The 104,970-nt window shown below is 72.4% G+C and carries 88 protein-coding genes and 2 tRNA genes; 37 read left to right on the forward strand and 53 right to left on the reverse strand.

Annotated elements, in window-relative coordinates; translation table 11 throughout:
- Positions 1-156 precede the first annotated feature (156 nt).
- A complete protein-coding gene (locus ACFYNS_RS26205) occupies positions 157-519 on the reverse strand; it encodes a hypothetical protein (protein ID WP_388605354.1) in 363 nt (120 codons plus the stop codon).
- 472 nt (positions 520-991) lie between these two features.
- On the opposite strand from ACFYNS_RS26205, the gene ACFYNS_RS26210 reads away from it, so the two are divergent.
- Positions 992-1,945 carry a SigB/SigF/SigG family RNA polymerase sigma factor gene (locus ACFYNS_RS26210; protein WP_360303316.1) on the forward strand — a complete coding sequence of 318 codons (954 nt, stop codon included), beginning with the start codon at positions 992-994 and terminating at the stop codon, positions 1,943-1,945.
- A 321-nt stretch (positions 1,946-2,266) separates the two neighbouring features.
- On the opposite strand, the gene ACFYNS_RS26215 is transcribed toward ACFYNS_RS26210, so the two are convergent.
- Together ACFYNS_RS26215 and ACFYNS_RS26220 are read right to left on the reverse strand one after the other, a co-directional pair.
- A complete protein-coding gene (locus ACFYNS_RS26215; protein ID WP_388605356.1) occupies positions 2,267-2,917 on the reverse strand; it encodes a phosphoribosyltransferase in 651 nt (216 codons plus the stop codon).
- 78 nt (positions 2,918-2,995) lie between these two features.
- Positions 2,996-3,649 (reverse strand): alpha/beta family hydrolase, encoded by a 654-nt coding sequence (locus ACFYNS_RS26220; protein WP_360303322.1) that lies wholly within the window; start codon positions 3,647-3,649, stop codon positions 2,996-2,998.
- Between the two features lie 452 nt (positions 3,650-4,101).
- On the opposite strand from ACFYNS_RS26220, the gene ACFYNS_RS26225 reads away from it, so the two are divergent.
- From ACFYNS_RS26225 to ACFYNS_RS26235, 3 genes are all read left to right on the forward strand, one after another.
- Positions 4,102-5,679, forward strand: coding sequence for a CitMHS family transporter (locus tag ACFYNS_RS26225; RefSeq protein ID WP_388605358.1), 1,578 nt, complete (start codon positions 4,102-4,104; stop codon positions 5,677-5,679).
- 283 nt (positions 5,680-5,962) lie between these two features.
- Complete coding sequence (locus ACFYNS_RS26230) at positions 5,963-7,834, forward strand: ATP-binding protein (protein ID WP_388605360.1); 1,872 nt, start codon at positions 5,963-5,965, stop codon at positions 7,832-7,834.
- Positions 7,831-8,520, forward strand: coding sequence for a response regulator (locus ACFYNS_RS26235; protein ID WP_360300820.1), 690 nt, complete (start codon positions 7,831-7,833; stop codon positions 8,518-8,520). The genes ACFYNS_RS26230 and ACFYNS_RS26235 overlap by 4 nt, the downstream gene beginning before the upstream one ends.
- A gap of 164 nt (positions 8,521-8,684) precedes the next feature.
- Here the strand turns inward: ACFYNS_RS26235 and ACFYNS_RS26240 are convergent, their stop codons facing one another.
- The 8 genes from ACFYNS_RS26240 to ACFYNS_RS26275 all read right to left on the reverse strand — a co-directional run bounded on the left by ACFYNS_RS26240 (position 8,685) and on the right by ACFYNS_RS26275 (position 20,519).
- Positions 8,685-9,122 carry a hypothetical protein gene (locus ACFYNS_RS26240; protein WP_388605362.1) on the reverse strand — a complete coding sequence of 146 codons (438 nt, stop codon included), beginning with the start codon at positions 9,120-9,122 and terminating at the stop codon, positions 8,685-8,687.
- 650 nt (positions 9,123-9,772) lie between these two features.
- Complete coding sequence (locus ACFYNS_RS26245) at positions 9,773-10,255, reverse strand: hypothetical protein (RefSeq protein WP_360300826.1); 483 nt, start codon at positions 10,253-10,255, stop codon at positions 9,773-9,775.
- 277 nt (positions 10,256-10,532) lie between these two features.
- Positions 10,533-10,880, reverse strand: a complete 348-nt coding sequence (locus ACFYNS_RS26250) for a hypothetical protein (RefSeq protein WP_360300828.1) — start codon at positions 10,878-10,880, stop codon at positions 10,533-10,535.
- Positions 10,881-10,888: 8 nt separating this feature from the next.
- A complete protein-coding gene (locus ACFYNS_RS26255; RefSeq protein WP_388605364.1) occupies positions 10,889-15,223 on the reverse strand; it encodes a DUF6531 domain-containing protein in 4,335 nt (1,444 codons plus the stop codon).
- Positions 15,224-15,293: 70 nt separating this feature from the next.
- Positions 15,294-15,866 carry a hypothetical protein gene (locus ACFYNS_RS26260; protein ID WP_360300834.1) on the reverse strand — a complete coding sequence of 191 codons (573 nt, stop codon included), beginning with the start codon at positions 15,864-15,866 and terminating at the stop codon, positions 15,294-15,296.
- Positions 15,867-15,868: 2 nt separating this feature from the next.
- A complete protein-coding gene (locus ACFYNS_RS26265) occupies positions 15,869-16,345 on the reverse strand; it encodes an SseB family protein (RefSeq protein ID WP_388605366.1) in 477 nt (158 codons plus the stop codon).
- Positions 16,346-17,023: 678 nt separating this feature from the next.
- Positions 17,024-19,498: an SUKH-4 family immunity protein gene (locus ACFYNS_RS26270; protein WP_360297391.1), complete on the reverse strand. Its 2,475-nt coding sequence runs from the start codon at positions 19,496-19,498 to the stop codon at positions 17,024-17,026.
- A gap of 7 nt (positions 19,499-19,505) precedes the next feature.
- Positions 19,506-20,519 (reverse strand): SMI1/KNR4 family protein, encoded by a 1,014-nt coding sequence (locus tag ACFYNS_RS26275; protein ID WP_360297393.1) that lies wholly within the window; start codon positions 20,517-20,519, stop codon positions 19,506-19,508.
- 322 nt (positions 20,520-20,841) lie between these two features.
- On the opposite strand from ACFYNS_RS26275, the gene ACFYNS_RS26280 reads away from it, so the two are divergent.
- Both ACFYNS_RS26280 and ACFYNS_RS26285 read left to right on the forward strand, forming a co-directional pair.
- Positions 20,842-21,456 carry a YwqJ-related putative deaminase gene (locus tag ACFYNS_RS26280; RefSeq protein ID WP_388605369.1) on the forward strand — a complete coding sequence of 205 codons (615 nt, stop codon included), beginning with the start codon at positions 20,842-20,844 and terminating at the stop codon, positions 21,454-21,456.
- Entirely contained in the window at positions 21,453-21,995 is a 543-nt protein-coding gene (locus ACFYNS_RS26285) for an SUKH-3 domain-containing protein (RefSeq protein WP_360297395.1), read from the forward strand. Before ACFYNS_RS26280 ends, ACFYNS_RS26285 begins: the two co-directional genes overlap by 4 nt.
- Before the next feature lie 75 nt (positions 21,996-22,070).
- Here ACFYNS_RS26285 and ACFYNS_RS26290 read toward each other — a convergent pair whose 3' ends face one another.
- Positions 22,071-23,624, reverse strand: a complete 1,554-nt coding sequence (locus tag ACFYNS_RS26290) for a histidine kinase (RefSeq protein WP_388605371.1) — start codon at positions 23,622-23,624, stop codon at positions 22,071-22,073.
- A gap of 368 nt (positions 23,625-23,992) precedes the next feature.
- Here ACFYNS_RS26290 and ACFYNS_RS26295 point away from each other — a divergent pair.
- The 5 genes from ACFYNS_RS26295 (at position 23,993) to pth (ending at position 28,555) form a co-directional block, all read left to right on the forward strand.
- A tRNA-Gln gene (locus ACFYNS_RS26295) sits at positions 23,993-24,064 on the forward strand.
- Positions 24,065-24,251: 187 nt separating this feature from the next.
- A complete protein-coding gene (gene glmU / locus ACFYNS_RS26300) occupies positions 24,252-25,778 on the forward strand; it encodes a bifunctional UDP-N-acetylglucosamine diphosphorylase/glucosamine-1-phosphate N-acetyltransferase GlmU (protein ID WP_360297080.1) in 1,527 nt (508 codons plus the stop codon).
- A 144-nt stretch (positions 25,779-25,922) separates the two neighbouring features.
- A complete protein-coding gene (locus ACFYNS_RS26305) occupies positions 25,923-26,900 on the forward strand; it encodes a ribose-phosphate diphosphokinase (RefSeq protein ID WP_019356982.1) in 978 nt (325 codons plus the stop codon).
- Between the two features lie 206 nt (positions 26,901-27,106).
- Positions 27,107-27,709 carry a 50S ribosomal protein L25/general stress protein Ctc gene (locus ACFYNS_RS26310; RefSeq protein ID WP_360297077.1) on the forward strand — a complete coding sequence of 201 codons (603 nt, stop codon included), beginning with the start codon at positions 27,107-27,109 and terminating at the stop codon, positions 27,707-27,709.
- A gap of 255 nt (positions 27,710-27,964) precedes the next feature.
- The gene (gene pth, locus ACFYNS_RS26315) at positions 27,965-28,555 is read left to right on the forward strand and encodes an aminoacyl-tRNA hydrolase (protein ID WP_388605374.1); all 591 of its coding nucleotides are present in this window, start codon (positions 27,965-27,967) and stop codon (positions 28,553-28,555) included.
- A 113-nt stretch (positions 28,556-28,668) separates the two neighbouring features.
- Here the strand turns inward: pth and ACFYNS_RS26320 are convergent, their stop codons facing one another.
- From ACFYNS_RS26320 to ACFYNS_RS26340, 5 genes are all read right to left on the reverse strand, one after another.
- Positions 28,669-29,472, reverse strand: coding sequence for a hypothetical protein (locus ACFYNS_RS26320; RefSeq protein WP_388605376.1), 804 nt, complete (start codon positions 29,470-29,472; stop codon positions 28,669-28,671).
- A gap of 197 nt (positions 29,473-29,669) precedes the next feature.
- On the reverse strand, positions 29,670-30,326 hold the full coding sequence (locus ACFYNS_RS26325) for a hypothetical protein (protein ID WP_388605378.1): 657 nt from the start codon (positions 30,324-30,326) through the stop codon (positions 29,670-29,672).
- On the reverse strand, positions 30,323-30,964 hold the full coding sequence (locus tag ACFYNS_RS26330) for a hypothetical protein (protein ID WP_388605380.1): 642 nt from the start codon (positions 30,962-30,964) through the stop codon (positions 30,323-30,325). Before ACFYNS_RS26330 ends, ACFYNS_RS26325 begins: the two co-directional genes overlap by 4 nt.
- 12 nt (positions 30,965-30,976) lie before the next feature.
- On the reverse strand, positions 30,977-33,280 hold the full coding sequence (locus tag ACFYNS_RS26335) for a hypothetical protein (RefSeq protein ID WP_388605382.1): 2,304 nt from the start codon (positions 33,278-33,280) through the stop codon (positions 30,977-30,979).
- A gap of 30 nt (positions 33,281-33,310) precedes the next feature.
- Entirely contained in the window at positions 33,311-33,805 is a 495-nt protein-coding gene (locus ACFYNS_RS26340) for a hypothetical protein (RefSeq protein ID WP_388605384.1), read from the reverse strand.
- A gap of 391 nt (positions 33,806-34,196) precedes the next feature.
- Between ACFYNS_RS26340 and ACFYNS_RS26345 the strand changes: the two genes are divergently transcribed.
- Complete coding sequence (locus ACFYNS_RS26345; RefSeq protein ID WP_360297089.1) at positions 34,197-34,670, forward strand: hypothetical protein; 474 nt, start codon at positions 34,197-34,199, stop codon at positions 34,668-34,670.
- A gap of 87 nt (positions 34,671-34,757) precedes the next feature.
- Here the strand turns inward: ACFYNS_RS26345 and ppc are convergent, their stop codons facing one another.
- Positions 34,758-37,508 (reverse strand): phosphoenolpyruvate carboxylase, encoded by a 2,751-nt coding sequence (gene ppc, locus ACFYNS_RS26350; RefSeq protein ID WP_360297086.1) that lies wholly within the window; start codon positions 37,506-37,508, stop codon positions 34,758-34,760.
- A 427-nt stretch (positions 37,509-37,935) separates the two neighbouring features.
- Between ppc and ACFYNS_RS26355 the strand changes: the two genes are divergently transcribed.
- The 3 genes from ACFYNS_RS26355 to ACFYNS_RS26365 all read left to right on the forward strand — a co-directional run bounded on the left by ACFYNS_RS26355 (position 37,936) and on the right by ACFYNS_RS26365 (position 40,666).
- Complete coding sequence (locus ACFYNS_RS26355) at positions 37,936-39,084, forward strand: fatty acid desaturase (RefSeq protein WP_360297059.1); 1,149 nt, start codon at positions 37,936-37,938, stop codon at positions 39,082-39,084.
- 73 nt (positions 39,085-39,157) lie between these two features.
- Complete coding sequence (locus tag ACFYNS_RS26360; RefSeq protein WP_019355465.1) at positions 39,158-39,823, forward strand: TetR family transcriptional regulator; 666 nt, start codon at positions 39,158-39,160, stop codon at positions 39,821-39,823.
- Between the two features lie 213 nt (positions 39,824-40,036).
- Complete coding sequence (locus ACFYNS_RS26365; RefSeq protein ID WP_360297054.1) at positions 40,037-40,666, forward strand: GNAT family protein; 630 nt, start codon at positions 40,037-40,039, stop codon at positions 40,664-40,666.
- Positions 40,667-40,710: 44 nt separating this feature from the next.
- On the opposite strand, the gene ACFYNS_RS26370 is transcribed toward ACFYNS_RS26365, so the two are convergent.
- Positions 40,711-41,514, reverse strand: a complete 804-nt coding sequence (locus ACFYNS_RS26370; protein WP_388605387.1) for a trans-aconitate 2-methyltransferase — start codon at positions 41,512-41,514, stop codon at positions 40,711-40,713.
- Positions 41,515-41,586: 72 nt separating this feature from the next.
- Here ACFYNS_RS26370 and ACFYNS_RS26375 point away from each other — a divergent pair, with 72 nt between their 5' ends.
- Positions 41,587-42,084 (forward strand): MarR family transcriptional regulator, encoded by a 498-nt coding sequence (locus tag ACFYNS_RS26375; protein WP_360297049.1) that lies wholly within the window; start codon positions 41,587-41,589, stop codon positions 42,082-42,084.
- Between the two features lie 54 nt (positions 42,085-42,138).
- Complete coding sequence (locus tag ACFYNS_RS26380; RefSeq protein ID WP_388605390.1) at positions 42,139-42,900, forward strand: SDR family NAD(P)-dependent oxidoreductase; 762 nt, start codon at positions 42,139-42,141, stop codon at positions 42,898-42,900.
- A gap of 100 nt (positions 42,901-43,000) precedes the next feature.
- On the opposite strand, the gene ACFYNS_RS26385 is transcribed toward ACFYNS_RS26380, so the two are convergent.
- The 5 genes from ACFYNS_RS26385 to galT form a co-directional block, all read right to left on the reverse strand.
- On the reverse strand, positions 43,001-43,423 hold the full coding sequence (locus tag ACFYNS_RS26385; protein WP_360297044.1) for a PPOX class F420-dependent oxidoreductase: 423 nt from the start codon (positions 43,421-43,423) through the stop codon (positions 43,001-43,003).
- Between the two features lie 128 nt (positions 43,424-43,551).
- Positions 43,552-44,466: a LuxR C-terminal-related transcriptional regulator gene (locus ACFYNS_RS26390; RefSeq protein WP_360297041.1), complete on the reverse strand. Its 915-nt coding sequence runs from the start codon at positions 44,464-44,466 to the stop codon at positions 43,552-43,554.
- A 380-nt stretch (positions 44,467-44,846) separates the two neighbouring features.
- Positions 44,847-46,013 carry a galactokinase gene (gene galK / locus ACFYNS_RS26395; protein WP_388605392.1) on the reverse strand — a complete coding sequence of 389 codons (1,167 nt, stop codon included), beginning with the start codon at positions 46,011-46,013 and terminating at the stop codon, positions 44,847-44,849.
- Complete coding sequence (gene galE / locus ACFYNS_RS26400) at positions 46,010-47,008, reverse strand: UDP-glucose 4-epimerase GalE (protein ID WP_360298820.1); 999 nt, start codon at positions 47,006-47,008, stop codon at positions 46,010-46,012. Before galE ends, galK begins: the two co-directional genes overlap by 4 nt.
- Positions 47,009-47,101: 93 nt before the next feature.
- Positions 47,102-48,214, reverse strand: coding sequence for a galactose-1-phosphate uridylyltransferase (gene galT / locus ACFYNS_RS26405; protein WP_388605395.1), 1,113 nt, complete (start codon positions 48,212-48,214; stop codon positions 47,102-47,104).
- A gap of 258 nt (positions 48,215-48,472) precedes the next feature.
- On the opposite strand from galT, the gene ACFYNS_RS26410 reads away from it, so the two are divergent.
- Positions 48,473-50,143, forward strand: a complete 1,671-nt coding sequence (locus ACFYNS_RS26410) for a sodium:solute symporter family protein (protein ID WP_360298814.1) — start codon at positions 48,473-48,475, stop codon at positions 50,141-50,143.
- Positions 50,144-50,171: 28 nt separating this feature from the next.
- Entirely contained in the window at positions 50,172-50,483 is a 312-nt protein-coding gene (locus ACFYNS_RS26415; protein ID WP_360298811.1) for a hypothetical protein, read from the forward strand.
- Positions 50,484-50,589: 106 nt separating this feature from the next.
- Here the strand turns inward: ACFYNS_RS26415 and ACFYNS_RS26420 are convergent, their stop codons facing one another.
- From ACFYNS_RS26420 to ACFYNS_RS26450, 7 genes are all read right to left on the reverse strand, one after another.
- Positions 50,590-51,264, reverse strand: coding sequence for a LuxR C-terminal-related transcriptional regulator (locus tag ACFYNS_RS26420; RefSeq protein ID WP_360298809.1), 675 nt, complete (start codon positions 51,262-51,264; stop codon positions 50,590-50,592).
- A gap of 274 nt (positions 51,265-51,538) precedes the next feature.
- The gene (locus tag ACFYNS_RS26425) at positions 51,539-53,332 is read right to left on the reverse strand and encodes a hypothetical protein (protein ID WP_360298806.1); all 1,794 of its coding nucleotides are present in this window, start codon (positions 53,330-53,332) and stop codon (positions 51,539-51,541) included.
- Between the two features lie 149 nt (positions 53,333-53,481).
- Positions 53,482-55,026, reverse strand: a complete 1,545-nt coding sequence (locus ACFYNS_RS26430) for a PQQ-binding-like beta-propeller repeat protein (protein ID WP_388605399.1) — start codon at positions 55,024-55,026, stop codon at positions 53,482-53,484.
- Between the two features lie 157 nt (positions 55,027-55,183).
- Positions 55,184-57,043: an ABC-F family ATP-binding cassette domain-containing protein gene (locus ACFYNS_RS26435; protein WP_360298801.1), complete on the reverse strand. Its 1,860-nt coding sequence runs from the start codon at positions 57,041-57,043 to the stop codon at positions 55,184-55,186.
- Between the two features lie 119 nt (positions 57,044-57,162).
- On the reverse strand, positions 57,163-58,146 hold the full coding sequence (locus ACFYNS_RS26440) for a DMT family transporter (protein WP_360298798.1): 984 nt from the start codon (positions 58,144-58,146) through the stop codon (positions 57,163-57,165).
- A 210-nt stretch (positions 58,147-58,356) separates the two neighbouring features.
- Complete coding sequence (locus tag ACFYNS_RS26445; protein WP_360298795.1) at positions 58,357-59,991, reverse strand: penicillin-binding transpeptidase domain-containing protein; 1,635 nt, start codon at positions 59,989-59,991, stop codon at positions 58,357-58,359.
- Positions 59,992-60,346: 355 nt separating this feature from the next.
- The gene (locus ACFYNS_RS26450; protein WP_388605402.1) at positions 60,347-62,143 is read right to left on the reverse strand and encodes a dolichyl-phosphate-mannose--protein mannosyltransferase; all 1,797 of its coding nucleotides are present in this window, start codon (positions 62,141-62,143) and stop codon (positions 60,347-60,349) included.
- A gap of 78 nt (positions 62,144-62,221) precedes the next feature.
- Between ACFYNS_RS26450 and rsmI the strand changes: the two genes are divergently transcribed.
- From rsmI to ACFYNS_RS26465, 3 genes are all read left to right on the forward strand, one after another.
- A complete protein-coding gene (gene rsmI, locus ACFYNS_RS26455) occupies positions 62,222-63,076 on the forward strand; it encodes a 16S rRNA (cytidine(1402)-2'-O)-methyltransferase (protein ID WP_388605404.1) in 855 nt (284 codons plus the stop codon).
- Positions 63,077-63,551: 475 nt separating this feature from the next.
- Entirely contained in the window at positions 63,552-63,842 is a 291-nt protein-coding gene (locus tag ACFYNS_RS26460; RefSeq protein ID WP_388605406.1) for a hypothetical protein, read from the forward strand.
- Positions 63,843-63,931: 89 nt separating this feature from the next.
- On the forward strand, positions 63,932-64,834 hold the full coding sequence (locus ACFYNS_RS26465) for a TatD family hydrolase (protein WP_360292163.1): 903 nt from the start codon (positions 63,932-63,934) through the stop codon (positions 64,832-64,834).
- Between the two features lie 148 nt (positions 64,835-64,982).
- On the opposite strand, the gene ACFYNS_RS26470 is transcribed toward ACFYNS_RS26465, so the two are convergent.
- On the reverse strand, positions 64,983-66,101 hold the full coding sequence (locus ACFYNS_RS26470; protein ID WP_360292166.1) for an NADH:flavin oxidoreductase: 1,119 nt from the start codon (positions 66,099-66,101) through the stop codon (positions 64,983-64,985).
- Positions 66,102-66,154: 53 nt separating this feature from the next.
- Positions 66,155-67,738: an MFS transporter gene (locus ACFYNS_RS26475; RefSeq protein WP_388605408.1), complete on the reverse strand. Its 1,584-nt coding sequence runs from the start codon at positions 67,736-67,738 to the stop codon at positions 66,155-66,157.
- 138 nt (positions 67,739-67,876) lie between these two features.
- Between ACFYNS_RS26475 and ACFYNS_RS26480 the strand changes: the two genes are divergently transcribed.
- From ACFYNS_RS26480 to ACFYNS_RS26490, 3 genes are all read left to right on the forward strand, one after another.
- Positions 67,877-68,323 (forward strand): MarR family transcriptional regulator, encoded by a 447-nt coding sequence (locus ACFYNS_RS26480; protein WP_360292172.1) that lies wholly within the window; start codon positions 67,877-67,879, stop codon positions 68,321-68,323.
- Positions 68,324-68,482: 159 nt separating this feature from the next.
- A complete protein-coding gene (gene rsmA / locus ACFYNS_RS26485) occupies positions 68,483-69,448 on the forward strand; it encodes a 16S rRNA (adenine(1518)-N(6)/adenine(1519)-N(6))-dimethyltransferase RsmA (RefSeq protein ID WP_360292174.1) in 966 nt (321 codons plus the stop codon).
- Positions 69,445-70,386, forward strand: a complete 942-nt coding sequence (locus ACFYNS_RS26490; protein ID WP_388605411.1) for a 4-(cytidine 5'-diphospho)-2-C-methyl-D-erythritol kinase — start codon at positions 69,445-69,447, stop codon at positions 70,384-70,386. The genes rsmA and ACFYNS_RS26490 overlap by 4 nt, the downstream gene beginning before the upstream one ends.
- 194 nt (positions 70,387-70,580) lie before the next feature.
- Here the strand turns inward: ACFYNS_RS26490 and ACFYNS_RS26495 are convergent, their stop codons facing one another.
- The 4 genes from ACFYNS_RS26495 to ACFYNS_RS26510 form a co-directional block, all read right to left on the reverse strand.
- A complete protein-coding gene (locus ACFYNS_RS26495; RefSeq protein ID WP_360292180.1) occupies positions 70,581-71,840 on the reverse strand; it encodes a serine hydrolase domain-containing protein in 1,260 nt (419 codons plus the stop codon).
- 152 nt (positions 71,841-71,992) lie between these two features.
- Entirely contained in the window at positions 71,993-72,841 is an 849-nt protein-coding gene (locus ACFYNS_RS26500; RefSeq protein WP_388605413.1) for an energy-coupling factor ABC transporter ATP-binding protein, read from the reverse strand.
- Entirely contained in the window at positions 72,829-73,593 is a 765-nt protein-coding gene (cbiQ, locus tag ACFYNS_RS26505) for a cobalt ECF transporter T component CbiQ (protein WP_360292183.1), read from the reverse strand. The genes ACFYNS_RS26500 and cbiQ overlap by 13 nt, the downstream gene beginning before the upstream one ends.
- A gap of 11 nt (positions 73,594-73,604) precedes the next feature.
- A complete protein-coding gene (locus ACFYNS_RS26510; RefSeq protein ID WP_388605415.1) occupies positions 73,605-74,771 on the reverse strand; it encodes an energy-coupling factor ABC transporter permease in 1,167 nt (388 codons plus the stop codon).
- A gap of 283 nt (positions 74,772-75,054) precedes the next feature.
- Here ACFYNS_RS26510 and ACFYNS_RS26515 point away from each other — a divergent pair, with 283 nt between their 5' ends.
- On the forward strand, positions 75,055-75,468 hold the full coding sequence (locus ACFYNS_RS26515; RefSeq protein ID WP_360292187.1) for an SsgA family sporulation/cell division regulator: 414 nt from the start codon (positions 75,055-75,057) through the stop codon (positions 75,466-75,468).
- A 264-nt stretch (positions 75,469-75,732) separates the two neighbouring features.
- On the opposite strand, the gene ACFYNS_RS26520 is transcribed toward ACFYNS_RS26515, so the two are convergent.
- A complete protein-coding gene (locus ACFYNS_RS26520; RefSeq protein ID WP_388605418.1) occupies positions 75,733-77,979 on the reverse strand; it encodes an MMPL family transporter in 2,247 nt (748 codons plus the stop codon).
- 215 nt (positions 77,980-78,194) lie between these two features.
- Here ACFYNS_RS26520 and ACFYNS_RS26525 point away from each other — a divergent pair, with 215 nt between their 5' ends.
- Both ACFYNS_RS26525 and ACFYNS_RS26530 read left to right on the forward strand, forming a co-directional pair.
- Positions 78,195-81,614, forward strand: a complete 3,420-nt coding sequence (locus ACFYNS_RS26525; protein WP_388605420.1) for a S41 family peptidase — start codon at positions 78,195-78,197, stop codon at positions 81,612-81,614.
- Between the two features lie 99 nt (positions 81,615-81,713).
- A complete protein-coding gene (locus tag ACFYNS_RS26530) occupies positions 81,714-81,941 on the forward strand; it encodes a hypothetical protein (protein ID WP_388605422.1) in 228 nt (75 codons plus the stop codon).
- A 289-nt stretch (positions 81,942-82,230) separates the two neighbouring features.
- Here ACFYNS_RS26530 and ACFYNS_RS26535 read toward each other — a convergent pair whose 3' ends face one another.
- From ACFYNS_RS26535 to ACFYNS_RS26545, 3 genes are read right to left on the reverse strand one after another with little or no spacing between them, the layout of a single operon-like run.
- The gene (locus ACFYNS_RS26535; RefSeq protein WP_360292198.1) at positions 82,231-83,121 is read right to left on the reverse strand and encodes an SDR family oxidoreductase; all 891 of its coding nucleotides are present in this window, start codon (positions 83,119-83,121) and stop codon (positions 82,231-82,233) included.
- The gene (locus tag ACFYNS_RS26540) at positions 83,118-84,080 is read right to left on the reverse strand and encodes an alpha/beta hydrolase (protein ID WP_360292200.1); all 963 of its coding nucleotides are present in this window, start codon (positions 84,078-84,080) and stop codon (positions 83,118-83,120) included. The genes ACFYNS_RS26535 and ACFYNS_RS26540 overlap by 4 nt, the downstream gene beginning before the upstream one ends.
- The gene (locus tag ACFYNS_RS26545; RefSeq protein WP_388605425.1) at positions 84,077-85,720 is read right to left on the reverse strand and encodes a flavin-containing monooxygenase; all 1,644 of its coding nucleotides are present in this window, start codon (positions 85,718-85,720) and stop codon (positions 84,077-84,079) included. Before ACFYNS_RS26545 ends, ACFYNS_RS26540 begins: the two co-directional genes overlap by 4 nt.
- Before the next feature lie 211 nt (positions 85,721-85,931).
- Between ACFYNS_RS26545 and ACFYNS_RS26550 the strand changes: the two genes are divergently transcribed.
- The gene (locus tag ACFYNS_RS26550; protein ID WP_360292206.1) at positions 85,932-86,771 is read left to right on the forward strand and encodes a MerR family transcriptional regulator; all 840 of its coding nucleotides are present in this window, start codon (positions 85,932-85,934) and stop codon (positions 86,769-86,771) included.
- Here ACFYNS_RS26550 and ACFYNS_RS26555 read toward each other — a convergent pair.
- The 3 genes from ACFYNS_RS26555 to ACFYNS_RS26565 form a co-directional block, all read right to left on the reverse strand.
- Positions 86,712-87,968: a cytochrome P450 gene (locus ACFYNS_RS26555; protein ID WP_388605428.1), complete on the reverse strand. Its 1,257-nt coding sequence runs from the start codon at positions 87,966-87,968 to the stop codon at positions 86,712-86,714. The two genes, ACFYNS_RS26550 and ACFYNS_RS26555, sit on opposite strands and share 60 nt — an antisense overlap.
- 110 nt (positions 87,969-88,078) lie before the next feature.
- The gene (locus tag ACFYNS_RS26560) at positions 88,079-89,005 is read right to left on the reverse strand and encodes an alpha/beta fold hydrolase (RefSeq protein WP_388605430.1); all 927 of its coding nucleotides are present in this window, start codon (positions 89,003-89,005) and stop codon (positions 88,079-88,081) included.
- 174 nt (positions 89,006-89,179) lie between these two features.
- Positions 89,180-89,983 carry an exodeoxyribonuclease III gene (locus ACFYNS_RS26565; protein ID WP_360292215.1) on the reverse strand — a complete coding sequence of 268 codons (804 nt, stop codon included), beginning with the start codon at positions 89,981-89,983 and terminating at the stop codon, positions 89,180-89,182.
- Between the two features lie 455 nt (positions 89,984-90,438).
- Here ACFYNS_RS26565 and ACFYNS_RS26570 point away from each other — a divergent pair, with 455 nt between their 5' ends.
- The gene (locus ACFYNS_RS26570; protein ID WP_360292218.1) at positions 90,439-90,951 is read left to right on the forward strand and encodes a GNAT family N-acetyltransferase; all 513 of its coding nucleotides are present in this window, start codon (positions 90,439-90,441) and stop codon (positions 90,949-90,951) included.
- 34 nt (positions 90,952-90,985) lie between these two features.
- Here the strand turns inward: ACFYNS_RS26570 and ACFYNS_RS26575 are convergent, their stop codons facing one another.
- Positions 90,986-91,756, reverse strand: a complete 771-nt coding sequence (locus ACFYNS_RS26575; RefSeq protein WP_360292221.1) for a hypothetical protein — start codon at positions 91,754-91,756, stop codon at positions 90,986-90,988.
- 195 nt (positions 91,757-91,951) lie between these two features.
- On the opposite strand from ACFYNS_RS26575, the gene ACFYNS_RS26580 reads away from it, so the two are divergent.
- The 3 genes from ACFYNS_RS26580 (at position 91,952) to ACFYNS_RS26590 (ending at position 93,959) form a co-directional block, all read left to right on the forward strand.
- Positions 91,952-92,566 carry a DUF1269 domain-containing protein gene (locus ACFYNS_RS26580; protein WP_360292224.1) on the forward strand — a complete coding sequence of 205 codons (615 nt, stop codon included), beginning with the start codon at positions 91,952-91,954 and terminating at the stop codon, positions 92,564-92,566.
- A gap of 138 nt (positions 92,567-92,704) precedes the next feature.
- Entirely contained in the window at positions 92,705-93,031 is a 327-nt protein-coding gene (locus ACFYNS_RS26585; protein ID WP_360292227.1) for a multidrug efflux SMR transporter, read from the forward strand.
- A gap of 382 nt (positions 93,032-93,413) precedes the next feature.
- Positions 93,414-93,959, forward strand: coding sequence for a hypothetical protein (locus ACFYNS_RS26590; protein WP_360292230.1), 546 nt, complete (start codon positions 93,414-93,416; stop codon positions 93,957-93,959).
- Here the strand turns inward: ACFYNS_RS26590 and ACFYNS_RS26595 are convergent.
- Positions 93,938-94,783: an alpha/beta hydrolase gene (locus ACFYNS_RS26595; protein ID WP_360292233.1), complete on the reverse strand. Its 846-nt coding sequence runs from the start codon at positions 94,781-94,783 to the stop codon at positions 93,938-93,940. The two genes, ACFYNS_RS26590 and ACFYNS_RS26595, sit on opposite strands and share 22 nt — an antisense overlap.
- A 96-nt stretch (positions 94,784-94,879) precedes the next feature.
- On the opposite strand from ACFYNS_RS26595, the gene ACFYNS_RS26600 reads away from it, so the two are divergent.
- Entirely contained in the window at positions 94,880-95,287 is a 408-nt protein-coding gene (locus ACFYNS_RS26600; protein ID WP_388605443.1) for a MerR family transcriptional regulator, read from the forward strand.
- A gap of 152 nt (positions 95,288-95,439) precedes the next feature.
- Here ACFYNS_RS26600 and ACFYNS_RS26605 read toward each other — a convergent pair whose 3' ends face one another.
- Positions 95,440-96,417: a putative RNA methyltransferase gene (locus ACFYNS_RS26605; protein WP_388605434.1), complete on the reverse strand. Its 978-nt coding sequence runs from the start codon at positions 96,415-96,417 to the stop codon at positions 95,440-95,442.
- 437 nt (positions 96,418-96,854) lie between these two features.
- Between ACFYNS_RS26605 and ACFYNS_RS26610 the strand changes: the two genes are divergently transcribed.
- The 3 genes from ACFYNS_RS26610 (at position 96,855) to ACFYNS_RS26620 (ending at position 99,951) form a co-directional block, all read left to right on the forward strand.
- The gene (locus ACFYNS_RS26610) at positions 96,855-97,685 is read left to right on the forward strand and encodes a DUF2637 domain-containing protein (protein WP_360292242.1); all 831 of its coding nucleotides are present in this window, start codon (positions 96,855-96,857) and stop codon (positions 97,683-97,685) included.
- A gap of 432 nt (positions 97,686-98,117) precedes the next feature.
- Positions 98,118-99,587 (forward strand): MFS transporter, encoded by a 1,470-nt coding sequence (locus tag ACFYNS_RS26615; protein ID WP_388605445.1) that lies wholly within the window; start codon positions 98,118-98,120, stop codon positions 99,585-99,587.
- Positions 99,588-99,795: 208 nt separating this feature from the next.
- Positions 99,796-99,951: a hypothetical protein gene (locus tag ACFYNS_RS26620; RefSeq protein WP_360292247.1), complete on the forward strand. Its 156-nt coding sequence runs from the start codon at positions 99,796-99,798 to the stop codon at positions 99,949-99,951.
- 253 nt (positions 99,952-100,204) lie between these two features.
- Here ACFYNS_RS26620 and ACFYNS_RS26625 read toward each other — a convergent pair whose 3' ends face one another.
- The 6 genes from ACFYNS_RS26625 to moaC all read right to left on the reverse strand — a co-directional run bounded on the left by ACFYNS_RS26625 (position 100,205) and on the right by moaC (position 104,799).
- On the reverse strand, positions 100,205-100,702 hold the full coding sequence (locus tag ACFYNS_RS26625; protein WP_388605436.1) for a hypothetical protein: 498 nt from the start codon (positions 100,700-100,702) through the stop codon (positions 100,205-100,207).
- Positions 100,703-101,031: 329 nt separating this feature from the next.
- Positions 101,032-101,105: transfer RNA gene (locus tag ACFYNS_RS26630), tRNA-Ala, on the reverse strand.
- Between the two features lie 84 nt (positions 101,106-101,189).
- On the reverse strand, positions 101,190-102,800 hold the full coding sequence (glpR, locus tag ACFYNS_RS26635; protein WP_388605438.1) for a gephyrin-like molybdotransferase receptor GlpR: 1,611 nt from the start codon (positions 102,798-102,800) through the stop codon (positions 101,190-101,192).
- Positions 102,801-102,953: 153 nt separating this feature from the next.
- Complete coding sequence (locus tag ACFYNS_RS26640) at positions 102,954-103,583, reverse strand: GNAT family protein (protein ID WP_360292262.1); 630 nt, start codon at positions 103,581-103,583, stop codon at positions 102,954-102,956.
- Positions 103,580-104,287 carry a molybdenum cofactor biosynthesis protein B gene (locus tag ACFYNS_RS26645; RefSeq protein ID WP_388605440.1) on the reverse strand — a complete coding sequence of 236 codons (708 nt, stop codon included), beginning with the start codon at positions 104,285-104,287 and terminating at the stop codon, positions 103,580-103,582. The genes ACFYNS_RS26640 and ACFYNS_RS26645 overlap by 4 nt, the downstream gene beginning before the upstream one ends.
- Positions 104,284-104,799, reverse strand: a complete 516-nt coding sequence (moaC, locus tag ACFYNS_RS26650; protein WP_276475848.1) for a cyclic pyranopterin monophosphate synthase MoaC — start codon at positions 104,797-104,799, stop codon at positions 104,284-104,286. The genes ACFYNS_RS26645 and moaC overlap by 4 nt, the downstream gene beginning before the upstream one ends.
- Positions 104,800-104,970: the final 171 nt, after the last annotated feature.

Consider the following 104,970-nt stretch of genomic DNA (forward strand, 5'->3'; position numbering starts at 1 on the left):
CGGTCAACGTCGCGAAGGCGGCCGGACTGGCCGTTACGGCCTGTGGAGCGCAGGTAAGACCGGTACCCGTACCGGCGCAGCGCGTTGAAGCAGGAACCCACCGAGGCCCGCAGACGCGGGCAGTAGGAATCCCGGTCCTTTAGGGCCGGGAGGATGTCAATCGGTTGCGTACTCCTGTGGCCGGTCCGCGGCCGGACGACCGGGCTGCTGACCGGGCCGCGGGCCGGAGAGCCCGGCTGGCGACTTGGGCGCGGGCGGGGCGTTGCGGCGCGGCTGCTCAGGAGCAGGAGCAGGAGCAGGAGCAGGAGCGGAGGCAGGAGCGGGACCACCCGCCGGGGGCTCGGCTGACTCCGGTCTTCCGGTACTGGGGTGGCGGTGGTGCACGGGCGAGAAGTCCACCGCCTGCTCGGCTTCCTGCGTGAGTGCCTCGGCGGCCTGGCGTACGTCGCCGGGCACGTCACCGTGCTCCTCGATCAGGCTGCTGTAGATGGGCGGACCGGTGGCGCTGTCGGTCGTCATGCGGAGAATCTCCTGGTGAGGGTAAGGACAAACAACCGGCCATCCACATGGATGCAGATGGCCGGACGCCGACCTTACGCCCCCGGCCCGCGCCCACCTCCACGCGGGCCCGCCGCCGCTGCGTGCTCCGACCGTCCCGCACAGATCCGCACAAACTCCGTACCGACTCGTGCAGCCCCGGACGGTCTCAGGAACCCCGGACTGCCGTGGCCGCCTCTGTACCGGCGACCCGCGCCGCCACCGGATCCGGCGAGCAGTTCCGGGCCGCCGGTGAAGCAGTCCGAGAAAAACGGGTGTCCACCTGACAGGTTCGGGGTGTTTACCGGAGCCGGAGTCGGATACACGAGACCCCACGTGCTTGGGAGTACAGGCACATCGCGGGAGGAGACCCCTGGGTCCCCCGGGTGTGTCACCCGGGTCGTTTCTCCCGCGGTTGTCCACGTGTCAGCGACACCGGGAGGAGTTCGATCCCATGTGCCCCGTGAGGTACCGGCCCCAGCGCACCCGCCACAGCCACGACGACGCCCCCGACACCGCGGAGGACTTCGCGCGGCTGGCGGCGCTCCCCGAGGGCCCGGAGCGGGAGGAACTGAGCGGCCGCCTGGTGGAGGCGTGGCTGCCGATGGCGCATCGGCTGGCCGCCAAGTACCGCAACCGCGGCGAGTCGTTGGAGGATCTGGAGCAGGTCGCCGCGCTCGGTCTGGTCAAGGCGGTGGACCGGTACGACCCCGCGCAGGGGACGCCGTTCGTGCCGTTCGCGGTGCCGACCGTCACCGGTGAGATCCGTCGGCATTTCCGTGACCACACCTGGGACGTGCATGTCCCCAGGCGGGTGCAGGAACTGCGGAACAAGGTGCGGAACGCCGTGCGGGAGCTGACCGCGGGCCTGGAGGAAGGTCCGCCGTCAGTGGCGAGGATCGCCGAGCACACGGGCATGTCCGAGGAGGACGTGGCCGCGGGGCTGGAGGCGCTGGACAGCTTCCGCTCGCTGTCGCTGGACGCGTCCGTCGCGGGCAGTGCCGACGACGGCTTCTCGCTCGCCGACACACTCGGCGCCTCGGAGCCCGAGTACGACACGGTCGTGGCGCGGGAGGCGGTCAAGCCGTGCCTGCGTGAACTGCCCGAGCGCCAGCGGCAGGTGCTGTACCTGCGCTACTTCCGCGACATGACCCAGTCGCGGATCGGCGAGGAACTGGGCATCTCCCAGATGCATGTCTCCCGGCTGCTGTCCAAGAGCTGCGAGCGGGTCCGCCGCCAGGTCGAACACGAGCGCCGGGCCGCACGCCGCCCCGCGGAGACGGACTCCGGCCGCACCGGCAGGACCGGGCGCGCCGCTACCGGGCGCGGCAGCCGCCGCACGACCGGTGCCGGGCAGACCGCGCGCCGTACTCCGGCGGCCGCTTCCGGCGCCGCGGCAGCCGCCTGACGGCAACGTCGAGCACGCTCGGCACCGGACTCTCGGCGCCGGGCTCTCGACGCAGGACTCTCGGCCCCTGAACCTCACCGCCGGGGTGCCCGCACTGTGTGATTCCGGGCACCCCGGCGCGGGCTTGCCCGCGGGATGCCGCTGCGGCGTACGCGCACCACCGGCGGTTCGGCCCGACCGCCGCGGCCCCGACGTCCCGCACGACCACGGACGTCCGGGACGACCGGGGGCCTCAGGGGCCGGTCCGGGGCGTGCTGCCGACTGTCGGCTGATACGGAGCGGAGGCATCGGCCGACCGACCGTGCGGGCCCGCGGTGGGCCTCAGCCGGCCGTTGTCGCGTGCAGGGCCTCGGTCACCTCCGCGTCGGTGATCTGCGGGAAGTTCTGGTACCACAGGCCCACCGCCTCGAAGACGGCCGGCTGGTTCGGGCAGAGCACGGTGTCCGCCTCGCGGCTGAGGTCCCTGACGGCCTGCGGAGAACCGACCGGGACCGCCAGGACGAGCCGGGCCGGCCGCTGCCGCCTCAGATGCCGCAGCGCGGCCCGGGCCGTGACACCCGTGGCCAGCCCGTCGTCGACGACGAGGACGGTGCGGCCCTCGATCCGCGGTTCGGGGCGGTCGCCCCGGTAGAGGTCCTGGCGGCGGTGCATCTCGGTGCGCTCGTGCGCCACGGTCGAGGACAGCCGGTCGGCGGTGAGTCCGAGCATCTCCAGGGCCGTCGTGTCGTAGACCGGCGGATCCTCCCCGGCGATGGCTCCGACGCCGTACTCCGGCCGGCCCGGCAGCCCGATCTTGCGGGCGACGAGCACGTCCAGCGGCGCGTGCAGCGCATGTGCCACCTCGGCGGCGACGGGTACCCCGCCCCGCGGCAGCGCCAGCACAAGTGGGTCCCGCAACTCCTCGGTCCGCTGCAACCGGCTGACCTCCGCGGCGAGTTCGCGGCCCGCCTGGACGCGGTCTGCGAAACGCATCTCGGCTCCCTTCTCGCGACGTCCGGCCGACGTCGGGCCGACGCCCGACCGGCGTGCGGCCGGCTCCGGGCCGCACTCTCACTCGCCGTCCGTGGTGGGCGGGAGCGCGAACCATCCGGCCGCCACCCGCGCGACCTCCTCCAGGGTTCCGGGCTCCTCGAACAGATGGGTGGCGCCCGGGACGATGTGGATCCGGTGCGGGGCGCGCAGCCGCTCGGCGGCGGCCTCGTTCAGCCGCAGCACCTGGTGGTCGTCACCTCCGACGATCAGCAGCACCGGGGCCAGCACCTGCGGGAGGGTGTCGCCCGCCAGATCGGGCCGACCTCCGCGGGAGACCACCGCGTACACGGTGTCCGGCCGCTCGGCCGCGGCCGTCAGCGCCGCCGCCGCCCCGGTGCTCGCCCCGAACAGGCCGACCGGCAGCCCGGCCGTCCGCCCGTGGCGGGTCAGTTCGTCGACGGCTGCCACCAGACGGTGGCCGAGCAGCGGGATGTCGAACCGGTGCTCCGCTGTCGCGGCGTCGATCCGTTCCTCGTCCTCGGTCAGCAGATCCAGCAGCAGGGTGGCCAGCCCCTCCTCGCGCAGCGCGGCAGCGACCGCGCGGTTGCGGGGACTGAAGCGCGAGCTGCCGCTCCCGTGTGCGAACAGCACCGCGCCGGTCACTCGGTCCGGCACCTGGAGATCGCCGGTGAGCACCGTTCCGCCGCCGGTCCTGATGCGGACGGTTTCCATGGTTTCCGTAGGCACGCCCTCTCACTCCCCTCGCACCGCGTGCCCTCCCCGGGTGCCCAGCGCCGCCGCGTCCAACCAGGCCGGCGATGTCCCGGCTCGACGGCTCCGGCCCCGGGCCCGCCCGCGCCTGACCGGGACCCGCCGCAGCCGACCGGGCGCCGCCCCGGCCCGGGCCCGCGGGGTCGGGGCCCCGGAACCGGCCGCGGCCGCCCGCCGCCCGGGATCGCCGGTCACCCCGCGTGAGCTGGGGTTTCGCGCATATTGCTCGCGGATGACGCCCTTGTGACGGCGAGTCGGCGCTGCATACCGTCGGGCGACCGCAGGGCGCCGGGGCCCGTCGCAGGGCCGCCACCGGGCGCTCCGTCACCGGGCACCGGGCCCCCGCCGCGTCACGGCAGGGGCGCGGGCGGCTTCCCCCGCCGCGTCACGGCGGGCGAGAGATTGGTTTTTCCATGCTGACGATCCTCGGATTTGTCATGATCGCCACCTTCCTGGTGTTGATCATGGCCAAGAAGATGTCCCCCATCGCCGCGCTCGTGCTCATCCCCGCGCTCTTCTGCGTGCTGGTCGGTCAGGGCGCGCACCTGGGCGAGTACGTCCTCGACGGCGTCGGCGACCTCGCACCCACGGCCGCCATGCTGATGTTCGCCATCATCTACTTCGGCGTCATGATCGACGTCGGTCTCTTCGACCCGATCGTCCGCGGCATCCTGCGGTTCTGCCGAGCCGACCCGCTGCGGATCGTGATGGGCACGGCCCTGCTCGCCGCGATCGTCTCGCTGGACGGGGACGGCTCGACCACCTTCATGATCACGGTCTCCGCGCTGCTGCCGCTCTACCGGCGACTGGGGATGAGCGTCGTCGTGCTGACCGGTGTCGCCGCCACCGCCAACGGCGTCATGAACACCCTCCCCTGGGGCGGACCCACCGCGCGGGCCGCGACCGCGCTGCACGTGGACGCCGGCGACATCTTCGTCCCGATGATCCCCGCGCTCGCCGTCGGTCTGCTGTGCGTCCTGGTCCTCTCCTACGCCCTCGGCCTGCGGGAGCGCCGCCGCCTCGGCCTGCTGTCCGGGGCCGGTGCGTCCGGGGCCGGCGCGGACGAGCGGGACGAGCGCGGCCACGCCGACGCCGACGCCGACGCCGGGTCCGGGACCGGCGTCGAGGCGGAGACCGTACTGGTGGGCGCGGGAGCGGGGACCCGGGCGGGCGCCGGACGGGTCTCGCTGAGCAAGGTGCGGCCCGGCGGCGGCGCTGCGGGCCCCGGCGGCCCGGGCGACCGGCCCCGGGACGCGGACGGCGGCGCACACTCCGGTACGGGCAGCGGCGGCGCCGCGCACCCTGGCACCGGCGGCGATGCCGCACCCTCCGGCAGCGCGGCGGGCGGGGCCGCGGTGCTCGACCCGCACCGGTCCACGCTGCGCCCGAGGCTCTACTGGTTCAACGCGGCCCTCACCGTCGCCCTCCTGGCCCTGCTGATCACCCAGCTCCTCCCCATCCCCGTGCTGTTCCTGCTGGGTGCGGCGGTCGCGCTGACGGTCAACTTCCGGGACATGGCCGACCAGAAGGCCCGTATCGCGGCGCACTCCGAGAACGTGCTCAACGTGGCGGGCATGGTCTTCGCCGCGGCCGTCTTCACCGGCGTACTGACCGGTACCGGCATGGTGGACGAGATGGCGCGCACCGTGGTCGGCGCGATCCCCGACGCGCTGGGGCCGCACATGGCGGTGGTCACCGCGATCCTGAGCATCCCGTTCACCTACCTGATGTCGAACGACGGCTTCTACTTCGGCATCGTCCCGATCCTCTCCGAGGCCGGGGCCGCGCACGGGGTCAGTTCACTGGAGATCGCCCGCGCCTCGCTCGTCGGCCAGCCGCTGCACATGTCGAGCCCGCTGGTCCCGGCGGTCTACGTCCTGGTCGGGATGGCGAAGGTCGAGTTCGGGGAGCACACCCGGTTCACGATCAAGTGGGCGGTGCTGACCTCGCTGACGGTGCTGGGAGCGGGACTGCTCTTCGGGATCATGTAGCCGGGCTCTCCTGGACACCCCGCCGCGGTCGTCCTCTACCCTTCCTGGCAAGAAGTGTCCGGAAGAACCGATTCCGGACAGGACCGGCCGCGGCGGACGGACGGCTCGGGCCCTGCGGAACCGGCGCCGCGCCCTGCGGAGCCGGAGTCCGGGACCGGACGAGTACAGCGGGACCCGAGGGACGGGCCCGGCCGGGGAACCCGGTGGGTCCGGACGACCGGATCGGGCAGCCGGACCGGACGAACGGCCGACGGGACAGACCGGACGAGAGGAGGCGGGGCGGATGCGCGTCGGATCACCACGCCGCGTCTCCTCGCATGTGCTGACGGCCCAGCTCGCTCTCGTCGTCGGCGTGACCGCGCTGGTCAGCGGAGTGTTCCTGGCCCCGCTGAGCGATCAGCTCGATCATCAGGCCACCCGCCGCGCCCTCGCGATCGCCCAGACCACCGCGGCCCGGCCGGGGCTGGCCGACGAGCTGACCGCCGCAGCGCACGCCGCCGAGCGACCCAGCCCGCACGGCCCCCTGCAGACCGAGGCGGAACGCATCCGGCGCGCCACCGGCGCCGAGTATGTGGTGATCATGGACGAGCGCGGTATCCGCTGGTCCCACCCCTCGCCCTCGGCCCTCGGCCGGCACGTCTCCACCGACCCGGGACCGGTGCTGGCGGGCCGGGACGTCGCCCAGATCGACGAGGGAACCCTGGGCCGTACCGCACGCGGCAAGGCCCCGCTGCGGAACGCCGACGGCCGGATCATCGGCGCGGTCTCGGTCGGCATCGACTACGCGAACGTCCGCGAGAGCCTGCTGGCGCTCGTCCCCAAACTGCTGACGTACGCGGGCGGCGCACTGGCCGTGGGAGCGCTGGCCGCCTACCTCCTCGCCCGGCGGCTGAGGCGGCGCACCCACGCGCTCGCCTTCTCCGACATCTCGGCGCTGCTCGCCGAGCGCGAGGCGATGCTGCACGGCCTCGCCGAAGGCGTGGTGGCGCTGGACGCGGACGACCGGGTACGGCTCGTCAACGACGAGGCCCGGCGGCTCCTCGGCCTCGGTGACGACGCGCTCGGCCGCCCGGTGACCGAGGCCCTGGGTGCGGGCCGGACAGCCGACGTGCTCTCCGGCCGGGTGGCAGGCCGCGACCTGGTCACCGTGCGCGGCTCCCGCGTCCTGGTCGCCAACCGGATGCCCACCGCGGACGGCGGCGCCGTCGCCACCCTGCGGGACCGCACCGAACTCGAACGCCTCGGCCGCGAACTCGAAGGCACCCGCGGCCTGCTCGACGCCCTCCGGGCCCAGGACCACGAGCACGCCAACCGGCTGCACACCCTGCTCGGCCTGCTGGAACTCGGCCTGCACGAGGACGCCGCGCGGTACGTCACCGAGGCGCTGGGAGTGCACCGCGCCACGGCCGAAGAGGTCACCGAGCGCGTGCACGACCCCCTGGTGTCGGCGCTGCTGGTCGGCAAGGCGGCGGTGGCCGCCGAACGCGGCGTCGCGCTCCGCCTCCACCCCGACTCCCTCCTGCCCGACCGGCTGGCCGACCCGAGCGGCCTGGTCACGGTCGTCGGCAACCTGGTGGACAACGCGCTGGACGCCGCGGCGGGCAGCGCGGAACCGGCGGGCAGCGCGGAACCGGCGGTCGAGGTCGAGCTGCGCACCGAGGGCGATCGCACGGTGGTGCTCGCCGTACGCGACACCGGCCCGGGCGTCCCCGCCGCGCACCGGGAGCTGGTGTTCGAAGAGGGCTGGTCCACGAAGGCCCCCGCGGACGGCGGTGTGGACGGCGACGAGGAGAGCGGGGGCACGGCGCACCGAGGTCTCGGCCTGGCCCTGATCCGCCGGTTCGCGGAGCGCGCGGGCGGCGAGGTACGGGTCGGCGCCGCCGCGAACGACACGCGGGCCGGGGACGACACGCGGGCCGGGGGCGGCGCCGAGTTCCGCGTCGTCCTGCCGGAGGCATTGACGGACACCGCCCACGCGCCGCCGGGCTCCCCGGTCCGCGTCCACGGGGGCGCACCCGCGGAAGCCCTTGCCGTCCACCCCGCGGCCGGCTCGGCGGCAGCGGATCGGCTACCGCCGGAGGGCGACCCACCGGGGACCGCCGCGGAAGCCGACGCCCGCACCGGAGCCGAATCCGACCCGGGATCCCGGACATGATCGACGTGCTGGTCGTCGACGACGACCCGGACGTGGCCCGGATCAACGCCGCCTATGTGGCCAAGGTCCCGGGCTTCCGCGTCGCCGGAACCGCGCACAGCGCGGCCGCCGCGCTGCGCTTCCTGCGTCGGCATCCGGTGGACCTGGTGCTGCTCGACCACTACCTGCCGGACGAGTCCGGGCTCACCCTCCTCCGCCGCCTGCACGACTTCGGCGTGGAGACGGAGGTCATCATGGTGACCGCCGCCCGCGACACCGCGACCGTACGGGCGGCCCAACGGCACGGCGCACTGCAGTACGTGGTGAAGCCGTTCACCTTCGCCCATCTGCGCGGCAAGCTCGACAGCTACGCCGCTCTCCGCCACGAACTGGCGACGGCCCCGCGGTCCGGCGCCACCCAGGAGACGGTGGACCGCGTCTTCGGCGCCCCCACCCCGCCCGGCTCCGCGGAGACCCTGCCCAAGGGTCACTCCGTCCTGACGGCCGACCTGGTGCGGGAGGTGCTGCACAGCGCCCCGGACGCCCTCTCGGCCCAGGAAGTCGCCGACCGCGCCGGCCTCAGCCGCCAGACCGCACAGCGCTACCTCAAACTCCTGGAGAGCGCCGGGCTGGTCCGCCACCGCCTCAGACACGGCGAGACCGGCCGCCCGGTACACCTCTACCACTGGCGCGGCCCGGCCGGATGAGCGCGGGGGCGGCCCAGGCCGCCGGGGTACTCGACCTCCCCGCGAGGTCCCGCACCTGGAGCTCCACGTCGTCCAGCGGCAGGGGAAGCTTCGCCGGACTCAGCGAGGTGCCCGACGCGACAACGGTCGTCGGCCGGTCGGGCCGGGGCTCCGCGAATGCCCTGTCAGCGTCGGGCGGGGTCGTCGATGTCCACGGTGACCGCGACCCCGGCCGTCGAGGTGAACGTCGCCCCGCGCCCGACCAGCCGGATCTCCGTGAACGGATTGGACTCCGTGAGGAAGACCGCCCACACCAGGGTTCCGTCCTCGGCGAGGCGTGCGAAGAACCCCTGCGACCCCTGGTCACCCTCGCCGGCCCACAGGAGTCCCCCACCGGGCAGCTCCACCTCCCGCTGCCCGTCCACCCAGGAGACCCGCTCCGGGTCCTCGGCCAACTCCGCCGCGAGGTCGAAGGACTCCCCGACCGCCAGGCCCCCGGGCCGGTCGGAGTCGTACGAGACGCCATAGGCCCGCGCCTGCTCGCCCTGGCGCACATACAGGGCGTCACAGAACGGAAGGCAGTACTCCGCCCACAGGCTGTCCAGGGCCTCGACGCCTCGCATGCTCCTCTTCCGTGAACTCGGCGGTTCCGGAAATGCGAACAGGTACCGCTAATAATAGTCTTCTTGATCTCTCGTGTGACCTGTAGGTGATAGCTGACTGTAATTGAATTGAATTACTCGGTCGTAGTTGTCCAGCATCACGGCGTAGGACGGATGTGCGGCTGGGGTGCTATTTTCGGTGATTCCTAGAACTGCTCCGACAGAGCCCACGAGTTCGGGCCTCTCAGGGGAATCAATTACGCGCACCTCGGCGTAGAAATCAAGAAATTCTTCCACGGTGTGATCTATTGCGGGTCGAGTGAGGGGCTGTGTGGGGCCTCTCGATTCTATTTTTCCATTGCTTGTGGGTGATACGTTCAGGTGGCTTCCAAGTGCCCATCTGGCCTGGTGTGTTCTTTGCTCATGTGCGCCACATATTCAGGGCGTACGGGGAGGCCAATACATGCACGCGAAGAGCCAGGTCGACGTCGACACCGCTCTCACGAGAGCTGCCACCCCCGATACGTGCCCGTGGATGTGTGGATTGTGGCAGGGTGGCCTTCGTCGGTCATCCCGTTACCTCGAGCATGGGAGCGTTCATCAGCTGGGTCCGGTCTCAAGTTCGCTTGCCCGTGGATCCGGGAGAGCCGCCTCCCCTCACTCCTTTGCGCTCACCATGGGCATACCCGTGGGCAGCGCTTCCACAGCCACTCGGGTGGGCGCTTCGGCAGGGGATCCAGCCATTTTTCCAGTGCTCCTGCGCCGGTCTTCCCTGCCTCCTCGGTGCATTCCAGGAAATCCTGATCCAGGGAATCAAGCGTCTGGGTGAGCGTCTCCCCCTGAAGGGGGTGAAGTTCATCCAGCGCTTTCTCCAGTGCAGCTCTGCTCTCCAGTGCGTGCAGGTAGTCGTCGAGCAGCGGCCGCGCTTCCATGTTCCAGTCCGCCTCCATCGACACGACCATGATTTCCCATTCTCGCATCATGTGAAAAATGGAGTTCGCTGGGATGGTCATACGAGCAGCCACCTGCGGCGCTACTCTGCTCTTTTCGAGTCGCAGTCGGCCGTCGTCCCACTCCTTGATGGCGTTGAATTCTTCCTCGGTGAGGGAGGAGAGGGCGACCTCGGACCTGGTGGTATGAATCCTTTGCGGCACCTTTATCTTTCCCCTTTGGGCCGGGGCTTGAGGAAGTGTTCTCCTGGCTGCCTGCGGTTTGACTCGCTCCTGTAAAGGACTCCTTCCGGCAGGTCCGACACGAAGTCCACACCCGCCCCCGCGACCCCGTCACGGTCGGAGCCCTGCTGCACACCGGCACCCCAGTCGCACTGACTTGCGCGGCGGTGGCGCTGCGGAAGCCCGCGACATCAGCCTCTCGGCCCCTGCGCTGCCGTCCCGCTGACCCTGGGTCGCATCGGAGTGGAGGGAATGCCGTTCAGCGTCGCCCGCCATGCAGCCATTGCGCGCCTTTTTCCGTGTTTGCGAGCCACCACAGGCCACCCATAGGTCGCCAATTGAGAGATTCGCAACCCTCTTTGAATTTTGCGATGGCGTCGTCGGTGGATTCGCTCCACGCTTCGAAGCCACTTTCACCGAGATCGCCGATTTCCATGAGTCCATCGTCCAGCAACTCGCGCAGGAGTGCGACGGAAATTTCGCGGAAGTCGCCCCCGTTCGCATCGGCATGATCTTCGGAAACCCCGATGAGGAAGTCGACCATCACCCAGTCTTCTTCTCCTTCCCTGATCACTTCCTCTGCGAGATGTGTAATATTTTCCTGCATTTTACATCCTATTCCGGTGGGTCGATATGGACCCGTCTGGACTTACGACTCTCCGGGAATACCAGGTCTATTGTTTCACCGCCTGAAGTGGAGGAGGTCCGCCATTGGACCACGGTACCGTCCTCAAGTTTGTAGACCTCGGGAACTTTGGGGCCGCGGGGTGGTAGTTTCTCAGCTCCTTCTGTCCACTTGTCGAACAGTGCCCGTAGCTCTTCCGCGGAATCGACCAGCCCCGTGCGGTTCGTTGTGCCTTTTCGTAGGGTATTGAATTCCGATCTCACTTCTTTCGGGCATTTGGAAAGCCCGAGCGGGTCAGTCAATACGAAAGGATTGTCGACGAAAAGAAGGTCATTGGGTGCCGGAACCAGGCCCAACGGGTCGGGTGTGAGGTAGCGGGCTGTTTCGGGGTCGTAGTAGCGGAAGTAGTTGTAGTTGAGGCCGGTTTCGGGGTCGGCGTATTGGCCGGGGAAGCGGAGGGGGCAGTCCACTGTTGCGGCGGGGGAGGGGAGGGGGGTGCCCCAGAGGGTGGAGCGGGGTTGCCAGGCGAGGGTGCCGTCGGAGGCGAGGAGTTCGGTGGGGGTGCCCACGGTGTCGGTGATGATCGCGTGGAACTGCGGGGTTCTGACGAGTGGGTCGCCGGTGGTCTGGGCCACGGGGCGATGAGTGTCGGGGGTGTAGTCCCAGGTGGTGGTCGTGCCGTCCTCAGTGGTCTGTTCTGTTGTGCGGGTGCCGTCCCAGGTGAAGGTGGTGGAGCGTCCTTCGGGTCCGGTTTTGGTGAGGCGGCGGCCGAGTGGGTCGTAGGTGTAGTGCCAGGTCTCGCCGCTGGGGTTGGTTGCCGATATGAGGCGGTCGTGGTTGTTCCAGGTGTAGGTCCAGGTGCGGGTCTGGCCGTTGAGGAGTGTGCGGGTTTTGCGGGTGAGGCGGCCGGCGGTGTCGTGTTCGTAGGTGGTGCGGCCGGCTCGGCGGATGAGGGTGCCGTCGTGTTCGCGGTCGCCTGCTGCGGGGTGGGCCGGGGCTTGGGCGTGGGATTGGTTGCCGGCTGTGTCGTAGGCGTACTTCTCGGTCCAGCCGTGGGCTCGGACACCTGTTACGCGGCCCATTTTGTCGAGGTCGAAGCGACGGGTGCCGGACGTCAGTTCGCGGATCTCGGTGACGTAGCCGTCGGGGCGGTAGGTGTAGGCGCGGTGCTGGAGGATGTCGCCGTGCGCCGTCTGCACTGTCTGGCGGGTGAGGTGGTCGGTGGCGTCCCAGCCCTGGTGCAGTGTGATGCCCTCTGCCAGTTCACGGTGCGTCTCACGGCCCGCGGCGTCATATGTGAAGGTGAGCGTGCCGCCGTCCGTCATCAGCGATGTCGGGCGGTCCGTGGCGTCGTAGGTCCACTCGGAGGTGTGGCCGGACGGTGTCGTGCGGCCGATGCGGCGGCCCGCCGCGTCGTAGGTGTAGGACGTTCTGCGTCCGTTGACCGTCTCGGCCAGCAGTTGGCCCAGTGCGTCACGTTCCAGGGTGATGCTCGCCGCCGCGTTGGCGGTGTGGACGAGGGCGCCTGCCGGGTCGTACGCGTATGTGGTCACCTCGCCGCTGGTCTCGTCGTGTTGTTCGACGGGGCGGCCGAGGGGGTCGAGGGTGTAGGTCAGCCGCTCGCCCATGGCGTTCGTGCGTGCGAGGAGGTCGCCTGCGGCGTTCAGTTCGTAGGTCTGCCGTGCGTTGTTGAAGTCGGTCTCGGCGATCAGGCGGCCGACCGGGTCGTACTCGTAGCGCCACGACCTGCCCTGGGGATTGGTGACCTCGACCAGGCGCAGTTCGGTGTCGTAGGAGAACGCATACCGCGCCCCGTCGGGGTCGGTGCGGGTGACGGGCAGGTCGAAGTGGGTGTGGGTGTACTCCGTGGTGTGACCCGCTGTGTCGGTGTGGCAGACGAGGTTGCCCTCGCAGTCCCACTTCCACTCCTCCCAGGCGCCGTCGGCGTACTCCCGCCAGGCGGGTTTGCCTTCGATGGTCCAGCCGTGGCGGGTGGTGTGGCCCATCGGGTCGGTGAGGGTGGTGACGCGGCCGTGGGGGCCGCGGCGGATGTGGGTGGTGTGGCCCAGGGGGTCGGTCAATGCGGTGGGGAGGCCGGCCGGGTTCGGGGTGACGGTGGTGGTGTGGCCGAGGGGGTCGGTGACGGAGGTGAGGTGTCCGGCCTGGTTGTAGGTGTAGCGGGTGGTGGTGCCGGCCGGGTCGGTGGTGGAGGTGCGGTTGCCCTGGTCGTCCCAGGTGTGCCGCCACAGGCCGCCGTTGGGGTCGCGGATCTCCAGTGGGAGGCAGTCGTCGTCGTAGAGGGCGCTGGTGGTGCTGCCGTCGGGGCGCTGGATGCGGGTGAGGTTGCCCGCCTCGTCGTAGGTGTAGCGGGTGGTGCGGCCCAGCGGGTCGGTGACGGCCACCGGGTGGCGGTTGGCCGTATCCCACTCGGTGCGGGTGGTGTGGCCGAGAGTGTCGGTCTCGGCGACGATGCGGTGGGCCTCGTTGTGGACGTAGACGGACTGGTGGCCCAGGGAGTCGGTGTAGCGGGTGGTGCGGGCCGCCTGGTCGTAGTGGAAGCGGCCCGAGAAGGTGCCGTCGGGGCCGATGGTGCGCAGGACGCGGCCGCGGTGGTCGTAGACGTAGCCGAAGGCGGTGCCGTTGCGGTCCGTCCACGAGGTGATGCGGTGGGCCTCGTCGTAGCGGTAGCGCAGCGGCTGCCCGGTGGAGTTGAGGATCTCGGCGAGGTTCCCGGCCGGGTCGTAGCGGTAGGAGACCAGGAGGGTGCTGCGCTCCTCGTCGGATTGGTGCAGCATGCGCAGCGCGGTGATCCGCATCAGGTCAGGATCGGTGTCCACCGCGATCCGGTAGCCGCCCGAGTGGGTCACCCGCTGCGGTGCGCCGGTCTGGTCGTAGGTGATGTCGATGCGGTTGCCGGCCCGGTCGCTGATCGCGCGCAGCGCCAGTTCGCGTCCTCCGGCGGGCAGCGGGGCGAAGTGCAGGGTGCGGTTGCGCTCCGGTGCGGTGATCGTCATCGTGCCGTCCGGTTTGCCGTCCCAGCACAGCGGCCACCGGGGCCCGCTGACCGGCAGTGCCGGTACTTCCGCCTCGGGCACCGGATAGCTGAGCACCATCCCGTCGTCCGCGACGAAGACGATCCCCCGCTCGTCCAGCTCCACCCGCTGATCCAGCGTCCCCGCCCACGTCGGCCCGAACCAGCCCCCGCACGGATGCCCCGACACATAATGCCGCTCCAACAACAACGGCAGATCCCCGGGCAGAGCAACATCCGTGGCAGAGGTGAACATCTCACCCGTCGCCGCGTCGACAGGCTCGTTGAGCCCCTTCTTCTCGCCGCTGCTCACATCGCTCTGGTCCGGCCCGTCCGCCCGGTCCCGCGCACTGCCGTCCCGGCGCAGCGCCCGCTCCCGGCCGGCCAGCCGCTGGGCGGCGTTCTTGGCCGCCGAGCCGCCCTTGCGCAGCGCGCCCCCGCCGCCGGAGGCGAGCGCCAGCAGCAGATCCGGGGTCAGCTGCCCCGCCGCACGGGAGGGGTTGCGCTGCCACTCCTCCCAGTTGACGACCGCCTTGGCGAACTCCTTGGGATGGTGAGCCGCGTAGGCCGCGCCGTCCGCCATCCCCGCCAGCTGGAGGCTCGCCCCGTCCAGACCGTCCTCGGTCAGGTACTCGAACTGCTTCCACATCCCGTGGACGCTGTCGCCCGCGCCGCCGAAGAAATCCTTGGCACCCTTCTTGAAGCGGTTCCAGCCCTTCGGGGGATCGGGAGCCTTCTCCGCCGCCTTGTCCAGCTTGCTCTTGGAGTCGTCGACGACGCCCTGGAGCTCCTTCTCCAGCTTGTCCAGCCGGCTGTAGCAGGAGTCCAGCCCGGTGATGGGATCCTCGTCCGGCGGTCGCTCCGGAAGGGTCTCGTCACCCCGGTCCACGGCGTCGTTGTACGCCTTGACCTTCTTCCAGTGGGCTTTGGAGGCGGCCCGGATCTCGTCAGCGTCCTTGATGATCGGCTTGACCCGCTTGTGGACCGAGCGGAGTTTGTCCGCGTACGCGTCCAGTGCGCCGGCCGCCGACTTGAAGTACTTGCGAGCGGACTCCAGTTCCCTGGGCAGGCTCTTGCTCGCGTCCTCGAAGCTGCGCGAGCCGGCGCCGGTCCACGGCAGCAGGGACAGATCGGTCAGCTTGTCGTAGCCGTCCTTGAACGCACCCGCGTAGGCACGCAGCTTGACGACCAGATCATCGATCTTGTCCGGATCGCCGAGTATGACCTCGTCGGGCTTGGCATGCGGCGGCAGGCGTTCCGCTGTGCCGCCCTCCATGGCGTCCTTCTGCGTCATACGAGGGGGTCCTTTCCACCACCGCGTCCCGCGGGGAGTGTCCGAGGTCGATACGTCGGGCGGGCCCAGGTCATGCGATGGGCCCCTGTCCGCCGTCGACCACCCAGCCTTCGCCGCCCTCGCCCGCGACCCGATAGCGCGGGTTGGTGGGCAGATCACCCGTGACGGTCGTGCCGTCGCCGCCCGGTTTGCCGTCGTCCAGCCACGGCTCCTGGTAGATCTCCGGAGGCGGGTCGAAGTGCTTGCGGTCCGAGTCCTTCCACGCCCGCAGCCCGTGCTCCCCGAACGGCAGCTTGGCCATGTTGTCCTCGGTCGGCGAGAAATCCTTGACCCGCAGCAGATCGGCCAGCATGTAGGCGGCGATGACCTGCCGCAGCGTCTCGACGATCACATCGGTGTGCTCGGCGACCCGCCCCATCCCGAAGCCCCACTCCGAGAGCACTTCCTTGGCGGGCTTCTCGATCTCGATGGTGGCCGCGTTGTTGATCCCGCTGGCCATCGACTTCCAGTCGTCCTTGATCTTCCGAGCCGCGATGACCGACTCCTCCAGCGGCTTGAGGATCTTGCGGACACCCGCGATCTCGATCGCGTACCCGTCACCGGGTTTGGGGCCGTCGTACGCGCCCTTACCGTCCCCCGACATGCTCAGCCCCTCCGGGCGGCGTCGCCGTCCGCGGGTTCCGCGTTCGCGGTGTCCGCGGGTTCCGCGTTCGCGGTGTCCGCGGGTTCCGCATTCGCGGTGTCCGCGGGTTCCGCATTCGCGGTGTCCGCGGCCCCTTCGTCGGCGTCGGGCCCGGCCGTCTCCGGCGGGATCAGCCGGTCCGCGTCCAGCAGGAAGGGGTGCTCGCCCAGCGGGTCCACCAGTGCCCGGACGCCGTCGGGCAGCAGGTCCACCAAATCCTCCGCTGTGGTGGAAGCCCAGTCGCACACTCCGGCGAACAGGGCCAGTTGCTCCCAGGAGGTGAAGACCGGCACCACCGGACCGTCCACCGTCTCGGCCACCAGGAAGCCGGGGTTCTCAGGACGCTGGAAGTACAGACGTGCGGAGCGCAGTCGGTCCATCCGCTCGGACGTGGACATCCGCGCCACGGCGGTGTCATGGACGAGATCGCGCAACGACATGGGTCCCCCTCCCCCTTGCCCCGGCCGCGCGTCCGGCCGGACCGTACGGGGCGATATTCGCACATCCCTAGGACACCAGTGCAGTTCAGAAGGCTCCAGCATGCCGCTGTGACGGAGCCGTGACGGTGCCCTCGCGAACGTCGCGGGGCGCCCCGTTGGTGGGGGCACGCCCCCCTTGCGTCTTCGGCTGCCGCCGGTGAGGGGGTTCCCGCGTGGTGGGGGCACGCCCCCTCGCGTCTTCGGCTGCCGCCGACAGGCCGTGTCGGGGGGCTCCGCCCCCCAACGCCCCCCGCTAGGTGGCTTCGCCCCCTAGGACCCCCGGCCGCCCAGGGGCCACCGCTCTGAACACGTGTCAGCGGCGCGGAGGCCGGGTCCCCGATCCGGCCGGTGACAACCCTGCGGGTTGTTCTTGCAGGAGGACGAAGGGCAGGCTTCTTTCCCTCCGACGGCCCGCAGGGTTGTCACCGGCCCTACCCGGGGCGGAGGCACCTCGCGGGGTGCCCGGAGCCGGACGGTGCCGCAGATGCGGACGGGGGTTCTAGGGGGCGAAGCCCACTAGCGGGGGGCCGTCGGGGGGCGGAGCCCCCCGACACGACCTCTCGGCGGCAGCCGAAAACGCGAGGGGGCGTGCCCCCACAACACGGCACCCGCACCAGCGGCAACCGCACCGGCGGACGCTCAGAAGAGGCCGTCCCACATCTGCTCCAGCAGCACGGACCACCAGTTCTCCGGGGAGGCGAGTGCCGCGGCGTCCAGGGCGGCGAGCTGGGCCTGGAAGTCGACTGTCCAGCGCCCGGCCTGGTCCGGCGTCAGTCCGAACCGCAGCCGCCACATCCGCCCCAGCATGGCCATGCACCGCACGAACTCCGGCAGGCCCGTGTTCACGAACTGCGGGGGCGCGGGCTGCCCGCCGGGCCCCGCTTCCAGCGGCACGGCCACGATGTTCGCCGAGCCGTACTGCACGCACAGCTGCCGTCCGAAGTCGGTCCCCATCACCAGGTACGAGCCCGCGTCGGAGGCCGGCTGCACCCCGCGTTCCTGGGCCAGCTCGGCCAGTGTCGGCACCGGCCGGCCGGGCTGGGCCTGGCCCCAGAAGAACGGGCCCATGTCGATGGGCACACCGGCCCACACCAGGGTCTGGGCCACGATGTCGGGCACGCCCTGGCGGGAGACGGCCCGCTGGTCGAAGCGGAAGACGCCCTGCGGTCCGAACGCCTGCATCAGCTCCTGCCCGATGGCGTCGGGCGGGATGGGCGGCGCGGGCGGGATCTGGCCGGGCGGCGGCAGTGGTACCCGCTGCGGAGCGGGCCGCGCGGGCCCGTCGGCGACCTGGTGCAGCTCGCCCTGGTGCTCGACGAGGTGCCGCATGCCCTGCTGCCGCGAGGCGTGGTCGGTGCCGTAGGAGGCGGTGTGGCTGATCCGCACCTGCGGCCAGTTCTCGCGGACCATGCGGGCGCAGTAGCCGCCGGGCAGGTCGCAGGACTCCAGTTCGGTATGGAGCTCGACGACCTGCTGCGGGGGCACGTTCATGGCCCGCAGCTCGTGCAGCAGTTGCCACTCCGGGTGCGGGGTCCCCGGCGCGGAGCGGCGGATGAGCTGCTGCTCGGAGCCGTCGGGCGCGCGGTAGCGGAGCACGGCCATGTAGCCGGGCCCGACCGTGGGCGTGCCCGGCTGGGGCTGCGGGGCACCGGCCTGCGGAGCACCGGGCGGCGGTCCGCCGGGGCCGGGCCCCATGGCGGGAGCGCCGGGAGGCGCACCGGGGGCCGGCGCACCGGGAGGGCCGGGCGGTGTGGGGCCGCCGAGGGCGGGGCCGGCGAGCATCGTCGCCGCCTGGTGCACCCCGCCGCCGGGGCCGCCGCCGGGCGGCGGTGTCGCCGGATCACCGGGCGTGTCGGCCATCGGCTGCTGCCCGCTCTGGCTGATCTGCTCGGCCAGAGCGTCGGACGAGACCATCTGCGTGGGCACATAGCCGCCACCGGAGCCGCCCGGAGGACCGGGCGCGGAGGGTGGCGGCGGAGTCGCGGGCCCGCCGGAGCGGGCACCGGGAGCACCCGGAGCGCCCGGCGGCGGGGGCACCGAGGGACCCGTGCCGCGTGGCTGCTTGCCGGGGAAGGCGCCCTGCGGGGCGCGGCTCGTGGCGGCGTCCGCGATGTCGTCGGCTCCCGACGCCTCGGGAGCGCCCGGCATCCGGAGGCCGCCCTGGGAGGGGTCGGCCAGCATGGTCGCGGCATGGTGCACCCCGCCGGTGCCGCCACCGCCGGTGCCGCTGTCGGCACCCGCGTCGTTCCCGGCACCGTCGGGCGCACCGCCCTGCGGGGCCTGGTCCGGATACGGGGCCGCCGCCGGAGCCTGCGCCGGCTCCGGGCGGGGCCCGCCCGGAGCGGAGTACTGGTCGGCGGGCCCGTGACCGGGCTGCGGGCCGTACGGGTCCGCCAGCGCGGGGGACACCGTGGTCCTGGGCAGTGCGCTGCCCTCCGGCAGCAGCGCGGTACGCGCCTCCGAGCCGGACGGCGGCGGCGGGGTGTTCTCCTCGTCGCCGCCCGTCAGCGGCGGCGCGAACACGGTCGCCGGCGGCGCCTGCGCCTCGCCGCTGCCCGCACCGCCGGTGTCGGCGCCGTCCCAGGGGCTGGGCCCGGAGGGGGCGCCGCCCGAGGTGTCGCCGAAGGGAGCGGCGGGCGGGGCGGGCGCGGCGGGCGGTGGTGTGTGCGGCACGGCGGGCCCGGGCGTCCCCTGCGCGGGGGTGCCGTCCGCGTGCGCGGGGGTGCCGTCGGCACGCCGGTCCGGGATGCCCATCTTGTCGGCCGCCTGCTGGAGCCATTCGGGAGGCGTCAGCAGGAACGAGGTCGCCTCGAGGTCGAGCCGCTGCTGCGGCGGCGCGGCCGGGGCGGCCGGTTCCTCGCCGTACTCCTCCTCGTAGCGGCGGATGACCTCGCCCACCGGCAGCGCGGGCCACAGCGTGGTCTCCCCGCTGTCGCGGGCGATGACCAGCCGGACGTTGCCGCTGTCCGAGGCCGGTGCCCCCGCGCGGTCCTCGGCCCAGGCGACGAAGCCCAGGTCGAACTCGCGGACCCGCACCTCGCGCTGCTCGTAGGCGGGTACCTCACCGTTGACCCAGCGCTCGGCGCGCTCCTGGGCTTGCGCCAAGGTCACCATCGCGCTCTCACCTCTCCACAGGGACGGCGCGGGCGAAGCCGCCGTCCACCATCAGGTTGGCCACCGTCTCCAACTCCGGCGGGTTGCCCGCCAGCCGCAGCAGGAACTCGTCGAAGTCCGCGCCGCACGGCCGCAGCAGCCGCTCGACCCGCTCCTGCACCCGCAAGCCGTCGGCGTCCCGGGCGTCGTCGTAGGCGCAGAACCACACCGAACCGGGTGCCTCTCCCCTGACCTGCACCGCGACCAGCCCGCCCTGCACGAACCCCACCCCCAGGTAGTCCTTGGTGAGATGGTCGCGCAGGCACTTGTTCACGTAGACGAGGTCGTTGACGGCGGCGTCGTCGCGCACCGTGAGGAACGGTTGGTCCACCAGCAGTCCCAGCTCCGCGTCGAGCGCGACGCCCTGCGGTGCGCAGCCGCCCGCGACCTTCAGGAACGTGCGGTAGGCGCCGGGCAGCCGGTAGCCCAGCCGCTCCTCGACGTCCGCGACCTGCCGCTCGGTCACCGCCGGTTCGGCACCGTGCGGGACGGCGAAGTGCGCGGGCCGGGTCTCCTGGAGGGGGCGGGTACCGGTCTTGGCGTGGTCGACGGGGGCCGTCGCCAGCCCGCCGTGATGCCGCAGCAGCGCCTTGACCTCGACGGGGACGAGCTCCATCCGGCGGCTGTGGGGCACGTGGTGCCACGTCCAGCCGTGCGGGGTCGCGACGGACGGCAGGTCCGCCCACAGCTCGTGCTCCTCGCCGTGCAGCGCGGCGTTGGCCGACACGTAGTCCGTCAGGCGCAGTTCGTCGCCGCCGAAGCCCTCCGGGGGCTCCGCGATCTCCGCCGCCGCCCGCGCGTACGGGGAGAAGTCCGGAAATCCGCCGTGGTCGACGCGCACCCCCTGGGGGTAGCGGGCCGCTCTGACCGGATCCGGGAAGTACACGACCTGCCCGGCGTACGCCCGGTTCGGCGGTGCGGCGGCGTTCCCCTGGCCCTCGGGGCCGGTAGGCGCCCCCGCCCCGAGCCGACCTGTCGTCATCGCGTTGGCTCCCTGCTGCTTCCGACTGGTACCGAACAGCCTATGCGGTACGCCGCCGGGCAGACACCGCCCCCTGCGGGCCCCGGCGGACGGCGGCGGACCGGCCCTCCTCGGCGGCCCGTTCGCCGGACGCGCTCCTCGCCGGGGGCCCGCGCGGCCTTCACCCGACCCGGCAGCGTCCCGGCCCCACCCGCCCCTCCTTCACGCCGTCGCCACCACCGCCACAATTCCATGACATCGCCGCGGAATGATCGACTCGTACGCCACACTGCATACTTGGGCGAGCCCCGGCACAGAGGGGACACTCTGGGAGGAAGCTCCATTGCACACGGCACCACAGGCGCACACACCGCGGCAGCCGGAAGCGCCGCAGGCGCAGCACGGCTCGTACAGCGGCGGCGACCCGCGCATCGGCTGGATAGCCGCTGCCGACTCCCTGAGCGCCACCGCACCGGTCCTGCTCCAGCGCCGTGACGGCATCCTGCCCGCCGTCGCCGCCGCACTGTCGATCCGGGGCGAGACCCTCACCTGCACCGGCAGCAAGGGAGAACACGCGCCCGCACACCACCCGCTCGTGCAGGACTTCCTCGACACCCTCACCACGGAGCGGCGCTCCCGCCAGACCGGCCGCTGCCCCGAGGCGGTCCTCCTGTCGCGCTATCTGACCGCCGCCGAGGCGGCCCGCGCGGACAAGCGCCGCCGCCCCGCCAAGAGCAGCCGGACCGGCAAGGGCTCCCGCGTGCCCAAGGCACCCAAGCCCCTCACGCTCGGCGAGGCCAAACGCGCGCTCAAGCAGGCCAAACTCACCGCCCGCCGCATCCGCGAGGACGGCGACCCGCTGCACGGCAGCTACGCGCCTCCCTGCCGGTCCTGCCGGGCGCTGCTGGCCCACTTCGGGGTGCGGGCCGTGGACCCGGCGCGGGAGAGCGCGCAGTGACCACGCGTTTCCCTGTCGCCGTCGACGATCCGCTGCGCAACGCCGGGTGGCAGCCGGGCCGGTGGGACATCCGGCAGGCCGAGCAGTGGGCGGACGCGCTGCGCGGCCACCTCTCACCCGGCGGCCACCGGCACGCGGTCTTCCCTGCGGCCGTCGAGGTGTGGGCCGAGTTCGGCACGCTCCGCATCAGCCCCACCGGGCCCGGGCGCCACCTCGCCCCGTCGCCGGTGCACATCGACCCGCTCCCCGGGCTGCACGCGGCACGCACCTTCAACGACCTGGGCCGGGCGCTGGGCACCCAGGTCTGCCCGATCGGCACCGAGGGCGAGGACGAGGCGCTGCTGGCCATCGACGCCGAGCGCCGCGTCTACAGCATCGACGCGACCGGCGACTGGTATCTGGGCGCCGACTTCGACGCCGCGCTCTCGGCGCTGCTGATGGGGCTGGTGCCGGCCAAGCTGAGCGCCGGCCCGCCACCGGTCGTGCCCCCGCCGGAGAGCGCCGGGCCGGACGGGCTCACGGACACCCGTACGGGATGACAGTGCAGGGGATGACGGCGCAAGGGATGACGGCGCGAGAGGTGAGGGCGCAGGGGCCGTGGTGCGGGCGGCCGCTCAGGGACCCGCGTACGGGATGATCGCCGAGACCCGGAAGCCGCCCGCGTCCGTCGGCCCGGAGACGAAACCGCCGCCGAGTGCGGTCACCCGCTCCCGCATCCCCACCAGGCCGTTGCCGCCGCTGGGCAGCCCCGCGTCGGCCGCACCGTCGGCGGCCGGGTCGTTCTCGACCTGCAGCGCGACCTCCGCCACGCGGTGCGCGACCCGCACCCGGGTCGCGGCTCCGGCCGCATGCTTGTGCACGTTGGTCAGCGCCTCCTGCACCACCCGGTACGCGGTCTGCTGGACCGGCGGCGGGCAGGCTCCGTCGGGGCTGCCCTCGACGCTCAGTTCCACGGCCATCCCGGCGGCGCGCGACTGGCCGACCAGCGAGTCGAGATGGGCGAGCGAGGGAGGGCCGGAGTGCGGGGCTCCGTTGTCCGGTTGCGGCGCACCGGCCTGTGCCGCACCCCGCGCCGCCGCCGTCCTGGCGTCCGGGCCGCGCTCCGCGCTTCCGGCGCTCGGCTGTCCCGCCGCCTGTCCGGCGACGGCGGAGGCGAACGCGGCCAGCCGCGAGGGCGCCTCGGCCGCTGTGGCCCCGGCCACCGGCGACACCGAGCCGTGCCCGGCCGCGGCGGAGGCGCCCTGCGCAGCAGCCGGGCCGGGAGACGTGCCGGAGCCTGCAGGAGAGTCGGACGGAGCGGGGCCGGCGGCCTCGGCGGGTTCGGACCGCCCGGTTCTCTCCGGTCTCTCCGACTCACCGGAGCGCAGCACGCCCAGCATGGTGCGCAGCTCGTCGAGCGCCTGCCGCCCCATGTCGCCCACCAGCGCGGCATTCTTCGCCGCCTTGTCCGGGTCCTTGAGCGCCACCGCCTGCAGCGCCGCCGCGTGCACGACCATCAGACTCACCCGGTGGGCGACCACGTCGTGCATCTCCCGGGCGATCCGGGTGCGCTCCTCGTTCCGCGCCCACTCGGCGCGCTCCTCCGCCCGGTCCGCCAGCAGCGAGAGCTCGCGCTCCAGGCCGTCGGCGCGCTCGCGCAGCGACTCCACGAGCCGCCGCCGCGCTCCGACGTACAGTCCGAGCAGCACGGGCGGCGCCGTCACACCGATCGACATGAGGATCGAGACCAGCGGGACGAACCAGCCCTGGGGGTTGAAGTCGGGGTCCTGCCCGATGTTCTGGTCGAGCCGGAAGGCGGTCATCACCAGCATCCCGGCGGCGGCCATCCCGGCCAGCAGTCCGGTGATCCGGCGCGGTACATCGGTGGCGGCGAGCGTGTAGAGGCCGACGACGCCGAGGAAGGTGCCCATCTCCGCCGGTATGACGGCGATGGCGACCAGCACGACCGCTATCGGCCAGCGGCGGCGCAGCACCAGCGTGGCCCCCGCGACGGCACCCAGGAGCACCGCGAGAGCCCCCGGGATCCCCGTCTCCTCGGCGAAGCCCTGTCCCTGCAGGGCGCACTCCGCGGCGGAGGCCGCGGCCAGGGCGATGTCGAGCACCGCACTCCGTGGTTTCTCCCACCACCACGGCCCGCCCCGCGTACGGTTTTCCCCCGTCTCGGTCATACCGACCACCCTACGACCGCCCCCCGCCACCTTGCCCCGCCGATCCCCGGAACACCCCATTCCGGTCATCTGTCCGCGCCCGGACGGTTTCGTGAACGGCTCCGCCCCGGCCCGGCGGCCCCGCACCGGCAACCCCCGCGGACCGCCCGGAGCCCCGCCGACCGCCCGCGCCGAATGCCTGCCGGCGGCGGCCGGACACAGCACGTGACCGGACCTGCGGAGCCCGGTCCGCGGGGTGCCGCGGATCAGGACCGCCGCAGCTCTGCGGATCACGGCCGCCGCACCCCCGCGGACCGCGAATCCGGCGGACGAACGGACGTGAACCCACCGGACGAACGAAGCCGCGTCAGGTACGCTCTGAGCCACCTTCCCCCGTGGTGTAACGGGCAGCACCCTGGATTTTGGATCCAGTAGTCAAGGTTCAAATCCTTGCGGGGGAGCCCACAGCGCGCACGGCCCGGCCACCCCGGCACGCACGGTCCGGTCGTCACGACGCGCACGGTCCGGTCGTCACGACGCGCACGGCCCGGCCCTCTTCCGCCGCCCGAGGGCCCGCCCTCCCGGCACACGGCGAACCCCCCGGTATCCTGCGGGATGCACCCACCCCCGAAGCCGAAGGGCACACCCGTGAGCGTCACTCGCCCGGCAGCCGTCGTCGTTCTCGCAGCGGGTGAGGGCACCCGCATGAAGTCGGCGACCCCCAAGGTCCTGCACGAGATCTGCGGCCGCTCCCTGGTCGGCCATGTGGTGAGCGCCGCACGGGCGCTGGATCCGGAGCAGTTGGTCGTGGTCGTCGGGCACGCGCGGGAGCAGGTCACCGCGCACCTGTCGCAGCTGGACGCCGAGGTCCGCACCGCCGTGCAGCACGAGCAGAACGGCACCGGGCACGCCGTCCGGATGGCGCTGGCGGAGCTGGCCGACGGGGGACCCGCCGGGACGGTCCTGGTGACCTGCGGCGACACTCCGCTGCTGACCGGCCGGACGCTGCAGCAGCTGGCGGACACCCACGTCGCCGACGGCAACGCGGTCACCGTGCTGACCGCGGAGGTCCCGGACGCGACCGGCTACGGCCGCATCGTGCGCGAGAGCGGCGGCGGGGCGGTCACCGCGATCGTGGAGCACAAGGACGCGACCGAGGAGCAGCGCGCTCTCCGGGAGATCAACTCGGGGGTGTTCGCGTTCGACGGCCGGCTGCTGGCGCAGGCGCTGGCACAGGTCAGCACGGACAACAGCCAGGGCGAGGAGTACCTGACGGACGTGCTCGGCATCCTGCGGGAGGCCGGTCACCGGGTGGGTGCCGCGGTGGCGGGCGACCACCGGGAGATCGCGGGCATCAACAACCGCGTGCAGCTCTCCGAGGCCCGCCGGATGCTCAACGGCCGGCTGCTGGAGGACGCCATGCTGGCGGGGGTCACGGTCGTGGACCCGGCCACCACGTGGATGGACGTGGACGTGACCTACGAACCGGACGCCACGGTCCACCCGGGCACCCAGTTGCTCGGCGGCACACACCTGGGCCCCGCCAGCGAGGTCGGCCCGAACACCCGCCTGACCGACACCCGGGTGGGGGCGGGGGCCGCGGTCAGCAACACCGTCGCCCTGGGCGCGGAGATCGGCGAGCGGTGCGCGGTCGGCCCCTACACCTATCTGCGGCCCGGCACCCGGCTGGGCCCGAAGGTGAAGGCTGGCAGCTACGTCGAGATGAAGAACGCCGAGGTCGGCGAGGGCAGCAAGGTGCCGCACCTCTCCTACGTGGGCGACGCGGTGATCGGGGAGCACAGCAACATCGGTGCGGCGAGCGTCTTCGTGAACTACGACGGTGAGAGCAAACACACCACGACGGTCGGCTCGCACTGCCGGATGGGTGCGGACAACATGTACGTGGCTCCTGTCACGATCGGGGACGGCGCCTACAGCGCCGCCGGCTCCGTGATCACCAAGGATGTGCCGCCCGGCTCGCTGGCCGTGGCGCGCGGCCAGCAGCGCAACATCGAGGGCTGGGTGGCCCGCAAACGGCCGGGCAGCGCCTCGGCGCAGGCGGCGCAGGAGGTGGCGCAGGAGCCCGCCGGTCCGCCCTCGCGAGCCCCCGAGACGGCCGGGAACGCCCGTTCCGCGAACGGTGCGAGCGGGCAGGTTCCCGCAGAAGAGGGTTAAGACCGGGTATCCGGTTGTATGACGGGGGGCGTACGGTTATGGAGGCCTGATGGGCCATGCGGCTGAAAACCGACGCCGCCCCCGCCAACCGACGCCGCCCCCCACCGAGCCGCCGTGCGGCGCACACACAGGGAGACAACAGCAGTGACCGGGATCAAGACGACCGGCGAGAAGAAGCTCATGCTCTTCTCCGGCCGCGCCCACCCCGAACTCGCCGAGGAAGTCGCCAAGCAGCTCGGTATCGGCGTGGTCCCGACCAAGGCTTTCGACTTCGCGAACGGCGAGATCTACGTTCGCTTCCAGGAGTCGGCGCGCGGCGCCGACTGCTTCCTGGTCCAGAGCCACACCACGCCGATCAACAAGTGGATCATGGAACAGCTCATCATGATCGACGCGTTGAAGCGGGCGTCGGCACGGAGCATCACCGTGATCGTCCCGTTCTACGGCTACGCCCGGCAGGACAAGAAGCACCGCGGACGCGAGCCGATCTCGGCCCGGCTGATGGCGGACATGTTCCGCACCGCGGGTGCGGACCGCATCCTCACCGTCGACCTGCACACCGACCAGATCCAGGGCTTCTTCGACGGCCCGGTCGACCACCTGTTCGCGCTGCCGCTGCTGGCGGACTACGTGGCGGCCAGGACCGACCGCGACAAGCTCACGGTCGTCTCACCCGACGCGGGCCGCGTCCGGGTCGCCGACCGCTGGGCCGACCGGCTCGGCGCCCCGCTGGCCATCGTCCACAAGCGCCGCGACCCGGACGTGGCGAACCAGGTGACCGTGCACGAGGTCGTCGGCGACGTGAAGGACCGGGTCTGCGTCCTGGTCGACGACATGATCGACACCGGGGGCACCATCTGCGCGGCCGCCGACGCGCTGTTCGCCAACGGCGCCGAGGACGTCATCGTCACGGCCACGCACGGCGTACTGTCCGGACCGGCCGCCGACCGGCTCAAGAACTCCAAGGTCAGCGAGTTCATCTTCACCAACACGCTGCCCACCCCGAGCGAGCTCGAACTCGACAAGATCACGGTGCTGTCGATGGCGCCGACGATCGCCCGCGCCGTGCGCGAGGTGTTCGAGGACGGCTCGGTGACCAGCCTCTTCGACGAGCAGGCCTAGCCACCCGGCCCTCCCGGGCCCGCTCCGCTGATCGATTTCCGACCGGCCTCCCGCACCGCGTAGACTCCACGAGTCGCTCGGCGAGGGAGGCCGGTCCGCTTCATGGGGATCGCATACTCCGTTATCGACGCGCGCTCTTCGTAGCAGGTCCGTCGGGACCGAGTGGCACCGCAGACATCCGTACCACCGCTTACGAGGAGCGCAGCATGGCTGACGTCAACATCAGCGCCACCGTCCGCAGCGAGTTCGGCAAGGGCTCCGCCCGCCGTCTCCGCCGCGAGGAGAAGGTCCCGGCCGTCATCTACGGCCACGGCGCCGACCCCGTCCACGTGGCCCTGCCCAGCTACGACATGATGATGGCACTCAAGAGCTCGAACGTCCTGATCAACCTGGACATCGAGGGCAAGAAGCAGCTCGTCATCCCCAAGGCCGTCCAGCGCGAGGCCATCCGCCAGTTCCTCGTCCACGTCGACCTGCTGGTCGTCAAGAAGGGCGAGAAGGTCCAGGTCGAGGTTCCGATCCACATCGAGGGCGAGCTGGCCCCGGGCCAGAACCTGATCGAGCACGTGTACAACACGCTGCCGGTCGAGGCCGAGGCCACCCACATCCCCGAGTCGGTCACCGTCTCCGTCGAGGGCATGGACGTCGGCGACCAGGTCCTGGCCAAGGACATCGCGCTGCCGGGCAACACCACGCTGGCCATCGAGGGTGACGAGACCGTCATCTCCATCCTCGCCGCCCAGGCCGAGGAGCCCGCCGCCGAGGGCGAGGAAGGCGAGGGCGAGGAGGCCGCGGCGAGCGCCGAGTAAGCTCCCGCTCCCGCGACCCCGCGACCCCGCGGGGCTCATATCCAGCGGGTCGGGGGGGGGGGGGGGGGGGGGGGGGGGGGGGGGGGGGGGGGGGCGGGCCCCCGCCCCGCGCCCCCCCCCGCGCCCCCCCCGCCCCCGGCGCGCCCCGCCCCCCCCCCCCCCCCCCCCCCCCCCCCCCCCCCCCCCCCCCCCCCACCACCGGGCTCCCGGGCCTCTCCGGTGCCCGGCGGACATCCCACGACCGGAGGACCACGTATGCCGGCCACCACCCCGTGGCTCATCGCCGGACTCGGCAACCCGGGCCCCGACTACTCCGGCAACCGCCACAACGTGGGCTTCATGGTCGCCGACCTCCTCGCCGGGCGGACCGGCGGCAGATTCACGTCGCACAAGGCGGGCCGCGCCCAGGTCCTCGAAGGCCGCATCGGCATCCCCGGCACCACCAGCACCCGCGTGGTGCTCGCCAAACCGATGTCGTACATGAACGTCTCCGGCGGACCGGTCAAGGCGCTGCTGGACTTCTACGGCATCGGGACCGACCGGCTGCTCGTCGTCCACGACGAGCTCGACATCGACTACGGCGCCCTCCGCCTCAAGTTCGGCGGCGGCGACAACGGCCACAACGGCCTCAAGTCCCTCACCAAACTACTGGGCCGCGACTACTACCGCGTCCGCTTCGGCGTCGGCCGCCCCCCGGGCCGGATGCAGGTCGCCGACTACGTCCTGAAGGACTTCTCCAGCACGGAACGCAAAGAGCTCGACTACTTCGTCGACCGCGCCGCGGACGCCTGCGAGAGCCTGATCACCGACGGCCTGGAACACGCCCAGAGCACGTACAACACCTGAGGCCGCGGCCCGGGGCTCCTCCGCGAGCCGCCCTTTCGCGGGCCCGGCTCCTCGGCGGGACCGGCCTCTTCCGCGGGCCTGGCATTGTCGCGCCGCCCGCCCCCGGACGGGGCTCAGTCGCGGTTGACGGCCTGGATCTCCTTGACGGTGACGGCGACATCGCCGACGGACTCCCCCTCGGGCATGGGGTGCCGCGGCGTCCCGTCCGGGCCCGTGCCCTCGGTCCAGAAGACGCGCCATGTCAGAGCCGCCGTGAGGGTGTGCTGCGCTCCCTCGGCGGTGGCACGCCGATAGACGATGTTGCACCCGGCTTCCCCGGTGTTCACCGAGTACCTCCCACTGGCGGCCTTGACCAGGTCATACGTACACGAGTCCGGGTCCGCGTCCTCCGTACCCGCATCCAGCCGCAGCCGCACGGGCTCCGCGACCGTGGTCGCCGCCAGCTCCAGCCCCGCCTCGTCGACGGCGGCGGTCACCCAGACCCGGCCCAACGTCCTGGCGAAACGGACATGGGTGGCGAGATTCACCACCTGCCGACCGGCCTTCGGGGACAGCGTCAGCGGCGGAGCGGGCAGTCTGGCCTTCTGATACGCGAGCCCGGCGAGGATTTCGGCATCGAGAACGGGGGCGTCGGCGGGCGCCGGATGACCGGGCCCGATGAAGACGAACCCGTCCTGGTCAAGACACTCCTCAGGGGTGCCGCTCGTGGTGTCGGTGTTGTACCGCATCACATACCACTCGCCCTTGTCCCCGATATGCATGTCCGGGTACCTCGCCCGCACCCCACCCTCGCCGTTCGCCCCTTCCCCGTGCCGGACATCCACCTTGGTGGCGTACGCGGAGAACTCCTCCGGCGAGTACCGCGGTTCGTACCAGCAGGCCGGCGGCTCCCAACCCGCCCCCTGAACAGAACTCATCGCAGTCCCACCGGAGGACGGCGCACGATGGAAGGAGAACTGCACGCGGGAGGCGATGCGGTCGGGCTTTCCTTCGCTCGAGGGTGGCTCCGGCTCAGTCACGCCGCCCCATCCGCCGCCGTCCCCCGCCGACGCCGTGGACGCGGAGCACAAGAGCAGCGTCGCGGCGACCACTGCCGAAATCGCGGTTCTGCTGTCTACCGCGCGCACTCCTCGTCGCCCCCCTTTCCCGCCATGGAAATCACCACCCATGTACCACCGCGCTTCTCCATGATCGCCTTCCCGCTGGTGAAATCACTTTTGCTCGGCCTGGTGTGGACAACCTTCCCTGTGTCCACCATCTTGGCGAACGCATCTCGTTGACTCTCGCAGAAAGTGACGGCAGCAGCCTTCTTTCCGACGGTGACTTTGCGGTCGTAGTAGCGATACGTACCCGTACCTAATTTTCCCTCCGCGCGATACGCCTTGACGCGCGACTGCACTTGTTTCCCCGCGTCGTCCTGGAAGTAAGTGTGGACCACCGGAACATCCGGCTTTCCTGTTGAATAGGCAAGCGCCATGGCATTGACCGCGTCGGCGTGATCCCGTAGAATCTCATCCTTTTTTGGATCACCAGTCATGTCGTCACCGTCCAGAACGACGTGGACGCCCTCGGGAAGGTCGAACTTCGGCGCGTCCGGATCTCCTGACCCACTGGCGCTCGCACTCGGCGAAGCCGAGGCAGACTTCCGACCTTCCTTCGCCCCCTCGATATCCCCCTTCCCGGACCCGTCATCACCGCCTCCACATGCGCTCAACAGCACGAGACCGGACGCCGCCACCGTCGCCATCACCCCACGCATGAATATCTTCACCGGGTTCCTTCCCCCTTCTTGATAAGGACCGGCCCATCCGGCAATTTCTCGGCACCCTTGCACTTGTAGACCTTCTGCGCGAGAGTGCGGGCGGCGTAGCCGGTGAGGTCGGCGAGTTTCGAAGCATCTTCACTCGATCCCCCGCGCGCCGCCGTTGCTCCTACATGCAAGTACATTCTTCCGTTCGGCTCCTCAAGGGTCGGGCAGGGAACACGAAGGCTGATTGACCCTTTCTCCGCGCCGTACTCCCCGTATCCTTCACCAAACTCGGCCACATATTTACTCCCCTTTTCCACCTCACCTCTCGACTTCCCCCACCGCGTGTATTGGGCGCGAAAATTGACACTCATATTTCCGACACTCGTCTCGCAGACGACTCCAAGTCCACGCGCTTCCTCCAGCATCCCCGGAAAACCGCGGGCGGTATCCTCCTCAAATTCGCCGTGCGCTCGACCGTATGAAGGTTTCACTTGAGCGCCGGAGAAAGTATCGTTACACATGCGCGCGGGAATCCCAGAATCCCCTTGCGTTTTCAACTGAGGCCACCAGAAGACAGCGGAGCCGACGGCCACGACGAGCAGCCCACCCAATAAGAGAACCTGATTTTTGAATCGGGGATTCCACTTCCTCGATCCCACTCCGGCCCCTTTCTAGCGGTTAGAGAATCCGTCCTCTACATCCTTGTGGACCCTACTGGCTGTCCAAGCGAGTGAGTCCCCTTTCACTCCCGCATGCCTTCCGGCAGTCTTTGTGATCTCTTTCATGACATCCGCTTCATTCTTCTTCTCACCGGCGAGAAAATCCCTACGGCTCTCTGCCACCTCTTCTGCGATCTCTTCGGGATCTTTTCTGTAGTGATCGAATACCTGCTCCTGGACAACGCCGGCCACCTGCCCTGCCACCTCACCTCCGTAGGTGAGGTGACCGAGCCCCATATCCACGATCGAGCCGACCAATTCCTGTTTCTTGTCAAGAGATTCGTTGTAGCGCTCCGCAGCGCCCACTCTGTCCGCAGCCTTCTCGATCCCGTCAGCGCGCCCTTCAGCCGCCTGAGCCGCTACTGCGGCTCCTGGTTCTGCGCCCATGGAAGCGGCATCCCCCAGGTCATGCCCCTTCGGAGGATCGTGCAGCGCATTTCGCAGCGCTTCTGCCGAGACAGCATGAGAGGCATGGTTGATGGACGCATACCCATCGGGATCCTGTGAGGCTGTACGGAGGAAACGGCCAAGCTCATCGCCGTCGAAATCCAGATCTGCCGCCGCACCTTGCGGCGGGATGATCCCCTTTGGCGTATCCGTGACACCTCGCTGCACATCACGCATATAGTCGGCAGCCATCGCACCCATATGCGGTTGAAGTGCCTCGAGGTCTCCGCCTTGCTCGACCAGGGAAGCGTTCTTCTTATTGCCCAGTCGCTCCACCGCCCGGCTGAAGAGTTCGGCTTGCGGTCCACCGTGCTTCTTCTCCGGCGGGCCCTCGTCTCCCGCGGGCCGGCCCGTCGTTGCCGCTTCGAGGGCGCCGCCCAGGGCGTCCTTGCCGAAGGTGGCATCGTCGTCGTCGCCGTCGTGAGGCCAGTGGCGGGGTTCCTGGGGGTCCTTGGCGGCCTTGTCGCCGAAGAAGTAGTCGAAGTTGTCCAGTCTCTTCGGATGACCGTCCTCGTCGCCGGTGTAGGCGTTGAAGAACTCGGTGGCCGCTCCCGGGGTGTGGCTCAGGCCCGTCATCAGGCCCGCCATGGGGTCGAATCCGGTGCCGCCCTCGGGGTCGAGGTTCAGGACGGCGTCGCTGCGGGCGTTGTGGGGGTTGGGCCAGCCTCTCGGGCCGAACTCGTGCTTGCGCTCGGTCTCGACCATGTCGTTGCCGACCGAGGTGAGGAAGTCCTTGCCGTATTTGCCGTGCCGGAGCATGTTGCCCAGGACCTGGTAGCCGAGGACCTTCTGCTGGGGCATGGAGTTCTTGCCCCATTCGTTGCTCTGCGGATCGTGGAGGAGGATGGGCTCCTTGCCGGCTTTCTTCAGCTCCGTCACCCATGCGCTGTCCAGATGGGGGCCGTCGCCGCCTTTGCGGGTGGCCAGGGCGAGGCCGCTGTCCATCGAGTTCTGGATGGTGCGGGAGAGTGCGCGGCGGGTGTCGCCGCCGTCCGTGGAGGCGTCGATGCCCAACTGGCCGTGCAGCCGGAGGGCGTTCTTGGGTCCCAGTTCACGGTAGAAGCCGGTGGCGAACTCCGCGTCCTTGGCGTTGTACTTGGTCAGGTCGCGCAGCCGCTGCAGGTCGGGGGTGCTCAGTTCCTTGCCGTGCGCGGCCAGCTCCAGTTCCTTCTCACCGAGCCGGGCCGCCTCCTTCGCCTGTGCGTCGTCCAAGGAGGTGTATGTGGCGTGGCCGGCGTCGTGCTTGTCCTTGCCGCGGCTCTTGCCGATGTGCCGCGCGGCTGAGGTGTCGATTTCGCGCGCCTTGCCGATGAGGTAGTTGAGCCGCGACTCGATGGCGTCGCGGGCTTCGCGTTCCTTCGTGGTGCGTTTCTCTTCGGTGCCGCCCACGTAGTAGCCGCTGCCCGTGACGGCGTCGTCCGTTCCGTACCGGAAGCGGCACGCGACGGTGCCGTCGCCGTGGTCGGCGATGTGCACGTCCAGTTTGTGGGCTTTTTCCCGTTCGGCTTCCACGTCCTTCTGGATGTCCGCCAGCTCGCGGTGCGCGTCGTCCATCAGGTTCCAGATGCTCTCGGCTTCGCGCCGCAGGTCCTCGACCTCTTCCGCGATCTTCCGTACGAAGGGGCGGACCGCGTCGGCGTTCAGCCCCTCCCATCGGGCGTTCCGCGCCTTGGCGTTCATGTCGTTCTCGGCTTCGGTGGCGCGTGTCTTCAGTTCGCGCTGGATCTGCTTCCAGTCCGCGACCGCCGTTCCGAAGCTGGAGAAGTTCACCGCGACCAGGTCGCTGTAGGTGAGCTGAGACTCCTTCATCCCCCGCCCTCTCGTCTCGGCCCGATCGGCTCAGTGCAGCAGTCGGGAGATCTGCGAGGGCGGCAGTTCATTCCCGTCTTTGCCGAGCAGCTGCGCGCCGATCTTCCGGTCCTCCTCGCCCTGGTACTCCTTGGAGAAGTCCAGGTGGTTGGAGATGTGGGCGCACCCTTGCAGCACGGTGTTGACCTGCGATGTCCAGAACTTCGCCGTGCGGGCGAGTTCCGCCCCCAGCAGGAACGAGTGGGCCTTGAGTTGCGATGCGGCGCGTTCGGTCGCGCCGACGCCCTTGCCGCCCGCACCGCCGGAGAGGTCGGCTGACGTACGGAGCTTGCGCCAGAGTGTGTAGGCGGCGTGCCCCACGCGTCCGAGGTCGTCTCGTTCGAGGACCAGCCATCCGGATCCGTCCATCCGACTACCGCCCCCTGGGCCGGTGTCCGGTGAAGTGGCCTGGTTGAGTCGCATGGCGGTCGAGTCCGTGCCGCCCGCACTGCTCTTGAGGGCGCTCCACTCCTGCTCGAAGGACATTCCGTCGATGACTCCGTTCGACTCCGGGACAACAGGTGCTACCGAGGGTGTTTCTACCGTCACGCGACAGTGTGTGCGGCGAGGTTAGTGGAACCGCCACTCCATGGGGAGAGGAGTCGGGTACTCCGGGTGACGCGCGGGGCGGCGTCCACCGCGGCTCGAGCCCCGAGTGCGTGCGCAGGGGGCGCGGGCACCGGAAGCGCCCCGGCGCGGAATATGACGTTCCGAAAGGGTCACAAGGGCGGACAAGCCGTCCGGCGCAGGTTGACCGGCCACCGACACGTGGCCAAGGATCTCGGCCATGTCTTCCAGACCCGCCCGGGCGCCCGCCCGGACCTCTGTCCGGACGTCCGCCCGCAGTTCCGCCCGGACCAGGAGCAAGCGCGGCCGGATGCGGCGGCTCGGCGAGAGCGCCTTCGGGATGCTGCTGCTGGTGCGCGCCGGGCTGCTGGCGCTGGTCGCACTGGTGCTGGTGGTCGCCGGGGTGTGGACGTCGTGGGACACGGCGTCCACCGCCATGGCGGGGGACGAACGCGGCACCGTCACCGTGCGGTCGTGCGAGGACGACGAGTGCTCCGGGACGTTCCGGAACGAGAAGAGGTCGCGGTCCGAGCAGGTGACCGTCTCCGAGTTCGTCTCGGGAGGCGAGGGTCGGACGCTGGAGGTGGCCGTGCAGCCCGGTACGGACCATGTCATCCGGACCGGTCCCGCCGGGGTGCTGTACGCCTGGGTCCCGCTGGGCGGGGCGCTGCTGCTGGCGTCGCTGGTGATCGCCGGCGGCCTGCGGATGCGCAGGACCGCGGTGACGACCGGAGCCTGCGGGGCGCTGATCATGGGCGGGGCCTGGGCGCTGCTCACCTTCTGAGGGAGCGGCACCCAGGCCCCGGCCAGTCGGCGCCAGCCGGTCGGCCCCGGCCACCCGGGCTCCGGGCCCGGGGTCGTGCGCGGGCGGTCAGCCCGTGTTGCGCAGGCCCGCGGCGACGCCGTTGACGGTGAGCAGCAGTGCGCGGCTCAGGTTCTCGTCCGGCTCCTTGCCCTCGGCCGTGGCCTGCCGCTGGCGGTGCAGCAGGGAGACCTGGAGGTAGGAGATCGGGTCGAGGTAGGCGTCGCGGATCTTCAGCGTCTGCCGGAGGACCGGGTTGGCCTCCAGCAGCTCGCTCTCGCCTGTTATGCGCAGCACTTCCTCCACCGTGCGGGCGTGTTCGGCCTCGATGGTGGCGAACACGTGCCGCAGCTCCTGCGGGACGAGCGTCTCGATGTAGTGGCGGGCGATCCGCAGATCGGTCTTGGCCAGCGTCATCTCGACGTTGGCCAGGAAGTTGCGGAAGAAGTGCCAGTGCGTGTGCGCCTCTTCCAGCACGCTGTCGAGTCCGGCCTCGCGGGCGGCCTTCAGGCCCGTGCCGACGCCGAACCAGCCGGGGACGATCTGCCGCGACTGGGTCCAGCCGAACACCCACGGGATGGCGCGCAGCCCGTCCAGCCCCGCGCCGGTGTCGGGGCGGCGGGAGGGGCGGGAGCCCAGGTGGAGTTCGGCGAGCTGGTCGACGGGGGTGGAGGCGAAGAAGTACGCGGGCAGGTCCGGGTCCTCCACCAGGTCGCGGTAGGCGCGGTGGGCCGCGTCGGAGACGGTGTCCATCGCCGCGTCCCAGCGGGTGAGGGCCTCGTCGGACTGGCGGGGCGCGGTGTGCAGGGCCGACGCCTGGAGGGTGGCGGAGACGGTCAGCTCCAGGTTCTCCCGCGCGAGGGAGGGCACCAGGTACTTGTCGGAGATGACCTCGCCCTGCTCGGTGACCTTGATCTCGCCCTCCAGGGTGCCCCAGGGCTGGGCGAGGATCGCGTCGTGGGTGGGGCCGCCGCCGCGGCCGACGGTGCCGCCACGGCCGTGGAAGAGCCGCAGCCGTACGCCGTGCCGGTGCGCCACGTCGCGCAGCCGGCGCTGGGCGCGGTGGATCTCCCACTGGCTGGTGGTGATGCCGCCGAACTTGGAGGAGTCGCTGTAGCCCAGCATGACCTCCTGGAGGTCGCCGCGCAGCGAGACCAGCTTGCGGTAGGAGGGGTCCGAGAGCATCGCGTCGAGCAGTTCGTCGGCGATCTTCAGCTCGTCGGTGGTCTCCAGCAGCGGCACGATGCCGATCTCGGCCCAGCCGGCGTGCAGGTCGATCAGTCCGGCCTCGCGGGCGAGGACGGCGGCGGCGAACACGTCGTCGGCGCCCTGGCACATGGAGATGATGTACGACTCGACGACCTCGGGGCCGAAGGTCTCCAGCGCCTTGCGCACGGTCTCGAAGACGCCGAGGGTCTTGGCTCCGGCCGCGTCCAGCGGCGCGGGGCTGGGGGAGAGCGGGCGGCGCGAGCGCAGCTCCTTGGCCAGCAGCCGCTGCCGGTAGTCGCGCGGCATGTCGGCGTAGCGCCAGGACTCCTCGCCGAGCCGGTCGAAGAGCTGGCCGAGCGCGTGGTGGTGCGCCTCGGCGTGCTCGCGCACGTCCATCGTGGCCAGCTGGAGGCCGAAGGCGGCCATGGTGCGCATGGCGCGCTCCAGCCGGCCGTCGGCGACCAGGCCGCCGCGGTGCTCGCGCAGCGAGTCCTGGAGGAGGACGAGGTCGTCCAGCAGCTCGCCGGTGCCCAGGTAGTCCCAGCCTTCGGTGTGCGGGAGCTTCTCGGCCAGCCGGGTGCGGGTGTTGAGCAGCTTCTGCCGGATGCAGGTGGCCTTGAGCCGGTAGGGCTCCTCCGCGTTGAGCCGCTTGTAGCGGGGGCTGATCTCCGGCAGTCGCGCGAGGTCTCCTTCGAGTGAGTCCAGCAGCGGCTGGGTGGCACCGCAGTTGCGGATGGAGTTGGAGAGGGCGCCGCGCAGCTCGTCCACGTGTGCGAGCGCGTCGCTGATGCCGTGCTCGTGCTGGAGCAGCAGCACGTCCCAGGTGACCTGCGGCGTCACGTTGGGGTTGCCGTCGCGGTCGCCGCCGATCCAGGTGCCGAAGGTCAGCGGGCGGGTGCCGGGCGGCAGCGGTGCGCCGGCGCGCTCCAGCTCGGCCGCCAGGTCCTCCAGCACGTCGCCGACGGCGCCGCGGTGCAGCTCGTCGAGGTAGTAGATGGCGTTGCGCGCCTCGTCCGCGGGCTCGGGGCGGGCGACGCGCAGCTCGTCGGTCTGCCAGACCAGGTCGACGTTCTCGGCGAGCCGCAGATCGGTGCGGCGGCGCTCGGCTCCGCCCAGCTCTCCGTCCGACTCCTCCAGCAGCTCGGCGATCTTGCGCAGCTTGGTCAGCACCGAGCGGCGGGCCGCCTCGGTGGGGTGCGCGGTGAAGACGGGGCGTACGGAGAGGTGACGCGCGGTGTTCGCCAGGTGCGCGGGGTCGGCGTCCTTGAGCATGTCGGCGGTGCGGGCGAGCATCCCGCCGTCCCCGGCTCGGCGCTGGCGCAGTTCGCGGCCGCGGTGCACCTGCTCGGTGACGTTGGCGAGGTGGAAGTAGGTGGAGAAGGCGCGCACCAGCTTGGTGGCGGTCTCCAGGTCGGTCTCACCCAGCAGCTCGGCGGCTTCCTCGCCGTTGCTGCGGGTGAGGGCGCGTACCCGCTCGACGAGGTCGAGCAGTTCCGCGCCCTCCTGGCGGACGAGGGTCTCGCCCAGCAGGTCGCCCAGCCTGCGGATGTCGGCCCGCAGTGCGGAGGTGGACTCGGCGGCCTCGACGCTCTCGGTGCTGTCCGGGCTCACCGCGTCGGCGGCGGTGTGGGCGCCGGCTGGACTCTCGGGGGTGTCGGCGCTGCGGCCGCCCGGGGTCTCCGCGCCGGAGGGCTCCCTCGCGGAGCCGTTCCCCGCCGTCCCGGGGTCACCCGATCCGGGCGCGTTCCGGGGCGGCTGGGGGGTTCGCTGGTTGCTGTCGGCGCTGCTCACAGGTGCGGCTCCCTTGCAGGGTTGCTTCCCTTGCGGGGTTGCTTCGGGCAGGTGGCGGACCGCGCTGTCCGACGGGACCAGGATAGGTCGGCCGCCGAGCGGCACAGCACTGCCGTCCGGGGGATGGGCACGGCGGCGCGTCCCGCCCCGGCGTGCACCCCCCTTGTCCCATGACTTACGGCTGCCATACTTACGACGCCGTAGGTTACGGAGCCGTAGCCAAGCCGAGGTCCAATGAGGGACATCTATGACGACAAGCCCGGACGTGCTCGACAGTTCGCCACAGCCCGCCCCCGCCGACTCGCCGGAGGCCGCGTCGGCCTCCCCCGCCACCGGACCGCAGACAGGCAGCACCGCTTCCGCACCGCTGCCGTCCGCGACGCTGGGCGGCGAGAAGCGGCGCTCGGCCGAACAGATCGCACTGCTGCTGTTCATCACCGTTCCGTTCATCGGACTGGTGGCCGCGGTGCCGCTGGCCTGGGGATGGGGGGTGAGCTGGCTGGATCTGGGGCTGATGGTCGCGATGTACTACATCGGCTGCCACGGCATCACCATCGGTTTCCACCGCTACTTCACGCACGGTTCGTTCAAGGCCAAGCGGCCGCTGCGGATCGCGCTCGCCGTGATGGGCTCGCTCGCCGTCGAGGGCCCGCTGGTGCGCTGGGTCGCCGACCACCGCAAGCACCACAAGTTCTCCGACGCCGAGGGTGACCCGCACTCGCCGTGGCGGTACGGGGAGACGATCCCCGCGCTGATGAAGGGCCTGTGGTGGGCCCACGTCGCATGGATGTTCGACGAGGAGCAGACGCCGCAGTACAAGTACGCGCCCGACCTGGTCAAGGACCCCGCGCTGCGCGCCGTCTCCCGGCAGTTCGTACTGTGGACGGCCGTCTCGCTGCTGATCCCGCCGGTGGTCGGCGGACTGGCCACCTGGTCGTGGCAGGGCGCGGTGACCGCGTTCTTCTGGGGCTCGCTGGTGCGCGTCGCACTGCTGCACCACGTGACGTGGTCGATCAACTCCATCTGCCACGCGGTGGGCAAGCGCCCCTTCAAGTCCCGGGACCGGTCCGGCAACGTGTGGTGGCTCGCCGTGCTCTCCTGCGGCGAGTCCTGGCACAATCTGCACCACGCCGATCCCACCTGCGCCCGGCACGGCGTCGAGCGCGGACAGATCGACTCCAGCGCCCGCATCATCCGCTGGTTCGAGAAGGCCGGCTGGGCGTACGACGTGCGCTGGCCGAAGCGCGACCGGCTGGACGCGAAGCGCGGCACCGACGGCCCGCGGCGCCGGAAGCCGGAGCAGAGCGTTCCGCAGGGCCCGGAGCAGGACCCGGCGCCGGAGGGCACCGCCGGCTCGGACTCCCGCCGTCCGGAGCAGCCGGTCAGGGCGGCATGATGCTGTGCTGACCCAGGGGCCACTCCAGGCCCATGGGGCCCCAGCCAGCCAGCCGACAGGGAAGGCCCCTCCCGTGCCGACCGACGAGACGACGCCGCCGTCCAGCGGCAGCCCCAAGAAGCGCGCCCGCCGCCGGATGACCGGCAAGGAGCGCCGCGAGCAGTTGCTGGACATCGGCCGCACCCTCTTCGCCGATCGCGGCTTCGAGGGCACGTCCGTCGAGGAGATCGCGCACAAGGCCGGGGTGTCCAAACCGGTGGTCTACGAGCACTTCGGCGGCAAGGAAGGTCTGTACGCGGTCGTCGTCGACCGGGAGATGCGGCGCCTGCTGGACATGGTGACCGGAGCGCTCACCGGGGGCCACCCCCGCGAGCTGCTGGAGCAGGCCGCGTTCGCGCTGCTCGACTACATCGAGCAGTACACCGACGGCTTCCGCATCCTGGTGCGGGACTCGCCGCTCCCCCAGTCCACCGGCACCTTCGCCTCGCTGATCTCCGACATCGCCACCCAGGTCGAGGACATCCTCGGCCGCGAGTTCAAGAACCGCGGCTTCGACGCCAAGCTCTCCCCGCTCTACGCCCAGGCCCTCGTCGGCATGGTGGCCCTGACGGGACAGTGGTGGCTCAACGTCCGCAAACCGAAGAAGGCCGAGGTGGCGGCGCATCTGGTCAATCTCGCCTGGCACGGCCTCGACGGCCTGGAGCAGAAGCCCCGCCTGATAGGCCACCGCCGGTCCTGACCTCCGGCGACGCGGGCGTCCGCTGCCGGGGCCCGGCAGCGCGCGGCCGGCGCCGAGGGGCGCCGGCCGCCGCGCGGGTGGGCGCCCCTCGGCGGGGAAGCCGCTCCGGCGCGGAGCAGCGCTCGGAAATCCGTTCGGGCCGGGGCGGGAGATGTGCGAAGCTCCGTTCGCGGTGTGCCCAGGGGGGCGCACACGGGAACGTGGAGGACGGCGATGTTCGGAATACCGCTGGATGACGACGGCACCGAGCTGGGCCCGCTCGAACCGTGGCAGGCCGAGGAGTTCCTGGCCCACATCGAGCGCGGGCGGGAGTTCATCGGCCGGCACGTCGGGCTGGCGGACGCGAACCGGGACCTGGAGTCGACCCGCGCCTTCCTCACGGCGTACGCGCAGAAGGCCGCCACCGACACCGGGCGGATCCTCGGCATCCGGACAGCGGAGGGCACGCTGGTCGGCGGGGTGCTCTTCCGCACGATGGACGTGGCGCAGGGCACCGCGGAGGCGGGCTGCTGGCTGGAGCCTGCCGCGGTGGGCCGGGGCCTGGTGACCCGGGCTGTGCGGGTCCTGATCGACTGGGCGGTCGAGGAGCGCGGCATCCACCGCGTGGAGTGGCAGGTGCCCTCGGCGAACGAGCCCAGCATCGCGGTGGCCCGGCGCCTGGGCATGACGAAGGAGGGCGTGCTGCGGGAGATGTTCCGGTACCGGGGCGAGCGGAGCGACATCGAGGTCTGGTCGGTCCTGGCCCCGGAGTGGCGGGCCGCCCGGGCCGCCGGACGGGCGGCCGGGTCCGACCGCCGCGGCACCGGCCCGGAATCGGTGGACGCGGCCCCCGTCGGCGCTTGACGGCGCTGCGTCCCCGTCGTGCGCTTGACGGAGCTGTGTCCCCGTCAGCGCTTGACGGCGACGACGAAGACGCGGCGGAAGGGGAACGCCGTGGTCCCGTCGGCGCCGCGCGGATACGCCTGGCGGAGCGCCGCCGCGTATTCGGCGAGGAAGTCGTCCCGTGCGGCGGGATCGTCGGCCAGCGCGGCGAGCACGGGACGGAGGGCGGTGCCCTTGGTCCATTCGAGCACCGGATCGGTGCCGGTCAGCCGGTGCAGGTAGGTGGTCTCCCAGGCGTCGACGGCGCAGCCGCCGGGGCCGAGCGGGGCGAGCAGATCCGCGTACCGGGCCGGGGTGAGCACCGAGCCGGAGCGGGGCTGCGCACCGATCCGGTCGCGCCAGCGCGCGGAGTTGCGCAGTGCGCTCAGCAGGGTGTGGCTGGGCGCGTCGAAGTTGCCGGGCACCTGGAAGGCCAGGGTGCCGCCGGACGGCAGGGCCGCGAGCCAGTCGGGGAAGGCGTGCTGGTGTCCGGGCACCCACTGGAGGGCCGCGTTGGAGAAGAGCAGCCCGAAGTGCTCGGCGGGGTCGGGGCGCCAGTGGGCGAGGTCGGCGTGGGCGAAGTCGAGGCGGCCGGGGCGGGTGTGTCTGCCGGCTTCCCGTAGCATCTCGGGAGCGTTGTCGTATCCGGTGATGTGCGCCTCGGGCCAGCGTTCGACCAGCGGGAGGCTGGGGCCGCCGGGGCCGCAGCCGAGATCGGCGATCCTGGCGTGTGGCTGCCCCGGCAACCGCTCGGGTACCTGCGCCAGGAGATCGCGGACGGGGCGCAGCCGCGGCCCGGCGTGCCGGAGATACTGCTCGGGGTCCCACATGGCAGCAGGGTGCCCCCAGCCGTATCTTGACGTCAAGAGACTTCACGTCGACACAACCTCTACACTGATCCCATGGAGGACGAGGTCGACCGTTTGGTGGCAGCTTGGCGCCGGGAGCGCCCTGACCTCGACGTTGAGCCGCTCGAGGTGCTCAGCCGGGTCAGCAGACTGGCCCGGCACCTGGATCGCGCCCGGCGCATCGCCTTCTCCGAGCACGGCCTGGAGCCGTGGGAGTTCGACGTGCTGACCGCGCTGCGCCGGGCGGGCACCCCCTACCAGCTCTCCCCCGGTCAACTGCTCACCCAGACCCTGGTCACTTCGGGCACGATGACCAACCGCATCGACCGCCTCGCCAAGAAGGGGCTCGTCGAACGGCTGCCCGACCCCAGTGACCGGCGCGGCGTCCTGGTCCGGCTCACCGCCGAGGGGCAGGACCGGGCCGACAGCGCCCTGGCCGGACTGCTCGACCAGGAGCGCGCCATCCTCGTCGAGCTCTCCCCCCTGCAGCGCGGCGAACTCGCATCGCTGCTGCGGCAGCTGACGGCTCCGTTCGACAACATCCCCGGCTGAGCACACTCCCGAGCGCCCTACCCCGGCGGGTACCCGGCCCGTACGATCACGCGCATGGCCATGGGCGCGCGGTTCGAGGGACGTACGGTCGTCATCTCCGGAGGCGGCCGCGGCATCGGTGCCGCGACGGCACACCGGCTGTCCGACGAGGGAGCGGCAGTGGTCCTCCTCGACAAGGAGGAGGCCGGAGCACACCGCACCGCGCGGGAGATCACGGCCTCCGGCGGGCGGGCCGCGTTCGTCCTCGGAGACGTCACGGACGAACCGGCCTGGCAGCGCGCCGTGGAGACGGCGCACGCGGGCTTCGGTCCGGTGGACGGGCTCGTGTGCAACGCGTCGCTGCTGCACGAGGGCGCCGCCGACCGGATCTCCGTGCCCGTGTGGGAGGCCCAGCTCGGGGTGAACCTGACCGGAGCCTTCCTCGGGGTGCGCGCCTGCCTCCCGGACCTGCGAGAACAGGCCGGCACGGTGGTGCTGACCTCCTCCGTGCAGGCCCTCGCCGGACTGCCCGGACGACCCGCGTACGCCGCCGCCAAGGCGGGGCTGACCGGACTCGGCCGCCAGCTCGCCGCGGAGTTCGGCCCCCGGGTGCGGGTCAACTCCGTGCTGCCCGGCCCGGTCATGACGCCCGCCTGGGACGGAGTCGAGGAGGAGGACCGGCGGCAGGCCGCCGGGGAGACGGTACTCGGCCGGCACGGGCGTCCCGACGAGGTCGCCGCCGCCATCGCCTTCCTGCTCTCGGCGGACGCGTCCTTCGTGACCGGCGCCGAGTTGGTGGTGGACGGGGGGTGGAGCGCCGCCAGGAACGCGGAGTGAGTGACGGGGCGCTCAGCCCGTCGGCCCCGGCGCCGCAATCCGGGAGCGCACAGGCCCGCAGCCCCGCCGTCGTCCCCCTCGGTTCACCGCCCGCGGTCCCTCAGTCGGCGACGCCCGCGAAGGCGACGGCCCGCTCGACGCGGGCCCGCACCAGATACTCGCCCGGGACGGCGTTGCGCCTGCCGTACTCGTCCGCGCGGTCGGCGCCCATGTAGCGGCTGCCGAGCCGGGTGGCCCAGGAGCGCATCATCTCGAGGTCGTCGAGGAACTCGGCCGCCACGCACTCCAGCATCACGAAGCTGTACGGCGGCTCCTGGTCGTCCACACAGAGGGAGAAGCGGGGGTCCCGGCGCAGGGAGCGGTACTTGAGCGAGGCGCTGTCCACCGTGAACAGCAGCCGGCCCGCGTCGTCCAGCAGGAACCACACCGGGGTGACATGCGGGCGGCCGTCCCTGCGGGTGGTCGCCAGCTTGCCGGTGCGGGTGCCGGTCAGGACGAAGGCCCGCCACTGGGCCTCGGTCATCCGCTGCATTCTTCCGTCCTCCACAGCCGTCCGTCGGTCTCGGGTGAGCGAACGTCAGCCTAGGGCGGGGCACCGACAGCGGCCCGCCACTCGCATACCCGGCGGGGCGGGGCGGCGCGGCGGCCGGGTCAGCGCGCCCCCACGGGCTCCAGTTCGGCCGGGCCCACCCCGGCGCGCCGGGCCAGGGCCACCGCCTGCAGCGTGGAGTGGACGCCCAGCTTGCCCAGGACGTTCTGCATATGGGTGCGGACCGTGTGCGGCGACAGATACAGCCGCTCGGCGACGGCCTTCCGGCCCAGGCCCGCCACCATGCACCGCAGCACCTCGCGCTCGCGCGGGGTCAGCGACTCCACGAGGCGTTCGCTCTCGGTGCGGTGCTTGCGGCTGGCCGTCAACTCCCGGAGGACACCGGTGAGGAGGGCGGGCGGCAGGTGGGTCTCGTCCTTGAGGACGCCCCGGATCACCTGCAGGAGCCGGGAGAGCGAACAGTCCTTGGCGACCCAGCCGCCCGCGCCCGCCTGGAGCGCCGCAGCGGCGTGCCGGGGGTCGTCGCGCTCGGCCAGGACGACGGTGCGCACCGCCGGGTAGTCGGCCCGGACGCGTGCCACCAGGGGTAACCCGCCCACGGTGGCCGCCGGGGACGGCGGGTCCGCGGCGCCACCGGGGGCGGCGCCCGGGGCGCCGGCCGGTACCGGCGGAGCTTCGTCCGGGGCACCGAGCGGGGCGCCGGAGGCGGGCTTCTCGCCGTTGGTCCGCGCCGGGCCCGGCCCGAGCGGGCCGGCCTGGGCCGGGATCGGCACCGGAGCGGGCAGCGTTCCGTTCCCGGGCTGCGCCGACCCGTTCAGCGGTGCGCCCAGATCGGCGTCCACGAGCAGGATGTCGAACCGGCGGCCCTCGGCGGCGCCGCGCTCCAGATGGCGCAGCGCGGCCGGCCCGCTGCCCGCCGCGCCGACTTCGACATCCTGTTCGGCCGCGAGCGCGGCGGCCAAGGACTCGGCGAAAATGCGGTGGTCGTCGACCACCAGCACGCGAATACGTTGCATGGAACCCCCTGGCAGTGCGGGCACGGCGCCCATGCGCGGGAAAACGCGCCATCGACACGGCCGCCGCCGTGTTCGCTGTCTACCCCGCCCCCGGACGTCGTACCCGGCTGACTCGCCCCCTGATCAGCACCGGCCCCCACCGGTGCTGTGCACAAGGTTCAGAGTACGGGCGAGCTGTGACAACGGAAGGCAATTGACAAAAGTCGTTGTACTCGTATCCCCCTGGGGGCGCCAGGGCGCGTGGGGAGCGCATCCGTGCGGCCGCGCCGCACACGCGGATCCGGCCCGCTGGTCGACCGGGCGCGGCCGTCTCCGACCGGGAGGGGCTGCCGTCTCCGACCGGGAGGGGCTGCCGTCTCCGACCGGGAGGGGCTGCCGTCTCACAGACGGCGCGCGCCCGCGCTCGGCACCGCCTCGAACAGGTGCGGCACCGCATGGCCCGCCGCCTCGAACGCGGCGGTCACGGCCTCCCCGACCGCGCCGCTGCGGGAGTCCTCGGCCAGGACGATCGCCGAGCCGCCGAAGCCGCCGCCGGTCATCCGGGCGCCGAGCGCTCCGGCCGCGAGCGCGCTGTCGACCACCAGGTCCAGCTCCTCGCAGGAGACCCGGAAGTCGTCCCGCAGGGAGGCGTGTCCGGCGGTCAGCACCGGGCCCACCGCACGCGGGTCGCCCTGTTCCAGCAGCGCGACCACCTCCTCGACCCGCCGGTTCTCGGTGACGACGTGCCGGACGCAGGTGCGCACCCCGGGGTCGGGCAGCCGGGCGAGCGCGGCGCCCAGTTCCCCGTGCGGAATGTCGCGCAGTGCCCGTACGCCGAGGGCCGCGGCGCCCGCCTCGCACGCCCGGCGGCGTTCCGCGTAGGCGCCGTCGGCCAGGGTGTGCTTGACCCGGGTGTCGACGACGAGCAGCCGCAGCCCCTCGGCGGTGAGGTCGAAGGGTATCTGCCGCCGGTCCTGCTCACGGGTGTCCAGGTGCAGCACATGGCCCTCGGTGCAGCAGGCCGAGGCCGTCTGGTCCATGATTCCGCAGGGCATGCCCACGAAGTCGTTCTCGGCCCGCTGGCACAGCCGCGCCAACTGCTGCCGGGACAGCTCCAGCCCGTACAGCTCGGTCAGCGCGAGCCCGGTGACCACCTCCAGGGCTGCCGACGAGGAGAGCCCGGCGCCGGTCGGCACGGTGCTGGTCAGGTGCACGTCCGCGCCGCCGACCGGCAGTCCCGCCTCCCGCAGCGCCCAGCCGACGCCGGCCGGATAGGCGGCCCAGCCACCGTCGGCGCCGGGCCGCAACTCATCCAGCCGGAGCCGGTAGGCGGCGCCGGGCACATCGGCCGAGTGGAGCCGCAGGACGCCGTCGTCGCGCCGCGCGGCGGCCGCGTGCACGGTGTGCGGGAGGGCGAGCGGCATCACGAAGCCGTCGTTGTAGTCCGTGTGTTCGCCGATGAGGTTGACCCGGCCCGGTGCCGCCCAGGCGCCCTCGGGTGCGGCGCCGTAGATCTCCCGGAACCCGTCCCGCACGTCCCGGGTGTGCTGCCCGGTGTCACCGCTCACGCCGTGGCCTCCGGGGCGCGCTCCCGCTCGGTGTGCCGCGCGAACCGCCAGGCGTCGGACACGATCTCCGCCAGCCCGGTACGCCGGGGCTGCCAGCCCAGTTCCCGGCGGGCCCGCTCGGCGGAGGCGACGAGCACGGCCGGGTCGCCGCCGCGGCGCGGCGCGACCTGCTCGGTGACCTCGTGCCCGGTGACCTTGCGGACGGTCTGGACGACCTCGCGGACGGAGAAGCCGCTGCCGTTGCCGAGGTTGCAGACCAGGTGCTCGCCCGGGGCGGCCCGGTCGAGGGCCAGCAGATGCGCGTCGGCGAGGTCGGCGACGTGGATGTAGTCGCGCACGCAGGTGCCGTCGGGGGTGGGGTAGTCGTCGCCGTACACCGAGATCGCCGGGCGGCGCCCCTGCGCGACCTGGAGCACCAGCGGGATCAGATGCGACTCGGGGTCGTGGCGCTCGCCGTAGGGGGTGCCGTCGGCGGCGAAGTAGGCGCCCGCGACGTTGAAGTAGCGCAGCGAGACCGCGGCCAGGCCGTGTGCCCGGCACTCGCCGGCGATCATGTGGTCGACGGCCAGCTTGGACGCGCCGTAGGGGCTGGTGGGCGCCGCGGGGTCGGTCTCGGTGATCGGGGTGCTCTCGGGTTCGCCGTAGACGGCGGCGGTGGAGGAGAAGACGAGGGTGCGCACGCCGGCCGCGCGCATGGCGGCCAGCAGTTCGACGGTGCCGCCGACGTTGTTGCGCCAGTACTTCTCGGGCTGCTCGACCGACTCGCCCACCCGGGAGTGCGCGGCGAAGTGCAGGACGCCGTCGTAGGAGGAGTCCAGCACCCGGGCCGCGTCGCCCAGGCCGCCGCCGGCGAACTCGGCGCCGCCGGGGACGGCCCGCGCGAAGCCGGTGTCGAGGTCGTCCAGGACGGTGACGGTGTGCCCCGCCTCCAGCAGGTGGGCCGCCACGACGCTGCCCACATATCCGGCCCCGCCGGTCACCAGGTACTTAGCCATTGCGCCTGTCCTTTGCTCGGGTCGCTTCCGCGCGCACGCGGGCGCCGGGTGCGCCGGGTGCACCGCACACGAAACCACCTCTCGCTGTGCGCTTCACGACGCCACCTCGCGGAGCCGCTCGGCCGCCGCCTCCGGCGGCACGTCGTTGATGAACACGTCCATCCCGGATTCGGACCCGGCGAGGAACTTCAGCTTCCCCGGGGCCCGGCGGATGGTGAACAGCTCCAGGTGGAGGGCGAACTCCTCGCGGCTCGCGAGGCCCGCATCCGGGCCGGTGCCGAACGGTGCCTGGTGCCAGGCGGCGATGTAGGGGGTGCGGGCCGCGGGTTCGCCGAAGAGGCGGTCGAAGCGGCGCAGCAGTTCCAGGTAGATCCCGGGGAACTCGGCGCGGGCCGGCTCGCTCAGCCCGAGCAGGTCGGGCACCCGGGAGGTGGGGTGCAGGTGCACCTCGTAGGGCCAGCGCGCGGCGTGCGGGACGAAGGCGATCCAGTGCTCGCCCTCCAGGACGATCCGCTCCCCGGCGGTGCGTTCGGCGGCGACCAGGCTCTCGAAGAGGTTGCCGCCGGGGCCCGCGGCGTGTGCGGCCAGGGAACGCAGCATCCGGGCGGTCCGCGGGGTGGTGAACGGGTAGCCGTAGATCTGGCCGTGCGGGTGGGAGAGGGTCACCCCGATCTCCTCGCCGCGATTCTCGAAGCAGTACACCTGCTCGACGCCCGGCACGTGGGACAGCTCGGCGGTGCGGTCGGTCCACACGTCCAGGACGAGGCGGGCCTGCTCCTCGTCCAGGTCGGCGAAGGAGGCGCGGTGGTCGGAGGTGAAGCTGACGACCTCGCAGCGGCCGGCGCCCGGCATCTGCCGGAAGACCCCGGCGGAGCCGTGGGCCTGCTGCGGGCCGGGCGCCCCGTGGAAGGAGGGGAAGCGGTTCTCGAAGACGGCGACGTCGTAGTCGGACTCCGGGATCTCGCTCATCCGCCCGTCGCGGGAGGGGCACAGCGGGCACTCGTCGGCCGGGGGGTGGTAGGTGCGGGCGTTGCGGTGCGCGGTGACGCCCACCCATTCGTCCAGCAGCGGATCGTGCCGGGCCTGCGCGTGCGCTTCCATGGCGGGCATCGGGCGCCGGTCGGCGGCGGTGCGGACGGCGTCGTCGTGGAGGTCGTAGTAAACGATCTCGCGGCCGTCGGCCAGACGGCCTGAGGTCTTCTTCACCGGGTGGCTCCTCGCTCCTGGACCTCAAACATAATCACACACAAGGAACCACGAGCCAACAGAGTCTTCAACAGGGGGCAGCGCCGGATCCCGACCCCTCACGGCGGGGAACAGGACGGGCGAAACCAGACAAAACGATGAGGTCAACCGTCGACATTCATCACAATCAAACAAACTCCCGCAACAGGACCTTTCAAAAACTGAAACCTCGGCGGTACGTTCACGTGCGTTCCGATCGCGCAATGAAGCGAGTGACCCATGTTGCACTTGGCCGAAGGGCTACGGCTCCCCACCAACGGACTCGACTACACACTCCTCGGCATCTACTTCGCCGTCGTGCTCGGGATCGGCTTCGCCGCCCGGCGCAGTGTGAAGACCAGTCTCGACTTCTTCCTCTCCGGCCGGTCGCTCCCCGCGTGGATCACCGGCCTCGCCTTCGTGGCGGCCAACCTCGGCGCCACCGAGATCCTCGGCATGGCCGCCAACGGCGCCCAGTACGGCGTCTACACCGTGCACTGGTACTGGATCGGCGCCATCCCGGCCATGGTCTTCCTCGGCCTGGTGATGATGCCGTTCTACTACGGCTCCAAGGTCCGCTCGGTGCCCGAGTTCCTGCTGCACCGATTCGGCCCCTCCTCCCACCTGCTCAGCTCGATCATCTTCGCCGTCTCCTCGGTGCTGATCGCGGGCGTGAACCTCTACGCGCTCGCACTCGTGCTGAAGGCGCTGCTGGGCTGGGAGCTGTGGATCTCCATCGTGGTGGCGGGCTTCTTCGTGCTCGCCTACATCACGCTCGGCGGTCTCTCCTCGGCGATCTACACCGAGGTGCTGCAGTTCTTCGTCATCCTCGCCGCGCTGATCCCGCTCACCGTCGTGGGTCTCAAGCGGGTCGGCGGCTGGGGCGGCATCAGCGACACCCTCTCCGGCGAGAAGGGCGGCGCCTTCATGACCGCCTGGGACGGCACCGGCATCGGCTCCGCCAACCCGCTGGGCGCCAACTGGCTGACCATCGTGCTGGGCCTCGGCTTCGTGATGAGCTTCGGCTACTGGACGACCAACTTCGCCGAGGTGCAGCGCGCACTGTCCGCCAAGAACCTCTCGGCCGCCAAGCGCACCCCGCTGATCGCCGCCTTCCCCAAGATCTTCATCCCGGCGGTCGTGGTCATACCCGGCCTGATCGCACTCGTGATGGAGCCGACCCTGGGCAAGCACGAGGACGGGCTGCAGTACAACGACGCCATCCCGGTGCTGATGCGCGACCTGCTGCCCAACGGTGTGCTGGGCATCGCGGTCACCGGTCTGCTGGCGGCGTTCATGGCCGGCATGGCGGCCAACATCTCCTCCTTCAACACCGTCTTCACCAACGACATCTGGGCCGCGTACCTGAAGAAGGACCAGCCGGACGCGTACTACGTCAGGACGGCCCGCTGGGTCACCGCCGTCGGCGTGCTGATCGGCATGGGGACCGCGTTCATCGCCTCCTCGTTCAGCAACATCATGAACTACCTGCAGACGCTGTTCTCCTTCTTCAACGTGCCGCTGTTCGTCGTGTTCATCATCGGCATGTTCTGGAAGAAGACCACGCCGGCCGCCGGTTTCTGGGGCCTGCTGAGCGGCACCGCCGGCGCGATGGTGAACTACTTCTGGTTCTACAAGCACGGCGTCATCGACATCCCCAGCGACCAGGGCGCCAACTTCGTCTCCTCGATCGTCGCCTTCGTGCTGGGCGCCGCGGTGATGGTGGTCGTCACGCTGTTCACCCGGTCCAAGCCGGTCGAGGAGCTCGCGGGGCTGGTGTACGGCACCCGGTCGCCCGGCGCGGAGGAGCCGCCCGGCGAGGGCGACGACGCGTGGTACCGCAGGCCCGCGCTGCTGGGCTGGGGCGCGGTGATCCTCGCGGCCCTCTGCTACATCCCCTTCTCCTTCTGAGCCCCGACGCGAAGGACACTGAACCGCAATGAACGACAACAGCACCGAAAAGCCCGCCGCCCGGCAGGTGGCCGACGACGTCGAGGAGCTGGAGCGGCGCTCCCGTACCGCGGCCCGCCTCTTCGACGTACGGCGCATCATCGGCGGCCTGTTCGTGGTCTACGGCGTGCTCGTCACCCTCGCGGGGGTCTTCGCCTCGGACGAGGACCTGAAGAAGGCCCAGGACATCAACATCAACCTGTGGACCGGACTCGCCATGCTGGTCCTGGGCCTGGGCTTCCTGCTGTGGCTCCGCCTCAGCCCCACGATCCCGCCGCCGGCGCCGGAGGACGAGGAGTAGGCGGCTCCCGGTCCCGTCCGCGGCGACCGGAGCCGCGGAGACCGGAGCCGTCGGCCGCCGGAGTGCGGACTGCACCTGGACCCGGCGTGCGCGGCGCGCGCCGGGCTCAGCCGCCCGCGCCGCCGACCCGCTCCAGCAGTCCGGTGCGGGCGGCGAGCGCGGCCGCCTCCAGGCGCGAACCGACCCCCAGCTTCATCAGCACCCGCTGCACGTGAGTGCGTGCCGTGCTGGGGGCGATCCGCATCCCGGCCGCGATCAGCCGGGTGTCCTCGCCCTCGGCGACCCGCACCAGCACCTCCACCTCCCGCGGGGTGAGCATCTGCAGCAGCCGGGCCCCCTCGTCGTCGGGCTCGGCGGCCGGATTGAGCAGCTCGGCGAAGGACTGGCTGAGCAACTGCGGCGCGACGGCCGCCTCACCGGCCCGCGCCTTGACCATGGCCCGCTCGACGCCCTCGATCCGCTCGTCGTGCCGCACATAGCCGGACGCCCCCGCCGCGAAGGCGGAGGCGATCCCGCGCGGGCTCGGTACCGGACCGAGCACCACCACCGCGATCTGCGGCTTCTCTCTCTTGATCCGCACCACCGGATCGAAGACGCCCGGCTCGGCGGGCGTCGCCGTGCCCAGCAGGCACACCTCCGGTGCTCTGCTGATGACCAGTTCGGCCGCGCCACCGCTGGGCGCGGCCGCTGCGAGCACGCGGTGCCCGCGCAGCTTCAGTGCCGAGGCAAGGGCCTCGGCGAGCAGGCGGTGGTCGTCGACCACCATGAGCCGCACGCTCATCAAGCTCGCTCCCCCCACACACGCTACGGATGGCCCCGCACCCCCCTGCGCAGCCCGTCTCTTGTTCCCCGGGAAGCTACACGCTCACTCGGCGTTCCGCGCCCCTTACGGGCTGAAATCCCCGAGGGAGGGCTTGAAGACGGCCCCCGGAACGGCCGACGGCCCGCCACGGCGTGCCGTGGCGGGCCGTCGGGGGCCGTCGGGGGCGATCAGGACGGAGACGGTTCCCCGGCCCCGCGCCGCGGCTGCGCCGCCGCGCGGGGGTCCGGCGGGCTCACTGCGGTCCGAAACCGGCCGCCAGCTTGTCGAACGGGTCGTCGTAGTCGCTGTCGGGCTTGGAGACGGTCGAGGAGTTCAGGAAGAGCTTGCCGTTCTGGAAGCGCAGCGGCTCCCGCAGACTGCTCGCACTGATGTTGAACGCCTGCTCGCCCTCGCCCTGCTCGACCTGCGGCATCTTCAGCAGCAGCGTCTGCTTCCCCTTGCCGGGCTCGATGCTGACGACCTCGCCGCCCGCGTCGTAGTCCGGCAGCTTGTAGGCGAGGAGGTTGGGGCCGTCCATCCGGATCGGCACGAAGCTGCGCTTCTCCCCGGCCTCGGCCTTCCACTTGGTGTTCCCGCTGTCGAAGTCGAACGCCATGATCTCGTTCGTCCGGCCGTACTCGGCCTTGCCGCTGTGCTCCTCCGTCGCGAGGTAGACGGTGTCCTTGCCCACCGCGATGTTGTAGCAGCTGTCGACCTCGACGCCACAGGGGCGGACGTAGTTGTCGTCGATCGAGATCCGGGCCTTGAGCTTCTTGTCCGCACCGACCGTCATGACGTCGCTGGTGAGTTCGCTCCCGGCGCCGACCACCAGGACGAGCGGGTCGGTGGAGGCGATCCGCACGTTCTTCGCGCCCTTGGGCACGTCGAACTTCCAGGTGGCCTTGCCCTTGTTCTTCGGGTCGAGCCGCTGCACGCTGATCTGCGGCTTGGAGAAGCTGCCGCACTCGGTGACCGCGTACAGCTCCTTGCCGCCCGAGTAGCCCTCGTCGCGGCAGGTGCTCGACTTGCTCTTCCACAGCTGCTTGCCCGAGGGGATGTCGTAGGCGGCGGAGCCGCCGATCCACGCGGTGGCCACGGTGTCGCCGCTGATGGCCACGTTGTCGTTGGACGACTCGTCCTTGGCGCTGGACATCTTCTCGTCCATGACGATCTTCCCGGTGTCCAGGTCGACCGCGACCATCCGGTTGCAGGACGCGTTGCTGGAGATCGTCTCGCGCACGACCATGGCCACCTCGTGGCGCTTCGTCATGCCGTTCGAGGCGCTGCACACCTCGCCCTTCAGCGAGACGGGGGACTTCTGCTCGTTGGTCTTGAGGTCCACGATCAGGAGTTCCTTGACGGACACCTTGGCGAACACCTTGTCCGTGGCCCAGGATCCGGGAACCTTGGTGTAGTCCTTGACCTTGGGGTCCTCGATGTTGAACAGCTCGCCGCCCTTGGTGCTCTTGGGCTTGGTCTCCAGGCCGTTGCCCTTGGACTTCTGCGAACTGCCCTTGGACTCGTCCTTCTTCCCGCTCTCGTCATCACCGCGGGTGAACAGGAACACGCCCGCACCGGCGATCAGCACCACCGCGACGGCAGCCGCGATCAGGGCGATGAGCTTGGTGTTCTTCTTGCCGCCCCCGGGGCCTCCGGGTACGCCGGGCCCCCCGGGCCCCTGGTATCCGGGCGGCGGCTGCTGACCGTAGGGGCCGGGTTGGCCGTAGGGCGCAGCCGGCTGGCCGTAGGCCATGGTGGGCGCGCCGTGCTGGCCGTCGGCCGGCGGACCGGCAGGTCCGGGCGGGCCGGGCGGCGGTCCGGGCGGACCCGGCGGCGGTCCCGGAGGACCGGGCGGGCCCGGCTGCTGCGGATAGCCGTAGCCGCCCGGCGGTGGCGACTGCGGGGGCTGCGGCGGCTGCTGAGGCGGCTGTCCGGGCTGCTGCGGATAGCCGTAGGCCGGCTGCCCCTGCGGATCACGCGGGGGCTCCTGCGGTGCGCCGAAGCCCCCGGACGGCGGCTGGCTCGGTGGCGGAGGCGGCTGCGACATGACATTCCCTTGGTACGGGCAGACCGCGCGCCCGGCGCCTCAAACCCCCGTAGGGCCGAGCGAATCGGACATCATGGCCCACCATCGGCAGACTTCTGAGCGGACATTCTTTCTACCACCGGACTCCCGGGACCCGGATCCCGGTTCCGTCACCGTCCGGTACCGAACCCCATGGCCATCGGAGCCTTCTCCTTGGCATCGGTGTCGTTCTTCCCGTACAGCAGGCTCCGTTGCAGGAAGAGCCGGCCGTCCACGTAGAGCGCGGGGGCGCTCCTGCTCATCGTCGGCACCCGGAAGCGGCTCTGCTGCTCGGCGGTCTCGTCCGGCAGCCGCAGCAGCCCGTGCTGCTCCCCGTTCCCCGGGGACACGCTGACGACCTGGCCGCCCCTGTCGTAGGTGGGGGTCACGTACGCGATCGCCTTGTCGTCCTGGGTCCCGATGGGGAACACCGTGCGGCCCTCGCCCGCGCTGGACTTCCACTTCGGCTCGCCGCTGTGGAAGCCGAAGCCCATGACCTCGTTGGTGCGGGAGAGGGAGTCGTCGCTCTTGCCCGAGTGCTCCTTGGTCGCGATGTAGACCATGTCCTCGGTCGCCACGACGTTGAAGCACGCCTCACTGCCCAGATTGCCGATGCCGCAGCCCGGTTCGTAACGGTCGCCGAGGCTGAAGGTGGCGGCGATCGAACCGTTGTCGTCGATCGTCATGACCTCCGACTCCGTTTCGTCCCCGGTGCCCAGCACCAGCACGATGGGATCGGTGTCCACCACGCGGACGGCGCGCCCGTCCTTCAGGTTGTGCGGCAGCCGCATGTCCCAGGTGGAGTGGCCGGTCTTCGGATCGAGCTGGTTGAGCGTCAGCGAGTCGTCGCACTCCAGGACCACCAGCAGCCGGGCACCGCCGCCGTACCGGCTGTGCTCGCAGGTCTCCCCGGTCTCCTTGCTCTTCCACAGCGGGTCGCCGCCCTCGATCGGGAAGGCGGCGAAGCCGCCGATCCAGGAGAGCGCGACCGTGTCCTGGGCGACGGTCAGGTTCATGTCGCCGCCGCCGAAGATGGTGTCACCTATGGGAATGGGCTGATCCCACAGTTTCTTGCCGGTGTCGAGGTCGAAGACGGCGACGGCGTTGCAGCCGCCGCTCCCCTTCTCGAAGGCGACGGCCGTGCGGTGGTCGTCGGTCATGTGCGGTGACGCCGCGCAGATCGGGCCGCCCAGCGGGATGCGCCAGGCACGTTTGCCGTTCATGCGGTATCCCTCGATCGCGTTGATCGAGGACTTGGCGTAGATCTTCGCTGTGACCCAACTCCCGTCGGCACCCTGGGCGTCCTTGACGTGCGTGTTCGGCTGTTCGAGAGAGAAGAGCTGCTTCGCGTGGCTGCCGCCCGGGACGCCCGCCTGGGAGCCCCCGCCGCCCTTGTCGTCCTCGCCGCCGAGGGAGAACAGCCATATGCCGCCCGCGACCAGCACCACGGCGATCACCGCCGCGAGGATGCGGACCGCCTTGGGGCTGCGGCCGCGCGGCGCGAACGGTCCGCCGGCCCCCGGTGGCGGGGGCGGTTGCTGCGGGCCGGCCGGGTGACCGCCGTACGGCGCCTGGCCGAAGCCCGGTCCGGACGGCGGCGACGCGGGCGGCGCGGCGGGAGGTGCCGGCGGCTGCTGCGGTGCCGACGGCTGCTGCGGGACCTGCTGCGGTGACACGTGCTGCTGTGGGGGTGCCTGCGGTGGGGGCGGCTGCGCGGGTGGATTCCAGCCACCCTGGGGAGGCTGACCTGGCGGTGGGGGCGGCGGCTGTGTCATCGCAGTTCCTCAGGAAGGAGCAGGGCGCCCCTTTCTACCACCACCCCCGAAAGGGTTGTCATGCACCCTCGGTATCGGCCAGTTCCAGCCAGCGCATCTCCAACTCCTCGCGCTTCTCGCGCACCTCGCGCAGCTCGCCGTCCAGCCCCGCCACCCGCTCGAAGTCGGTCGCGTGCTCGGCCATTTCGGCGTGCAGGGCCGCCTCGCGCTGCTCGGTCTTCTCCAGTTGTCGCTCGATCCGCTGCATCTCCTTGTGCGCCGCGCGGGAGAACGCCGCGGACTTGGCGGGCTCCTTGGCCGACCGGTCCGGCCCGCCCGCGGACCGGCCCGGCGCGGCGGCGGGCGCCGACGCGGCGGCCGTGGCCTCCATCCGGGCCCGGCGCTCCAGATACTCGTCGATGCCCCGCGGCAGCATCCGCAAGGTGGCGTCGCCCAGCAGCGCGTAGACGCGGTCGGTGGTGCGCTCGACGAAGTACCGGTCGTGCGAGATGACCACCAGCGAGCCCGGCCAGCCGTCCAGCAGGTCCTCGAGCTGGGTGAGGGTCTCGATGTCCAGGTCGTTGGTCGGCTCGTCCAGGAAGAGGACGTTGGGCTCGTCCATCAGCAGCCGCAGGATCTGCAGCCGCCGCCGTTCACCGCCGGAGAGGTCGCCCACCGGCGTCCACTGCTTCTCCTTGGCGAAGCCGAACCGCTCGCACAGCTGCGAGGCCGTCATCTCCCGTCCCTTGCCCAGGTCGATGCGGGAGCGGACGGCTTCCACGGCCTCCAGGACCCGCAGTGCCGGGTCCAGTTCGGCGACCTCCTGGGAGAGGTAGGCCAGCTTCACCGTCCTGCCGACCTTGATCCGCCCCTCGGTCACCAGCGGTGAGGGCTGTTCGCCTCCGGTGGCGGCGGTGTCGGCCAGGGCGCGCAGCAGCGAGGTCTTGCCCGCGCCGTTGACGCCCACCAGGCCGATCCGGTCGCCGGGGCCCAGTTGCCAGGTGAGCTGTTTGAGCAAGAGCTTCGGCCCGGCCTGCACGCTGACGCCCTCCAGGTCGAAGACGGACTTGCCCAGCCGGGAGTTCGCGAAGCGCATCAGCTCCTGGCTGTCCCGGGGCGGCGGCTCGCCCTCGATCAGCGCGTTCGCCGCCTCGATCCGGAAGCGCGGCTTGCTGGTGCGGGCCGGGGCGCCGCGTCGCAGCCAGGCCAGCTCCTTGCGCATCAGGTTCTGCCGCTTGGACTCCTCCTGCGCGGCGATGCGCTCCCGCTCGGCGCGGGCGAAGACGTAGTCGGAGTAGCCGCCCTCGTACTCGTGCACCGCACCGCGCTGCACGTCCCACATGCGGGTGGCGACCTGGTCGAGGAACCAGCGGTCGTGGGTGACGCACACCAGCGCGGAGCGGCGGGCACGCAGATGCCCGGCGAGCCAGGAGATGCCCTCCACGTCGAGGTGGTTGGTCGGCTCGTCCAGCACGATCAGGTCCTGCTCGGCGATGAGCAGCTTGGCGAGCGCGATCCGGCGGCGCTCGCCGCCGGAGAGCGGGCCGATCACGGTGTCCAGGCCCTGCGGGAAGCCGGGCAGGTCCAGGCCGCCGAACAGCCCGGTGAGCACGTCGCGGATGCGCGGGACGCCCGCCCACTCGTGGTCGGCGAGGTCGCCGACCACCTCGTGCCGGACAGTGGCCTGCGGATCGAGGGAGTCGTGCTGCGTCAGCACGCCGACACGCAGCCCTCCCGCATGGGTGACCCGGCCCGCGTCCGGTTCCTCCTCGCGGGCCAGCACCTTGATCAGAGTGGTCTTGCCGTCGCCGTTGCGGCCCACGACTCCGATCTTGTCCGCCTCGTTGACGCCCAGCGAGACGGTGTCGAGGAGGGCGCGGGTGCCGTGCACCTTGTCGACGGTTTCCATGTTGACGAGGTTGACGCGGTTGCCAGCCATCTCTCTCCTGTTGGGGGCCGACCCCCAGGGTAGCTCTGCCCCGGCAGCCGTCGGCCAGCGGCCGGGTCCCCCGCGGGCGGACCGCCGGGTACGGACCCGCGCGACGTCCCCCGGGAGGCTCAGGTGCCGTGCAGCATCAGCGCTATGCCACCCACCATCAGCACGCTCGCGGCGGTCCTGGGCCAGCCGAACCGCTCCTTGAAGAAGAGAGCGCCTATCGCGGCTCCGGCGATGATCGAGGACTCCCGCAGCGCCGCCACCGGTGCCAGCGGTGCCCGGGTCTGCGCCCACAGCACCAGCCCGTAGGCCAGCACCGACAGCGCCCCGCCCAGCAGCCCGCGCAGGGCCACCGGGCGCAGCTCCGCGGCCAGGGCGCGACGGCGGGTGAGCAGGGCCCAGACCGGGATCGCCAGCCCCTCCAGCAGCATCAGCCAGGCGATGTAGCCCAGCGGGCTGCCCGCGGCCCGCACGCCCACCCCGTCCACGACGGTGTACGACGCGATGGCCAGGCCCGTGCACACCGCGGCGGTCAGCGCGGGCCACTGCGGACCGGTACCCGAGCCGGAGCCGGAGGGCACGCCGCCGGAGCCGGAGACGGCATCGCCGGAGCCGGAGACCGCGTCGCCGGAGTCGGAAGCCGCTCCGCCGGAGTCGGCGGCCGAGCCGGACCCCGCGTGCGGAGAGCGCCCCGCGCCGCGCAGTCCCCACAGCGCCACCCCGACCAGTCCGGCGGAGGCCAGCAGCACCCCCGCGAGCTGCCACCCGTCGGGCATCTCGTGCACGAAGACGGCCGCCAGCACCGTCACCACCAGCGGCGCCGTGCCCCGCGCGATGGGGTACATCTGCCCGAACTCGCCCATCCGGAAGGAGCGCATCAGCAGCGCCTGGTAGACGACGTGCAGCGCCGCCGAGAACAGCAGCGGCGGCCAGGCCCCGGCGGCCGGGAGCGGGGCGAAGCAGGCCAGCGCGGCGCCGCACAGCGCGCCGCCGCTGCCGACCAGGGTGAAGGCGAGCACCTGGTCGCGGATGCCGTGCGCCAGCGCGTTCCAGGTGGCGTGGGTGAGCGCCGCGGCCAGCACCGCGGCGACGACTATCGGGGTCACCCTGCGCTGCCGCGGGCGGCGCGGTCACGGAGTCGATGCGTCATGCACAGGACGCTACCGCCGCGTTGATCAGCGCTTTTACCGGGGTCCGGGCCGGCGACGGCAGTGCCGCACGGGCCCGGGCGTCGGCGATGACGGGTCGTACCGGCCGTCGGCGTGCCCCGCCGGCCGGTACGACGGTGCCGTACCGGCCGGGGCGGACGCGCGGCCTCAGCCGCGGGCGGCGTCCAGCACCTTGCGCACGATCGGGCCGGCGTTCTCGTTGCCGTGCCCGGAGGCGGGCACGACGGCGGCCGCGGCGGCGTCACCGGAGTAGGCGGTGAACCAGGCGTTCGGCTTCTTCTGCCCGTCGACCTCGGCGGAGCCGGTCTTCGCTCCGAAGTCCCCGCTCATCCCGGACATCGGCTGGGCCGCGGTGCCGCCGGTGGCGGTGACGTTCATCAGCGACTTGAGGTCCTTCTGCACGCCGGGCTTCATGGTGCGCGGCGCCTTGGCGAGGGTGCGGTCGTCGACCGACGGGGGCACGACGTACGGCTGCCGGAAGGTGCCGTTCTGCACGGTGGCGGAGACGGACGCCATGTTGAGCGGGTTCATCCGCACGCCACCCTGGCCCATGAGCGAGGCGGCCATCTGGGCGTCGGACTGGACCGGGACGCGGCCGTCGAAGGTGGTGGTGCCGGTCTTCCAGTTGAGGCCGATGCCGAAGACGTCCCGGGCCTCCTTGGTGAGGTCGTCGTCCTTCAGCTCGGGCGCCTGGCTGATGAAGGCGGTGTTGCAGGAGCGGGCGAAGCTCTGCGCGAAGGTGCCGTGCTTGATCTCGAAGTTGTCGTCGTTGTGGAACTTCCAGCCGCCGTACGTGAAGTTCTTGGGGCACGGGTGGGTCTTGCCGGGCGAGGCGAGGCCCTTGTCGAGCAGCATGGCGCTGGAGACGACCTTCATGGTGGAGCCGGGGGCCAGCGAGCCCTGCAGTGCGCTGTTGAAGCCCTTGGCGGGGGAGTTGGCGATGGCCAGGATCTCGCCGGTGCTGGGCTTGACGGCGACCACGGAGGCCTTCTTCTTGCCCTTGACGGCGGCCTCGGCCGCGCGCTGCGCCCCGGCGTCGATGGTCGTCTTCAGCTTTCCGGGCGTGGGCTCGGAGAGCTGGCGCAGCACGGTGTCGGTCTTGCCCTTGGCGTCGACGATGCGCGTCTGCACGCCCGGGGAGCCCTCGGTCTTGTCGCCGTAGCGCTTGCCGATGTCGCGGATCACCCCGGCGAGGGCCGGGTGGTCGTCGGCGCTGAGCGGCGAGCCGTCCCGGTCCACGGCGGTGACGGGCGGGGTGCCCGACTCGTCGGTGACGATGGCCCGGCCGTCCTTGAGCTTGGGGTGCAGCACGGACGGCTTCCACTCGACCACGGGCTCGCCGGTCTTCGCGGCCCGGACGATCTTCAGTGCCGAGTCGTACTTCCAGGCGGCGTCCTTCTTGCCGTAGGCGACCCGCGCGGTGACGTCGAAGGGCACCTTCTCGCCGTCGGCCGCCTCGGGGGTGGCCGTGACCTTGGAGATGTGGGCCTTGCTGCGGAAGGCGCCGAGGGCCTTGGCGGCCGCTGCGGAGTCGTCGGTCAGCGCGGCGGCCTTCTTGGCGTCGCCCTCGGCCCAGGCGCCCAGAAAGTCCTTGGCGGCGGTGCGCACTTCGGCCGCACTGAGCGGGCCCTTCTTGGCCTCGGCCGCCTTGCTGTCCGCGGCGACGGTGTTCTGGGCCTCCTCCCCATCGCTGCCGACGAGGGCGTAGACACCGACGCCGGCGAGCCCGACGACGGCGGCGGCGACCCCGCCGATCACGGCCATCTTCTGTGTGTCGCGCATCCGCGTTCTGCCCCTCCACCCGCCTTGGCCCGGTCTGCCGGCCGAAGTCCTGACGCGAGGCACCCTAGAGCACGTCCATGACAGGACGTGCCCGCGTATGCCCGTTCAGCCCCTTCTGCCGGTGTTCTGCTCCCCCGTGTGGCCCGGATTCCGCCGGTTCCCGGCGGTCCGGACCGGGGAACGGAACCGCCGCCCCCCGCGGCCGCGCTGCCGCGGCCCCTGGGGCAGACGAGCAGCGCGGGGCGATCGGTTCCGTATCACGGCCCTGTGTCCGAATCGCGATCTTCGCTGAGCGTTTTCGTGATCTGCCAGTTCACTCGGCAGGCATTTCCGGTCGGAAAACGCACACTTCAGGTCAGATCCAGGAGTCCAGCCACATCCGGTGCCGCCACTCGCCCAGCGGAATCGTCTGCCCGGTGTAGATGGGCCAGAAGTAGACGAAGTTCCACACGATCAGCAGCCCGACCACGCCCACCCCGACCACGCCCAGGGTGCGCCGTCTGTCGTCCGTACCCGGCGGCCCGGTCAGCGCCCCGGCCGCCATCGCCAGGCCGAGGCACAGGAAGGGGAGGAACACCACGGCGTAGAACAGGAAGATGGTGCGCTCCTGGTAGAGGAACCAGGGCAGGTAGCCGGCGGCGACGCCGCACAGGATCGCGCCCGCCCGCCAGTCGCGGCGCAGCAGCCAGCGGTAGCCGACGTACAGGAGCGCAGCGCAGGCGGCCCACCACAGCACCGGGGTGCCCAACGCCAGGACTTCGCGGGCGCAGCCCTCGGCCTTGTCGGTGCAGCCGTCGGAGCCCGCCTTGGGCGACTCGTAGAAGTAGGAGACGGGACGGCCCAGGACCAGCCAGCTCCAGGGGTTCGACTGGTAGGTGTGCCCGGAGGTGAGGTTGACGTGGAAGTCGTAGACCTCGCTCTCGTAGTGCCACAGACTGCGCAGCGGTCCCGGCAGCCAGCCCCACGGACCGGCCGCGCCCTGCTCGTCCGCCCAGTTCCGGAAGTAGCCCCCGGAGGTGGCGAACCAGCCCGTCCAGGAGGCGACGTAGGTGGCCACCGCGACGCAGGGCAGGGAGAGGAAAGCGGGCCCCGCGTCCCTGGCGAGCATCGCCGGCACCGGGCGGGAGGCGCCCGCGGTACGGCGCGCCCCCACATCCCACAGAACGGTCAGCAGCCCGAACGCGGCCAGCACGTACAGGCCGTTCCACTTGGTGGCGCAGGCCAGCCCCAGACACACTCCGGCCGCCAGCCGCCACGGCCGCCAGCCCAGTCGCGTCCGATCCCCCACGACCGCGTCGGGCAGCGGAGCGCCGCCGCCGACGCCCGCGTCGGTACCGGCCCGCGGCAACCGGGCCGCGAGCCGCTCCCTGGACCTGTCGCGGTCGACGAGCAGGCAGCCGAACGCGGCCAGCACCCAGAACATCACCACCAGGTCCAGCAGCGCGACCCGGCTCATCACGAAGTGCAGCCCGTCCACGGCCATCAGGGCGCCCGCCAGGCAGCCCAGCGCCGTGGAGCGGAACAGCCGGCGCCCGATGCGGCACAGCATCAGCACCGAGAGGGTGCCCAGCAGCGCCGTCATGAACCGCCAGCCGAACGGGTCGAGCCCGAAGACGGCCTCGCCGAGCCCGATCACCCACTTCCCGACGGTCGGGTGGACGACGTAGGAGCCCTCCGGAGAGAGCGGGATGCGCTGCGGATCGCCCAGGATGCGCTCGTTGGCGTTGTCCGGCCAGGTCCCCTCGTACCCGAGGTGGATCAGCGACCAGGCGTCCTTGGCGTAGTACGTCTCGTCGAATATGACGGCGTGCGGCGAGCCGAGCTGCCAGAACCGCAGGGCTCCCGCGAGGAGCGCGACCAGCAGCGGCCCGCCCCAGGCCGCGCAGCGCGCCAGCCGCAGCGACACCTCGGGGCCCAGCCCGAAGACCGCGCCCAGCCGCGGATCCGGCGCCGGGAACGGCGGGGTGAGGCGTTCGCGGACACCGGCGCGGAGCCGGGCCGCGTAGCCGAAGCGGCGCAGCCGCGTCTGCCACCGGGGGAGCGGCGGCGGGCCGTCCTCCTCCCCGGCGCTGCCCTCGCAGCCCGGGCTGCCGGGCCCGTCCTGCCTGCGGTCGGCGTCCCCCACGGTGTCACTGGTCGTCACGCGGGCCATCGTAGGGACCGCGGGGACGGCATGTGCCGCCGCGTCACCGCTGCGGGATCGGACGGGTGACGCTGCGAGGATGGACGGGTGACTGGAACGCTCGTCCTCGCCGGGACCCCCATCGGCGACCCTTCCGACGCCCCGCCGCGCCTCGCGGCCGAGCTGACCGCCGCCGACATCGTCGCCGCCGAGGACACCCGGCGGCTGCGCAGGCTGACCCAGGCGCTCGGGGTGGCGCCGGGCGGGCGGATCGTCTCCTACTTCGAGGGCAACGAGGCCGCCCGCACGCCGGAGCTGGCCGAGGCGCTGGCGGGCGGCGCCCGGGTGGTGCTGGTGACCGACGCGGGGATGCCCTCGGTGTCCGACCCGGGCTACCGGCTGGTGGCCGCGGCCGTGCAGCACGGGGTGCGGGTGACCGCCGTCCCCGGCCCCTCCGCGGTGCTGACGGCGCTGGCGGTCTCGGGGCTGCCGGTGGACCGGTTCTGTTTCGAGGGGTTCCTGCCCCGCAAGCCCGGCGAGCGGCGCGGCAGGCTGCGCGAGGCGGCCGAGGAGCGCCGCACCCTGGTGTACTTCGAGGCGCCGCACCGGCTGCAGGCCACGCTCACCGCCATGGCCGAGGTGTTCGGCGCGGAGCGGGAGGCCGCGGTGTGCCGGGAGCTGACCAAGACCTACGAGCAGGTGCGGCGCGGCCCCCTGGCGGAGCTGGCCGAGTGGGCCGCGGAGGGTGTGCGCGGGGAGATCACGATCGTGGTCCGGGGGGCCGAGCCGCCCGCGGCGGGCGAGGCGGACGCGGCGGAGCTGGCGCGCCGGGTCGCGGAGCGCGAGGCCGCGGGCCAGCCGCGCAAGGAGGCCATCGCGGAGGTGGCCCGCGGCGCCGGGGTGCCCAAGCGGGAGGTCTTCGACGCGGTGGTCGCCGCGAAGAACGCCGGACCGCGCGGATAGCGCGCGGACGGCTCGCCCCTGCCACGGCGGGGGCGAGCGGCGGAGGCGGACACGGCGCCGGGCGGGACACGGCGCCGGGCGAGTCGGCGGCTCCGGCCCGCCCGGACGGGCGGCGGGCCCGCGCGTCGGCCCGCATCGGGTGGTGCGGCGACCGCGTCGGCCGGGCAGCATCGGGGAGCGCGCCGGGGCGCGGAGGCACGCGCGCCGGGCGTGCAAAAGGGCGCCGAATTGTCGATGAGCGCGGCCGGAGCCGGGCTGGGCGCGCGGGTGAGCACGGGAATCCGCGATTGAGCGGTAAATATGAGTAAAGGACTTTTGCGGATACGCAAAGGAAATGCCCATGGAAGCCCTTCACCTTGACGCCCGGCCAAAATCTCCACAAACGAAGAGAAAGGACCCCCGGTCCCGCCTTTCGGACGGCGGTCGCGAGGAGTGCACTGGCTGTGGGCGTATCCGCCCGAAGGAAGGAGCTGCCATGAAGCACGAGAGCGGCAACCGCCCGGACCCGGCCGACCAGCCGCGGGAGACGGTGCACGAGGCATACTCGTTCGCCTGCATGAAGTGCGGGCACGGGTGGGAGCAGGACTACGAGATACAGCACCTCGAGTACACCGACGGCAGGCCCTTGGTCGTGTATTACGCGGACGGCAAGCGCGTCCCCTCGCCGCTCACCAAGCCCACGTGCCGCTTTTGTGACGCACATGTGGTCCGCATCATGCGCTCGGGGCGGGTCTCCAAGGCCGAGGCGGCGCGGCCGCACCACTGAGGGCGTGCGCCGCGGGTCGCGGGCCGGGGCGCCCGCCGGGCTCCGCCTCGGTGCGGACCGGAGGGACGGCGGGTTCTATCATCGCCGGTATGTCCCCCTCCGCGACCCCTGACGACGCAGCGCACCCCGCGGCCGGGACCGCGGCCACGAACGCCGCGAAGGCTCGGGCGGCACAGGCGCCACCGCCGCCGCCCGAGCCGCTCGCGTTCCCGGTCGCGGACTCCCACACCCACCTGGACATGCAGGAGCCGGCCGTCGCCGACGCGCTCACCGCGGCCGCCGCCGTGGGCGTCACCACTGTCGTCCAGGTCGGCTGCGACCTGGAGCGCTCCCGCTGGGCCGCCGAGACGGCCGCCGCATGGCAGAACGTGTGGGCCGCCGTCGCGCTCCACCCGAACGAGGCCCCCCGGTTGAGCGCCGAGGGCGGCGAGGAAGCGCTGGACGAGGCGCTCACCGGGATCGAGAAGCTCGCCGCGCTCCCCCAGGTGCTGGCGGTCGGCGAGACCGGCCTGGACTACTTCCGCACCGGCCCGGAGGGCGTCGCCGCCCAGCAGCGCTCGTTCCGCGCCCACATCGAACTCGCCAAGCGGCTGGACAAGGCGCTGGTCATCCACGACCGCGAGGCGCACGCGGACGTGCTGCGCATCCTGGAGGAGGAGGGCGCCCCCGAGCGGACCGTCTTCCACTGCTTCTCCGGGGACGCGGAGATGGCGAAGCTGTGCGCCGCCAGGGGCTGGTTCATGTCCTTCGCCGGGAACATCACCTTCAAGAACGCCCAGCCGCTGCGCGACGCCCTCGCGGTGGTGCCGCCCGAACTGCTGCTGGTCGAGACGGACGCGCCGTTCCTGACCCCCGCGCCCTACCGCGGCCGCCCCAACGCGCCCTACCTCATCCCGGTGACGCTCCGCGCCATGGCGCGGACCAAGGAACTGGACGAGGAGCGACTGGCCCGCCACGTGGCCGCGAACACGGCCCGCGCCTTCGGCTACTGAGCCCCGGGGCACGAGCGGTGCACCCGGGCCGCCGGGCGGGCCGCCTCGACGGCGCCGGGGGCCGCCCCTGCGCGAGCGGATCGCACGGGACGGGTCACCCCCCGGCGTCGCTCCCCCGCGGCCCTCGGCGCGGCGTCCCGGCCGACTCTCAGTACAGCGTCTTGAGCGCCTCCCCGCTGGGAGAGGTGATGTCCGCGGCCTTTCCGGTCAGGGTCTTGACGGCCCACTCGGGATCGGCGAGGAGCGCACGGCCGACCGCTACGAGGTCGAACTCGTCCCGCTCCATACGGTCGAGGAGTTGATCGATGCCGGTCGCGCCGGAGCTCTTGCCCCGGAAGATGTTGAAGAAGTCGCTGTCCAGGCCGACCGAGCCGACCGTGACGGTCGGCCTGCCGCTGATCTTCTTCACCCATCCGGCGAAGTTGAGGTCGGAGCCGTCGAACTCCGGCAGCCAGTAGCGGCGAGTGGACGCGTGGAAGGCGTCGACTCCGGCCGCGACCAGCGGAGTGAGCAGCGTGTCCAGCTCCGCGGCCGTTCCGGCCAGCCTGGCCTCGTAGTTGTCCATCTTCCACTGGGACAGCCGGAAGAAGAGGGGGAAGGAGTCGGACACCGCGCTGCGGCACGCGGCCACGATCTCGGCGGCGAAGCGGGTCCGCGAGGCGATGTCGCCCCCGTAGGCGTCGGTGCGGCGGTTGGTGGAGGACCAGAGGAACTGGTCGATGAGATAGCCGTGGGCGCCGTGCAGTTCCACGCCGTCGAACCCGAGGCGCTCGGCGTCCGCCGCGGCGGTGGCGAACGCGGCGACGACATCGTCGAGGTCCTGCTGCGTCATGGCGCGGCCCTTGGGCTCGCCCTGCAGGGACAGCCCCGAAGGGCTCATCGGCTCGGCGTCCGGCACGGGAGGAGCGCCCGGGGTCCGGGTGACGCCCACGTGCCACAGCTGCGGCATGATCTTTCCGCCCGCCCGGTGCACGGCTTCCACCACGTCCGACCAGCCGGCGAGCGCGTCGTCGCCGTGGAACCGCGGCACCTCGTCGCTGGTGCCCGCGGAGGCGTGGTCCACGTACGTGCCCTCCGTGACGATCAGCCCGACGCCGGCGGCGGCCCGTCGGGCGTAGTACTGCGCCACATCGGGCCCCGGGACCCCGCCCGGGGAGAACTGCCGGGTCATGGGAGCCATCACGATCCGGTTGGGCACGTGGAGTCCGCGCACCCCGAACGGACGCGAAAGGCTGTGGGCGGCACGGTCGGTTTCCTGATGAGTCATGTCATGTCCTCCGGTGTGGTGAGTGGGGTTGCCAAAGGCCGCATCGGGCCTCGTCAGCGGGCCAGCGGTCGCCCGGCGTCCGTTTCCGGCACGCTCACGGCGTCCGGCTCCGGCACGCTCACGGCGCCCGGCTCCGGCACGCTCACGGCGCCCGGCTCCGGCACGCTCACGGCGTCCGCGCCGGAGACGCTGTGGGCGTCCTGCGCGCTCGTGCGGCGTGCCGCCAGCCCGACCAGGGCGACGACCGCCACGAGGAGGAACGCTCCCCCGGCGAGCGCGAAGCTCAGCGTGAACTGGCTCTCCTCAGGCAGCGGGGGCGTCCCGGCCGGCAGGTGCTGGATGGTCTTCGAGGCGAGCAGGGAGGTGATGACCGCGCTGGCGACGGCGCTGCCGACGGACCGGGAGATGGAGTTGATGCCGTTCGCGATGCCGCTCTGGTGGTGCGGGACGCCTGCCGCGATGAGGGCGGGCATCGCCGCGTAGCCGAAGCTGATGGCGACGCCGACGACCATCCCCGCGACAATGACGGCAGGGGTGCTGTCGTGCTGGAGGATCAGCCAGGTGAAGCCGGTGACGCCGAACGCGGCACCCGCGACGAGGGTGAGCCGCGCCCCGATCCGGCTCACCAGCATGCCGCCGAACTGGGCGGCGACGAGCGAGACGAGTGTGGTGGGCAGCAGGTACTCGACGGAGGCGCGGAGCACGGAGGCCCCGAAGCCGTACCCGGTCAGCTCCTCGGGCATCTGCACCAGGTACGACACCCCGAGGAACTGCGCGAACATCGCGAAGCCGACCAGCAGTCCGGCGATGTTGGTGAAGAGCACCGGCGGGTGGACGAACATCCGCATGTCGACCATGGGCTCGCGGACCCGGCGTTCGATCAGGACCCACAGCCCGCCGGTCACGGCGGAGCCCGCGAACAGCCCGAGCGTACGGCCGGAGGTCCAGCCCCACTCGTGCCCCTGGGAGATGGGCAGCAGCAGGAGCACCAGCATCGCGGCGAGGGCGACGGCACCGAGCCAGTCGGTACGTCCGCCGGTCCGGTGCCGCGAGGTGGGCACGACGAGCAGAACCCCGACCAGGGCGAGCACGGCGAGTCCGCAGGCCAGCCAGAAGACGCGGTGGTAGTCGGGGTGCGCACCCTGCGTCAGCAGGCCCGCACCGACCAGCGCCAGGCCGCTGCCGAACGCGAGCGTTCCACTGACCAGGGCCATCGCGGTGTGCAGCCGCTCGTGCGGGACCTCCTCGCGGAGCACGGACAGCGCGAGCGGGAAGATGGCGGTGGCCGCGCCCTGCATCACGCGCGCCACGATCAGCAAGGTCAGCGATTCGGTCGTCGCGGCCAGCACGGAGCCCGCGACCAGCAGCACCAGGACGCCTACGAGGGTCGGCTTCTTGCCGTGCTGGTCACCGAAGCGGCCGAGCAGCGGGGTGAAGACGGCGGCGGAGAGGAGGGTGGCGGTGGTGACCCAGCTGACACCGGCGGTGCTGGTGCCGAGATCGCTCTGGATGACGCCGAGGATGGGCACCACCAGCGTCTGCATCATCGAAACGACCATGGCGGCGAGGCCCAGGACGAGGATGAGCCCGAATCCGCCCGAGGGGCGCGCGGGTGGCGGAGAGGATGTGGAGGTCATGGGTGTTCCCAGGGGTGAGGCCGGTACCTGTACATGGAGAGGGGTGCTTGATTAACTACATGCTTGAGAAATTCAAGTAAGTGCGAAGGTAGCCTCAGGCAATTGAGATAGTCAAGCTTTGCGGAGTAGTGTGGCCACATGCCGGACGCCACAGGTGCCCCCGGACCCGGTCCCGCGCACCCCACCAAGACCCAGCTCATCGAGTTGCTCGCGCACGTACTCAGCGCGCACGTCGCCGACTTCACGGCCGCGGCCGCCGCGTCGGACCTCACCGCCAGCCAGGCCAAGACACTGGGTGCGCTGCGCCGCTCCCCCGCCCCGATGCGCTCCCTGGCCGCGAGCCTGGCCTGTGACGCATCCAACATCACGGGCATCGTGGACCGCCTGGAGAAGCGGGCGCTCGTGCGGCGGGAGGTGAACCCCGAGGACCGGCGGGTCAAGAACGTCGTCCTCACGGAAGAGGGCGAGCGGACCATCGACACCGTCCGCGAGACGATGCACCGCACCCAGCAGGCGCTGGACAAGCTCTCGGGCGAGGACCGCGCGGAGCTGTACCGACTGCTGGGAACGGTCTTCCCCGAATAGCGGCGCTCCCGGAGCGACGGCACCCTCACCGGCCGCGAACACGGCCCGCGCCTTCGGCTGCTGAGCCCGCGGCTGCCCGCGCCCGCCCGCGCCCGCCCGCCGCGGGCCGCGGCACCGCCCGGCGGCCCGGCGCATCCCGCACGGCCGTAAACTGGCGCGGTGAGCGCTGCCCCTTCCGACCCGTCCACCACGCCCGACGCCTCCGGCAGCGGGGTGCTGCTCGGCCCCGCAGAAGTGCGGGAACTGGCGGAGACCCTCGGGGTACGGCCCACCAAGCAGCGCGGGCAGAACTTCGTCATCGACCCGAACACGGTGCGCCGCATCGTGCGCACCGCCGGGGTCCGCGCGGACGACGTCGTGCTGGAGATCGGGCCCGGGCTCGGCTCGCTCACCCTGGCGCTGCTGGAGACGGCGGCGGCGGTGACCGCCGTGGAGATCGACGACGCGCTGGCCGCGGCGCTGCCCACGACCGTGCGGACCCGGCTGCCCGAGCGGACCGCGGACTTCCGCCTGGTGCACGAGGACGCGCTGCGGATCGAGGAACTGCCCGGCCCGGCCCCGACCGCGCTGGTGGCCAACCTCCCCTACAACGTGGCCGTCCCGGTCCTGCTGCACCTGCTGGCCGCTTTCCCGAGCATCGAGCGGACCCTGGTGATGGTGCAGGCGGAAGTCGCCGACCGGCTCGCCGCGCCGCCCGGCTCGAAGGTGTACGGCGTACCGTCGGTCAAGGCCGCCTGGTACTGCGAGGTCAAGCGGGCCGGGGCGATCGGTCGGAACGTCTTCTGGCCCGCGCCCAACGTCGACTCCGGGCTGGTCTCGCTGGTGCGGCGCCCGCACCCGCCGACGACCGGCGTACCGCGCGCGGAGGTGTTCGCCGTGGTGGACGCGGCGTTCGCCCAGCGCCGCAAGACGCTGCGGGCCGCGCTCTCCGGATGGGCGGGCTCCGGCGCCGCCGCCGAGGAGGCGCTCCGCGCGGCCGGAGTGTCCCCGCAGGCGCGCGGCGAGTCGCTGACCGTCGCCGAGTTCGCCGCCGTCGCCGCGCACGGCCCGCGCCGCGACGGCCCACCGCAGCGGCCCGCCGAAACCCCCGGCGACCGGAACCCGCACGAGGAGCGCAGCACGTGACCCAGCCAGCAGCCAGCAGCGCCGACACGGTCACGGTCCGCGTCCCGGCCAAGGTCAATGTGCAGCTCTCGGTCGGCGGAGTGCGCCCCGACGGCTTCCACGGCCTGGCCAACGTGTTCCTTGCCGTCGGCCTGTACGACTCGGTCAGCGCCACCCGCGCCGACGCGCCGCTGCTCACCGTCTCCGGGCCGGACGCAGCGCTGGTGCCGCAGGACCGCACCAATCTGGCGGCTCGCGCGGCGGCGCTGCTGGCCGCACGGCACGGGCTGGCCCCCGATGTGCACCTGCACATCGCCAAGGACATCCCCGTCGCGGGCGGGATGGCGGGCGGCAGCGCGGACGCCGCGGGCGCCCTGCTGGCCTGCGACCGGCTGTGGGGGCTGGACAGCCCGCGCGAGGAACTGCTGGAACTCTGCGCCGAGCTGGGCTCGGACGTGCCGTTCAGCTTCGCGGGCGGCGCCGCGCTCGGGGAGGGGCGTGGCGAGGTGCTGACCCCACTGGAGGTCGGCGGCGCCTTCCACTGGGTGTTCGCGGTCGCGGACGGCGGGCTGTCGACCCCGGCCGTCTACCGGGAGTGCGACCGGCTGCGGGAGACCGCCGGGACGGGCTCCTCGGCCGCCGACGTACCCGAACCGGCCGTCTCCCAGGAACTGCTTGCGGCGCTGCGGGCCGGCGACGCCGCGGCGCTCGCCGGGGCGCTGCGCAACGATCTCCAGCCGGCCGCGCTCTCGCTGCGCCCCTCGCTGGCCGAGACCCTGGAGACCGGGCTGGCCGCGGGCGCGCTGGCGGCGCTGGTCTCCGGCTCCGGCCCCACCTGCGCGTTCCTGGTGGCCGACCCCGACTCGGGGACCCGCATCGCACAGGCCCTCGCCGCTTCCGGCACCTGCCGCGGGGCGCGCGCCACCACGGGCCCGGCGCCGGGCGCCGGTCTCGTGTGAGCCGACGGGCCCACCGCTCTGCGGCCCCGCGCCCTGCGGCAGCGGGTGGCCGGGACCGACGAACCGCGTCAGCCGACGCCGACGGGCTCCCGGGGCGGGGCGGTCACCGTGGTCGGGCCGGAACGGTCATCGCGGCGGGGTCCGGGCGGGCACGTCGAGCACGGCGGTCATGACCGTCACGCCCGTCCCACCGGTCACGGCTGTGCGACGACCGTGCGCAGCGCGCGGATCAGGGCCTGCGGACGGGGATCGCTGGTGACCGAGCGGTGCAGGGTACCGGTGGTGTAGCCGAAGGAGGTGGCCGTCTCCGGATCGGCGAAGCCGAGCGAGCCGCCGCGCCCGGGGTGGCCGAACGAGCCGGGCCCCAGCAGCGGGCAGGCCGATCCGTGCAGCATGTATCCCAGCCCGAACCGGGTGTTGACCACCAGCACCCGGTCGGGCCCGTCCGCGTCCAGGGCGCGGGCCTGGGCCAGCGTCGCGGGCGTGAACAGACCCCGCCGGGCCGCGCGGGAGCGCTGCTCGGCGGCGCCCCCGTCCAGCGGGCCCAGCAGCGCCGCGTAGAAGGCGGACAGGGAACGGGCCGTGGCGATGCCGTTCGCGGCGGGGAGTTCGGCGGCGCGGTAGGCCGGGTCGTTCTCGTCCGGCTTCGGAGCCAGGGCGCCGAAGGCGCGGCGGGTGAGGGAGTCCGGATCGGCGTAGGCGGCGGTGACCGCGCGCTTGGGCCGGGTGCGCAGCGCGCCCGGCTCCGGCGCGGGTGCTTCCTGTTCGGCGACCCGGGCCACCCGGCTGTCGGCCGCCACCTGCTCGGGCAGCCCGATCCACAGGTCGAGCCCGAGGGGGGCGGCCACCTCGTCGGCGAACCAGCGTCCCAGGCTGCGGCCTCCGCTGGCGCGCGCCACCAGTTCCCCCAGCAGCCAGCCGAAGGTGTGCGGGTGGTAGCCGTGTGCGGCTCCTGGCTCCCACTCGGGGGTCTGCGCGGCGAGCGCGCGCGCCGCACGGCCCGGCTCCAGCGCCTCCTGCGGGGTGAGCGGAGTGTCGAGCGCGGGCAGTCCGGCGCGGTGCGTCAACAGGTGGCGGACCAGGAGCCGTTCCTTGCCTGCCGTCTTGAACTGCGGCCAGTACGCGCCCACCGGCGCGTCCAGGTCGAGCTGTCCGCGCTGGTGCAGCAGGTGCGGGACGGCCGCCGCCGGCCCCTTGGTGGCCGACCGGACGAGGACGGCGGTGTCCCGTTCCCAGGGTGCGGCGGCCGGATCGGCCGGATCGGTGCTGCCGCCCCACAGATCGACGACCGTGCGGCCCTCGCGGTGCACGGCCAGCGCCGCGCCGCGTTCGCCGCGCCGCTCGAAGTTGCGTACGAAGGCGTCCCGGACGGGCTCGTACCCGTCCGCCACCGTGCCGTGCACCGCCACCTCCGCGCCGTGCTCGGCCACCGCTGTGTGAACGACCTCTGCCACGTTTCCTTCGCTCCTGTCGCCTGGGGGCGCTTTTGTGGCGCCGCGCCCCCCATGGTCCTACGCGCCGCACGGTGCCGTGCGCCGGGGGCGGCCTCGGCGGTGCGGCCCGCCCCGGGGGGCCCGGGGCGGTCGGGCGGGCGGCGCGGGACCGCTCAGGCGACCGGCGCCGTCACCGAGCGCGGGTCGAAGCCGAAGGGGAGTTCGAGGCGATGGGCGCGCATCAGCTCGGCGTCGGAGAGCAGCTCCTGAGTGGTGCCGTCGGCCACCAGTACCCCGTCGCTGAGCACCACCGAGCGGGGGCACAGCTCCAGCGCGTAGGGCAGGTCGTGGGTGACCATCAGCACCGTCAGGTCCAGCGAGCGGATCAGGTCGGCCAGCTCGCGGCGGGCCGCCGGGTCGAGGTTGGAGGACGGCTCGTCCAGCACCAGGATCTCCGGACGGCCGGCCAGCACGGTGGCGACCGCGACGCGGCGCCGCTGGCCGAACGAGAGGTGGTGCGGCGCCCGGTGGGCGTGCTCGGCCATCCCGACGCGCTCCAGCGCCTCCTGCACCCTGGCCTCCAGTTCGGCGCCGCGCAGTCCCGCGGCGGCCGGGCCGAAGGCCACGTCCTCGCGGACCGTCGGCATGAAGAGCTGGTCGTCCGGGTCCTGGAAGACGATGCCGACCCGGCGCCGGATCTCCGCCAGATGGGCGCGTTCGGCGCGCAGCCCGGCCACGGTGACCGAACCGGCGCCGGGCGTCAGGATGCCGTTCAGATGCAGTACCAGCGTGGTCTTGCCCGCGCCGTTGGGGCCCAGCAGCGCGACCCGCTGCCCGCGCGGGACGCTCAGATCGACGCCGAACAGCGCCTGGTGGCCGTCGGGGTAGGCGTAGGCCAGGCCGCTCACCTGGAGCGAGGGCACCGGCGCCGCGCCGTCGGCGGCCGCCGCGGCGCTCGGGCCGGCGGCCGTCCCGGCGCTCGGGTCGGCGTTCGGGTCGGTGGAGGAAGTCACAGCACCCATCCCAGGAGGCAGATCGCGAGGGCGGTCATCGGCAGCGCGGCCGAGCGGGCCCACTCCGCGCGCGCGGCGGGACCCGCGCCGAGAGCGGGCGGCATGCTGCCGGCGTAGCCGCGGCTGAGCATCGCCAGATGCACCCGCTCGCCCCGCTCGTAGGAGCGGATGAACAGCGAACCGGCCGACTTGGCCAGCACCCCCCAGTGGCGGGGCCCGCGGGCCTCGAAGCCGCGCGAGAGGCGCGCGGTGCGCATCCGGCGCATCTCCTCGCTGATGACATCGGCGTAGCGCACCATGAACGTGGCGATCTGGCACAGCAGCGCGGGCATCCGCAGCCGCGCGAGGCCCAGCAGCAGGTCGTTCAGCCCGGTCGTGGAGGCGAGCAGTACCGAAGCGGCCACTCCGAGGGTGCCCTTGGCCAGGACGTTCCACGCGCCCCAGATGCCGGGTTCGGACAGCGAGAGCCCCCAGACGGTGATCCGCTCGCCCTCCGCGACGAACGGCAGCAGCACCGCGAAGGCCACGAACGGCACCTCGATCGCCATCCGGGTCAGCAGATGGCGCGGCGGCACCCGGGAGACGGCGGCGACCGCGGCCAGCAGCACCGCGTACGCGCCGAACGCCCACACGGCCTCCCGTGGGGTGGCGACGACCAGCAGGACGAAGCAGAAGACCGCCGCCAGTTTGCAGTGCGCGGGCAGCGCGTGCACGGGCGAGTGGCCGTGCTTGTAGAGCTTGTGCGCGTGTCCGGCACCCATGTCGGCCCTCCCTAGCGCTCGGTCGCGGGCGGGCCGGACGCGGTGGACGCGCCGGCTTCGAGGGGGGTGCCGCCGCTGTTGCGGCGGCGCACGGCGACGAAGACGCCCGAGCCGACGACGAGGGTGGCGCCCACGCCGATGACGCCCGCCAGGCCGCCGGACAGCCGGGAGTCGGCGATGTCCTCGACGCCGTAGTCGGCCAGCGGGGAGTCCTCCGCCGCGTGGTCCTCCGCCTGCTTGTCGATGCCGTTGTCGGCGGCGACCTTCTCCAGCCCGTCGGGGTCGGAGGACGCGTAGAAGCTGAGCCCGCCCGCGCAGGCCAGGGTGACGACCAGCCCGGCGATCCACAGCGGGCGCACCGAACGGCGCCGCCCGGCGGCAGCGGCCGGGGCGGTGTCGGCCGGGGCGGTGTCGGCCGGGGCGGCGGCCGGGGTGTCGGCCGGGCGCGGCTCGGCACCCGTGGAGTCGGCGTCCGACAGCGGCGAGGGCCGCAGTTCCAGTGGTGCGGCCAGCCGGTCGCGTGCCCCGTGGACCAGGTCGGGGCGGACGGCGACGACGGCGCCGACCGTCGCGGCGGTGATCGCGGCCTCGCCGATGCCGATGAGCACGTGCACCCCGACCATCGCGCCGAAGACCTTGCCCAGCGAGACGTCGGTCGTCCCACCGAGCGCGTAGATCGCGGTGAAGGCGACCGCGGCCGCCGGTACCGAGACGAGCGCCGCGACGAAGGAGGCGCCGGTCACCACCGAGCGGCGGCGCGGCAGCACCCGCAGCAGCCCGCGGAAGACGGCGTAGGCGACCAGGACGGTCACCACGCCCATGTCCGTGATGTTGGTGCCCAGCGCGGTCAGTCCGCCGTCCGCGAAGAGCACGCCTTGCAGGAGCAGTACGACGGAGACGCACAGCACGCCCGTGTACGGCCCCACGAGTATCGCGGCCAGGGCACCGCCCAGCAGATGGCCGCTGGTGCCGGCGGCCACCGGGAAGTTGAGCATCTGCACGGCGAAGATGAACGCCGCCACCAGTCCGGCCAGCGGCGCCGTCCGCTCCCCGGCTCCGCCGGGGCCGCCGCCCAACTCGCGCCGTGCCCCGCGCAGCGAGACGGCGAGGGCCGCGGCGGCCACGACTCCCGTACCGGCCGAAACGGGGGCATCGATGAATCCATCAGGTACGTGCATCGGGGGCACTCCGCTTTCTCACGGCTTCTCACAACGGCCCGGCAATGGCCTGGCAGCGGCCGTCTCCAGCCTTTTGAGAATAGCGGTCAGATGCAAACTCTTCGCAAGAGGGCGTCGGAGGCGCCCGGAATGGGCGGGGACGCCCCCCTGTTCTCCGGCCTGTGGCAGAACTCACCAGGCGATTCGGGTGTCCGGGCGGCGCCGCTGCGCGTCTGACAGGGCGAAGGGGCAACCCGGCCGGAGCGATGAGCGCGCCGGGAACCCCCGATCCGGAGGAGCAGAAGTGTCGAAGGTCATCACCCGTACCGTGCAGGCCCAGCTGATCGTCCGGCCGCCGGCGGCCCGGCCGCTGACCCCCGCGCTCCGCTACGAGACGGACGATCCGCTGGCGGTGCGGATCGTCTTCCCCGCCGCGATCTCCCTCGACGGCGCGGAGGTCGCCTGGGCCTTCTCCCGCGACCTGCTCGCCGAGGGGCTGCGCGGAGCCGCGGGCGAGGGCGACGTGCACGTCCGGCCCGACGGGCAGGAGCGGACGGTGGTCGAGTTGCACGCGGGCGAGGGGGTCGCGGTGCTGGAGTTCCGCACCGCCGACCTGGAGCGCTTCCTGCGGCACAGCTACGAACTGGTGCCCGCCGGCGCCGAGCGGGCGCTGCTGGATCTGGAGGAGGGTTTCGCGGCGCTGCTGCGCGGAGTCTGACTCCGAGGGGTTCCCGACCGCGAGTCCGACTCGCGGGTTCCCGGCCGCGCAGCCCCTGCCGGTGCGGCCCCCGCGGCCGGCGGGTCCGGGCGCTGATCGGACAGCCCCGCGAGCGGGGTCCCGCCACCGGCGAGGCCCTTGAGGAGCGCGCCCGCCCACGGAAGCGCCCGCCCACCCGGTCCCCGGAGGGGAAACGGATGGGCGGGCGAGGACATGCGCCGGTCCCACGAGGGGCGGGCCCGGGGCGTGCGCCCCGGGCGAGGGTCACACGCCGGTGCGCTCCGGTTCGCGGGGCGGGGGAACGGTGGCGGCCGGCGCCTTGTCGAGGTTCAGCTCCTTGCGGAGGCCCTCACCCTCGACGTCGACGTTGGGCAGCAGCCGGTCCAGCCAGCGCGGCAGCCACCAGGCGCGCTCCCCCAGCAGGGCGAGCACCGCGGGCACGATGGCCATCCGCACCACGAAGGCGTCGAAGAGGATCGCGACGGCGAGCCCGAAGCCCATCATCTTGATCATGGCTTCGGAGGATCCGATGAACCCGGCGAACACGCTGATCATGATGACGCCCGCGGCGGTCACCACGCGTGCGCCCAGCCGGAAGCCGGTGACGATGGCCTGGCCGGGGCCCTCCCCGTGGACGTGCGCCTCGCGCATCCGCGTCACCAGGAAGACCTCGTAGTCCATCGCGAGGCCGAAGATCACACCGATCATGAAGATCGGCATCATGCTCATGATCGGCCCGGTCTGCTCGACCCCGATCAGTCCGGCCAGCCAGCCCCACTGGAAGACGGCCACCACGGAACCCAGCGCCGCCAGCACCGAGAGCAGGAAGCCCAGGGCCGCCTTGAGCGGCACCAGCACCGAGCGGAAGACGAGCATCAGCAGCACGAAGGCCAGGCCCACCACCAGCGCCAGATAGGGCACCAGGGCGTCGTTCATGACCTGCGAGAAGTCGATGGCGACCGCCGTCGCGCCGGTGACCAACAGCGTGGCACCGGTCTTCTGCTCGATCGTGTCCGACTGGTCCCGGATGTCGTGCACGATCGTCTCGGTGCGCTCGTCGCTGGGACCGTACTTCGGGACGGCCGTCAGGGTGGCGGTGTCGCCGCTCTTGTTGAGCTGCGGGGGGCTGACGGCGACCACGCCGTCCACCTTCTGCAGCCGCTTCTGCACCTCGGTGGCCGCGGCCTTCGGGTCGTCGACGCCCTTGAGGTCGACCACGCCCATCAGCGTGCCGTTGAAGCCCGCGCCGAAACCGTCGGAGAGCAGGTCGTAGGCCTTGCGCTGGGTGGTGCTCTCCGGCTGGTTGCCCTCGTCGGGCAGCCCGAGCTGCATGGAGCCGACGGGCAGCGCCAGGGCGCCGAGCGCCAGCACGGCCGTGACCAGCACCAGGACGGGGCGGCGGAGCACGAAGCCCGCCCAGCGGGCACCGGCCTTGGGGCGCTGGCCCTCCGCGTCGGCGGCGGGCGGCACCCCGGTGGCGGGGTTGGCCTTGCGCACCCGGCGGCCGAAGATCCGCTTGCCGACCAGGCCGAGCGCGGCGGGCACCAGCGTCAGCGCCACCAGGACGGCGATGACCACGGTGCCCGCGGCCGCCATACCCATCTTGGTGAGGACCGGGATGTTGACGACGGAGAGCCCGACGAGTGCGATCACCACGGTGAGCCCGGCGAAGACCACGGCGGACCCGGCGGTTCCGACCGCGCGTCCGACCGCCTCCTCGCGTTCCCGGCCCTCGGTCAGCTCCGCGCGGTAGCGGGAGGCGATGAAGAGCGCGTAGTCGATGCCGACCGCCAGGCCGATCATCATCGCCAGCGTCGTGGTGTTGGCCGACAGGCCGAGGGTGGCGCCCAGCGCGGTGATCGAGGAGATGCCGATCATCACTCCGATCAGCGCGGTGACCAGCGGCAGCCCGGCCGCGATCAGCGAGCCGAAGGTGAGGATGAGCACGACGGCCGCGATGCCGATGCCGATGACCTCGGCGTTGCCCATCTCGGGCTCGACCAGCAGTGCGTCACCGCCGGTCTCCACGGTCAGCCCGGTCTTGCGGGCCTCCTTCGCGGTGTCCGCCAGGCCTTCCCGGGTCTTGTCGGTGATCTCCTGGGCCGGGACCTTGTACTGGACGGAGGCGTAGGCGATGCTGCCGTCCTTGCTGACGGCGCCGCTGCCCTTGTCGAAGGGGTCGGTGACGCCGGCCGCCTGCCCGCCGCTCAGCTCCTCGCGGGCCTTCTCGACGGCGGCCTTGTTGGGTCCGGCGGTGATCTTCTCGCCGGTCGGGGCGCGGAAGACCATACGGGCCGTCGCGCCTTCGGCGTTGGCTTCCGGAACGCGTTCTTCCAGCAGGTCGAAGGCCTTCTGGGCCTGCGTGCCGGGCAGTGCGAAGTCGTCGTCGGGCGGAGTCGATGCGGTGGACGCGCCGACGCCGGCCGCGACCAGCAGCGCCACCCATATCAGGGCGACGATGCGGCGCCGCCGGAAGGCGAGTCTGCCGAGCTTGTACAGGAAGGTGGCCACGAGAGAGGTTCTCCGGTCTCGAGGTCGGACAGTGGGACGGTGCGGTGGAGCAGGGACGGCAGGGCCGACCGAGCCGAAGGTGCACGGCGGGGAGGCGCCGCGAGCCGACTATGAGAGCTCATGTCAATCGACGCTCGCTCGCACCCGCAGGATGAGTCCGCACCGGGACATGTGGGGCACATCACAACTTGCCCGGCCGCAAATCCCCCCGAACCATGGGAAAGGTGACCGACGACGGCGCGTATCTCCGCTATCCGCATCTGCACGGCGAGCTGCTCTGCTTCACCACCGAGGACGACCTGTGGGCGGTCCGGCTCCCGGAGCCGGGGGCACCCTCGGGGCGGGCCCGGCGACTGACGGTGGACCGCACCCGGATCAGCCACCCCCGCTTCTGCCCTGCCGGGGAGCGCATCGCCTACGTCAGCTGGCGCAGCCTGGACCCGGAGATCCACCTGGTCTCCGTCCGCGGGGGCGCGTCCCGGCGGCTGACGTACTGGGGGGCGACCGACACCCGGGTGCGGGGCTGGACCCCGGAGGGCGACGTCCTGGCGGTGGCCTCGCACGGGGAGCCCTTCGCGCACCGGGCCTGGGCCTACCGGGTCCCGGTCGACGGCCCGGACGGACCGCCCGCGGGCCGACCGGACTCCTCCTGCCCCGGCAGCAGACTGCCGTGGGGACCGGTGTCGGACATCGCGGTGGCCGAGCAGCGCGGCGAGCGCCGCACGCTGCTGCTGACCGGGACGCCGCCGCACGAGCCCGCGAGCTGGAAGCGGTACCGGGGCGGCGCGACGGGACGGCTGTGGCTCCAGGGGGAGCGACTGCTGCCCGGCCTCGACGGACACCTGGACTCGGTACTGCTCGTCGGGGACCGGATCGCCTTCCTCTCCGACCACGAGGGCGTCGGCAACCTCTACTCCTGCCGCCCGGACGGCACCGACCTGCGGCGGCACACCGATCACGACGCCTTCTACGCCCGGCACGCGGCCACCGACGGACGGCGGGTGGTCTACCAGTGCGCGGGGGAGCTGTGGCTGGTCGACGACTTCGCCCACGCGGCCCGGCCCCGCCGCCTCGACGTCCGCACCGGCAGCCAGCGCGCCGGCCGCCGCCCCTACCAGGTGCCCGCGGGCGCGCATGTCACCTCGCTGGCCGTCGACCCCACCGGCCGGGCGGGCGCGGTCGGGGTACGCGGCAGCCTGTACTGGCTCACCCACCGCGACGGCCCGGCCCGGGCCCTCGCGGACGCCCCCGGGGTACGGGTGCGGCTGCCCACCATGCTGGGCGACACGGGGCGGATCGCCTACGTCACCGACGCGGAGGGCGAGGACGCGATCGAGATCGCCGATCTGCCCCGCGCCTCCCGCCCCCGGCCCGCCTACCGGATCGCGGCCGGACGGCTGGGGCGGGTGCGGGAGCTGGTCGCCGCGCCGTCCGCCGAGCGGCTGGCCGTCGCCACGCACGACGGGCGGCTGCTGCTGGTCGACGTGCCCGGCCCGGAGGAGACCCCGGAGGCCGCCACGGAGCCCCCGGAGGCCGCCGGGGACGGCACGGCAGCCCCCGGCGCGGACGGGGCGGTCCCGGACGCGGCGGTCCCGGAGCCCGCGATCAGCGAGGTCGTGCGGTCCGCCAACGGCCCGGTGCACGATCCGGCCTTCTCCCCCGACTCCCGCTGGCTGGCCTGGGCGCACCCGGGGGTGGGCCGCTCGCTGTCCTGCATCCGGCTCACGAAGGTCGCCGAACGGGACGGCGCCGCAGCGGGCGAGTGCCCGATCCTGGACGTCACGGACGGACGGTTCGAGGACGAGCAGCCCGTCTTCACCCGCGACGGCCGCTACCTGGCATTCCTGTCCTGGCGCGGCTTCGACCCGGTCTACGACGTGCACACCGGCGACCTCTCCTTCCCGCTGGGCTGCCGTCCGTACCTGGTGCCGCTCTCGTCCGCGACGCTCTCCCCCTTCGCGCTGACCCCGGAGGGGCGCCCGGCCGCGGGCGGGCTGGACCCGCAGGACCGGCAGGACGGCGAGGAGGAGGGCGGCGGGACCCCGGTACTGGTGGAGGCGGAGGGGCTGGCCAACCGCGTCACGCCGTTCCCGGTGACGGCCTCGAAGTACGGGGCGCTGTGCCCGGTGGCCGGGGGCGGGCTGATCTGGCTGCGCTACCCGATCTCCGGCGCGCTCGGCGAGACCTTCGCCAACCCGGCCGACACCTCCGGCCGCCCGACGCTGGAGCACTTCGACCTGACCACCGCCAAGCGCACCGAACTCACCAGCGACATCGACTGGTTCGCACCCAGCGGCGACGGCACCCGGCTGGTCGTCAACGACGAGGGACTGCTGCGGGTGGTCCCCGCCGACCAGCGGGCCGACGCGGACACCACCACCTTCATCGACCTGCGCCGCATCCTGCACGACGTCGATCCCGCGGCCGAGTGGCGGCAGGCGTACGCGGAGGCGGGACGGCTGGTGCGGGCCTACTTCTGGGATCCGGGGATGAGCGGCGTCGACTGGACGGCCGTCCTGGAGCAGTACCGGCCGCTGATCGAACGCGTCGCCACCCCGGACGAGTTCGCCGACCTGCTGCGCGAGGTGCTGGGCGAACTGGGCACCTCGCACGCCTACGTCACCCCGGCGCGGCGCGACGAGGGGCCGCCGCACTACCAGCGCCCCCTCGGCTTCCTGGGCGCCGATCTGATCCACACCCCGGAGGGCGACTGGCAGCTCGCCCGGATCCTGCCCGGCGACTCCTCCGACTCCCGGGCCCGCTCCCCGCTGGCCGGCTCCCCGGTGCGGGAGGGCGCGGTGCTCACCCACGTCGACGCGCGCCCCGTCGACCCGGTGGCCGGCCCCGCACCGCTGCTGGCCGCGGCCGGCGGCACCACCGTCGAGCTGACGCTCCGGCAGGCGGGGCCGCGGCGGGTCGCGGCCGTCCCGCTGATCGACGAGCGTCCGCTGCGCTACCAGGACTGGGTGGCCCGGCGCCGGGACGTCGTCCGCGAGCTGAGCGACGGCGCCTGCGGCTATCTGCACATCCCCGACATGGGCGGCTCCGGCTGGGCGCAGTTCAACCGGGATCTGCGGCTGGAGGTCTCCCGGCCCGGGCTCATCGTGGACGTCCGGGGCAACGCGGGCGGGCACATCAGTGAGCTCGTGCTGGAGAAGCTCACCCGCACCATCCTGGGCTGGGACCTCACCCGCGACGCGCAGCCGGTCACCTACACCGGCGACGCGCCGCGCGGCCCGGTGGTCGCCGTGGCGGACGAGGCGACCGCCTCCGACGGCGACATGATCATCGCCGCGTTCCGGCTGCTGGGCCTGGGTCCGGTCGTCGGGGCCCGCACCTGGGGCGGCGTCGTCGGGATGACGGGCCGGCACCGGCTCGGCGACGGCACCGTGATCACGGTGCCGATGAACGCCGCATGGTTCGAGGGGTACGGATGGTCGGTGGAGAACCGCGGGGTCGAGCCGGACATCGAGGTCCTGCGCACTCCGCTGGACTGGGCCGAGGGCCGCAGCTCCGTGCTGGGCACCGCCGTACGCACCGCCCTCGACCTGCTGGAGAGGCACCCCGCCCGGACCCCGCCCGGATACGGGGACGCCCCCGACCGCTCCCGCCCCCCGCTCCCGCCGCGCCCCTGACCGACAGGATCGGATGTCGTTTTTGTGTGCCATGCGGCTTATGGGATCGCGTGGCAGGGTGGAGAGTGCCCGTGCGTACACACGTCCGAAGGAGTGACGATGGGTCTCGCAGACCAGTTCAAGTCCAAGGCCGAGCAGCTCCGGCACAAGAGCGACAAGTCCTCGTCCGGCGACCGCAAGCACGGCGGCGGCCACAAGCACGGCGGCGACCGCAAGCACGGCGGCGACCGCAAGCAGAGCAGCGGCCAGGACGCCACCGACAAGGCGCAGGAGCTGAAGGACAAGGCCCAGCAGCGCGCCCAGGAGTGGAAGGACAAGAACCACTGAGACAGCGGGCGGCCCACCCCCGCCCGGCGGAAAGCTCTCCGCGGGCCCGGTGGTGCACTGCCCCGGCCGCCGCCTCGGCGTCCCGCGGCTTCCTGCCCCCGCGACGGCGGCAGGAAGCCGCGGCACGTCGGAGTGCCGGTACGGCCCGGCCCGTCAGCCGGGCGCCGACCCCGGCCTCCACCCCGGCAGGACAGCCACCCGCACCCCGGACAGGCGGCGGCCCCGCGGGCCGCCCCCGCCCCGCCGGGGCAGCGGAGCCGAGCCCGTCAGCGCCCCACGCGGCCTCGCGTCAGCGCCCCGCGCGGGCCTTCTCGTCCGCCTCCCCGCCCGCGCCGACGAGCCCGGTGGCCACCCCGCCGGAGGACTCCAGCCGGGCGGCGACAGCCTTCATCTCGCGCTGTCCGAGCGGGCCGCCGATCAGCGGGGCCAGATAGCCGCGGATGCCCTGCATCCCGCGCAGCCACCACTGCCCGTACACGTGCGGGGAGCGGCGCTCGATGCCCGCGACGAGCCGGTCGACGGCCGGGCCCAGCGGGTAGGTCTTGTTGGTGGGCCACGGCAGCCGCTGCCGTACGTCGCGCATCACCTCGTCCGCGTCCGCGCCGCGCACCATGTCGGTGTCGGTCCAGCTCAGATAGCCGACGCCGACCCCCACTCCCTTGTGCCCGACCTCGGCGCGCAGACTGTGCGCGAACGCCTCCACGCCGGACTTGGAGGCGCAGTACGCCGTCATCATCGGCGCCGGGGTGATCGCCGCGAGCGAGGCGATCTGCAGGAAGTAGCCGCGCGACTCCTGCAGTACGGGCAGGAAGGCCCGGCCGGTGACGGCGCCGCCGATGAGGTTCACCTCGATGACCCGGCGCCAGGCGACCGGGTCGGAGTCCATGAACGGACCGCCCGCCGCCACCCCGGCGTTGGCGACGACGATGTCGACCTTCCCGAAGTGCGCCTTGACCTCGCGTGCGACCCGGGCCATCGCCTCGTGGTCGGTGACGTCGGCGTGCCAGTGCGCCGATTCGGTGTGCAGGGACGCGTTCACCCGCTCCAGTTCGTCCGGCTCCAGCCCGACGAGGGCGATCCTGGCGCCGCGTGCCGCCATCTTCCGTGCGAGCAGTGCCCCCACGCCGCGTGCCGCGCCCGTGATGACGGCGACCTGCCCCTCCAGTGCGACCCTGCTCATGCGCTCTTCTCCTTCTTCTTCGACGGCTTCGCCGTGCGCCCGGCGGTGGCGAGGTGGTCCCGGGCGAGCCCGGCCAGGACCGCGGCGACCGTCCCGGGCTCCTCCAGCGGCGTCATGTGCCCGCGCCCTTCGAGCTGGTGCACGCCCGTGCAGTCCGGCAGCAGAGCCGCCATCCGGTGGGCGTGCGGGAGCGGGGTGAGGCGGTCGTGGGTACCGACGACGACGGCGGTGGGCGCGGCCAGGTGCGGGACCTTGGCCGACAGGTCGAGCCCGGCCAGCACCCTGCCCCACGCCGACCGCACCCGGGTGGGGCAGGCGTGCGCGATGCGGGCGGTCGCCTCGACGGCGTCCCGCTCGGCGCGTGGCCCGAGCGTGCCGTAGGCGAGGGCCTTGCGGGTCAGCGGGGTGACGGGCCCCAGCGGCGCGGACGAGCCCAGCAGCGCGCGGTGCGCGACCGCACGCACCCGCTCCGAGCGGAACGGCAGCACCCGGGCCTGCCCTGTCAGATGCTGCGCTCCGGTGCTGCACAGCAGCAGCGCGGCGCCGTGCTCGCGCAGCCGCTGCCGGTCCGCCGCTGCCATGATCGTCATGCCGCCCATCGAGTGACCGCCGATGACGGCGCGCTCCCCCGGCTCCAGCGCCGTCTCCAGGACGGCGCACAGGTCGTCGGCGAGCATGGCGGTGCTGCACGCCATCGGGGTCGCCGGCGCCGGGCTGCGGCCGTGCCCGCGCTGGTCGTAGACCACGACGCGGTGGCCGCTCGCTGTCAGGTCCCGGATGACCGGTGCCCAGAACAGTGTCGAGCAGGTCCAGCCGTGGGCGAGGACGACCGCGGGGTCGCCGGCCCGGCCGTGCACCTCGACGGGGAAGCGCACCCCGTCCCCGGAGCGCGCCGTCAGCTCGCGTGCCGGCGCGGGCGGCGCGTAGCGCCCGGTGAGTCCCTTCAGAATGCTGCTCATCGCACGTCCTCCGCAGTGTCGCGGCGGGTCGCGGCGGCGCTGCCGCTCCGCGCCGCAGTGGGCAGGTCCTCCGCCGCGTGGAAGGCGCCGGTGGCCGCGCCCCGGCTCGTGCTCCCCGCGAGCAGCGGCGCCTTGCGGCGGGCCGCACCCCCGCCGCCGGGGCGCAGCACTTCGTACTCCTCCAGCCACACCTCCCGGGTGGCCTTGCGGAACTCGGCCGTGGTGCCGGGCCACACGGCCACCGGGCGGCCCTGCGCGTCCAGATACCAGCTCGTGCAGCCGGTCTCCCACACGCTGGAGGCGATACGTTCGCGCAGCTTGGCGTTGTAGGTGTGCTGCGCGATCGGCCGGACGTCCAGTGCGGCCTTGTCGCCGCCGCCGAGGGTGTCCAGCTTCCGCACGTAGTCGACCAGGTAGTTCAGCTGCGCCTCGATGATCAGCACCATCGAGCTGGTGCCCAGGCCGGTGTTCGGCCCGATGACGAACAGGAAGTTGGGGAAGCCGGCCACGGTCGTCCCGCGCAGCGCGTTCATCCCGTCCTCGGCCCAGGCCTCGGCGAGCGTCTCCCCGTCGGCGCCCTTGACCAGGTGGGCGAGCGGCATGTCGGAGACATGGAAGCCGCTGCAGAAGACCACCGCGTCGACCTCCACCTCGCGGCCGTCCGAGGAGACCAGCGTGTTGCCGCGGACCTCCTTGAGGCCCGAGTCGACGACGTGCGTGTTGGGCTGCGCGAGCGCCGGGTAGTAGTCGTCGGACAGCAGCGTGCGCTTGCAGCCGACGCGGTAGTCCGGCGACAGCTTGCGGCGCAGCTCGGGGTCCTTGACGGCGCGCTTCATGTGCAGCTTGGAGATCTTCTCCACGGCGGGCAGCAGATTCGGGTAGTTGGCGAAGACCTGCGTCTCCAGCTCCCGTACGCCCCACAGCGCGAAGCGGCGCAGCTTCTGGGTGGCGGGGAAGCGGGCGTGCAGTTTCCGCTCGGTGGCGCTGATGCGGCGGTCGTTGCGCGGCAGCACCCAGGCCGGGGTGCGCTGGAAGACGGTCAGCTCGTCGACGACCGGCTGGATGGCGGGGATGATCTGGATCGCCGAGGCGCCGGTGCCGATCACCGCCACCCGCTTGCCCCGCAGGTCGTAGTCGTGGTCCCAGGTGGCCGAGTGGAAGACCTTCCCCTCGAAGGAGTCCAGGCCGGGGATGTCGGGCAGCTTGGGCTCGGAGAGCGGGCCGGTGGCGGAGACGACCAGGTCGGCCGTCAGTGTGCCCGTCGGAGTCTCCACCCGCCAGTGCAGCTCCTCCGCGTCCCAGCTCAGCTGCTGCACCTCGGTGTTGAAGCGGATGTGCTGGCGCAGCCCGAAGGTGTCGGCGACCTGCTCCAGGTAGGCGCGGATGTCCGGCTGGGGCGAGAAGCTGCGCGGCCAGTCGGCGTTGGGCGCGAAGGAGAAGGAGTACAGGTGCGAGGGGATGTCGCACGCGCATCCGGGATAGGTGTTGTCGTGCCAGGTGCCGCCGACGGCTTCCCGGCGCTCCAGGACGACGAAGTCCGTCACCCCCGCGCGGCGCAACCGCACGGCGGCGCCCAGGCCGCCGAACCCCGTGCCGATCACCGCCACCCGTACGTGCTCCTGCTCGTGCTCGGCCGCCATGCCGCCGCCTCCCGGATCTGTCGCGTGCTGCGTCGTGGGTGTCGCGTCCTGCCGCGCTCGCGCACTGCGGACCCCAAACCATGCCAGTAATCACTGGCATGGTCTCCGAGAGTAGGGCAGTCGCATACTCATGGGTAGGGGTCGGCGCGAGGAAAGTTACCGGCGGTCGCACCGAGGCGGCCGTCCCCGGCGTCCGCCTAGGCTGGGGGACGTGGCGAGCGCGAACGAGCAACACACGACGGACGGAGCCGGCCAACCCGCCGGGGACCCGGCCGGTGGGCCGACCGCCGGGCAGCGGGAGTTCCGCGCACACCAACTGGCGGAAGCCGCCGGAATCACCACCCGCACCCTGCGCTTCTACCGCGAACGCAAACTCCTCCCGCCACCCCGCCGCGAGGGCCGCATCGCCTGGTACGACGAGCACCACCTCGCGCGGCTGCGCAGCATCACCGCACTGCTGGCCCGCGGCCACACCCTCGGCGGCATCGCCGACCTCCTCGACGCCTTCGAGAAGGGCCGCGACGTCCGCACCGCCGCCGAGGTCATGGGCCTGGAGAGCGCAGTGGTCACCCCCTTCTCCGAGGAGATCCCGGTCCGGCTCACCCCGGAGGAACTCGCCGACCGCTTCCAGGGCGAGGTCACCCCCGAGAATCTGGCCGACTCCCTGGACCTCGGGTACGTCGCCGTCGACGGCGACGAGTTCGTCCACACCAGCCGCCGTCTGCTGGACGGCTCCGCCGAACTGGTCGCCAAGGGCATCCCGCTGGCCGACGTACTGGCCGCGGCCCGCGAACTGCGCACCCAGACCGACGAGATCGCCGCCACCTTCGCCCGCCTCTTCCGCACCCACCTGCTGCCCCGGCAGCAGTCCACCGACCCGGCCGAACTGAACGACCTGCTCACCCAGTTGGCACCGACCGCCAAACAGATCGTCGAGGCGGAACTGGGCCTGGCCATGGACCGGCGGGTACGCGCCGAGCTGGAGGACTGGCTAGGCACCGGAGAGCCGGACCGGAAGCGCCTTGATCCCGTGGATGAAGTTGGAGACTAGCCGGCGCACCTGCCCGGCCCCCTCCCCCTGCGGCAGCAGCTCGTACGGCGGCAGCAGCCGCGCCGCCTCCTGGTGCAGAACACGCAGCTGGAGGCGCGCGAAATGGGCACCCATGCACACGTGCGGACCCGCACCGAACGCCACGTGCGGATTGTGCGCACGGGCCAGATCCAGTGTGTGCGGCGCTTCGAAGACCCGCTCGTCATAGTGGGCGGACCCGTGGAAGACCACCACCTTCTCGCCCGCTCCGACCCGCTGCCCCGACAGTTCGAGATCCCGGACCGCGGTGCGCCGGAAACTGAGCACCGGGGTGTGCCAGCGCAGCAGCTCCTCCACCGCCACCGCCTGCGCCCGCACCTGCCCGGCTCGCACCAGCTCCCGCAGGGTGCGCTGGGCACGCGGATGCTCCGCCAGTGCGAGCAATCCGCCCGGGGCGGCACTGCGGACCGTGTCGTTGCCCGCGACCGTCAGCAGGAAGAAGAACATCTCCAGCTCGGCACCCGTCAACTCGTGTGCCAGCGCGGTCATGACATCGTCCGCCGGATGCGCCCGCTTGTGGGACGCCAGCCGGCGCGCGTAGTCGAACATCTCCTGGAGCATGGCCGGCGACCGCGGATCGGCCGGACGGCCGTCCGGACCGAGCACGGTACGAGCCTGCTCCGGGTCCTGGTAGCCGATGATCCGCTCGGTCCACTCCAGCAGCAGCCCACGGTCCCCGGCAGGCACCCCCAGCAGGTCCGCGAGGTTGAGCAGCGCGAAATCGTCGGTGACGGCAGCCACCAGATCGCAGCTCCCCCGCGCCCGGGCCTGCCGCACCGCCCCCGCCAGCAGTCTGCGCGCCCGCTGCCGCACCTGGGCCTCGAACCGCTCCACACGGCGCCGGGTGAAGGCACGGCTGACCAGAGTGCGCAGCCGGTTGTGGGCCGGCGGATCCTGGTTGAGCATCATCCGGCGGATGAACGGCAGATCCTCCGCCGCCGGATCGCGGATCTGGGTGGCGCCCTCGTACGAGGAGAAGTCACCGGGCGAACGCAGCACCCGCAGCACGTCCGCGTGCCGCGTCACCGCCCAGAAGCCCGGCCCCGCGGGCCAGCCCAGCACCTCGTACTCCTCCTGCCAGGCCACGGGCTCGTCGTCCCGCAGCGCACGGAACACCTCGTGCGGCAGCCCGCGCGCGTAGCGGCGCGGATCGAACACGTCCCGGTCGGGGACCGGTGTGCCGAGGCCCGGGGCGGGTTGTGGGGCGGGTTCCGGAGGGGCAGGAGCCGGGGCAGGGCCCGGTGCACCGGGTTCCGGGGCGGCGCCGCTCACGCGCCCTCCCGCCCGCGCGGAGCGCGGACCCCGCCGGGACCGCCGCCCGGACCGCCGCCCGGGGCCTCGCCGGGCTGCCCGTCGGCGCGCAAGAAATCCTCCACCGCCCGGACGGTCTCCAGCGGCGTCTCGTCGAGCGGATAGTGACCGGCCGCGGGCAACTCCACCAGTTCGGCGGCCGTGTACCAGCGCAGCCATGTGGTGCGGACCACCTCGGCCGACAGCACCGGGTCACCGTCCCCGACCACCAGCCGCACCGGCACCCGGCAGCCCCGCACCTCCCCGTGGAAGTCCTCCAGCGCCCAGGAGTCCAGCCAGCGGCGGAACGCGGCCGGATCGCTGCACGCAACCGAGCGCTCGACCATCAGATCCAGCCAGGCGTCAGGGCGGCGGTTACCCGTGGTGAAGTCGATGATCGCCCTGCGGTTGGCCGGGCGCCGCGCGGCCTCGGCGAACAGCTCCCACTGCTCGCCCCGCAGCGGCACCCCGCTCGCAGGCACCGGCGCGATGCCCACCATCCGCCGCACCCGCCCGGGCGCCGCCAGCACGACCCGCTGCATCACGGCCGCGCCCATCGAGTGCCCGACCAGGGAGAACCGCTCCCAGCCGAGCGCGTCCGCCAGCGCCAGCACGTCCCGCGCGGCCTCACCCGCCGTACAGGCGCCCGGAATGTCCCGCGCCTCGCCGTAGCCGCGCAAATCGGGAACGGCGTAGCTGAACGTGGCACGGTCGAGCACGTCGAACACCGGCGCATAGGCACGCCGGTCCGCGAACCAGCCGTGCACGGCAATCACATGGTGCGCACCGTCACCGATCCGGGTGGCGGGCAACGGGACGGCAGCGGCATCCGCCCCCGCCCCGTCCGCTCCCGTCCCATCCACTCCTGTCCCGTCCTCGGCTCCGCACTCCGCGGCAGCGTCCATGGCGGCCTCCCCTGGGGACGGCGGGGCCCTCGCCCCACCGGCTCCACGGTGGCCCGGCCCGCACCGACGGCACAAGACCACGGCACCCGCCGACGCACCGGCCACGCGGCGGTGTCACGAACTCCCCGACGGGCGGCCGGGGAGAGGCGCATCCCGATGCGGAAGCAGCCGCGCTCAGGCCCCGTAGTCGACGGTCACCGGCGCATGGTCGCTCCACCGCTCGGCGTGCGTGGCGGCCCGCTCCACGTACGCCTTCACCGCGCGCTCGGCCAGACCCGGTGTGGACATGTGGTAATCGATCCGCCATCCCGTGTCGTTGTCGAAAGCGCGCCCCCGGTACGACCACCACGAGTACGGGCCCGCGACGTCCGGATGGAGCGCGCGGACGACATCCGTGCAGCCGCCGTCCTCCGGGTCGAGGACGCGGGAGAGCCAGGCGCGCTCCTCGGGCAGGAACCCGGAGCTCTTCTTGTTGCCGCGCCAGTTCTTCAGGTCGGCCTCCTGGTGGGCGATGTTCCAGTCGCCGCAGACCAGCACCTCACGCCCGGCCGCCGCCGCCCGCTCACGCAGATCACGCAAGTAGGGCAGGAACGCCGTCATGAAGCGCTCCTTCTCGTCCTGCCGCTCGGTGCCGACCTCCCCCGAGGGCAGATACAGGCTCGCGACCGTCAGACCGGGCAGGTCCGCCTCCAGGTACCGGCCCGATTCCTCGAACTCGGGTGCGCCGAAGCCGACCCGCACACTGTCGGGCTCCCGGCGGGTGAGCAGCGCCACACCGGCCCTGCCCTTCGCGGAGGACGGCGCCCAGAAGGCGTGCCATCCCTCCGGGTACCGCACTGCCTCGGGCAGCTGCCCGGGCTCCGCGCGGACCTCCTGGAGGCAGACCACGTCCGCGTCGGTGGCCGCCAGCCACTCCGCGTACCCCTTCTTCGCCGCGGCCCGCAGCCCGTTCACGTTGACCGTGCTCACCTTGTGCACAACATGCTCCTCATCGGTACGCGCATCCTTCGCACCATATGCCGCAGTGGCCTCCGAGCGACCGTGCCACTGACGCCGCCCCACGCCTCCGACGCCTGCCCTCGGCGGAGGGCTGCCCTGCCTGTGACTGACGACACGGAGCAAGCGTGATCGGGGCATGCCCAGCCGATGCACCCCACCGACCGCACGGACAAGGCACTGTGCTGCCTTTTGGTGAGCAACGGCCCGGATGTCGTCGCACGCTGTGTCGTAGCGGACTGCCACAGCGGCCTAGTCCGGGTACACGCCTCCCGTGAAGCCGTCAGCGCGGCCGGCCGGCGGTTCAGTGTTGTCGGTGGCGTCACCGGTCCGCGGAAGCCGCGGGCACAGGTCGGAGGGCAGGAGCCGGGCGGGGACCGTTCCGCAGCGGCCGACCGGCCGATCCCTCGCGCGTCCACCCGCTCTACGATGCCCGCATGCAGATCGTTCCCGTCGGTTACGACCACCCGGACGCCCGGAAGCTCAGTGACCTCGTGCTCCAGGAGTACGCGCTGCGCTACGGCGACCCGGAAGGCGACGCGACGCCGCTGGACCCGTCGATGTTCCAGCCGCCGCGCGGTCTGTATCTGCTGGCCTACGACGCGCAGCAACGGCCGGTCGCGACCGGCGCCTGGCGCGCGCGGGACGCCGCGCACGGGCCGGACGAGGAGGACGAGAACTACGCGGACGGCGACGCCGAGCTCAAGCGGATGTTCGTCGTGCCCGAGGCACGCGGCCAGGGCCTCGCGCGCCGGATCCTGGCGCTGCTGGAGGACGACGCGCGGGAGGCGGGCCGCACCCGTGTGGTGCTGGAGACCGGGCTCCAGCAACCGGAAGCCATCGCGCTGTACACGTCATCGGGATATGTCCCGGCCCCGGCGAAGTTCGGCCACTACCGGTTCCACACGGAGAGCCGCTGCTTCAGCAAACCGCTGCGCGGAACCGACTGACCGCACCGGGTCACCGCTCCGGCCGACAACCCGGTCAACAGAGGGGCGCGGCGCCCTCCCCGGTCACATCCCCGAACCCGGTCACGTCCCCGGTCACACCTCTGGCGAAGTCGGCGGCCTGCGCGATGCCGATCTCCTCGACCGAGACGACCCGCACCCCGGGCCCCACGGCGTCGGGGCCGCCCCCGGCCAGCCGCCCGGTCAGTGCCCGACCGGGCGGCAGCTCGATCCACCGGTCGGCACCGGTCTCCCGCAAGGCCGCCGTGACGGCCTCGTGCCGGACCGGCAACGCGACGGAGCGGGCCAGGTCGTCGAAGACACCGTTGGTGTCGCCGTGCAGGCACAGACCGCTGGTGCCGGCCACGTAGGGCAGCGTGTGCGCACGCCGCTGCACCGTTGCCAGGTGCTGTGCCATCCGGATGCCCAGATCGTGCGGGGGCTCCTCCGCCCGCTCCAGGAGTTCGGCACGCAGCCGCACCGCCCGCAGCGCCTCCGGGAAGGTGAGCAGCCCAGCGACGACGGCCGCCGCGTAGCCGCCGAGCCCGTGGCCCGCCACCGCGGCCGGTAGGACCTCCTCGTCCTCGACCAGCGCTCTGGCGCCGGCCACCCCGGCGACCAGCAGGCTCACGTGCCGCGCCACCTCGGACCCGGCCAGCGCCTCGGCGGTGTCCAGCTCCGCGACCCCTCCCGGATGGCCCCACTCGGCCTCGGCCAGCACGGTCGCCGAGGCGGCCGTGTCCGGCAGCCGGTGCAGCATGCCGGCCCGCAGCGAGTCCGGGCCGGGGAAGAGGAACGCGACGCTCATGGGGCCACCCTCGCCCGCCGCACCCCGCCGGTGCCAGTCGCAGCACCGTACGGATCGCGCGGCGGAGCGCGGCACCGGACGGGACCGGCCGAAGAACCGGGCCGCCGGCGCTGTCGTCGGGGCGAACCCGCAGGTCGCGCGGGTGCTGCCGGACTGGGGATGCCGGAGCCCGCGAGAGCGCGGATCGTGGGTCGTATGACGGAATACATCGTGTGCGCCGACTTCACCGACCGGGGAACCGGAGCGGCACAGCACGCGCTGGAGAAGCTGGAGCGTGCGCACAGCCGGGGCGCGCTCGACCTGCGGGAGGCCCGGGTGATCAGCCGGGACCCGAACGGGCACGCCGAGATCGTCGGCGAGGTGGACCACATCAGCGGCGCCGCCGGGTTCGCCGTCGGCAGCCTCGTCGGTGCGCTGGTGGGCCTGGTGGGCGGGCCGCGGGGTGCCCTGCTCGGCTTCACCACCGGGGGCCTGATCGGCGGCGGCCACGACGCCCGCCGGGTCGTGGAGACGAACGAGGGGCTGGAGGAGCTCACCGCGGAGATTCCGCCCGCGAGCACGGTGGTGGTGGCCGATGTGAAGGAGACCTCCACCGGTGCCGTGCGGGAGGCGCTGGGACCGGGTGTCAGCCACTATCTCGCGGCTGCGGTGCGTCAGGAGGTCGAGGACATCCTCTCGAAGCCCCAGTCGTGTCCCAACGCCTCTGACGCGCCCACCGGATCCGCTACCACCGGCCACGACACAGGGCGCTTCGGCGAGGGCGAGAAGGAGCGGGCGAGCGGCCGCGAGACGCACTGGTGGCGGCGCTAGCGGAGGGCCGAAACGCGGGCGACGGGGCCGGCGGTTGGGGGAATGGCGCCCGGGGCCCGCGACGGCGGCAGGAGCGCCGAGTCCGGACGCCGGGTCCCCGGTGGCATCGGCAGGGCGCGCGGAGCGAGGGAGTACCGGATGGGCCTGGCGTGGGGCGTTTTGATCGTCTCCGGGTGCCTGGAGACGCTGTGGGCGACCGCTCTGGAGGCGTCGGACACTTTCCACCGGCTGTGGCCCTCGGTGCTCTTCCTGGTCGCGCTCGCGGCCAGCATGGCGGGCCTGTCGTACGCCGTCTCGCAGATTCCGCTGGGCACCGCGTACGCGGTCTGGGTGGGGATCGGCGCCGTCGGTACGGCGGTCTACGGGATGGCCGTGCTGGGGGACGCGGTCTCCGCGGCACGGCTGGTGTGCCTGCTGCTGATCGTCGGCGGAGCTGTGGGGCTGAAGCTGCTGCCGTCAACTTGACCGACCACTTCTGGTCCTCCTCCTTCACCGCCTCCTGCGGCGGCGCATCGGCCGTGGTGAAGGAGTACATCGAGAGCCAGAAACGCCCTGGCCGAGGTCGACAATGCAGATCAGCGCACCCGCGCGGGTCACAACAGCGTTGAGAGGCGATTCTCCCGGAGGTGAACACCCGGGGTTCCTCGCCAGATTTCACTGAACGGGCCCTGCCGCCTCTCCGCGGCGCCCGGAGCGTGCCTCTGGGCGCCCTGGACGCCAATGGCCGGACCACTCGGGGACCTTGTTTACATGCCCCTGCCATGCCGCTACGTTGACGCCCGACCACCGCCCCCGACACTCCGCGAGTCGTGCACCCCCACCCCGTCCCTCGGGAAGGCAGGCACCCATGAGACCCACTCGCCACGCTCGGACCGGACTCCTCGGCGCCGCGGCGGCCGCCGCACTGGCGCTGACCGCGCCGGTGAACGCGCAGGCGGCACAGGCGTCCCCCGCGACCCCGCAGAGCCCCGCGCAGGCCGCCGGGAGCCCGCAGCTCCTCGCGAAGCTGACCCACTCCCAGGCGACGTCCATCTTCCGGTCCGCCGGGATCACCTGGACATCCAGCGGCGGCTGTTCGGATCGGAACAACCCCACCTGCACCTCCTTCCAGGGGCTCCGGTCGCAGACCGCGGACGGCGCCGTCACCCTCAAGAGGGCGTCCGGCTGCGCGGTCCGGCTGACCGGCGGCACGGAGACCGGGCACGCCTCCGGCACCTACAGCCACTGGAACGGCTACAAGCTCGACATGTCCCTCTCAAGCTGCCTGGACAACTACATCACCGGGGCCTTCACCTCCATCGGCGGCTCCAAGTGGAAGTCGGCCTCGGGCAACATCTACTACCGCGAGGGCAACCACTGGGACGTCACCTACTACAACTGCGGCGGCTGCTGAGCGGTCTGCCCTGCGCCCTCCGGCAGCCCGGCGAGGAACTCCCGCACATGCCCGAGCCACACCTTGCGGTCCTGCTCGCCCAGGACGTGGGCGCCGCCCGGAATCTCCACCAGGGCGGCGTCCGGGAGGGCGGCGGCGAGCCGGCGGGAGCTGTCGGGGAGGACGAGGCGGTCACCGGTGGGCACCGCCACCAGAGCCGGCACCCGGATGCCCGCGAGGTCGCCGCGTACGTCGGCCCTGCGCACCAGGTCGAAGTGGTCCACCGCGCCCGGCGGCATCCCCTCCCGGGTCGCCGCGACAGCGTCCTCCAGCGCCTCGGCGGTGAGTTCGCCGAGGTCGCCGTCCGACAGCGCTGCGTGGGTGGCGACACGCGCCACCGCGTCCCACTCCCCGGCCCGCCCCAGGCGGGTCACGAGGGAGGCGGCGAAGTCCAGGAACGGATCGGCCACCGCGAACCCGGCGGTCAGGACGAGCCCGGTCACCCGCTCCGGATGCCGCGCCGCGGCCCGCAGGGCGACCACCGTCCCCAGGGACTCCCCCAGCACGGTGAAGTCCTCGTGCCCCCGCGAGACCGCGGCCTCCACGACGGCGTCCACCAGCGTGTCCAGGTCGAGCGGCTCCCCCGCCCGGGGCGTGCCTCCGGCACCCGGGTAGTGCGGTCCGATCAACGTGTGAGCGGACGCCAGATCGTCCAGTACGTGCCCGAAGTTGGCTTCGATCCCTCCGCCCGCGCCGTGTGCGAGCAGCAGCGCGGGACCGCTGCCCTGTACGTGTACGTCCAGGGACGGGAATGCGGCCGCAGCCGCGGTGTGCTTCTCGGTCATGTCCCAGAAGCTAAACTCCGACATCAGTGTCAGAGTCAAGCCGCGTTCGGAGCGGGATGCTTCCGGCGGCTCCGAGGAGGCGAACAGGCCGTGCGGATGAAGGAGATGGTGCGCCGCACCGGCGTCCACGAACGGCTGCTGCGCTACTACGAGAAGCAGGGCCTGCTGAGCCCGCAGCGGCTGCCCAGTGGCTACCGCGAGTACAGCGAGACGGATGTCGACACGGTGCGCCGGGTGCGCTGCCTGCTGACAGCGGGACTGTCGACCTCGGCGATCGCGCAGATCCTGCCGTGCCTGCGGGACGAGGGTGATCGCCTCGTCCCGACCTGCCCGGACCTGGTGGGGCAGTTGCTCGTCCAACGCGAGCGGATGACCGCGGAGATCGAGGCCCTGCACACCTCACGCGGCCTGCTCGACGACGTCCTGGACGCCACCCCCGACCGCCTCAAGCGGGCCGCGGCGGCGAACGCCCCCGGAGAAGCGGGAGCGCCGCGGGCCGCGTAGCGGCAGCCACCGCGCGACGAACCGGGACGCGACAGACCGCCGAGCGGCCGACTGGAGCGCGAGGTCCCGGGGGACGACAGGCCAAGGCACGGCGAACGGAGACACGACGGTCAGCGCTCGCCGCGCCGGGGCGAACAGTGCGGTCCGAGCGGTCACCCGGCGGTGGGACCCGGCCGGTACACCGAGATGCCGAACGACGCGGTGGCCTGCGCCCCCTCCCCCAGTGCGGCGGCCCGCTCCCGCAGTTCCTCCGGCTCGACGTGCCGCGCGGCCGGTCCCATGCCGGCGAGGTTCGCCACGTCCGCGGAGGACAGGGCGAGGGGGTATTCCAGAGCCTCGGCCCGCTCCCGCACGAAGTGCCCCGACAGGGTGCGCTCCAGGCGCTCCTCCTTGTCCGGGTCGACTTCCAGCAGGCCCAGCGCGCCGCGCAGTTCCCGCAGATGCCGCTCGGTCGGCGTGACCACCAGCAGCACCCCGCGGGGTTTCAGCACCCGGCGGAACTCCCCGCCGTTGCGCGGCGCGAAGACGTTCAGCACGACGTCCGCGCAGCCGTCCCGGACCGGGAACGGCCGCCAGACATCCCAACTGGCCGCCCCCGCACGCGGGTGCGCCCGCGCAGCCCGGCGCAGTGCGTAGGTCGACGCGTCGAGGGCCAGCCCCACCGCGCCGGGCAGCGCCTCCAGAACGGCGGCGAGGTAGTGCCCGGTGCCCGCACCGGCGTCCAGCACCATGCCCCCTCCGCTCTCCGCGGGGAGGCCGAGCGAGGCGGTGATCCGGGCCAGCGCTCCGGTCAGCGGTCCGTAGTGTCCGGCCTCCAGAAAGGCCGTACGGGCCAGCACCATCGCCGGGCTGTCGGCGTTCGCGGTGCGCTTGGCCCCGGAGAGCAGGCTGACGTAGCCCTGTCGGGCGATGTCGAAGGTGTGCCGGTTCGGGCAGCGCAGCGATCGTTCCGCCGCCTCCAGGGAGGCCCCGCAGACGGGGCACCGCACCGCCTGGACCAGCGCCTCCCAGGGGCCACGGGGCTCCGGCTCGCGCCGCGCGGGCTGGTCGTGCGCATGACCGTCGCCGCGGCCGTCATGCGCTCGCTCTTCGTGCGTGTACGCGTCACGCGCGGCGGACGGTTCGGTCATGGGGCGACAGCTCTCTCGGACGGCGGGACCCCAGGCTACCGGCGTCCCGGAGAGCTGCCGCCGGCTCCTCGCCCGGCCGACGGAATCGCGCACCCGCCGCAACGTACGAGGAGACCACGCGCCGTACAGCGCGGCCGAAAATCCGGTGAACCGACATCCTGTACATCTCACCCTCTTCCGGCTGCGCCACGCAGGAGTGACATACGTGCGGAAAACCGCATACTCATAAGTCTGAGTACTGCACGCAGGGGTTTCCGCCGGCTGGAGCATTCGTTGTCCGGGATGTACCCGAGACGGTCACCCCCGTCATCCGCCTTCACTGGTCGGCGCGGACGACCGGGGCGACGCGGCGTCGGTCACCACCAAGGGCGTCATGCGCGTGCGGACCGGTCTCGACACAGTCGTCTGAACCTGCCCGCAGAGAAGAGAGTTCAGTCTTGACCGAGACGTCGCACTCGTACACGTCCTACGTACCCCCTGATCCGGACAACGGCTTCCCCGGGCAGAGAAAACCGGCTGAACGGGATGTGCACCCGGCCCACACCTGGGGGGCCGCTCCGGTCAGGAACGACGACGCTGTGCGACTGGACCCCACCGACACCGGGACCCTCGGGCTGACCCGCTTCGGCTCGCCGCACCCCGAGCGCGGCGAGCAGACCGACCACCACACGGACCTGGACGCCGAACTCGCCCGGTTCCTCGACACGGTCGAACAGGAGCGCCTCGCGGACTCCTCCGGCGTGGCCGCCCGGGCCCGGCACCGCAAGGAACGCCCCCTGGAGCGGGCGAAGCAGCAGCAACAACGGGGAGAACTGAGCTGGCGGCGGATCCTGAGCGCCTTCTCGGTCACACTCACCGCCATGATCGTCCTCCTGGTCAGCTTCCTGGGCGCCAAGGCGTCCTACCCGTCGCTCTACGACCTCGCCCAGGAGTCGGCACCCCCGGGCGTCGCGCACGCCTGGCCGCTGCTGATCTACGCCCCCTGGGTCGCGGCCACGCTCTCGATCCTGCGCACCCGGGCCTACCGCCGCCGTACGGTGCACTCCTGGCTCGTCGTCCTCTTCTTCGCCGCCGTCGCCTCCCTGCTGTGCGTCGCCGACGCCCCGCCGACCCCGGCGGGGATCGCGGTGGCCGGCCTGCCGCCCATCACGGCGCTGCTCTGCTTCCACCAGCTCGTCCGACAGCTCGACCTCCCCCCGGTCCCCACCCATCCCTCCCGGCACGCCCGCCCCACGCGCGGCACCAATCGCCACCGCTCGGCGGGCTGACCCCACCGCCCGCCGACCGGTGGCCGCGGCATTGTCGACCCCGGCGGCGGACCGCCGGCCTGGCACGCCCCCGCACCCCGCACCCCCGCGGTTCGTGTGCCACCGCCGGGCGGAAGCCCCTCCCCCGCGAGCCCGGACCATCCACTGCTGCCCGAGCGACTGCGGACCGGCGGGTAGGTGCGGTCACGCGGCAGGCGCCTGCCCCTCCGCGCACAGGCCGACCAGCACAGCTCACTCCCGGGCGTCGAACCGACTCGCACTAACGAAACGACAGTTCCTTTAAAAGCTCTCCCGTGCTACCTTCACAGGCATAACGGGACTGAGGTTCCGTTACCGGGACGTCACCCCTGCCCCGGGCCCACCCCAAAACCCGCCGCACCCGCCGCCGCAGCGGCTACCTGAAGAGGAAGTAGTGTCATGTCCACGACTAAGATGTCTCGGCCGCCCACACCGGCACCCGAAGTCAGGGAGGTCCCGGAACCGACGGCCGCGCCCCGGCAGCTCACCGGGCGGCTGAAGGTGGTCCTGGCCGTGCTGCTGGTCGCCCAGTTCATGCTGGCCGTCGACTTCTCGATCCTGAACGTCGCACTGCCCGCGATCGGTGACGGACTCGGCTTCCCCCTTGCCGACCTGCAGTGGATAGCCACCTCGTTCGCACTCGCCGCCGCGGGGTTCACCCTCTTCTTCGGCCGCATCAGCGACCTGGCCGGCCGCAAGAGGATCTTCATAGCCGGCCTCGCGCTGCTGGGCCTGTCCTCCCTCGCCGGCGGCCTGGCCACCAGCCCGGGGGTCCTCCTGGCCGCCCGTGTCGCCCAGGGCCTGGCCACGGCCGCCGCGACACCGGCAGGGCTCTCCCTGCTCACCACGGCGTTCCCCGAAGGCCCGCTGCGGCAGAAGGCGCTGGGCATCAACGGCGCTCTCATGTCCGCGGGGTTCACCACCGGCGCCGTCCTCGGCGGGGTGCTGACCGACCTGCTCTCCTGGCGCTGGGCGTTCCTCCTCAATGTCCCCGTCGCGCTCGCCGTCGTCCTCGTCGCACCCGTCGTCATCCGGGAGCCCGCACCTCCCGCCCGGCCCCGGCTCGACCTGCCGGGCGCCCTCACGGTCACCGGCGGTCTGCTCGCTCTGGTCCACGGCCTCACCCAGGCCGGCGAGCACGGTTGGACCGCCCCGCAGGCCGTGGCCGGCCTCGCCGCCGGTGCCGTGCTGCTGGCCGCGTTCTTCGTGATCGAGCGCAGGGTGGCCCAGCCGCTGGTCCCGCTCACGGTCCTGGGCCGCCGCAACGTCGCATGGGGGAACGTGCTCGGGCTCCTCGCCTTCGCCACCGAGACCTCACTGGTCTACCTGCTCACCCTCTACCTGCAGAAGGCACTCGGCTTCACGCCACTCGCCGCAGGCGTCACCTTCGGTGTCCTGGGCATCGGCACCGTCCTCGGCGGACTCGTCGCCCCCAAGGCCATCGCCCGGACCTCCACCCTGACCGCCCTGGTCGGCGGCGGCCTGCTGCAGGCGGTCGCCACCGCCACCCTCCTCTTCCTGGGCACCACCACCGGCGCCGCGCTGGGCCTGCTGCTGCCCGCCACATTCCTCGGCGGCGTCGGCAACATGCTCGTCATCGTCGGCTTCATGGTCACCTCGACCAGCGGCCTCCCGGACGCCGAACAGGGACTCGCCACCGGTCTCGCCTCGATGTCCCAACAGGTCGGCATCGCCATGGGCACGCCGATCATGTCCGCCGTCGTCACCACGGGCACCGCGGGCGCGACCACCGCCGCAGCGGTCCACCACGGCGTCACCACCGCCATCGCGGTCAACGCCGCGCTCGTCCTCCTCGGCACCGTCCTGGCCGCGCTCTTCCTCCGCACCCGCACCCGCACGCGGCAGGACGGGACGAACGCCTGACCCCGCCCCCGGCGAGACCGCGCCCCTGCCCGGACCTCCCGGCGCCCGGGGCCCCAGACCCCGGGCGCTCCGAGTCCCGGCACCTCCCGGGACCCAGGCGGCCGCACCGCCCGGCCACCCACTCACCGGGGGCACCGGGCGGCGGCACCAGCCGTGTCACGGAGCTCTTTTCACGCCACCGCACCTCACCCACCAGGAACTCCGACGTGTGTACCGACGAGGCCCCACCCCGGGTCAGGCAGCCGAACTCCTCCCGACGCTCCGCGCCATCGCCGCCGCCGACCTGCACATCCTCGTCCTCCAACGCGACTGGCGCCTCATCCCGGCCCTGCACACCCCGGACGCCGCCAGCGATCGGCCATGAACACGCCAGTCACGACTGGTGGGCTTCCCCGAGCGACGGCCCGGGCCGCGCCTCACCGTCGGCTGATCACGTCGCCCGCGAGAACGGACGTCACCTGCGGGCTCGTTCGGGCACCCGCATGGGAACCACCCCCGGAAACACCCGGGATCCCGCCCGATCGAGCAGAGCGAACGGGGTCTCGTCTGCGTCTGCAGGTACCCGATTCCTGCAACTGCCCCGGAAGGCGCGGCTGCGGCGCCCAAGCGATCGGTGATCACATAGGCGGGTCGGGTGTGTAGGCGTACACGCGGATCGGATCGAGGTGCAGTTCATGGGGGCCCATGCAGTCTGCCACGAGGGTGGCCAGGAGCGTTCCGCAGGCACATGCCATGTTGCGACCTCCGGTGCCGAGCGGCCCACAACACCCCCAGTGGACGCTCGAGGCCCCGGTCAACTGGACGGTGGACATGTCATCTGGATGAACGACGGCGGAATTCCGGGGCCCTGCGGACACCGTGTCGGTCATGTCGGGCGGCATCGGGAGGGCGCGGTTTCCGGAAGGCTTCGGGTGCTCACCGAGGTCCGGAGCCACAAAAGGTGCTCCCCACGGCTCGGGGTCGATGGCGTAGTGGCCGCGCGGGACGGTCGACGGCGCGAGCCAGGTCTTGCGGTCGCGGTCCCTGTCGCACACGGAGGCGTCGGGAACATCCGGAAGCTTCTGAAGATCCTGGCTGAGCTGGGCACCACACTTCGCACAATAGAAGACCGTCATATCGGCCGTTCTACCCCACTGCTCCAGTCGGCTACGACCGCGTTTCCACCTGATCCAGGAGCAGCACCGCCCTTCGAGGGCGTACGGCGGTGTGGATGATTCCCACAACTCCTGCGGCACAGCGGAATCGCCATCGCACGGGAGGGCTGCCCGCACCTCCCGCCCCGAGAAGACGCGCATGGCGCTGCGGAGCCCGGCAACCACCTCGGCAGCCCGCCGGCTCTCCCCGGCAAGCAATCAAGGACAGTCGACGCAGTTGCCGTCCTTCGTTGCGGTACGACGCGAAAAAGCCCCTGCCGGATGACTCCAGCAGGGGCTCTGACATGCGGTGGACCTGAGGGGATTTGAACCCCTGACCCTCTCGTTGCGAACGAGATGCGCTACCGGACTGCGCCACAGGCCCTTGCGACAGATGAAACAGTAGCACCCTCGCCGGGACGGGAGGAAATCCGTTCCCGCGCCTCCAGCGGAAGCGTCCACGGCGGACTCACTCGTTGGCGGCACGGGGTCGCTGTTCGCCTTCGTACTGGTCGAAGAGGGGGGTGCGGTCGCGGTCGGCGGTGCTTCCGTCCTCGGCGACAGGGCGCGGCTCGGCGGCGGGGACGCTGCTGGAGCGGGCCGAACTCCAGGCGTCGGGGGCCTCCAGATCGACGCCGCGCGTCGCACGGGGAGCGACCGGGGCACTGACGTAGGTGGGCAGCGGTACGGGCACCGGTTCCCAGCCCTCGCCCTCGGAGGAGTCCCGGTCCCGCGCGCGCTGCTGGTCGACCCACTCGGCGTGGTCGGTCTGCTCGACCAGTGCGCGGCGCTCTGCCGCCTCCTGCTGCTCGGCCCGGGTCAGGGCCTCCGGGTGCGCATCCGCACGGTCAGCAGCGGAGGCTTCCGGGTGGGCGCTGCTGTGCTCGTGTCCGTGCCGGGGCGCCGCGGTCTCCGGAGGGCTGCCGGCACGAGAGCGGCGCTCCTCGCGGGGATGCTGATCCCCGCCGCGGCGCCGCTCCTCGCGGCCGGGACCGCCGGTGCCCTCCGTACGCACCGGGAGGCCCGGCTCGGTGTCGGTGTGCAGCGCCTCGGCCCGGCGCCGGTCGGACGGTCCGGCGTCGTCGTACGGCCGCTGGGCGCGCAGACTGCGCGCCGCTGCTTCGGCGCGGCGCCGGTCCATGGTGAAGGCGAAGCGGCGCCGCTCCTGGACGCGGAGGTGGACGATGTAGACGCTCAGCAGGACGGCGGGGACGGCGGGGACCCACAGCAGGGCGAGCCCGCGGACGGCCGCCACGACCGTGCCCACGGTGAACGCGAGGAAGAGCAGCATCGTCGTGCGCCGCCGCCGCGCGAGCAGCTTGGCGCGCTTGGCCTGCTTGGCCCTCCGTCCCGCTCCCTGCGCGGTCCGGGAGGCCGCGGTCTGCGGGTGCGCCGGCCCCGCCCGCCCGGCCGCGCTCGTGCGGGAGCGGTCCGGACCGGCCCCGTCGGGCCCCTCCTGGTCGCGCCGGGGCTCCCCCGGGTGCTCCGAGGGGCGGCCCTGTGCCCTCGCCGGACCCGTCCCGGGACCTGCTCCCCCGGCCCCGTGCTCCGGCGCCTCGTGACCGCCATGCGCGGCAGTGCCAGGACCGCCGCTCAGGCGGCCGGGGCGGGCCGTTCCGGCGGGACGACCCTCCGCACGGTGAGCGTGCACCTCGGTCGGCGTGTCGGTGCCGGGGGCGCCGACCATGGTCTTGGGGTCGGCGAAGGCCCGGACGTCCACCGCTTGCTCGGTGGCGGCGTCCGGGTCGCTCCGGTACGCGTCACCGTCGGAGCCGTGCGCGGCGGAGGGGCCGGGCTCGTGCTCGGCGCCGCCTCTCCGTGCGTACGGGTCGTCGGCCGCCCACCCCTCGCGGACGCGGCGCCGTTCCGCCTCTCTGGCGTAGCGGCGCTCCATACCGGCCTTGCCGGACAGCAGCCGGATGGCGGTGCTGAAGCGTTCCGTCGGACGGGCTTCGTTCAACTCGTCCTGGCGACGAAGCCACATCGGCACCAAGTAGGCGGCCCAGGCCCCGACGATGACTGCGTAGATGAGGCCACTGCTGCTCACCCTCACACGGTAGAGGGGATTACGTGAGCCCATCTGCCAAACAGCCCGGCGTGTTGCACGATCTGGCCGATCCGTCGAACTTTTTTTGTGACCGACGGACCGGGACTATGCGGAATCGGCCGAGAAATGGCCGGAACGAGGGGGGCGGGAAACCTGTCTCTCCGACCGACCCCACAAATCGAACGTCTACTTTATTTCGGTGGAGTGGCCGGGTCTCGACCGGTGCCAGCGGGTCAGCAGGCCCTCCGGGACCTCCTCCACTGTCAGGGCGAACACCAGGTGATCGCGCCAGGCGCCGTCGATGTGCAGATAGCGCGGCCGGATTCCTTCCTCCCGGAAGCCGAGCTTTTCCACCACGCGACGGCTGGGGAGGTTCTCCGGGCGGATGCAGACTTCGACACGGTGCAATCCGACAGTGCGGAAGCAGTGGTCCACGACCAGCGCCACGGCCGTGGGCATGACGCCCCGTCCAGCCACCGCGCGGTCCACCCAGTAGCCGATATGGCCGGAGCACATGGAGCCCCAGGTGATGCCCGCTACAGTCAACTGCCCGACGAGCCGCCCCTCGTGCTCCACCACGAACGGCAGCATCCGGCCGGACTGCGCCTCGGTGCGCAGATGCCGCACCATCTGGCGGAAAGAGGGGCGGCGCGGCGGCAGATGACCGGGCGGTGCGGGCGGGATCGTGGCCTCCCAGGGACGCAGCCAGTCCCGGTTGCGCTGGTTGACCTCCCGCCAGGTGCGCTGGTCGCGCAACTTTATGGGGCGGAGGGTCGTGGGACCGTCCGCCAGCTCGACCGGCCATGGGGCGTTCAGCGGGCGTCGTCCCCTCTGTGTCCGCCGGACCGCCGCGGGGTGCCCGGCTCGGCAGAACGTTCCGGCTCTGTCGGGTGGTCGCCGCCGTGGACCTGGTCGACGGCATGCGGCAGCAGCCGGGCCAGAACGGCCAACCCGTCCTTGACGCCGCCTGTGGAGCCCGGAAGGTTGACGACGAGGGTGCGGCCGGCCACTCCCGCGACACCGCGGGAGAGCGCCGCCGTGGGGACCTTCGCCGCCCCCTCGGCACGAATGGCCTCCGGGATACCGGGAATCTCGCGCTCCAGGACGGAACGCGTCACCTCAGGGGTCCGGTCGGTCGGGGAGATGCCGGTGCCGCCGGTCGTCAGGACGACGTCGTAGCCCGCCGCCACCGCCTCCCGGAGCACCTCGCGGACAGGCTCGCCGTCCGGCACCACACGCGGCCCGTCCACGGCGAACCCCATGGCTGCCAGGCCCGCCACGAGCAGCGGCCCGCCCTTGTCCTCGTAGACGCCCGCCGAAGCACGGTTGGAGGCCGTCACCGCGAGGGCGCGGTACGGCCGCACAGAGGAGGAAGCGCCCGCGACGGGGCCGTGGGAAGCGCGGTGGCCGTGCGGCGGGGCCTCGCCCACGAGGTCGTGCGGAGCGGTCCGGTCCGCGTCGCGGTGGGCGGCGGCCCCCTCCCCGCGGCCGGGGGTCTCGCGGTGCTCGGGCCCGCTCACGCGCCCTCCTCGCCGGTCTCGTCGGAGCGCGGCTGCCGCGCCCAGTCCCCCGACGCTCCGCCCGCCTTCTCCTCGACTCCGACGTCCGTGATGACCGCGGACTTGTCCACGGCCTTCACCATGTCCACGACTGTCAGCGCGGCGACCGTGACTGCTGTGAGCGCTTCCATCTCGACACCGGTGCGGTCCGTGGTCCGTACCCTCGCCGCGATCTCCACGGCGTCGTCGGCGACCGCCAGGTCGACCTCGACCCCGGAGACGGCGAGCGGATGGCACAGGGGGATGAGTTCCGGGGTCTTCTTGGCGCCCATGATCCCGGCGATGCGGGCGGTCGCCAGAGCGTCTCCCTTGGGCACGCCCTCGCCCCGCAGCAGTGCGACCACCTGCGGTGCGACGAGCACCCGTCCGGTGGCACGGGCGGAGCGCGCGGTGACGTCCTTCTCGGACACGTCGACCATCCGCGCGGCCCCGGACGCGTCGACGTGGGTGAGGTGCTGCTGAGGGCTGGTCATGGTTCTCCCGGTCCTGTGCTGTGCCCGGACACGGTACCGGCAGCGGCCGGTGCGCGGTCTGCCGCGTCATGCCACGTTGACTTCCTCCCGGCCCTGAAGGACCGGGATTCCCATCTGCTCCCACACCGGCTTGTGATCGGGTGCGGGTCGCTCTGGGTGGGTTCCTGCTTC

Origin of the sequence: Streptomyces sp. NPDC006925 (genome assembly GCF_042869575.1) — a bacterium.
Classification (GTDB): domain Bacteria; phylum Actinomycetota; class Actinomycetes; order Streptomycetales; family Streptomycetaceae; genus Streptomyces.

Bases quoted from the DNA above. Each gene is read 5' to 3' on its own strand.
- ACFYNS_RS26560 (WP_388605430.1), bottom strand. From the start codon at position 89,005: ATGGACGCTGCCGCGGAGTGCGGAGCCGAGGACGGGACAGGAGTGGAT.
- ACFYNS_RS26590 (WP_360292230.1), top strand. From the start codon at position 93,414: ATGAGACCCACTCGCCACGCTCGGACCGGACTCCTCGGCGCCGCGGCG.
- ACFYNS_RS26615 (WP_388605445.1), top strand. From the start codon at position 98,118: ATGTCTCGGCCGCCCACACCGGCACCCGAAGTCAGGGAGGTCCCGGAA.
- ACFYNS_RS26370 (WP_388605387.1), bottom strand. From the start codon at position 41,514: ATGTGGGACCCCGAGCAGTATCTCCGGCACGCCGGGCCGCGGCTGCGC.
- ACFYNS_RS26240 (WP_388605362.1), bottom strand. From the start codon at position 9,122: ATGCGAGGCGTCGAGGCCCTGGACAGCCTGTGGGCGGAGTACTGCCTT.
- ACFYNS_RS26385 (WP_360297044.1), bottom strand. From the start codon at position 43,423: ATGACCGAGGCCCAGTGGCGGGCCTTCGTCCTGACCGGCACCCGCACC.
- ACFYNS_RS26450 (WP_388605402.1), bottom strand. From the start codon at position 62,143: ATGGCCCGCGTGACGACCAGTGACACCGTGGGGGACGCCGACCGCAGG.
- ACFYNS_RS26275 (WP_360297393.1), bottom strand. From the start codon at position 20,519: ATGACGACAGGTCGGCTCGGGGCGGGGGCGCCTACCGGCCCCGAGGGC.
- ACFYNS_RS26215 (WP_388605356.1), bottom strand. From the start codon at position 2,917: ATGCGTTTCGCAGACCGCGTCCAGGCGGGCCGCGAACTCGCCGCGGAG.
- ACFYNS_RS26460 (WP_388605406.1), top strand. From the start codon at position 63,552: ATGAAGCACGAGAGCGGCAACCGCCCGGACCCGGCCGACCAGCCGCGG.
- ACFYNS_RS26335 (WP_388605382.1), bottom strand. From the start codon at position 33,280: ATGAAGGAGTCTCAGCTCACCTACAGCGACCTGGTCGCGGTGAACTTC.
- ACFYNS_RS26230 (WP_388605360.1), top strand. From the start codon at position 5,963: ATGCGCGTCGGATCACCACGCCGCGTCTCCTCGCATGTGCTGACGGCC.
- pth (WP_388605374.1), top strand. From the start codon at position 27,965: ATGCCGGCCACCACCCCGTGGCTCATCGCCGGACTCGGCAACCCGGGC.
- ACFYNS_RS26220 (WP_360303322.1), bottom strand. From the start codon at position 3,649: ATGGAAACCGTCCGCATCAGGACCGGCGGCGGAACGGTGCTCACCGGC.
- ACFYNS_RS26580 (WP_360292224.1), top strand. From the start codon at position 91,952: ATGACGGAATACATCGTGTGCGCCGACTTCACCGACCGGGGAACCGGA.
- ACFYNS_RS26540 (WP_360292200.1), bottom strand. From the start codon at position 84,080: ATGAGCAGCATTCTGAAGGGACTCACCGGGCGCTACGCGCCGCCCGCG.
- ACFYNS_RS26480 (WP_360292172.1), top strand. From the start codon at position 67,877: ATGCCGGACGCCACAGGTGCCCCCGGACCCGGTCCCGCGCACCCCACC.
- ACFYNS_RS26470 (WP_360292166.1), bottom strand. From the start codon at position 66,101: ATGACTCATCAGGAAACCGACCGTGCCGCCCACAGCCTTTCGCGTCCG.
- ACFYNS_RS26475 (WP_388605408.1), bottom strand. From the start codon at position 67,738: ATGACCTCCACATCCTCTCCGCCACCCGCGCGCCCCTCGGGCGGATTC.
- glpR (WP_388605438.1), bottom strand. From the start codon at position 102,800: ATGGGCTCACGTAATCCCCTCTACCGTGTGAGGGTGAGCAGCAGTGGC.
- ACFYNS_RS26225 (WP_388605358.1), top strand. From the start codon at position 4,102: ATGCTGACGATCCTCGGATTTGTCATGATCGCCACCTTCCTGGTGTTG.
- ACFYNS_RS26255 (WP_388605364.1), bottom strand. From the start codon at position 15,223: ATGACGCAGAAGGACGCCATGGAGGGCGGCACAGCGGAACGCCTGCCG.
- ACFYNS_RS26380 (WP_388605390.1), top strand. From the start codon at position 42,139: ATGGCCATGGGCGCGCGGTTCGAGGGACGTACGGTCGTCATCTCCGGA.
- ACFYNS_RS26210 (WP_360303316.1), top strand. From the start codon at position 992: ATGTGCCCCGTGAGGTACCGGCCCCAGCGCACCCGCCACAGCCACGAC.
- cbiQ (WP_360292183.1), bottom strand. From the start codon at position 73,593: ATGGGTGCCGGACACGCGCACAAGCTCTACAAGCACGGCCACTCGCCC.
- ACFYNS_RS26525 (WP_388605420.1), top strand. From the start codon at position 78,195: ATGGGAAAGGTGACCGACGACGGCGCGTATCTCCGCTATCCGCATCTG.
- ACFYNS_RS26535 (WP_360292198.1), bottom strand. From the start codon at position 83,121: ATGAGCAGGGTCGCACTGGAGGGGCAGGTCGCCGTCATCACGGGCGCG.
- ACFYNS_RS26260 (WP_360300834.1), bottom strand. From the start codon at position 15,866: ATGTCGGGGGACGGTAAGGGCGCGTACGACGGCCCCAAACCCGGTGAC.
- ACFYNS_RS26355 (WP_360297059.1), top strand. From the start codon at position 37,936: ATGACGACAAGCCCGGACGTGCTCGACAGTTCGCCACAGCCCGCCCCC.
- ACFYNS_RS26595 (WP_360292233.1), bottom strand. From the start codon at position 94,783: ATGACCGAGAAGCACACCGCGGCTGCGGCCGCATTCCCGTCCCTGGAC.
- ACFYNS_RS26365 (WP_360297054.1), top strand. From the start codon at position 40,037: ATGTTCGGAATACCGCTGGATGACGACGGCACCGAGCTGGGCCCGCTC.
- ACFYNS_RS26545 (WP_388605425.1), bottom strand. From the start codon at position 85,720: ATGGCGGCCGAGCACGAGCAGGAGCACGTACGGGTGGCGGTGATCGGC.
- ACFYNS_RS26575 (WP_360292221.1), bottom strand. From the start codon at position 91,756: ATGAGCGTCGCGTTCCTCTTCCCCGGCCCGGACTCGCTGCGGGCCGGC.
- moaC (WP_276475848.1), bottom strand. From the start codon at position 104,799: ATGACCAGCCCTCAGCAGCACCTCACCCACGTCGACGCGTCCGGGGCC.
- ACFYNS_RS26530 (WP_388605422.1), top strand. From the start codon at position 81,714: ATGGGTCTCGCAGACCAGTTCAAGTCCAAGGCCGAGCAGCTCCGGCAC.
- ACFYNS_RS26320 (WP_388605376.1), bottom strand. From the start codon at position 29,472: ATGAGTTCTGTTCAGGGGGCGGGTTGGGAGCCGCCGGCCTGCTGGTAC.
- ACFYNS_RS26390 (WP_360297041.1), bottom strand. From the start codon at position 44,466: ATGCAACGTATTCGCGTGCTGGTGGTCGACGACCACCGCATTTTCGCC.
- ACFYNS_RS26605 (WP_388605434.1), bottom strand. From the start codon at position 96,417: ATGACCGAACCGTCCGCCGCGCGTGACGCGTACACGCACGAAGAGCGA.
- ACFYNS_RS26465 (WP_360292163.1), top strand. From the start codon at position 63,932: ATGTCCCCCTCCGCGACCCCTGACGACGCAGCGCACCCCGCGGCCGGG.
- ACFYNS_RS26500 (WP_388605413.1), bottom strand. From the start codon at position 72,841: ATGGGTGCTGTGACTTCCTCCACCGACCCGAACGCCGACCCGAGCGCC.
- ACFYNS_RS26235 (WP_360300820.1), top strand. From the start codon at position 7,831: ATGATCGACGTGCTGGTCGTCGACGACGACCCGGACGTGGCCCGGATC.
- ACFYNS_RS26585 (WP_360292227.1), top strand. From the start codon at position 92,705: ATGGGCCTGGCGTGGGGCGTTTTGATCGTCTCCGGGTGCCTGGAGACG.
- ACFYNS_RS26600 (WP_388605443.1), top strand. From the start codon at position 94,880: ATGAAGGAGATGGTGCGCCGCACCGGCGTCCACGAACGGCTGCTGCGC.
- ACFYNS_RS26250 (WP_360300828.1), bottom strand. From the start codon at position 10,880: ATGCAGGAAAATATTACACATCTCGCAGAGGAAGTGATCAGGGAAGGA.
- ACFYNS_RS26345 (WP_360297089.1), top strand. From the start codon at position 34,197: ATGCGGCGGCTCGGCGAGAGCGCCTTCGGGATGCTGCTGCTGGTGCGC.
- ACFYNS_RS26375 (WP_360297049.1), top strand. From the start codon at position 41,587: ATGGAGGACGAGGTCGACCGTTTGGTGGCAGCTTGGCGCCGGGAGCGC.
- ACFYNS_RS26290 (WP_388605371.1), bottom strand. From the start codon at position 23,624: ATGACCGAGACGGGGGAAAACCGTACGCGGGGCGGGCCGTGGTGGTGG.
- ACFYNS_RS26445 (WP_360298795.1), bottom strand. From the start codon at position 59,991: ATGCGCGACACACAGAAGATGGCCGTGATCGGCGGGGTCGCCGCCGCC.
- ACFYNS_RS26415 (WP_360298811.1), top strand. From the start codon at position 50,172: ATGAACGACAACAGCACCGAAAAGCCCGCCGCCCGGCAGGTGGCCGAC.
- ACFYNS_RS26410 (WP_360298814.1), top strand. From the start codon at position 48,473: ATGTTGCACTTGGCCGAAGGGCTACGGCTCCCCACCAACGGACTCGAC.
- ACFYNS_RS26270 (WP_360297391.1), bottom strand. From the start codon at position 19,498: ATGGTGACCTTGGCGCAAGCCCAGGAGCGCGCCGAGCGCTGGGTCAAC.
- ACFYNS_RS26425 (WP_360298806.1), bottom strand. From the start codon at position 53,332: ATGTCGCAGCCGCCTCCGCCACCGAGCCAGCCGCCGTCCGGGGGCTTC.
- ACFYNS_RS26205 (WP_388605354.1), bottom strand. From the start codon at position 519: ATGACGACCGACAGCGCCACCGGTCCGCCCATCTACAGCAGCCTGATC.
- galE (WP_360298820.1), bottom strand. From the start codon at position 47,008: ATGGCTAAGTACCTGGTGACCGGCGGGGCCGGATATGTGGGCAGCGTC.
- ACFYNS_RS26265 (WP_388605366.1), bottom strand. From the start codon at position 16,345: ATGTCGTTGCGCGATCTCGTCCATGACACCGCCGTGGCGCGGATGTCC.
- ACFYNS_RS26310 (WP_360297077.1), top strand. From the start codon at position 27,107: ATGGCTGACGTCAACATCAGCGCCACCGTCCGCAGCGAGTTCGGCAAG.
- ACFYNS_RS26435 (WP_360298801.1), bottom strand. From the start codon at position 57,043: ATGGCTGGCAACCGCGTCAACCTCGTCAACATGGAAACCGTCGACAAG.
- ACFYNS_RS26420 (WP_360298809.1), bottom strand. From the start codon at position 51,264: ATGAGCGTGCGGCTCATGGTGGTCGACGACCACCGCCTGCTCGCCGAG.
- ACFYNS_RS26570 (WP_360292218.1), top strand. From the start codon at position 90,439: ATGCAGATCGTTCCCGTCGGTTACGACCACCCGGACGCCCGGAAGCTC.
- ACFYNS_RS26625 (WP_388605436.1), bottom strand. From the start codon at position 100,702: ATGACGGTCTTCTATTGTGCGAAGTGTGGTGCCCAGCTCAGCCAGGAT.
- ACFYNS_RS26510 (WP_388605415.1), bottom strand. From the start codon at position 74,771: ATGCACGTACCTGATGGATTCATCGATGCCCCCGTTTCGGCCGGTACG.
- ACFYNS_RS26340 (WP_388605384.1), bottom strand. From the start codon at position 33,805: ATGTCCTTCGAGCAGGAGTGGAGCGCCCTCAAGAGCAGTGCGGGCGGC.